Origin of the sequence: Corynebacterium hylobatis (genome assembly GCF_003955685.1) — a bacterium.
In the GTDB taxonomy this organism is placed as follows: domain Bacteria; phylum Actinomycetota; class Actinomycetes; order Mycobacteriales; family Mycobacteriaceae; genus Corynebacterium; species Corynebacterium hylobatis.
On the sequence record NZ_RXHJ01000005.1, the window covers coordinates 166,978 to 279,512 of the forward strand.

A 112,535-nucleotide genomic window follows, 5' to 3' on the forward strand; every position below is an offset into this window, starting at 1 on the left:
GCCCAGCCAGGTGGTCCAGCGCTTCGGCGCCAGACGGGTGTCCCGCTGCAGGGCCGGGACCATGCCCATGAAGACCAGTCCCATGAGGATGGTGATCACGCCACCGACCCGCATGAGGGTCTCCGCGTTGAGGGTGAGCATGCTGATCGCCCCGAAGACGGTGACGGTGGCCAGCACGAACACGACGGTGAAGCCGAGGATGAACATGAGGGCTGCACCGGCGACGGCCCACTGGCGTTTCTTCGTCACCACGGCGCCGTACTCGGGGTCGGGGCGGACCTCACCGCCGACCACGCCGGCCAGGTAAGACATGTAACCGGGCACGAGCGGGACCACACACGGGGAGGCGAAACTCACCAGGCCGGCCGCGGCAGCGGCCAGCAGACCGAGCAGCAGCGGACCGGAGGCCGCCATATCCGCGAAGAGGACTCCGATGTCGGTCACACGTCCGCCTCAGCGAGCGGCAGGGCGACATCGAGGATGTCATCCGCGGTGACCTCCCGCAGGAAGACCGCGGCCGGACGGTGTTCCTTGTCCAGCACGATCGTCGTGGGGATGACGGAGGTGGGCACGCCGCCGAGTGCGGCTGCGCTGCGGAACGGCGGGTCGTAGATCGACGGGTAGGTTACGCCGTTGTCGGTGATGAAGTCCTGCGCGATGGTCTGGTTGTAGTCACGGACGTTGATGCCCAGGACGGTGCCGCCGAGAGGTTCGAGGGTGTCCTGCACGTTCTGCAGGTCGTCGACCTCCGCACGGCAGGGGGCGCACCACTGGCCCCAGGCGTTGAGCACGACGACCTCGCCGGCGAAGTCCGAGAGGTTGATGGTCTCTCCTTCGGCCATGAGGGAGTCGCCGCCGAACTCCGGCAGCGGGGCGCGCTCGTCCTCCTCGTAGAGGATCTCTGTCTGCCCGCCGGGCGAGTGGAACTGGAAGGTGCCGCCGACGGCCACCGCGCTCTTCGCTGCGTCCGGATCGGTCGCACAGGCGGTGAGCAGCAGGGAGGCGGCGGTGAGCAGGGCTGCGATCGCGCGCAGACGCATGTCAGATGTCCTTAGCAGGTGTGGTGTAGAAGATGTCGGTGATGTCCCGGCCCTCGAAGACCAGGGAGGTCACGGAGGCGATGTCGCACTGACGGCTGGCGTGCGCCAGGGGCAGGCCCAGCGCGGAGCGCTGCACCATGACGATGGGCAGCTGGTGGCTGACCAGAATCGCCTCGTGGCCCTCCGCCTTCTGGCGGGCCTGCTCCACGGCGCCCATCATCCGCTCGGCGATGTCTACGTAGGCCTCGCCCCAGCTGGGTTCAAAGGGGTTGATCATCAGCGGCCAGCGGACCGGGTTCCACAGCTGGGAACGCCAGCCCTTGGTGCGCAGTCCCTCGAAGCGGTTGCCTGCCTCGACGATCTCGGGCACGGTCTCCACCTCGAGGCCGGTGACCTCGGCGAAGGGCTCGGAGGTCTCCTGGACGCGCTGTAGCGGGGAGGCACCCAGGTAGGTGACGTCATGGCCCTCGAAGGAACGGGCCACCCTGGCGGCCTGGGAACGGCCGCGGGAGGACAGGTGGTAGCCGGGGATGGTTCCGTAGAGGATCCGGTCCGGGTTGTGGACCTCGCCGTGACGGACGAGGTGGACAATCGTGTGCGACATGCCTGTTCCTTATGCGGTTGCTGCGGCGGCCGCCCGGGCGGCGGGGACGAGTGCTTCCTCGATCCGGGAGAAATCATCGTCCGTCAGCGCCGTCGACACAAACCAGGTCTCGAACACGCTCGGCGGGGCGTAGATCCCGTGGTCGAGCAGGGCATGGAAGAAGGGCGGGAACCGGAAGGTGTCCGCGGCCTTCATGTCCGCGAAGTTGTGGCCCTCGCCCTCGGCGAAACGCACGGAGAAGAAGGTCTCGGCGCGCTGGATGTGGTGGGCCACGCCCTCCCGGCTCAGCGCCTCGGAGATCAGGCCGGAAATGCGGTCCGCGTGACTGTTCAGCGTGGGGTAGATGTCCTCGGAGGCCAGGCGCAGGGAGGCCAGGCCGGCGGCCATCGCGACGGGGTTACCCGACAGGGTGCCCGCCTGGTAGACGGGACCGGAGGGGGCGAGGTGTTCCATGATGTCGGCGCGACCACCGAAGGCGGCGGCCGGCAGGCCACCGGAGACGACCTTGCCGAAGGTGGTCAGGTCGCCGGCCACACCGTCGACGCCGTACCAGCCGGAGTATGAGGTGCGGAAGCCGGTCATGACCTCATCCATGATCAGCAGTGCACCCTCGGCGTGGGCGAGCTGCTTGAGCGTGGCGTTGAAGCCCTCCCGCGGGGCGACGGTGCCCATGTTGCCGGCGGCCGCCTCGGTGATGACTGCGGCGATCTCGCCGGGGTGCTCGGCGAAGGCCCGCTGCACGGCCTCGAGGTCGTTGTAGGGCACGACGATGGTGTCGGCTGCCGACGCCCCCGTCACACCCGGGGAGTCCGGCAGGGCGAAGGTGGCCACGCCGGAACCGGCGGCGGCCAGCAGTGCGTCGACGTGCCCGTGGTAGCAGCCCTCGAATTTGATGATCTTCGACCGGCCGGTGAAACCGCGGGCCAGGCGTACGGCCGACATGGTGGCCTCGGTGCCGGAGTTGACCAGACGGACCTCCTCCACGGAGGTGCGGTCCACGATCATCTGGGCCAGCTCGATCTCCGCGAGGGTGGGCGCACCGAAGGACAGGCCCTTGAGGGTGGCCTCGCGCACGGCCTCGACGATCTCCGGGTGGGCGTTGCCGTTGAGCATCGGCCCCCAGGAGCAGACCAGGTCCACGTATTCGTTGCCGTCCACGTCCACGAGGGTGGAGCCGTGGGCCGATTCAATGAAGCGGGCCTGGCCGCCGACGGATCCGAAGGCCCGGACCGGGGAGTTCACCCCTCCGGGGATGAGGGTGCGTGCACGGTCGTGCAGCTGTGCGGACTGCTGGGTACGGGCGGACGTCAGACTCATGCCGACCATCATACGGCCGGGGTCAACCGGGGTTAAACTTTCCCCCCGACCGGTTGACGGATCCCCGTATGTTTCCGTATGCACCGTCACAGCTCTCAGCCGAGCTGGATCAGCCGGGCCGCGGCGGCACGGGCGTGATCGATGACCGCCGGGACACCGACACCCCCGGCCCACGCGCCGGTCAGCTCCAGGCCGTGCACATCGCTGATGCCGTCCCGGACCTTCGCGACGGTCGCGAGATGCTCCGCGCTGTATCGCGGCAGGCCACCGAACCAGCGCTGGACATAGATCTCCGCCAGGCCGGCCGCGCGGCCGTCGAAGCCGGTGATGCGGGCGAGGTCGTCGAGGGCGGCGTCGACAAGCAGGTCCTCCTCGGCGCGCACGATGGCGTCATCACCGAAGCGGCCGAAGCTGGCGCGCACGAGCGCACCACCCCGTTCCCCGAGGTGCGGCCACTTCCTCGAGGAGAAGGTGAAGGCCTTCGCCTGCACCTCCGGCTCGTCGATGGCCACGAGCACGCCCGAATTCTCGGGCAGCCCCTCATCCGAGTCGAATTTCATGCCCACCAGCACGCTGGAGGCCAGCTGCACGCTCTTCAACGCCGCGGAGGACTCGGGAGCGATCTGACGGATGAGCACCGCCGTGGTGGGGGCCGGGGTGGCGACGATGAGGCGCTCATAGGCGCCGTCGGTGCTCACGCCGGGCCCGGAGAGGTGGAAACCGCGCAGGTCCCGGGTGATGCCCGCGACGAAGGCGTCGAGGTGGATGTCCGCGCCCGATTTCTCCGCCAGGGCCTCGTAGAGGGTGGCGTAACCGTTCCGGAAGGCGGCGAAGACCGGGGTGGGGGTCGCGCCGGGATCGCGCGGGGTACGGCGGTCCTCGCACAGTTTCACCGCGGCGGAGAGGGTGACCTTCTCCCCCGCCTCCGCCAGCTCGTCGAGGGCCTGCGCCAGCTGCGGGACGGTGGCGCGCACGCCGAGGTCATCGGCGGAGGAGGAGTACACCCCGCCGAGCAGGGAGGAGACGATGCGGTCGACGACCTCCGCGCCGTAACGCTCGCGCACCAGCGCGCCGACAGCCACGTCCCCGCCGACCTGCCAGTCAATGGGAGCGGCGTCGCCCTCGGCGTCAATGCGCGCGGCCGTCTCCGGGGAGACCAGGTGCACCACCGGCGCGGAATGCGAGGGGATGCCCATGACTCCGCCCGCGGGCAGCGCCTTGAGCTCGCCGCCGGTGTAGACCAGTGAGCGGGCACCGGAGGGGCTGACCAGTTCATCTGCCAGGCCGAGCTCGGTGAAGAAATCCGTGGCCCCGGAACGCAGGGCCAGGTAGGCCTCCGCGCCCATGTCCGTCGGCCCGGAGGCGAAGGGCACCGTGAACAGCTTGCCGCCGATGCGGTCCTCCGCCTCGAAGACGTGGATGACGGCCTCCGGATCAGCCTTGCGGATCTCGTGGGCCGCGGTCAGGCCCGCCAGTCCCGCGCCGATGATGGCGTACCGGGTGGCGCCCACGCTCAGTCCTCCCCGTGGATGATCGCGACGGCCTCGGTGATGGCCTCGGCCCGGGTGTTCGGCAGGACGCCGTGACCCAGGTTGAAGATGTGGCCGGTGGCGTGGCCCGCCTCAATCGCGCGGGCAGCCTCCGCCTTGATGCGGGCGACCTCGGAGGTCACCGCGTCACGGCCGGCGAACAGGATCGCCGGGTCCAGGTTGCCCTGCAGCACCTTCGGTCCGGAAGCGGCGTGGATGCGCTCTGCGGCGACATCCAGCGGAACGCGCCAGTCCACACCCATGACCTCGGAACCGGCCTCGCTCATGGCACCGAGCAGCTCACCGGTGCCCACGCCGAAGTGGATGCGTGGGATCTCGCCCGCGATCTCCTCGAGGATGCGCACGGAGTAGGGCAGGACGTGCTCGCGGTAGTCGCGCTCGGTGAGGAAACCGGCCCAGGAGTCGAAGAGCTGCATGGCGTCGATACCGGCGTCGATCTGCAGGCGCAGGAAACGGGTGATCGTCGGGGTGAGGCGCTCCATGAGGGCGTGCCAGGTCTCCGGCTCACCGTGGATCAGGGCCTTGGTCTTCTCGTGGTTCTTACTCGGACCACCCTCGACGAGGTAGCTGGCCAGGGTGAAGGGGGCACCGACGAAACCGATGAGGGCCTGGTGGTCCTTGAGCTCATCGAGGATGATCTCGATGCCGCGGGTGATCTCCGGGACGTCCTCGTCGAGGATGGGCAGCTTGTCGATGTCGGCGCGGGTACTCAGCGCCTTGTCCATCACGGGGCCGCGACCGGGGACGATCTCCACGCCGACACCGGCGGCACGCAGCGGCACGACGATATCGGAGAAGAGGATCGCGGCGTCGACATCGTGGCGGCGCACCGGCTGCATGGTGATCTCCGCCAGCAGCTCCGGCATGAAACAGGAGTCGAGCATGGAGATGCCCTCACGGGCCTTGAGGTACTCGGGCAGGGAGCGGCCTGCCTGGCGCATGAACCACACCGGGGTGCGGGAGGGGGTGCGGCCGGCAGCAGCGGCCAGGAGCGGGGCATCAGGGATACTACGACGAGTCATGGACCCCATTGTGGTCCAAAAGTTGTAGGAAGACGAAACCACGCGCCGGGTGCGGCACCTTCACCGGCGGAAGATACGCGCGGAATTCGAACGGGCCTCGATCAGCAGGGAGGAACCGAGCATGAGCACCGTCGCCGCCATGGGATGCAGGACACCCGCAACAGAGGCGAGCAGCGCGACGGCATTATAGGCCCAGGCGAAGATGATGTTCTGGTCGATGATGCGGCACACCCGGCGCGACTGGGCGATCAACTGTGGGATGGCGGAGACATCACGGCGCAGGACGATGATGTCGACCCCCTCATGGCCGGAGAGCGCCAGCTGGCCCACGTCATCGCCGTCGCTCACGAGGATGCCGATATCGGCCACCCGCAGTGTCGGCAGCACGGAGGAATCACCGACCATCCCGACGGTGGCGCCCATGGTGTGCACCGCGCGGACGGTCTGGGGTTTCTTCCCCGGGGCGATACCTGCCAGCACCTGCGGGACACCCAGGCGGTCAGCGTAGCGGCGGGCGACGGGATAGGTGTCGCGGGTGAGCATGACCGTCTCGATGCCCAGGTTCCCCAGCTGCTCCACGGCTTCCTGGGCGTCGTCCCTGACGGAATCGTGCAGGGTGATCACCCCGCGGTCCCGGCCCTTCCACCGCACGATGAGCGGGGTGCCGCCGGAGACGACCGCGGCGGCGAGCCTGCCCCGGAGGTCGGACATGGTCAAGGGCCGCCACAGCAGGGCCTCCATCTGGGTGGTGGTCACTGTGCCGTCCGGGGTGGTCGTGGGCAGTTCGATGAGGCCGCGGAAATTTCCCTCGGCGTCCACCTCGGCGTGGGCGACCTCGATCCAGTGGGGGATCTCCTCCCCGCCGGCACCGGTGTCGCGGGCCTCGCGGGCCGCGCGCACGAGGGCCTGGGAGACCGGGTGGTCGGATTCCAGGGCGAGGGCGCCGGCGATGCGCAGGATCAGTTCCGGGTTCTCGCCGCGGGCGGCGGTGACGGTCTCCACGGTCATGTCCGGGTCAGCGAGGGTCCCCATCCGGTTGAATACCACCGTGTCGACCCTCTCGGTGCCGCGGATCGTCGCCCCGTCGCGGATCAGGATGCCGTTGCGGACCGCCGCCTCGATACCGTGGCGGATGGCCAGCGCCGGGGAGAGCGCCAGCGCGACCGGGGCCACGCTGGCCAGCACCGCCAGCGCCGTGGCGAAGGCGGCGTTGATGTTGCCCGCGATGAGTGCCCACAGCACGAAATCCAGCGCCGCCAGCCCCAGTGCCGCGGGGATGAGCATCGCCGCGGTCCGGGTGGACAGCAGAGTCGAGCGGTGCTGCTTGATATTCGCGTCACTGACCCAGCGGTGGACCGCCGCCAACCGGGTGCGGTGGCCGGTGTGCACGACGCGGACCTTGATACGCCCGTCCAGGTTGCGGGAACCCGCGTGGACGTAGGAACCGACCCTGACCTGCGCCCGTTCCTGCCCACCGGTGTTGACCAGACCACGGTTGATGGTGCAGGCACCTCCCACGACGGTGCCGTCCACCGGGATCACCTCCCCGGCGTTGATGATGATGTCGTCGCCGACGTTGACCTCCTGCAGCGGCAGCCACTCCGTCTCCCCGCCGGTCCGCTGCCGGGGCATCACCTCCACCCGGTGGTGCGGCTCCGGACGCAGCGCGTCCATCTCCTCGAGAAGGCTGACGCGGGTGCGCATCGTCAGCAGCCGACCCGCGAGCAGCAGCACCGTCATGCCGCAGGCCACGTCCAGGAAGAGCTCCCCGACGTCGATGCGCTGGTGCTGAAAGGCGAACCACTGGGGCCGGGACTGCCAGCCGATGTCACCGGCGGGGGTGAACAGCAGCATGGCCACCGACCAGACCGTTGCCGCGAGGACCGCCACCGAGCTGGCCGCATCGAGGGCGGTCAGCCCGCGCCGGACACCGCCGGCCATGGCCCGGTGGAAGGGCCAGGCGCCCCACGTCACCACCGGCAGGGCCAGCACCAGGGCCAGCCACTGCCACCCCCCGAACTGCAGCACCGGGAAATAGGACATGAGCAGCACCGGAACCGCCAGCACCACACACACCAGAAGACGGACAGGGGTGAGCAGATCACGGGCGGTGAACAGCAGATCCTTCGGCTGGGCATTCACCGCCTGCCGGAGCCGCGCCTCGGGATCCCCGAGGAATCCGGCGCGCCGGGCCCGTTCGAGGTTGCGTTCCTCGTCCTCGAAGTGGCGACGGTATTTCCACGGCAGGCGGCCCCGGCGGGTGGGGCGCTCCAGCGGGTCAGAACGCATGACGCGGCGTCGGAGAGAGGCGTCGGTGAGGACGGCCCGGACGCCGAAACGCGCGATGACCCCGGAGAGTTCGTCGGGGTGGACGGTGTCGGGGGCGGTGATCCAGGCTGTGGCCTCGGGGAAGACGATGCGGGCCCGGACACCGGGTACGGCCTCAAGCGCCGCCTCGATGTCGGCGACGTCCGGGGCGCTGTGCAGTCCATCCAGATCAAAGGCATAGGAGACCTTCGGCCGGGCCTCGTCGATCTGCGGTTCCCCGGAGTCCAGGTCGATGCCTATGGCGCGGGCCGCGGCGCGTGCGTCGTCGAGAGCCGACGCCACCTGATCGATTCGGTCCATAGACCGAAGACTAGTCCTCCAGGCTGCTCATCCGCCGGATGTAGCGGTTGGCGTCCGGGCGGAAGATCATGACCGCGGCGACAGCCAGCAGCAGGACGATGATGACCATCGCCAGCCCTCCGACCTGGATGGCGAAGGCGGCGATATTGCAGAACACCGCGAGGGCGAAGACCACGATGAGGACCCGGCGGGAGATCCTGCCGCCGGTCTTCAGTTGCGCGGCCAGGGCGGCGATGACCAGACCTGCGACGATGTTGAACACCCCGATGAACCGGAGGTTGCGCCGGAACGCATCGACCACGTCCGCGGCGGCTGTCGGGTCCCCGGACCAGTCCTGGGTGAGCACCACCAGACCGGTGAGCACCATGACGACCGCGGCCGCGACACTCAGGTAGTAGCCCCAGCGCAGGGAACCCGGCCAGGTGCCGTCGTCATCGTCGGCTGTTCTCCGCGGGGCCCGGTTGGGGTCGTCGGGCGAGGTGTACATGCCGGGGAACATGCTGGGCACGGCAGCTCACTTTCCTCGGGGGTCGATCCGGGTGCCGGATTCATCGATCTCGCGGGTCCACTTCAGCGTCTCCGGCCGGAAGGAGAAGAGCAGACCCAGGACAGCGGCCACACCGACGATGATCTGCACGCTGCCGTCAAGGAGATACATTGCCACGGGCACGTCGTTCCCGCCCGGGCTGGCCATGAACAGCAGCAGGATGCGGAAACCGAAGTAGAAGCCGAAGACCATCAGCATCCGGCGGGCCAGGCCCGCATGTTTCGAGCGGCGATGGATGAGGTTGAGCATGAAGGCCAGCAGACCCATGACCGCCAGGCCCAGGCCTCCCGCCAGCAGCACCGAGGCGAGGGTGGTCAGCCTCATCTGGCCGTCACTGATCTGCTCGGCCTCCTCCGCGCTGAGGCTCTCCCGGGCGGCGGCGATGAGGGCGGAAGGGTCCATCAGGCTGATGATGATGTTGAGGATCTGGTGGAGGATCTCCCCGCCGACCGCCACCGCGAACAACAGCAGCAGCAGGCGGACGGCGTCAGGCTTCTTCGTCTCATCCGTGGCCGGGGCTCCGGTGGACGTGTCCGGGACAGGTGGGGTGGGTGTGCTCATCAGTTGCTGGTCAGCACCCGGGCGGCGTCGGTGGCGAAGTAGGTGAGGATCTGGTTGGCACCGGCCCGCTTGATCGAGGTCAGCGATTCCATCATCACGCCCTCCAGGTCAAGCCAGCCGTTGCGGGCCGCGGCCTGGAGCATGGCGTACTCACCGGAGACCTGGTACGCGGCGACCGGCACCGGGGAGGCCGCGGCGACCGCAGCCAGGACGTCGAGGTAGGGCATTGCGGGTTTGACCATGATGAAGTCCGCGCCCTCGTCGACGTCGAGTTCCGCCTCCAGCAGGGATTCACGCAGGTTGGCGGGGTCCTGCTGGTAGGTGCGTCGGTCGCCCTCCAGGGAGGAGCCGACGGCCTCACGGAAGGGGCCGTAGAAGGCGGAGGCGTATTTCGCGGAGTAGGCCATGATGGACACATCCTGGTGGCCGGCTTCGTCGAGGGCCTCGCGGATGGCCAGGATCTGGCCGTCCATCATGCCGGAGGGGGAGATGATGTGCGCGCCGGCATCGGCCTGGGCCACGGCCATCTTCTGGTAGAGGAAGAGCGTCTCATCATTATCGACGACCGCCCGTCCCCAGCGATCCTCCCGCACGACGCCGCAGTGCCCGTGGTCGGTGAACTCATCGAGGCAGGTGTCGGCCATGAGCAGCAGGTCATCGCCGAACTCCTCCCGCATCGCGGACAGCGTCCGGTTGAGCACGCCCTCCGGGTCGCAGGAGGGGCTGCCCTCGTTGTCCTTGTCCTCGTCCCGGGGTACGCCGAACAGGTCGACGCAGCGCACACCGGCCTCCAGGGCCTCGTGCGCGGCGCGCTTGAGTGAGTCCAGGGTGTGCTGGTGCACGCCCGGCATGGAGGAGATCTCCCGCGCCTCGGTGATGCCGTCGGCGATGAACATCGGGAGGATGAGATCCGCGGGGCGCAGGCTCGTCTCGGCGACCAGTTCCCGCATCGCCGGGTTCGCACGCAGGCGGCGCGGGCGACGGATGGGAACGGGCACGTACGGGTTGGAGTGATCAGTCACAGCGGGTGCTGGTCCTTCCGGGGTGTGGGGGTGTCGGTTACTCTCCGCCATCATAGGCGCCCCGCCCCCGGCGACGGGTACGGGGCTCCCAGGTCCGGGAGTGCCGACCGCTCACCGCCGGGAGATTTTCAGGTGAGCTTTTCAGGCCCCTGAAAAGCTCACCTCATATCTTTAGCTGAGCTGGTAAAATGCTTCGCCGGCCGGCAATTCAGGTGAGTTTTCAGGCCGTCCCCAGCACAACCCGCCCCGTCACTCCGCCTTGCGGCGGGTGCGGCGTTTCTTGCGCGGCGGGGGCAGCTGGCCCGCGGCACGCAGACCGGCGACGTGGTCAGCGAGGGCGTCGACAAGATCGGGGACCTCGGCGATCTCAGGGACGACGTCGACACGCAGGCCCATCTCCTTGGCGGTGGCCTCGGTCATGGGGCCGATGCAGGCGATGATGGTGCGCGGGTGCGGCTTGCCGGCGATGCCGACGAGGTTCTTCACCGTCGAGGAGGAGGTGAAGCAGACGGCGTCGAAACCGCCGGACTTGATCATCTCGCGGATCTCCGCAGACGGCGGGGCGGCACGGACGGTGCGGTAGGCGACGACGTCGTCGACCTCCCAGCCCTTCTCCAGCAGGCCGTCGACCAGCACATCAGTGGCGATGTCGGCCCGTGGCAGCAGGACACGTGCCACCGGATCGAGGTCCTCGACGTACTCGGGGAAGACCTCCACCAGGCCGGCGGCGTTCTGCCGGGTCACGGCGGGCAGCAGTTCGGGGGTCATGCCCAGGTCCCGGATCGCCTGAGCGGTCTTGGTGCCCACGGCGGCCAGGCGGACACCGGCGAAGGAACGTGCGTCGAGGCCGAATTCGACGATCTTCTCCCACACGGCGGACACCGCGTTGACGGAGGTGAACACAACCCACTGGTAGCGGCCCTCGACGATGCCCTTGATGGCGCGTTCCATCTGGGCGGGGTTGCGCGGCGGCTCGACGGAGATCGTCGGCACGGACTGGGGGATGGCACCGTATCCGGACAGGCGCGCGCTCATCGCGGCGGCCTGCTCCTTGGTGCGCGGCACCAGCACACGCCAGCCGTAGAGCGGACGGTTCTCCCACCAGGAATACTTGGTGCGGTCGTCAACGCCCTTACCCAGGGTGACCACCAGCTGACCCGGCAGCTCAGCATCCAGCCGACCCAGGGTGCCCAGGGTGGCGTCGTGGGTGCGCTGCAGGCGGGTGGTGCCGTTGACGGTGACGGAGACCGGGGTCCCGGGGACCATGCCGCGGGCGGACAGCTCGATGGCGATGGTCGACAGATCATCGGCCGTGGCCTGCAGCACCAGGGGCTGCGGAGCGCTGACCAGCTGATCCCAGTCGACGTTGTTGTCCGTGACGTCGGTCTCCGTGTAGGTGGAACCGAGACCGATTCCGGCGAAGGACGGCACCGTCGAGGGCAGGGACATACCCGGCACGACCTGGAACTCCAGGCCGGCGGCGGCGACGGCGGCGATCTCCGCCATGGTGGAATCACGGGTCAGGGGGTTGCCGGTGACCAGGCGGATGACGTCGCCGTCATCCTCGGCGAGGGCGTCACGCAGCTGCGCGACGATCTCATCGGGCCGGGTGGACACCACCTCACGGATGTCAGCGGCGGTCGGTGCCGGCGGACGCGGGGGACGACGGCGGGCGCCGGCTTCCTTGGCCTCCGCGCAGATGCGTTCGTACTCGGCCTCGGCGGCGTCGAGACGCTCCTGCGGGACGGGCAGCACCGAAGCCACCACCTCGCGCACACCACTGAGCACGCCCGGGTCGGTCACGGCAATGGATGTTGCAGCGAGGACCTCGCGGGCACGAACGGTCAGCAGCTCGGGGTTTCCGGGGCCTGCGCCGACGAAGACGACCTTTCCCGGCTGGGAGGTCTGAGGGACCATGCTCATACAGATCTTTTCTAGTGTGGACTACTCACAACAGGGCATGACACGGATGCACGCCCCGTCGGAGGGCTTCAAAGGGGGGCCATATCATTCGGGGGCGTACACAGTGTGGTATTCACACCTTAAATTAGGAACGCCGGAATACGAAAAGCCCGGTTTCCCGGACTACTGTGCACCAGCCCCGCGACGGCGGTTTTTCGGGACTCAGCCCACGAGCATGGACAGCTCGCGTGCGTAGTCCTCCGCCCTGGGGGTGGAGATGATGATGCGGTTGACGGTGGCGGACTTCAACTCGAGGATGATGCCCGGCCCACTGCCGTGGCACACCGCGAAGGTGCTGGCCCCGGTGCCGTCAGCCGCGGTGAACGTACCGGTGTTCGTGAGACCCCGGATGCGGGTGCCGGGGGCATGTCGCCCAGCGGGCACGGCGTGCGCCAACCCACAGGCGTCATCGACGACGGAGACACCCGTGATCACACGGGTCGGGATGGTGAAGTGCGAACGTCGTGCCGCGAGCTTCTCCCACCAGTCGAGGGCGACCGTCACCTGCCGGTCGCTGATCTTCAGAACAGCCATGGTGCTGGTGAGTGTATACGCCCGGCGGCTAACGGTCGATCAGGTCCGCCGCGCCCCGGCCCAGAAGATCAGCCGCGGCAGCCTCACCGAGGGCCACCGGATCGGTGCCGGACCCCTCATAGACCAGCTGGGTGGAACCGTCGAGGGCGAAGACCCCTGCGGTGAGGTGGATGGTGCCGTCCGCGTCGATCGTCGAATGGGAGGCGACGGGGGCGGTACAGCCGGCCTCGAGACGGTTGAGCACGATGCGCTCGGTGTTCGCGCAGGTGTAGGCGGCGGCGTCGAGAAGCAGGTCGACGGCGGCGCGCGCCTCCTCATCGTCGGCGCGGCACTCGACGGCCAGGGCGCCCTGGGCCGGTGCAGGCAGGATCACGTCCGGGCCGAAGACCTCGGTGGCGCGCTCCCCCAGCCCGACGCGGGACAGGCCTGCGTAGGCCAGCACGACGGCATCAAGTTCACCGTCGGTGACATAGCCCATGCGGGTCTCGATGTTGCCGCGCAACGGGCGGATGTCCAGGTCCGGGCGCACGGCCTTGAGCTGGGATATGCGGCGCGGCGCGGAGGTACCCACCCGGGCCCCCTGCGGCAGCTGCGCCAGGGTGAGGCTGTCGCGGGCGATGAGGGCCTCGCGGGCGTCGGCACGCACGGGCACGACGAGGTGGAAGCGCTCATCCGGGGCAGTGGGCAGATCCTTGAAGGAGTGGACCGCGATGTCACATTCCCCGGCATGCAGGGCCTCGCGCAGCGCCTGGGTGAACACTCCGACGCCGATGCGTTCGACGGGTGCCATGTTGACATCGCCGGCGGTGGTCACCAGGTGCAGCTCGGCGTCGTAGCCGGCGGCGATGAGGGCGTCACGCATGTGCCCGGACTGGGTGGTGGCGAGGTTGGAGCGGCGGGTGCCGATCTTCAGGGTCTTCAAATTCCTCGGATCTCCTTCGGGTTCATCATTCATTTGGTGGTGAGCTTGCCCTCAGGCAGTTCAGAGACGGAGACGGCCACGGCCGGGGCCTCCGTCGAGAGTCCGAACAGCTCCTGCAGCGCGGACTCGTAGGAGACGACACCGGACTCGGCGGCGAGCTGCTTCACGCGCACCGTCGGCTCGTGGAGGAGCTTGTCCACCACCCGGCGTACCGTGCGGGTGACCTCCGCGAAATCCGGCCCGTCCACCTCCGGGACGCGGGCACGCAGACGGTCCAGTTCGTCCTCCACGAGTTCCGCCGCATGCCGACGCAACGCCGACACCGCCGGCACCACATCCCGGATGCGCTGCTCAGAGCTGTACTCACGCAGCTGCTCCGCGACGATCTCAAGCGCGGCCCGGTGGCCGGTGTCCTTGTCCCCGCGGCCGGAGATCGTCTGGTGGAGGCGTTCGATGTTGACCAGGTGCACGCCGTCGAGCTCGGCGACCGCATCCTCGATGTCACGCGGCATCGACAGGTCGATGAGCATGAGGTCCCGGGGACGTTCCGCCGGGATGTCGGCGGCGGTGATGGTGAACTCGTCCGCACCGGTGGCCGAAACCGCCAGATCGACATGGGAGAGGACGGAGGCACGGTCCTCGAAGTCCACGACCTCGGCGGCGACGCCAGCCTCGTGGGCATGCTCCGCCAGCCGCTCTGCACGCTCGCGGGTGCGGTTGGCGATGATGAGCTTGTCCACCCCCAACCGCCCCAGGTGGGTGGCCGCCAGCGAGGCCATGGCCCCGGCTCCGAGCACCAGGGCGGTCTTACCCCCGAGATCCTCGATGTGGAGGTTCTCCAGGGCCTCGTCCACGGCCACGGAGACCATCGACGCACCGGCGTCGTCGATATCGGTCTCCGAGTGGACGCGTTTGCCGGTCTGCAGAGCGGTCTGCGCCAGACGGTGCAGCGCCGGACCGACCGTGCCCTTCTCGGTGGCCTCCTGGTACGCGGTGCGTACCTGGCCGATGATCTGCTGTTCACCGACCACCATCGAGTCCAGACCGGAGGCGACGACCATCATGTGTTCGGCCGCCGCATCCGCGTAGCGGACGTAGAGGTAACCCCGCAGGGTCTCGATGTCGACGTCCGAGATCTCGTGCAGCACCTCAACCACGTCCTCCACGCCGGCGTGGAAGGAGTTGGCCACGGAGTAGATCTCCAACCGGTTACAGGTCGAGACGATCATCGCCTCGCTGAGCGAGGGCCGCTCAACGAGCTGGGAGGTTGTGTCGTGCCGGACCGATTCGTCCATACTCAGCCGTTCGAGCAGCGCCACCGGCGCCGACCGGTGCGACATTCCCACGACGAGCACACTCACGTTTTCCTTCACCGCTTTCAGCTTCACGGACATGTCAGGGACAGGTCCCCGAGAACGCTCCGTGCAGGCGCCGTCGGGGTGGATCATACAAAAGGATACCCCCGATCCACAGGAAACCCCCATCGGGTCCGTCAGCTCAGGCGAGGGCAGCAGCCAGTTCATCACTGTCCACCTCCCAGCACGCGAACTCCTCGTCGTCGATGACGACCACCGGAACCCGGTCCCCGAACTCCATCGCCAGCTCCGGATCGTGGTCGACATTGAGCACCGACAGCTCCAGCCCGGCCGCCTCCACGACGGGGGTGATCTGCTGCTCCACCCGGGCACACGACCCACAGGTCGTCCGCACCATCAACTCCACCGTCTGTGCCATCGTCCACCAGTCTCCTTCAGCCGGGCACAACACCCTTCTCACGCCTACCATGGACACGATACCGCCCGACCCCACCCGCCCCGTACACAGGAAGGCTCGGAACGCGCAGTGAGCCCCTCCCCCAACGACCCCCTCTTCCCGGGCACCCCCCAGGAATTCCTCGCCAGCTGGAGCACCACCCGCGGCAATCTCCGCCGATTCCTCGAGGACCGCGCCCTCCCGCCCATCGACGAGGAGTCCCAGCGCACCGCAGGTGAAGCCGCGGCTGCCGCCGCTGTCCAGGAGACGTTCGGCATCGAGCTGGATGCCTTCTCCTCCGGCGTCGACTCCGTCAGCGGCTCCATCGAGGCCGCCGGCGGCATCCACATCAGCACACCCGACCCCGACGTCCCCCAGGATATCGGCGCGGCCGCCTTCTTCGATGTGGACAACACCCTCATCCAGGGGTCCTCGCTCATCGTCTTCGCAATGGGGCTCTTCCGGAAGAAGTACTTCCGCATCTCCGAGATCCTGCCCATCGCCTGGAAGCAGCTGAAGTTCCGCATCACCGGCTCCGAGAACGCCGCCGACGTGGCGGAGGGACGTAACCAGGCGCTGGAGTTCATCAAGGGCAAGAGCGTCGCCGAACTGGTGGAGCTGTGCGAGGAGATCGTGGACTCCTCCATGATCGACAAGGCCTGGCCCGCCACCCGGGAGCTGGCCCACATGCACCTGGCCGCCGGCCACCAGGTGTGGCTCGTGTCCGCCACCCCCGTGCAGCTGGCCCAGATCCTGGCGGAGCGTTTCGGCTTCACCGGCGCACTGGGTACCGTCGCCGAGGTGGAGGACGGCCATTTCACCGGACGCCTCGTCGGCGACATCCTCCACGGCCCGGGCAAGAAACACTCCGTTGCGGCTCTCGCCGCCATCGAACAACTCGACCTGGCCCGCTGCACCGCATACTCCGATTCCATCAACGACATCCCCATGCTGTCCATGGTCGGCACCGCGGTGGCCATCAACCCGGACAAGAAGCTGCGCAAGGAGGCCCAGCAGCGGGGCTGGGCGATCCGGGACTACCGCAGCGTCCGCCGGGCTGTGCGCACCTGGGGACTGCCCGCTGTGGTCACCGCCGCCGCGAGCCTGGGCAGCTGGCGGGTGTTCCGCAGGGAGAAGCAGACGCAGTAGCCGGCGACGGTTGCACGGCCGGGAAAACCGTCCCCGGAACCGGCCCCTGGGGGTGCCGGAAAGCCCGGCTCCGGGGACGGTTGTCCAGACTCCGGGTCGGGTTCCCACCCAGAAAAGACCGGAGGCCGCCGTCCCTCCCCCGCGAAGGGGTGGGACGGCGGCCTCCGGCACACCGGGAAACTACTTGCCCAGTTTCCTACGCTGAACGCGGGTGCGACGCAGCATCTTGCGGTGCTTCTTCTTGGACATGCGCTTGCGGCGCTTCTTGATGACTGAACCCATGGGGTCTCCTCAGATAGTGAGTGAGTACGTACGTAACCTGCCGACATACCTCGAGGTGCACTCTCGACTGCGCTGGCTGCGCGTCCGGACCGTCGGCACGAATGGGATCCATCATACCGACGCGCGGGCCCTCGGCCAAAAAGACCTGCGGCGCCTGCCACCCACAAAGAAGTGACCGGCGCCGCAGGAGGAGGGAAGCCTTATCCGGCGTCGTAGTACGAAGAGTCGAGGTAGTCGTTGACCGCCTTCTCGTGGACCCTGAACGAACGTCCCACGCGGACGGCCGGCAGATCACCTGCGTGAACCAGCCGGTACACGGTCATCTTGGAGACCCGCATGATCTCTGCGACCTCCGCGACCGTCAGAAAAGTTCCTTTGTCTGCATTAACCATATTCATCAACCCTTCAGCAGGTGGCGCGCTGCAGGCTTCCCCTCCCGCAGATCGGACACGCACGTGCTTGGACAAGCTTAGCGTGAATTGTGTGACGGTTGCGACTTAAGTGCCGTATTTTCTCCAGCCACTATCCCGGCCACCCACACATCAGGGGTTGCCGAGCTCCGCGGAACGCTTCGCGCAGGCCTCCGTCGCCCGGAAGAAGGCACCCCGCAGGCCGGATTCCTCGAGTTCGCGCAACGCGGCAACGGTGGTGCCCGCCGGGGAGGACACGTTCGTGCGCAGGGTCGTGGGGTCCTGGCCGGACTCGGAGAGCATGATGCCCGCCCCCGCGGCGGAGGTGGTGACGAGTTTCTCGGCGACCTGACGGTTCAGGCCCAGGGAGACGCCGGCATCGATGAGCGCCTCGGCGACGAGGAAGAAATAGGCCGGCGAGGAACCCGCGAGAGCCGTGACAGCGTCCATGTCAGATTCCGCGACGGGCAGTACCTCCCCCACCGCGGAAAGCAGTCCGGTGACGTCGTCGAGCTGTTCCGGGGTGACGAAGCGACCCGCGGCAAGGGCGTTCATGCCGCGTCCGACGAGCATCGGCGTGTTCGGCATCACCCGCACGACGGGGGTGCCGGCGACGACGGCCTCCTCCATGGCACCCAGGGTCACACCGGCAGCCATGGAAACCAGCACGGTGGCGGTGTCGTTCTCCTCCACGGCCGCGTTGATCTCCGCGAGGACGTCGAGGATCAGGTAGGGCTTCACGCAGAGGAACACCACGTCAGCGTCCTCCGTGGCCTGCCTGTTGTCGGTGAGGTCACGCACCCCGTAGCGTTCCCGGAACTCCCGGCCGCGCTCGGGGCGGCGGTTGGTCACGGTGATTGACTGGGGGTCAGTGCCCGCGTTGACGAGACCGGAGATCAGCGCCTCGCCGATCTTCCCGCCTCCGATTACCACAATTTTTGTCATGCACCCCAGGGTGCCACAACACAGGCTCAGAGCATGACGATGGCCAGGGGGCCGAAGGTCATCAACAGACCGACGAAACCGGCGAGGACCATTGACAGGGCATCATTGGTGGTGCGCAGCGCCTTGACCACGCCCACCAGGCCGACGGTGACAAGGAGAGCCAGGATGGCCACGACCGGCCGGGAGAAGCTTTCCCACAGTACCTCGAAGCCCTTGAAGATCACGACGCCGAGCACCACACCGATAGCCGTCATGAGGATCACCCCGGTGAGCGAGGTCTTCTCCTCGACCCCGGATGTCTCCTCCCCGGCCAGCTGCTTATCGACGTCCTCCAGCCCCTCCGGCTCCTCCGGCTCCTCGGGGGCGTCGACAAGGTCGATCACACCGGTCTGCTCCGGAGCGGACTCGGGCTCCGGTTCCGGTTCCGGGAGCTCTGTCTCGACCTTGCCTAGCACGACCGTCTGGTCGGTGGCCGGCGTCGACTCCTCCGGCTCAGGTGCGGCCTCTTCCTCCCCGGTCTCCGGTTCCGGTCGCGATTCCGGCTCCGGACCGTCGATAGGGACCGAGGAGTGCTTCGACTCGACGGGCTTCTCCTTGACGGCCGGGATGGAGCCGGTCAATTCCGCGACAGAGATCCCGCCTTCCTCCAGGCTGCGGCGACGGCGACGGGGGGTCTCCTCCCCCTCCTTCTCCCTGCCGGCACGCGCGAGCAACTCCGCGACGGTCAACTGTTTGTCGCTCATGTCACTTCCTTTCCTGGGGGTTCTCGGTGAGCCCCTTGTCGATGCGCCGGAGGATGACACCCTCACGCAGTGCCCACGGACAGATCTCGATCATCTCCAGGCCGAGTGCACGCATGCTGGCCTCAGCCACGAGGGCACCGGCGACGATCTGGTGCGAACGGTCGGAGCTGATGCCCTCCAGCTCGGCGCGGTCGGCCGCGGTCATGCGGGAGATGAACGCGATGAGCTGGCGCAGACCCGGGGCGGTCAGGGTGCGCTTGGTGTAGGGGCCTTCGGCGCTCGGAGCTGCGCCGGTGAGGCGGGCGAGGGTGCGGAAGGTCTTCGAGGTGCCCACCGTGAGCCCGGCAGCACCGTAGGCGCGCATCTGGCGGGCGGGTTCAACCAGTTCAGCGTCGATGTAGTCGCGCAGGAGATTGACCTTCTTGCGCTCCGGCGGATCGGTGTCGAACCAGTGGTGGGTCAAGCGGCCCGCGCCGAGGTCGAGTGAGATCGCCACGTCGGGGGTCTCGTCGGAACCAGTCGACAGCTCCAGGGAACCCCCGCCGATGTCGAGGTTGGTGATGCGCCCGGCGGACCAGCCGTACCAGCGGCGGGCGGCGAGGAAGGTGAGTCGGGCCTCGTCCTCCCCGGAGAGGACCTCCAGTCGGACGCCGGTCTCACGCTCCACGGCGGCCAGGACCTCCGCCGAGTTCGTGGCCGAACGCACCGCGGAGGTCGCGATAGGCATGATCTCCCGGCACCCGAGAGTTCCCGCCAGGTCCGCTGCCTCGGCAACGGCCTTCGTCAGGCGTCGGATGCCTTTGTCATCGATCGCGCCGTCACCGTCGATGAGCTCGACGAGTCGCAGGCTCGTCTTCCAGTCGCTCATCGGGGTCGGGTGACCACCGTTGCGGGCATCGACCGCCACCATGTGGACAGTGTTGCTGCCCACGTCCAATACACCTAGTCGCACGCCCTCAAGGGTAGACGGTCTAGCGTGGGGAAGTGTGAATCGCCCACGTTCCTCCCAGGTTTTTCTGGGTTTCCCGCAGTCATCCCCCGCCGGCAAGCAGATTCTGTCCGGTGGGGAAGAAGCCCCCGATTTCCCCCGAGAGTGGTTCGAGTTCGTCAATCCAGAGGATCCGCTACACACCTTCAGCGTCGACCTGACATGGGTCGAATCGCACTGGACCTGCCATTTCGGCACCGATACCTGTCAGGGCATCGACTCCGAGCAGACCGACATCGGCTGCTGCGTCCACGGCGCCTATCTGGCTGATGAGACCGACCGGGACCAGCTCTACAACGCCGTCGCCGACATGCCCGCGAAATACTGGCAGCACCGCCCAAAGGGGGTGGACGAGCATCTCGCCAGCGGCGAAGCCATCGAGCTCGAACCCTGGCTGGAGTGGGGTGAACTCGACGACGAAGACGGTGACCCCGAGCCCTCCCTGAAGACGAAGACCGTCGGCGGGGCCTGTATCTTCGCCAACCGTGAAGGGTGGGCGACCGGAACCGGTTGCGCCATCCACCAGTGGGCGGTGGCGGAGGGCCGTGACCTGACCGTCGAGAAGCCCGAGGTCTGCTGGCAGGTCCCGCTGCGCCGCCACGAGGACTACGAGGAGCGCACCGACGGCCAGGAGATCCTGCGCACCACCATCGGCGAATACGACCGCCGCGCGTGGGGCAACGGCGGTGAGGACTTCGACTGGTGGTGCTCCAGTTCCAGCTCCTGCCACACCCACCCGGACCCGGTGTGGGTGTCGATGAAGCAGGAGCTCACCGCACTGATGGGCGCGCCCTCATACGAGGTCATCGCCGACCACTGCCGACGCCGCGCCGCCGCCGGTCTCAGCGCCCCGCACCCGGCGAGCCGGAACCGGGATCAGGCCTCGAACTTGTAGCCCAGACCCCGGACGGTGACCAGCTGTTTCGGGCGCGAGGGCTCCTCCTCGATCTTGGAGCGCAGACGCTTGACGTGCACGTCGAGGGTCTTGGTGTCACCGACGTAGTCGGCACCCCAGATCCGGTCGATGAGCTGGCCACGGGTGAGCACCCGGCCAGCATTGCGCAGCAGGTACTCAAGGAGGTCAAACTCCTTGAGCGGCATGGACACCGGCTCCCCGGCGACGGTGACGGTGTGGCGCTCCACGTCCATGCGGACCCGGCCCCCCTCGAGGACCTGCTCGTCGACTTCCTCGGCTGCCGCGTCGTTGTCTGCCCCACGGCGCAGGACCGCCCGGATGCGGGCGATGAGCTCACGGGAGGAGTAGGGCTTGGTCACGTAGTCGTCCGCACCCAGCTCCAGTCCGACAACCTTGTCGATCTCGGAGTCGCGGGCGGTGACCATGATGACGGGAACCGATGAGGTCGTCCGCAGCTGCTTGCACACGTCCGTGCCCGACATGCCCGGCAGCATGAGGTCGAGCAGGACGATATCAATGTCATTCTTCGCGAACTCCACGAGCGCGGTCGGGCCATCACCGGCGATGATCACATCGAAACCCTCTTTACGCAGCAGGAAGGCCAACGGATCCGCGAGGGACTCCTCGTCCTCCACGATGAGAATGGTCGTCATGATGCTTTGTCCTTTCGACGTGTCGCCACCCGGGACACGGCCTGACGCAGGGGCCCGGTGGACGTTGCCTCTTCATCCTGCCCCGCCGGCGGGATCGCCGTCGGCGCCGGATCAGGATGATAGATAGGAAGTTCGATGGTGAACGTGGCCCCGGTGCCGGGGCGGGACCACAACTTGATGTTACCCCCGTGGTTGGCCACCACATGTTTCACGATGGCCAACCCCAGCCCCGTACCGCCGGTGGACCTCGAACGCGCCTTGTCCACCCGGAAGAAACGTTCGAAGACCCGTTTCTGATCCTCCGGGGAAATGCCGATGCCCCGGTCCGTGACGCGGATGAGCACCACATCATCGCTGGTGACTTTCTGGGACACCGAGACCGGCACCGACTGCGGGGAATAGTTGATGGCGTTGGAGATGAGGTTCGACACCGCCGTGACCAGCAGGGATTTATCACCCATGACCAGGACACCGGATTCGGCACCCTTGGTCAGGGTGATCTCGGCGTTGTCCGCGGCGACCTGGTTACGGCTGAAGGCCTCGTCGATGACCGCGTCGACAGAGATGGGCTCCATCTCGGGGAGGGGCTCCGCCCCCTGCAGCTTCGACAGGGAGATCAGCTCGTTGATCATGTCGGCCATACGGTGGGCCTCCTTGTGGAGGCGCTTGCCGAAGTACTCGACATGCTCGGGGTCGTCCACCGACTCCATGAGCGCCTCCGCCAGCAGGGCCATGCCGCCGACGGGGGTCTTGAGCTCATGGGAGACGTTGGCCACGAAGTCACGGCGCGCAGACTCCATGCGGATGTTCTCACTCTCGTCGGTGCCGTAGACGATGACGAAACGGTCATCGACGAGGGTGAGGGGTTTGATCAGGGCACGTACCGACGAGACCCGGTTGCCGGTGCGCCGCTTCGGGATCGCCAGGTCGAGGGAGCGGGTCTCCTTGTCCGCGAACACCTCCGCCGCGACCCTGCGCACCTCATCGTTGACGGACCGGTCGTGGACCAGTGCCATCTCGTGGGCGCGGGCGTTGGACAGGATCACATCCCCGCCCTGGTCGAGGACAGTGATGCCGGTGGGCGAACCCTGGATGGCCAGGTGCAGGACCTGACCGACGGTGGTGACCTGGTTGTCCTCGAGAGTCGCTGAGGAACGGTGGCGGATGATCCGCTTACGCGCCCCGTTCAACGCCGGGAGGGCGACGCCGGTGACGACGACGCCCAACAGGAACGCAAGGACAGGGGACACGCGCTACAGACTACTTGCCGCCCTGGGCGGCGACAGCGGCTGCGCCGGCGGCAGCGGCCTCGGGGTCGAGGTAGGTGCCACCCGGGTTGACCACGGAGCCGTCGGCGGTGAGCTCATAGACCAGCGGAATGCCGGTCGGGATGTTCAGCGCGGCGATGTCCTCGTCGGAGATGTTGTCTAGGTACTTGACCAGCGCACGCAGGGAGTTGCCGTGTGCGGCGACGAGGACGGTCTCCCCGTTCTTCACGCGCGGCTCGATCTCCTCCTGGTAGTACGGGATGAAGCGCTTGACCACGTCGAGCAGGCACTCGGTGCGCGGAATGGAATCCAGGTCCGCGTAACGGACGTCATCGGACTGGGAGTACTCGGCGTCATCGGCCAGCTCCGGCGGCGGGGTGTCGTAGGAGCGGCGCCATGCCATGAACTGCTCGTCGCCGTACTTGTCCTTGGTCTCCGCCTTGTTCAGCCCCTGCAGCGCACCGTAGTGGCGCTCGTTGAGACGCCAGTCCCGGATGACGGGGATCCAGTGGCGGTCGGCGGCGTTCAACGCGATGTTGGCGGTGCGGATGGCGCGGCGCAGGAGGGAGGTGTAGACGACCTCCGGCAGGATGCCGGCCTCCTTGAGCATCTCGCCACCGCGGATCGCTTCAGCCACACCCTGCTCGGTGAGGTCGACGTCCACCCAGCCGGTGAACTGGTTCGATTTGTTCCACTGACTCTGGCCGTGGCGAAGAAGAATGAGCTTTCCGTTGGTCATACTCCTAATATGCCATGCCCGCACCGGTGCCGCCGGGAATCGCACGCCGGTGACAACCCCCGTCCACACCCTCAGCCGCCGACACGCTCCCGGCGGGGTAGGCAGTCGGTGACCTCGGTGCTCAACGCGTCGGCGTACACCGAGGCCAGCTGGGAGGCGGAGGCCGACCAGGAATAGTTCGCGGCATGCAGGACCGCCTCGCCCGCCATCCGCAGGCGGGTGTCGTCATCGTCGAGGAGCTGCTCGATGGCGTCCGCCCAGTCGGCGGTGTCGTGGCCGTCGACAAGCAGCCCCGTCTCCCCCTCGGAGACGGCGACAGGCAGACCACCCACCCGGGCTGCAATGACCGGCGTGCCGCAGGCCTGCGCCTCCATCGCCACCAGTCCGAAAGATTCGTTGTAGCTGGGCACCGCGACAATGTCAGCGGCCTGGTAGATCGTCACCAGCTCCTCCGGTGGACGCGGATCCAGGAAACGCACCCGGCGCGCCACCCCCAGCTCCTCCGCCAGATCCAGGTACTGCCGCTCGGTGGCCGCTGCTCCGGATGCCCCGCCGCAGATGATCACCCGCAACTTGCGCTCAGGATTGCGCCGGACAAGTTCAGCGGTGGCCTGGATGAGCACCTGTGGCCCCTTGAACTGCTGCAGCCGGCCGACGAAAGCCACCAGCTCCGCGTCCAACGGGATGCCGAGCAGGCGGCGGGAACGCTCCGTGTTGCGATCGGTGCCGGGGGTGAACAGCTCCGTGTCGGTGCCCGGGGAGACCACGACGATGCCCTCCGGGTCGGCGTCGTAGTGGTCGATGAGGTCATTGGTCTCCTCCTGGGTGTTGACCACCAGGACGTCGGCGTTGTCCACCAGCTGCTGCTCGCAGATGCGCCGGGCCTCCGATTCCGGGGAGTCGTCGGCGCTGCGGTGAGCGTTCTTCACCGCGGCCAGGGTGTGGGCGGTGTGCACGAGCGGCAACTCCCACAGGTCCCGCAGCAGCCAGCCGATCTGACCGGAGAGCCAGTAATGGGAGTGGATGAGGTCGTAGTCGACGTCATTGCAGCGGTGGAACTGGACGAGCCCGCCGGCGAAGGCCGCCAGCTGCGTGGGCAGGGCCTCCTTCTCCAGTCCGTCATAGGGCCCGGCGACGATGTTGACCACCCGTAGTCCGGGCTCCACCTGCACCACCTCACCCTGGCTGGGTCGGGTGGCCCGGGTGAAGATGTCCACCTCCACCCCCTGCCGGGCCAGATGGCGTGCGGTGTTGAGGACATAGACGTTCATGCCGCCCGCATCGCCGGAGCCCGGCTGTTGTAGCGGTGACGTGTGCATGGAGATCATCGCAACGCGCATGCCCCCAATGATAGGTGTGCGCGTCGTTATACTGGTCGTCACCACGGAACCTGACTGGAAGGCGCACTGATGTCGGCATTTGAGACCAAGGCATGGCTGCAGCACTATCCGGAGTGGACACCCCATTCCCTCGACTATGACGACACAACGTTGCTCGACGTCTACGACAACAACCTCGCCATCAATGCCGAGAAGTCCGCCACCTGGTTTTTCGGTCGTACCCAGACCTACGCCGAACTCGACCGCCAGGTCCGCCGCGCTGCCGCCGGGCTGCGTGCATTCGGGGTGCGACCCGGTGACAAGGTGGCCATCATCCTGCCGAACTGTCCCCAGCACATCGCCGCCTTCTACGCGGTACTCAAGCTGGGGGCGACCGTTGTGGAGCACAACCCGCTCTACACGGCCCACGAACTGGCGGGACCCTTCGCCGACCACGGCGCCCGCGTGGTCATCGCCTGGGACAAGGCCGCCCCCACCCTGGAGAAACTTCGCGGCTCCACTTCTCTGGAGACCATCATCTCGGTCAACATGATCGAGGCAATGCCCAAGGTCAAACAGATGGCCCTCAAACTGCCGGTGAAGAAGATCCGCGAACAGCGCGAGGCCCTGTCCTCCCCGGCCCCGAACACGGTCCCGTGGGAGGTGCTCATCGGTTCCGCCATCGGCGGCGAGGGCGAGGACATCGCCTCTGAGCCGTCAGTGACCCGGGACTCCATCGCCCTGATCCTCTACACCTCCGGCACGACCGGCGCGCCGAAGGGGGCACAGCTGACCCACGGCAACCTCTTCGCCAACCTGCTGCAGGGCAAGAGCTGGGTACCCGGCCTCGGCGAGCAGGACGAACGGATGCTGGCCGCCCTACCCATGTTCCACGCCTACGGACTGACGATGGTGGGCACCCTGTCGGTGTACATCGGCGGTGAGATGGTACTGCTGCCCGCACCCCGGATCCCGCTGATCATGGACGTGATCAAGAAGCACACCCCCACCTGGCTGCCGGGTGTGCCGACCCTCTACGAGAAGATCGTCGAAGCTGCCGAGCAGGACAACGTGGACATCTCCGGCATCCGCAACGCCTTCTGCGGTGCGGCCACCCTGCCGGTGTCAACCGTGGACAAGTGGGAGCGTGCCACCGGCGGCCGCCTCGTGGAAGGCTACGGCCTGACCGAGACCTCCCCGGTCATCGTGGGCAACCCGATGAACGGCAAGCGACGCCCCGGCTACGTCGGCATCCCCTTCCCGGACACGGAGGTGCGGATCGCCGACCCGGAGGACCTCGACGTGACCCTGCCCGACGGCACCGAAGGGGAGATCCTCGTCCGCGGGCCGCAGGTATTCCCCGGCTACCTCAACCAGCCCGAGGCCACGGAGTCCAGCTTCCACGGAGACTGGTACCGCACCGGCGATGTCGGCGTCATGGAGGAGGACGGTTTCATCCGTCTGGTGGCCCGCATCAAGGAGGTCATCATCACCGGCGGCTTCAACGTCTACCCGGCGGAGGTGGAGGAGGCGATGCGCGCCCACCCGGACATCGTCGACCTGGCGGTGGTGGGCCGTCCACGCGAGGACGGCTCCGAGGATGTCGTGGCCTGCGTGACCCTGCGCGAGGGCGCCGCCCTTGATCCGGAGGGACTGAAGGACTTCGCCCGCGAGCGTCTCACCCGCTACAAGGTCCCGCGCACCTTCTACCATTTCGAGGAGCTTGCCCGAGATCAGCTGGGCAAGATCCGCCGCCGCGAGGTGCAGGAGGACCTGCTGCGCCTGCTTGATCGCTGACCGGACTGCGGCGGGGGCGGGCCTGAAAATCTCACCGTCCGGCCCAACCCTACGCCGCTGTTCACGCCCTCCGGGTTGACGCCTCAAGGTGACCTGGTGTGCAATCCCCCGCTCCGCCGTTCCCCGACCCCCACAGAGACCCGAACTTGCTTTTTAATATACCCCTGGGGGTATTCTAGCGACATCAGCGTCCCAACCCCACCCCAGGAGAACAGCATGTGCCGTCCCACCCCCTGCCCCGCCTGCAGCAAGACCACCTGGTCCGGTTGCGGTGAACACGTCGACCAGGTCCGTGCCCAGATCGCTGCCGACCAGTGGTGCACCTGCGACCACTCCGCACGATAGGAAGGTGCCCACCATGACCACCACCGTCATCGTCGGCGGCGTCGCCGGCGGCATGTCCACCGCAGCCCGGCTGCGCCGCCGCGACGAAGAGATGGAGATCATCGTCCTCGAGGCCTCCGGCCACGTCTCCTTCGCCAACTGCGGCCTGCCCTACCATGTCTCCGGCGTCATCCCGGAGCGACAGTCCCTGCTCCTGCAGACACCCGAATCCCTGAGGGCCCGCTTCAACCTGGACGTCCGCGTGAACACGCGCGCCACCGCCATCGACCGGGCCGCGAAGACCGTCACCACCGACACCGGCGAGACGATCGCCTACGACCACCTGGTCCTCTCCCCCGGTGCAACCCCGGTCATCCCGCCGATCCCCGGTATCGAACGAGCCCTGCACCTGCGCACCGTCGAGGACGTCGACGTGATCAACGCCGCACTGACCCCGGAGGTGAAGTCCGTCGCGATCATCGGCGGCGGCTTCATCGGCCTGGAGATGGCCGAGAACCTGCGCCACCGCGACCTTGAGGTCACCATCATCGAGCGTGCCCCGCAGATCATGGCGCCGCTGGATGAGGAGATGGCCGCGATCGTCGAGAAGCATCTCGCCGGGCACGGTGTACAGGTCCTCACCGGCGCGGACACGGAGACCATCGCCGACGACACCCTCGAGCTCACCGACGGCCGCACCATCCCCGCTGACCTCGTCATCGCCTCCATCGGTGTGCGCCCCGCCAGCGAACTGGCCGCCGAGGCCGGCCTTGAGGTCGGCGAACACGGCGGCATCAAGGTGGATGAACAGCAGCGCACCTCGGACCCGGCGATCTTCGCCCTCGGCGACGCCGCGGAGAAGGCCGACGCCGTCTCCGGAGAGGACACCCTCGTCCCCCTGGCGCAGACCGCCAACCGTCACGGTCGGTTGGTCGCGGACGTCATCACCGGCCGCGACGTGCGCCGTACCACCACCCTGGGCACCGCCATCGTCGGTCTCTTCGGCCTGGCCGCCGCCTCGGTCGGCTGGAACGAGCGACGCGCACGGGCCGCCGGGAAGAACATCCGGGTCATCCACGTCCATCCGGCCGACCACGCCGGCTACTACCCCGGCGCCGAGACCCTGCACCTCAAGCTGGTGGTGGACGCCGACACTGACGCGATCCTGGGTGCGCAGGGGGTGGGCATGGCGGGTGTGGACAAGCGCATCGACGTCATCGCCACCGCCATGCGCGGCGGGCTGAACGCCACCGACCTGGCGGACCTCGAGCTGGCCTATGCGCCGCAGTTCGGTTCCGCGAAGGACCCGGTCAACTTCCTCGGCTACGTCAACGACAACATGGTCGCCGGCGAGCGCACCGTGCAGTGGCACGAGCTCGAGGAGACGGTCGCCGATGGCTGGACGCTCATCGACGTGCGCACCCCGGGCGAGTTCGCGAAGAGCACCATCCCCGGTGCCGTCAACATTCCGGTCGATGAGATGCGGGAACGGGTTGAGGAGCTCCGCGGCAACCGTGCGCTGGTCTTCTGCCGCGTCGGCCTGCGCGGCCATGTCGCCGTCACGCTGCTGGAGCACCATGGCGTTGAAGCAGCCAACCTCGACGGTGGTTTCATGACCTGGGAATATGCCCCGCACGATCAGGGTTAGAGTGGTTGCACCAGCTTTGACCCCTGAACTGATAACCGAGGAGAGGAACGGCATGAAGCTCACCCCTGAGGAAGCCAAGCCCGCCACCACCCGGCTCAAGCGCGCCGCAGGACAGCTCAACGCCGTCATCCGGATGCTCGAGGAGGGCCATGAGTGCGAGGAGGCGGTCACCCAGCTGGCCGCCGTGGCCAAGGCCATCGACCGGGCCGGGTACCTCGTCGTGGCCACCGGCATGAAGAAGTGCTTCACCGACGAACCGGACGCCTATGACGAGAAGAAGCTGGAGAAGATGTTCCTCTCCCTGGCCTGATCCGCTCGCCCCTCAGTCGATGGACACCCCGATCCACACCGGCTCCGGGACGAGGGTCACCCCGAAACGATCGCGGACCCCGTCCCGGACCTCCCGGGCCAGGGCCACCAGGTCTGCGGTGACTGCGCTACCGCGGTTGGTCAGGGCGAGGGTGTGTTTCGTCGACAGGCGCACCGGCGCCCCCTCCGCCGGATAGCCACGGTGGAAGCCGGTCCGGTCGATCAACCACGCGGCGGACAGCTTGACCTGCCCCTCCCCCGCCGGGAAGCGCGGCATCCGGTCGGCGTCCTCACCGCCGCGCTCCGCACGCACCGCCGCCTGTACGGCATCAGCCACCGCCACCTCCACCACCGGGTTGGTGAAGAAAGAGCCCGCGGACCAGGTGTCGTGGTCGCTCTCCTCGAGCACCATCCCCTTGCCCCGGCGCAGCGCCAGGACCGCCTCGCGGACCTGCGCCACCGGACGCCGCTCCCCGGCTGCGGTAGCCCCCAGGCTGCGGGAGAGCTCCCCGAAGCGCAGCGGCGCCGACTGTCCGTCCGGGTTCAGCTGCATCTCCAGTTCCAGGACCACACCCCGGCCGGTGAACTTCAGATTCGACCGGCGGTAGGCCAGCTCCAGGGAATCAGCGTCCACCCAGGAGACCTCGCCGGTGGCGCGCTCCAGCAGCAGCACACGGGTGAGCACCTCCGAGATCTCCGCCCCGTAGGCCCCGACATTCTGCACCGGGGTGGCACCGGCGGAACCGGGGATGCCGGACAGACACTCGATACCACCCAGACCGGCCGCAACCGTGGCGGCCACGACGTCATCCCATACCGCGCCCGCCCCGACGCGGACCAGACCGCTGCCGGTGTCCAGCTCGAGGGCGTCGTTCTCCAGGATCACGGCCACCAGCCCGAGGTCCCCGTCGGCGACAACGAGGTTGGAGCCGCCGCCGACGATGAGGAGGGGGATGGCGGCGGCGTCGAGAAGCTGCACGACCTCAGCCACGGCTTCGGTGGTGCCGCACCGCACCGCGAGGAGGGGGCGTCCCCCCAGGTGGAGGGTGGTCAGCCCGGCGAACGTGGTGTCCTCATCGAGGCTCACATCCGCGATTCGGGTGAGACACTTGCGGATGTCCGGGGTCAGAGATGAATCGGTCACGTGCTCAACGGTAGTCTGTTGGTCATGGCATCCCGCAGTGAGAACACCGTAACCATCAACCAGCCGGCCGAGAAGGTCCACGCCGCGCTGACCAACGCCGACTACTGGGCATTCATCGCACAGCACCTCTCCCCCGAGCCAGGCGAGGTCAACTCCTTCGAGGCGACCGAGGGTGGCGCCGTGGTCACCCTCTTCGAGGTCCTGCCGCTGGACATCCTCCCCGAGGCCGTCCGCGCGATGATCTCCCAGGCGCTGAAGGTCAAGCGCGTCGTCACCGTCGGCCCGCTCACCGACAACGCCTCCCACATCTCCTACACCGCCGATGTCAAGGGCACCCCCGTCGACTTCCAGGGCGAGATCAACCTCAGCGGCGACGACGCCACCACCACCCTGACCTACAACAACGAGGTCTCCGTGAACATCCCGTTCATGGGGCCGGCCATCGAGCCGAAGGTCGCCGACGCACTCGGCGACCTGTTCAACACCGAGGGTGAGCTCACCGAGCGCTGGATCTCCGAGAACGCCTAGGCGTCCCCCGATTCCCACTGCTTGATCTCATGGCCGACCACACTCCCAACCTCCGCGCACATAATGTCCGCGCGGAGGAGGGCCGTGGTCGGCCTTTCGGCGTCATCACCCGCGGCACCACCGGCTTCAACCGGTTGCGCCGTTCCGACCGCTGGACGGTGCACCATCCGCGCGTCCGCCGGCTGCTCACCGACGCCCCCGTGTCTCCCGGTGGCCCTCTCGCCGTCGACGTCGGCTACGGCGCCTCCCACACCACCACCGTGGAATGGGCCGCCCGGCTGCGCACCATCCGCCCCGACCTCGAGGTCGTCGGCCTGGAGATCGACCCCGGGCGGGTCCTGCCGCCGCAGGGCGGGGTGCGTTTCGAACTCGGCGGTTTCGAGCTCGCCGGACATCACCCCCATCTGGTGCGCGCCTTCAACGTGCTGCGCCAGTACGACGTCGACCAGGTGGAGAAGGCCTGGGAGTCGGTGTTGCGGCGGTTGGCTCCCGGTGGCCTGTTCATCGAGGGCACCTGCGATGAAATCGGTCGCCGCGCCGCCTGGCTGCTTCTCGACGCGGACGGCCCCGTCTCCCTCACCCTCGCCTGGGACCCCTTCGATGTGGCCACCCCCTCCGATCTGGCGGAACGGCTGCCGAAGATCCTCATCCACCGCAACACCCCCGGTGAACGCATCCATGAGCTGCTCAGTGCCGCCGACGACGCCTGGAACCGGGCCGCCGGCTGGGAGCCCTACGGTCCGCGGGTGCGCTGGCGTAACGCGCGCGCCGAGCTCATCGCCGAAGGCTGGCCCATTGAATCCGTTCGCCGGAACCTGCGTGACAACATCCTGACCATCCCCTGGGAAGCGGTTGCCCCGGGCACCTGATCTACGGGACACTGGCACACATGGCATCTGCGCGCTCGGCCTCCTCGGCCATCTGGAAATTCATCGTCGGTCTGCTCGTGGCCCTCCTCGTCCTGCTGCTCGTCGCCGAATTCGGCCTGCGGTGGTTCATGGGCAACGAACTGCGCACTGAATTCCGGGAGCAGGCCACCCGGGAGGGAGTGGAGCTGACGGAGGACCCCACCATCGCATTCGGTGCCACACCGCTGATCCTCTCCGCCCCCCGGGGCACCATCCCGGAGGTGGAGGTGACCACGCCCTCCACCCTGCAGGTCACCGGTCAGGAGATCATCGGCCAGCCCGGGACCCACGTCGTCCTGAACGACCTGCTCATCTCCGACCCCGACAACCCCGTGGCCGGCCGCATGGTCGCCACCACCGAGGTGCCCGACGAGTACCTGCTGGCCGTGATCCAGCAGTCCATGGCGGAGGAGAACGCCGGCGGGCTGCTCCAGCTCACCGGTGTCACCTCCGATGTCGCGGCCGGTACCCTCAACATCCAGTTCAACAACGGGATGGCCGAGCTCAACCTCTCCCCCACCCCCGTGGACGGCCAGCTCACCTTCGTGGCCGCCGGTGCCTCCCTCTTCGGCTTCGACCTGCCCGGCCAGGTCACCGACATGATCACCGCCGCCCTCCGGGAGGGGGTCGCGGAGCAGGCCGCAGGCTTCACCATCGAAGAATTCACCGTCATCGAGGGCGGGGCCCGCATGCGTGTGAGCGGCGAGAATGTCCCGCTCAGTGAGGTGGGGAATCCACAGCTGCAGTAGAGCTGACACCCACGCGGTCCGCCCCTGATTCCAGGGCGGTGATCACGTCCTCCAGTGTCTCCGCGCCGGTCACCGTCAGCGGCAGGCCCGTGCTCACCGACGCCCCGGTGCCCTTCCCCAGCCAGCCGCCGGCCGTGACCAGGCGGTCCACCCCGGCGAGCCGGGCGGCCCCCGCCACTGCGGCCACGGACTCCGGGGTGCGGGCGGAGGACTCCAGGATGACGGCGAGTGTCACCGGGTGCGGCACCGCCTCCCGCACGGCCACGAATTCCGCCAGCAGCCGGTTGCTGTCCGCCACGGCCAGGTCCGGGCTCAGCCACACCTCCGTGGCCCCCTGCTGCACCGCCAGGCGGGCCTCAGCGGCCTTGACCAGGCTGTGGTGGCGTCCGGTGGGGAAACCCACCACCACGGCCACCGTGAGGCCCTCCGTGTCACCGGCCAGCTCCACATGGGAGGGCGAGAGCACGATGCCGCCCAGGCCGGTCTCCAGCGCCCCGGACACCGCGGGGGCCACATCCTGCGGGCCGAAACCGGGGCCGACGCACATGAGAAAGGCGTGGCCCTTGAGCCACGCCAGATCCGATGTCACGGCCACCTACCAGCCGTGGCTGCCGCTGATCAGGGATTTCAGGTGGGGGCGGACGTCGAACCAGTACACGCCGATGGCGACCATGCCCGCCCAGGACAGGAAAGGCACTCGGGTGATGACCACGAAGGCGGAGCCGACGAGGATGGCCACCCAGATCCACTTCGTCTGACGGTCAGCCGCCTGGTAGGCGTCGTCGCGCGTGGTCACGGCGAAGAACGCACCGACCACACCAGTCAGGGCGATCAGGGCGAACAGCAGACGTTCGAAGATGATGTAGCCGGCAATCAGAGTCATGGGGAGTTCTAGCTGTCCTTGTCGGTGTCGGTGGGCACCTCGGTGGTGCTGATGACCTCACCGTCAATCATATGCGGCACCTCACCCTCACCGGTTGTCGAGGGGGCGGTCGGGGTGAAACGCTCCTTCTCCTCCCTGCCCGCCAGCGAACCCGCCCGGCTGATGAGGTGGTCGAGACGACCCCGGAGCTCGTCGATGAAGGACTGCTCGTGCTGTTCATCACCGGAGGCCGCGCGGCGGACGCGGGCCTGCTCGACGGTCTCATCGAAGGTCTCGCGCACCGCGGCGACGGCCCGGTCGAAGGCGTTGCGGGCGTCCTCCGCTGATTCGGAATCCTTCGTCTGGTCGGCGGCACGACGTGCCGAGCCGGCCAGATCCCGGATGATCTCCTCGGCGTGACCCGCAAAGACCGCGGAGACCCGCTTGTAGTCCTCGGTGTTCTTCGCCGCGGACAGTCCCTCCCGCGCCTCCTGGGCGGCGGCCTTGAAGCGGTCGGTGGTGGAGTCCTCCTCCGTCACCGGGCTGGGCTGTGCGTGCGCCCCGGAGCTGAACCCGGCCTTCTCCCGGTCCTCCCGGAACCGGCCGGCGAAGTCAGAGACCACGTCCCCCAGACGCGATCCTGCGGAGAGCCAGGCCTGGAACGGCTCCCGCAGATTGTCCAGCATGGAGCGGTTCTGCTCGTGGTCGGGGGTGGTGTTGTCGTTCGGGGTGGTCATGGTGGGGCTTCCCTCCTGAAGAGTCAGCGTCACGCTCCGAAGAGCAGGTGATTCACAGTGTAAATAAGAAGTCCCGCAAGTGCACCGACAATCGTGCCGTTGAGGCGGATGAACTGCAGGTCCTTACCCACCATCAGCTCGATCTTGTCGCTGGCCTCCGCGGCGTCCCAGCGCTCGACGGTCTCCGAGATGATGGCGGTGACCTCGCCGGCATAGTTGTCTGCCAGGAAGGCCGCGCCACCAGTGATCCGGCGTTCCAGGCTGGCACGCAGTTCCCCGTCCGTCTGGATGTTGCTGCCCCACGTCAGGCACAGCTCGGTGATCTTCGTGCGCAGCAGGGAGGTCTCGTCGGTGGCGGCGTCGACCAGGGAGGCGGAGGCGTTCGCCCAGATGGTCGCGGCCGCTCCACGGACGGGGGTCGAACCCATGAGATCCTGTTTGATCCCCTCCACCCGGGCGATCATCGTCGGATCGTGCTGCAGATCATCCGCGAGGTCGGCGAGGAAACGGCGGATCGTATTGCGGGCCTCATGCGAGGGGTCGTTGGCGACTGCGGCGGTGAAGCCCACCAGTTCCTTGTACACCTTCGCACCCACCAGCTGCTTCGCGAACTGCGGGGCCCAGGTGGGCATCCGCTCGTCGATGAGCTCCACGACGGTGTCCTCCATGCCCTGCACCTTGCGGTGCGCCCACGTGACCACCTCCTGGACCACCGGCTCGGTGCGACCGTCCTCGATGAGACCGGCCAGCACCCGGCCCGCCGGCGGACCCCAGTGCGGCTCCGCCAACTTGTCGATCAGCTGCGACTGGATCACCGCCTCCGCGTCCGCAGGGTCCAGGGCGCGGATGGCGTTCGCTGTGAGTCGGCCGGCCTCCCGGGAGACCTTCCCCGCGTTGTCCGGCTGCGACAGCCAGGCACCCAGGCGCTGCGGGATGTCCGCCGACCGGACCTTCTCCGTGATCAGCTCCGCGTTGAGGAAGTTCTCCCCCACGAAGCCGGAGAGCGCCTGCCCCAGCTGGTCCTTTTTCTTCGGGATGATCGCGGTGTGCGGGATCGGGATCCGCAGGGGGTGGCGGAACAGTGCGGTCACGGCGAACCAGTCCGCCAGACCACCGATCATGCCGGCCTCCGCGGCCGCCCGGACATAACCGACCCACACAGGGGCCCCGCCCGGCTGCGACTGCCACCAACTACATGCCAGGAAGATGACCGCTGCGACGACCAGCAGGCCGGTGACGAAGGCCTTGTGGCGGCGCAGCGCGCGTCGACGCTCCGCCTCGACCTCCGGGCCGGGGCCGGGCATCTGCCGGGCGTTGATAAGCGCTGTCTCGCTGTGTCTTCCCATGCCCTCCATTATGGACGCCCGCGGTCTCACAGCAGTTCCAGGGCGTACTGGAACAGGCTGAACGAGGTCAGCAGGGTGATCAGGGTGATCAGCACGATGATGATGTTTCGGCGCACGGGACCCAGGGTACGAAAAAGCTCCGCCCCCTGCCTGCACAGGTCAGGAGGGGGCGGAGCTGGTCGCCGAAAGACGTCAGCGGTGCGGACTAGTTCACGCGACCAGTGGTTTTGCGGTACTCACGGTAGTAGCGGCGACCCCAGAAGATGAGGCCGAAGCCGGCGACCGCGAACACCACGGCAACGGCCACTCCGATGCCGAAGAGCAGCGGGAGATTATAACCCGCCGGACCCACGCCCGGACCCCAGACCCAGGTGGCGGCGATCCAGATCATGATGCCGACGCCGGCCAGGGCCGGTCCGAGCAGCAGACCCATACCGATCCAGGTGGAGGAGCGCTCCAGGGAGGAGTGCGGCGCGCCCAGGGAGTTGGGCTCGTATCCCTCGATGTAGGAATGGTGCAGCTTGGGTGCATAGTCCGGGAAGGACTCGGATGCCTGATCGGCGACCGCGTAATTGGTGGAAGCCATAGCCTTTACTCGCTTTCGTCTCTCGATACTCGGTTCAACACCGAGTTTAGTCGTCCTTGCCGCGGAAGGCGGCACGCGCCCGCTCCTTGGTGACGGCGGCGACGGCAGTCAGCGGGATACCCGCCGGGCAGACGTCGGCGCACTCACCGTAGAGGGAGCAGTGACCGAAGTTGGTCTCCAGCTCGTCAACCATCTGGCGGGCACGCTTGCCACGCTCTTCCTTGCCCAGCGGCATGAGGGAGAGATGGACCAGCTTCGCGCCGGTGAACAGGTGCGCGGCACCGTTCGGACAGGCTGCCACACAGGCACCACAGCCGATGCAGGCCGCGTGGTCGAGAGCGAGCTCGGCGACCTCATGGTTCATGTGCAGGGTGTCAGCATCCGGGGCGGTACCGGCGTTGATGGAGACGTAGCCGCCCTTCTGCATGACGCGCTCCAGGGAGGAACGGTCGACGACCATGTCCTTGATGACCGGGAAAGCGGCGGAGCGCATCGGCTCCAGCTTGATGACGTCGCCCTCGTTGTAACCGACCAGACGCTGCTGGCAGGCCGGGGTGTTCTGACCCGGGCCATGCGGACGGCCGTTGACTGTCAGACCACAGGTGCCGCAGATGCCCTCACGGCAGTCCGAGGCGAACATGTAGGGTTCCTTGTTCTCCTCGATCAGGCGGTTGTTGACGTGATCGAGGAGCTCCAGGATCGACATCTGCGGGACAGCGTCCGGGACCTGGACGGTCTCGAACTTGCCCTCCTGGGTCGGTCCGGCCTGACGCCAGATCTCAAGTGTCAGCTTCATTACTTGTAGTTCCTTGTCTGCAGCGGGATCGATTCGAAGACGAGCGGGTCGGCGTGGCGGATGAACTTGCCCTCACCGGCCGGCTCCCATGCGGAGACGAAGCACCAGTTCTCATCGTCGCGCTCGGCCTCGCCGTCCTCGGAGAGGTGGTCGTCACGGAAGTGCGCACCACAGGACTCGTCGCGGTCGAGGGCATCGACACACATGAGCTCGCCCAGGTCGATGTAGTCAGCCACGCGTGCGGCGTACTCGAGGGCCTGGTTCATGTAGTTCTGCTCACCCGGGATCTGGACATTGGTCCAGAAGTCCTCGCGGATCTCGCGGATCTTGACGATGGCGTCCTGCAGATCCTTGACGTTACGGGACACACCGCAGGCGAAGTACAGCAGCTCGCCGAGCTGGCGGTGGTAGTGGTCGGCACCGCGCGGGTTCGGGCCCTTGATGTTGAGCAGGCGGTCGATGCGTGCCTGGGCACGCTCGACAGCCTCGGCGGCCTCCGGGGAGTCCGTCGCCAGCGCATCCTCGCCCAGGTAGTCCGCCAGGTAGTTCGGGATGGTGAACGGCAGGGTGAACCAGCCGTCGACCGATGCCGACAGCAGCGAGTTGGCGCCCAGACGGTTCGCACCGTGGTAGGTCCAGGAGGCCTCACCGGCGGCGAACAGGCCGTCGAGGGAGGTCATCTCGTTGAAGTCGGTCCACAGGCCACCCATGGTGAAGTGGCAGGTCGGGGCGATACGCATCGGGGAGGCATAGGGGTCCTCACCGATGGCGTCCTCGTACATCTCGAAGAGGTTGGAGTAACGCTCGCGGATGGTGTCCTGGCCGAGGCGCTCGATGGCGTCACGGAAGTCCAGGAATGCGGAGTTGTACAGCGGGCCCACGCCCAGACCGGCGTTGATCTGCTGGGAGATCGCACGGGAGGCGACGTCACGCGGGACCAGGTTGCCGAAGGCCGGGTAGCGGCGCTCCAGGAAGTAGTCGCGCTCCTCCTCCGGGATGGAGTTCGGGTCGCGGTCGTCCTTCGGGTTCTTCGGGGACCAGATACGGCCGTCGTTACGCAGCGACTCGGACATCAGGATGGTCTTCGACTGCCAGGTAGCGTTGACCGGCAGGCCGGTCGGGTGGAACTGGATGAAGGCCGGGGAGGCGAAGTACGCACCCTGCTCGTATGCGCGCATGAGGGCGCCTGCGTTGGAGTTCTTGGCCAGGGTGGACATGTGGTACACGTTGCCGTAACCACCGGTGGCCAGCAGGACAGCGTGGCCGGTGTGGGCGGACAGCTCACCGGTGATGAGGTTGCGGGTGACGATGCCCTCGCAACGCTTCTTGCCGTCCTTGTTGGTGACGATGAGGTCGACCAGGTCGGCGTGGGTGAAGATCTCCACGTTGCCCAGGCCGATCTGGCGGGTGAGCGCAGATGCGGTGGACAGCTGGAGCTGCTGGCCCGTCTGGCCACGGGTGTAGTAGGTACGGGAGACCTGCACACCACCGAAGGAACGGGTGGCCAGGGTGCCGCCGTACTCACGGGCGAAGGGAGCGCCGATGGCGTTCATGTGGTCGATGACGCGGGCGGACTCGATGGCAAGACGCCAGCAGTCGGACTCGCGGCCACGGTAGTCGCCGCCCTTGACGGTGTCCTTGACGTGGCGGTATGCGCCGTCGTTGTCGACCTTCTTGCCGCGGGCGGAGTTCACTCCACCCTGTGCGGCGATGGAGTGCGCACGACGCGGGGCGTCGTGGTAGGTGAAGACCTTGACGTCATAACCCAGCTCGCCGAGGGCGGCTGCGGCGGCGCCGCCGGACAGGCCGGTGCCGACGACGAGGATCTTGAACTTGCGGCGGTTCAGCGGAGACACAAGGTTCATGTGCTCCTTCTGGTACTCCCACATGTCCTTGGTCGGTACGCCCTGCGGCTCAGCGTTGTCGAGGACGGTGCCCGGAATGACACCCTCGACGATGGAGGCCGGGTGCTTGAACTCGGAGTGAGAGGCAGTCTCGGTGTTGCTCATATTTTTCAGAACTTCCCTTCAGGACCTAGCTGAGCCAGCCCAGTGCGATGGACAGCGGCATCACGATGTTGCCGATCACGACGATCGCCGGCACCAGGTAGGCGACGACGAGGAGAATCTTGCGCCAGCGCCTACCGGTGATGCCCAGGTCGGACACGGCGAGCCAGATGCCGTGGGACAGGTGCAGGAACAGGACAACCATGGCGAGGATGTAGAAGATCGCGACAGGCCAGCGGGAGAAGCTGGCGATCAGGTTCGCGTAGACCTCGCCGTGAGCGAAGGTCTCCGGGGCTGCCGGAGCGACGCCGATGGTCAGGTCGAGAAGGTGGAAGATGATGAACAGCAGCAGGATGATGCCGGTGATCAGCATCGAACGGGTGGAGAAGGAGTCCAGGCCACCCATCAGATTGGTGCGGTTGAACTTGCCGCGGGAGACGCGGGAGCGTGCGTTCAGGGCGAAGGCACCGTGAACATGCAGGACCACCGCCACCAGCAGCGTAATACGCAGGATCCACACGATGGACTCGCGGGGGAAGATCGGGGCGCCGACGGTACGGAGGAACTCGCCGTACTCGTTGATGGCGGCGATCCCGTTATGGTCGGGCATGTAGATCTTCAGGTTACCGACCATGTGAACCAGGACGTACAGTCCGAAGATCAGGCCGGTGATGGCCATCACCAGTTTGATGGCCCAGGTCGGGTAGGACGGCCGCTCGCGCAGCGGCTTCTCAGTGATAACGCCGTGAGCGATTGCGTCACGGTCTGCGTTTTTAACAGTCATGGCACCTCCAGTGTCGCTCATACTTTACGGTGGCCCCACCGGTCGGGACCACTTTCGAACAACCTGACCAGCCCTTCCGATGACCCCCGCACCCCAGCCCAATGACTACTGAGGCGAGCCTTGCCTCATGATTACGGCATGGACCGGGAACCAAACCACCCGCCTGCCACGCCTCTTTCCCCAGAGCCCTCGGATAATGCAACGACGGAGCCCCAACTCTCAGGGTACTGTGAGGTTGCTCACCCCGGACCCTCAGCTCAACCAATCCCACCCCGATAGGTGTCAAACTTTCGATTGTTTTCACCCCCGGGATTGATTTCCACCAGAACATTTCCCGGATCATTAACTTTCTTCACATCAAGTTTGCAAAGAATGTGTAGAAGTGAGCGCGATCACGCTACGATGTCGGACATGGGAAAGACCTACGTGGGTTCGCGCCTGCGCCAACTGCGCCGCGAACGTGACCTCAGCCAGGCCTCACTCGCGGCCACGCTCGGACTGTCCGCCAGCTACGTCAACCAGATCGAACATGACGTCCGGCCGCTGACAGTCCCCGTTCTCCTGCGCATCACCGAGGCCTTCGGCGTCGATGCCACCTTCTTCTCCCGCGACGACGACTCACGTCTCCTCGCTGAGATCCAGGACGTTGTCCTCGACAAGGAACTCTGCCCCAACCCGATGGAACTGCAGGAGCTGTCGGAGCTGGTCTACAACCACCCGTCCATCGCCCGCACGATGGTCGACATGCACCGGCGCTACCGCAACGTCCGCGACAAGCTGTCCATCGCCACCGACACACGCCGCCACGCCGGCCCACTCAACGCATCACTGGGTACCCAGGCCCTGTCCATGCCACACGACGAGGTCCGCGACTTCTTCTACGCCCGACAGAATTACCTGGATATCCTCGACACCGCCGCGGAGGCCCTCGCCACGGAGATCGGGGTGGAGAGGTTCTCCATCCGCCCCACCGAGGACGCCATCGCCGAGCGACTCCGCGACCACCACGGCATTGAGATCTCCACCTCCTCCGAACTCAACGGCACCCTCCACAGCCTTGACCGGAACACCGGTCACCTGCAGCTGGCCAGCCGTCTGAACACCGGACAACGGGCTTTCCGCATGGGCATGGAGCTGGCCTACCTGGAGGCGGGTGACGCTGTCGAGGCCCTGGTCGCCGAGGAGGCCTTCACCTCCGAGGCCTCGGCCAACCTCGCCCGCCGCGGTATCGCCAGCTATTTCGCCGCCGCCGTCCTGCTGCCCTACCAGAGCATCCACTCGGAGGCCGAACGCTCCGGCTACGACGTCGACTTCCTCTGCCAGGTCTTCGGCGTGGGCTACGAGACCGTCTCCAGCCGGTTGTCCACACTCCAACGCCCGAAGCTGCGGGGCATCCCCTTCTCCTTCGTCCGAGTCGACCGTGCCGGCAACATGTCGAAGCGGCAGTCCGCCACCGGTTTCCACCTGGCCAACTCAGGCGGCACCTGCCCGCTGTGGAACATCTACGAGTCCTTCACCAACCCGGGCACCATCCTGCGGCAGCTCGCCCAGATGCCTGACGGTCGTAACTACCTGTGGATCGCCCGCACCGTCCGCCACCACCGCGGCCGTTTCGGTGACACCGGCAAGCTCTTCGCCATCGGCCTGGGCTGCGAGGCCCGTCACGCCGACCGCACCGTCTACGCGGAGGGGCTGAATCTGGAGGACCTGTCCAGCGCCACCCCCATCGGCGCCGGCTGCCGGCTGTGCCCGCGTGAGAACTGCGCCCAACGTGCCTTCCCCCCGATCCACGAGGAGATCACCATCGATGCGCACCGCTCCTCGGTGGCGCCCTACAACTAGACGCCCCTCCTACTCCCGGTCGGTGTAGTTGCCGCTCTGCAGCCTGCGTTCATATTCGCGCAGGTTGTAGGTGGCGGAGCGGATCTCCACGTCCCGGTCGAAATTCGATCCGAGCGCACCAGCCATCGTCCCCAGGGAGGCGCTCAGAGTGGCGATGGACAGGTATGTCGGCAGACCGACGTCATGTCCGAGCTCCGCATCCAGGTATGCCTGCGGGATGACCACCACCGAAGAGACGAACAGCACCACCAGGACCAGGGTGTACAGGAGCAGGCCGGTCATCCCGATCGTGCCCACCGTGGCAAGGTTGTCGATGCGTTCCCGCCACCGCGTCTCCTGGGTGTGGGAACGCTGCCAGAGCCGGTTGTGGATGATCAGCCAGGTGGTGAAGGAGAGTACCGCGAAGACACTGACGCCCAGCAGCCGGGGCCAGCTCATCTCCTCGGCGAGTTTCCAGATTGAGCCGTAGAAGATGCCGAAACCACCGGTGGCCACCATCGCCGCCAGGGAACTCGACAACACCGGTAGCAACCTGCCCGGCTGGTTACCGCGGATCATGCCCAGGGTCATGCGCAGGGAGCGCCCCCGGTGGCCAAGCACCCGGGTCTCCACCTCGTCACGGTCCACTCCCCCACGGAGCACACCTGCCAGTGCCCGGTCGTCTTCGACGAGGCTGACCAGCTCCCGCCGCAGACGGCGGGTGACCCCGAAGGCCCCGAGGGCGGGCAGGGAGAGGAGAGCGGCGGCGGCGTCACGCGCCCGCTGGCTGACCACCGGCCGTTCCCATGCGGTGAGCGGCAGGTCAGTGACGTAGATGAAACGGTCCCAGTTCCGGGCCCGCAGGATCCGGGGGGCGTGTTCGGAGAGCTCCACGTCACCCCTGGGGTTCATGGGGATGGTCTCCACCCGCACCTCCACCCGCCCCACCCCGGGCCAGGTGCCGTTGAGGACACGGGTGCCGTCATCATCGGTGCCGTACCGGGGGTCATCGAGCTGCTGTTCCACGATGCGGGTGACATCGTCGGAGGGTTACCCGGCGTCCGCCAGGATTCCAATGGTCGTCATGTGGACCGCGGACCTCCTTGAGAATAGAAGAAGGGGCCTCCGGTGGGAGGCCCCTTGCCCATGGGAGCGGCTGCTCCGACCTAGAAGTTGATCATGTGGCCGTTGATACCGTGGGCCGCTTCCTTCACGGCCTCCGACAGGGTCGGGTGGATGTGGACGGAGCGGCTGATCTCCTCGGTGGTGAGGTCCCAGTTCTGCGCCAGGACGAGCTCATTGATGAGCTCGGAGGCGTTCGGCCCCACCAGGTGGCCACCCAGGAGCTCACCGAACTCAGCGTCGGCGACGATCTTGGCGAAGCCCTCGGTCTCAGCCAGGCCGACGGCCTTGCCGTTGGCGGAGAACGGGAAGGTGGAGACCTTGATCTCGCGGTCCGGCCACTTCTCCTTGGCCTGCTCCTCGGTGTAACCGAAGGAGGAGACCTGGGGGTTGCAGAAGGTGGCGCGCGGCATCATCATGTAGTCGCCCAGGGTCTGGGTCTCAGCACCGGCGATGGTCTCGGCGGCGACGATGCCCTGTGCCTCAGCAACGTGGGCCAGCTGCAGCTTCGCGGTGACATCGCCGATGGCGTAGATGCTGTCGACGTTGGTGCGCATGTGGTCGTCGATGTCGATGGCGCCGCGCTCGGTGAGTTTGACGCCGGTGTTCTCCAGGCCGAAGCCCTCCACGCGGGGACGGAAACCGACGGAGATGAGGACGCGGTCGACGGTGAGGGTCTCGGTCTTGTCGGAGCCCTTCTTCTGGTAGTCGACCTCGACGGAGTCACCGTTGTCGCGCACCGCAGTGGTGGCGTGGCCCGGCAGGAGGGTGACACCCATCTTCTTGTAGGCCTTGGCGATGACCTTGGAGACCTCAGGATCCTCGTTCGGCAGGACGCGGTCCATGAACTCGATGAGGGTGACGTCGACACCGTAATTGGCCAGGACGTAGGCGAACTCCATGCCGATGGCGCCGCCGCCGACGATGACCATTTTCTTCGGGGCCACCGGGTTGAGGATCTGTTCCTCGTAGGAGACGACATTCTCGGAGAACTCGACACCGCGCAGGGAGTTGACGACGGAGCCGGTGGCGATGATGCAGTCATCGAAGGTGATCGTCTTGCCGGCGTCCTTGCCGTCGGAGATCTCGATGGTCTTGGCATCCTTGAAGCTGCCGAGGCCGTTGACCTCGGTGATCTTGTTCTTCTTCATCAGGTAGTGGATGCCGCCGACGATCTTGTCGGAGACCTGGCGGGAGCGCTTGTGGGCGTCCCCGTAATCGAAGGAGACGTCGCCCTTGATGCCGAACGTCTTCTTCTCGTGGGTGAGGAGGTGGGCAACCTCGGCGTTCTTGATCAGCGCCTTCGAGGGGATGCAGCCCACGTTGAGGCAGACTCCACCCCAGTACTGCTTCTCGACGACGGCAACCTTCTTGCCGAGCTGGGCAGCTCTGATCGCGGCGACGTAGCCACCGGGGCCCGCACCGAGTACAACAACGTCATAATGTTCAGTCACGCAATCCAGAATAGGTGACCGTCACCCCCGTGTCACCGGCCAGTGCCCCCGTAAAAGGGAGGACGCCCCGGCCGGGTGGCCGGGGCGTCGCAGATACAGGGCCGCTAGAACAGGCCGAGCGCCAGGCCGATGTTGGAGGAGGCCGAGGACATTCCGTGGATGCCCGGGCCGATGAAGGTGTTGATGGCGACGATGGCGATCTCGAGGAAGTTCATGGGTTTCTTCTTTCTCTGGGTATTCCGGGCGGTTTCCTGCCCTGTCTGATTCAGTGTTCAATCTGCTCCAACGCTTCCAGAGGAGAGGATGTTACACAGAGAACTGAATGAGAGCTGACGGCATTATGATACTCACAGCCTGCCCCTCCTCCGCTCCGTCCGCAACTTCAGAAACATAGGGACGACTCCGCGGACAGTCGGTCCGAATTCCCCCCGGAACAGACACTTCCGGGGGTGAGCCGCTAACATCCGGGATAGCCACTACGATGAACCACTGTGAACGCACACCGATCTGAATTGTGTGCGCCCCAGGTACACGACTCTCAGGAAAGCGATTCTCCATGAAGCTCCTCCGCAAGATTGCCGCGCCGATCGCGGCCCTCGCCATCGGCGCATCTGCGCTGGCGACTCCGACCGCCATCGCCGGCGCAGCCGAAGTCACACCTGCCAAGATCCAGGGCGATTTCACCGCAGCGAAGATCACTAAGCTGGACAAGAACCGGGAGAGCGACCGCACATGGGTGGAGCAGACCAGGGACAACCACCGCGTTCTGCACTTCAACGCCTATTCCACGTCCATGGGCCGTGATATTCCGCTCGCCGTGATCACCCCGAACGGAGAGTTCGATGAGGCACGTCCGACCATCTACATGCTCAACGGCGCCGGCGGCGCAGAGCAGAACATGGACTGGATCGCCTCCTCCCCGATCGTGGATTTCTACAAGGACAAGAACGTCAACGTCGTCATCCCGATGGAGGGCGCCTTCTCCTACTACATCAACTGGCACAACGACAGCCCTCAGGCTGCCGCCCCCTACCTGAACGGCAAGCAGCGCTGGGAGGACTTTCTGCTGCGCGAGCTGCCCGGCGGCATCGAGCCGTACATGAAGGCCAACGGCAAGCGTGGAATCGGCGGTTACTCCATGTCCGCGACCTCCGCCCTACTGCTGGCCGAGAAGGCGCCGGGATTCTTCGATGTGGCCGGTTCCTTCTCCGGTTGCGCCGAGACCTCGACTTTCCTGGGATACCAGTCCGCACAACTCACCGTGGAGCGCGCCGGAACCAGTGCGTTCGAGATGCTCGGCCCGCAGAACGGTGACCACAACCGTGCCAACGATGCCCTGGTCCAGGCCCACAAGCTGCGGGGCACCAGTCTCTACATCTCCAACGCCACCGGCCTGGCCGGTGAAGCGGACATGCCCGGCACCTATACTGCCCAGGGTTATGACCCGCTCGTCGCCTCCGTCGGTGCCGCCCAGCTCCAGATTGAGGGTGGCGTCATCGAGGCAGCCACCAACGTCTGCACCCACAATCTGAAGGCAAAGCTGGACAGCCTGGATATCCCGGCCACCTGGAACCTCCGTCCGGTGGGCACCCACTCCTGGAACTACTGGATCCAGGACCTCAACGAGTCCTGGCAGACCTTCGAGGACGCGCTCTCCTAGCCCGCACTCCGGAGGATCGCTCCCGGCACCGTCCACCATCCCGGTGGGCGGTGCCTTCTGCTTTTCTCCGCCCCGTCCCGGAGGCCCGCACGTAGCCTGGTGGTCATGACTGACTCATCTGAGCTCCTCAAGGCCCTCGAGGTCATCGACTCCCCGCAGGCACTGGCCTGGGCGGAGGAATGGTCGACCGTCACGGAGAGGGCCTCGGACAACCCGGCGCTGCGCGGGCGGATCCTCGCTGCTCTGGAGACCGACGACCGCATCCCCTTCGTCGCCCGGCGCGGTGACCAGCTCTACAACTTCTGGCAGGACGCCGGGCATGTCCGGGGTCTGTGGCGCCGCACCACCCTGGATTCCTACCTCTCCGCCTCCCCGGAGTGGGAGGTGCTCATCGACCTCGATGCCCTCGCCGCGGCGGAGGACGAGAACTGGGTGTGGAAAGGTGCGCATGTCCGCTCACCCGGTTATGACCGTGCGCTGGTACGCCTGTCCCGCGGCGGGGCGGATGCCGTGGTGATCCGGGAATTCGATCTGGCCGCCGGTCGTTTCATCGAGGACCGCCCCTTCGTGCTCCCCGAGGCGAAGACCGATGCCAGCTGGATCGACCCGGACACCCTGCTCGTGGGCACCGACACGGGTGCGGGTTCGCTGACCGCCTCGGGTTATCCCGCCCAGGTGCGGGTGTGGCGCCGCGGCACCGCGCTTGCCGACGCCCCCGTCCACACCGTCGGCGAGCACGAGGACGTCGCCGTCAGCGCACGGGCGGACCTCACCCCCGGCCATGAGCGGATCATCGCGACCCGGGCCATCGACTTCTACCATTCCCGCCGCTGGGTCGCCCCGCTCGACCCGGAGGCTCCCCTGCGGCGGGTGGAGGTGCCGGAGGACTGCGAGACACTGATCCACAAGCAGTGGCTCTTCCTCGCCCCGCGCGAGGACTTCGCGGGCCTTCCCGCCGGCGCGCTGGGTGTCATCGAGCTGGACCGTTTCCTCGGCGGAGGGCGCGACATCCGACCTGTGTTCCTCCCGACCGCGCACACCGCGCTGCAGGGCATCGCCTTCACCGCAGGGTGGGTGGTGCTCACGCTGCTTGACGACGTCGCCACCCGCATCGTCGTCCACCCCCTCGACGAGCCCACCGCCGCGGCCCGCGACCTGGAATTGCCACCCCTGGCCACCGCCTCGGTCGTGGCCACCAGCCCGCTCGATAACGATGAGGTGTGGTTGACCACCTCCTCCTTCACCGAGCCCACCACCCTCCACCGCCTGGACCTGGCCGCGGGGCTGCGCCCGGAGGTGGTGCGCCGCTCCCCCGCCCTCTTCGACGCCACCGGCCTGCAGACCCGCCAGCACTGGGTCACCTCCGCCGACGGCACCCGCCTGCCCTATTTCATCACCGGTGACTTCTCCCTCGGGGCCCGTCCCACCCTGGTCGGCGGCTACGGTGGTTTCGAGGTCTCCCTGACCCCGGGTTATTCCGCGGTCCGGGGCATCGCCTGGCTCGAGGCCGGCCGCCACTTCGTCCAGCCCAACCTGCGCGGCGGTGGCGAATTCGGCCCCACGTGGCACAGCCAGGTGGTCAAGACCAACCGCCACAAGGTCTGGGAAGACCACCGCGCCGTCCTCACGGACCTCGTGGAACGTGGTTACGCCACCCCGGAGCAGATCGCGATCCGTGGCGGCTCCAACGGCGGGCTGCTCACCTCCGGGGCACTCACCCGGTACCCGGAGTGCTTCGGCGCGGCGGTGGTCCAGGTGCCGCTGACGGACATGCTGCGCTACCACACCTGGTCGGCCGGAGCGTCCTGGATGGCGGAGTACGGCGACCCGGAGGACCCGGTGGAACGCGAGGCGATAGAGGCGTGGTCGCCGCTGCACAACGTGGCGTCGACAAGCACCTACCCGCCCGCGCTGGTGACCACCTCCACCCGCGACGACCGCGTCCACCCCGCCCACGCCCGCCTGTTCGCCCACGCCCTGCGCGAGGCCGGGCAATCCGTGGACTACTTCGAGAACACCGAGGGCGGGCACGCCGGCGCGGCCGACAACAAGCAGGTCGCCCGGGTGGAGGCGCTCATCTTCGAGTGGCTGAATCAGCACGTCGGCTAGGTGCTCGGTAACATCTGGTCAATCATGACCATGCGAAGGCTGCGCTCCACCCCCGTCCCCGGAACCCGTGACGAATACACCGGCATCGACTTCAACCTCGGTTTCCACGTCCGCTCCTACCACCTGGATCTCACCTACCGGGTGGGGCCGAACCACCTCAGCGGCATCGCGACGCTGCAGCTGGACAACTGGCAGCCCCTGCAGACGATGACCCTCGACCTGTCGCCGCGCCTGCGCGCCACCCGCATCACCGCGCAGGGCACCGCCGGGCAGACGGTACGCGTCTCCCGCTTCCGCCAGGCCCGCGGCAAACTGCACCTCACCTTCGCGCAGGAGATCCCCGTCGACTCGGAGTTCTCCCTGGTCATCCGCTACACCGGCAATCCCACCCCGATCCGTTCCCCCTGGGGGGAGATCGGCTGGGAGGAGCTGGAGAACGGTGCCCTCGTCGCCTCCCAGCCCAACGGCGCCCCCAGCTGGTTCCCCTGCGATGACACACCCGACGAGAAGGCGCGTTACGAGATCATCGTCACCACCGACAACCCCTACGTCGTCGCCGTCAACGGCACCCTGCTGTCCAAGAAAACCGGCGGTTCCACCACCACCTGGCACTACCGGGTGGGCAACCCCATGGCCACCTACCTGGCCACCGTCCAGATCGGCGAATACCACCAGCTGCTGCTCTCCGAACCCGGCGCGAAGGTGCCCGTCCGGGCCTGGGTGCCGCCGCTGCTCAAGGATTCCGCCCGCGCGGAATTCGCCGACCAGGCGCGCATGCTGGAGCTCTACACCGAACTCTTCGGCCCCTACCCCTTCAATTCCTATTCGGTGGTGGTCACCGAGGACGAACTCGAGATCCCGCTCGAGGCCCAGGGCCTGTCCATCTTCGGCGCCAACCACATCCGCGGTGACCACACCTGGGAACGCCTCATCGCCCACGAGCTGTCCCACCAGTGGTTCGGCAACTCCCTGGGTCTGGCCCAGTGGAACGACATCTGGCTCAACGAGGGTTTCGCCTGCTACGCCGAGTGGCTGTGGTTCGAGCACTCCGCCGGCCGCCCGGCCGCCGTCTCCGCGCGCAGACACTACGAAGAGCTCGCCGCCAAGCCGCAGGATCTTCTGCTGTGCAACCCCGGCACCCGCGACATGTTCGACGACCGCGTGTACAAACGCGGGGCGCTGACCATCCACGCCCTGCGCGTCCTGCTTGGCGACGCCCCCTTCTTCCGCGCGCTCCGCCGCTACGTCGCCGCCGGCGCCCACTCCGTCGTCGAACCCGTCGACCTCAAACGTGAGGTCCTCGCCGAGGCTGCAGAGCTGGGGATCCCGGAACAGCAGGTCAAGGACCTGTGGCGCGCCTGGCTCAACGAACGCCCCCTGCCGGAGTTCCCGCAGTGAGAGCCCTGAGCCTGGCGACCGTCTTCGCGGCCCTGTCAGGCTTCGTCGTCATCTACGTCGCCTCCTGGGCGCTGGACATCGACCAGTTCGCTGCCTTCCAGGCCTACTGGGGGCTGTTCTTCGCCGCAACCGGTTTCCTCGACGGCATCATGCAGGAAACCACCCGCGGGGTCTCCAGCGCACGCGGCACCGGCCGGTCCGGCACCGGTCGGCCCTGGCGTCTGGCCGCCGTCATCGGTGGCACGGTGCTGGTCGTGGCGTTGGTCGTCGGTTTCTTCTGGATGCCCATCCTCCTCCGCGGCCATGCCCACACCGCCACGGCCACCGCCTTCCTGGCCTTCGGCCTGCTCACCTACGCTTTCCAAGCAGTGCTCTCCGGCGTGCTCTCCGGCATGGGCCTGTGGCGCCGCTACGCCGGACTCGTCGCCCTCGACTCCGGCGTCCGTCTCCTGTTCGCGCTGGTGGCCTGGCAGCTCGGCTGGGGCATGACCGCCTTTCTCATCATCACCGTCATCGGCGCGCTGAGCTGGCTGGTCATCCTCCTGGCCGGGGGTTCGGTCCGCTCGCTTGTCGACGTCCCCCACCCCGAGCTCACCCGCCGCATCATCTCAGCCATGTTCGCCACCGGTGCCTCCGCCGCCCTGATCACCGGTTTCCCGGTTTTCGTGCAGAGCACTTCGGCCCCTGATGCCGGTACGTATGTCACCGTCGCCGGCATTATCAACGCCGTCACCCTCACCCGCGCCCCCATCCTCGTGCCACTGCAGCGTTTCCAATCCGCACTCATTGTGCGCTTCGTGGAGAACCGCGACCGTCTCTACTCTGCGCTGGCCGCCCCGATTGGCGCGGTGCTCGGCCTGGGTGTGGTCGGCGCGGGCGCGGCCTGGCTCATCGGTCCCTGGATCCTGGAGGCCTTCTTCAAGGACGGCCTCCAGGTCCCGGGCCTGATCCTCGCCATCCTGACATTCGCCTCCGCCTGCACCGGCTCGCTCATGGTCACCGGCGCCGCCACCCTGGCATCTGAACTGCATCGGGCGTACGTCCTGGGTTGGGTGGCCGCCTCGGTGGTGGCCTTCGGTGTGCTGTGGCTGGCACCACTGTCCCTGGAGGCCGGGGTGTGCACCGCCCTGGTCGTCGGCCCGGTGGCTGGTGGGCTGGTGCACGTGCTGGCGCTGCGGCGGGCGGCTGGGGTTGAAACTTCTGCCTCGGAAAATGTCACATAGTACGTATGCGCGTATTTCTATAGGCCCAGGTGGGGCTTGACCAGGAAAAATACAGGTGCTCGCATTTCCCCGCGCCCGCATTATCCAACATGACATGTCACCTATTTGAGCTTCTCTGCGGCGCTCAGGACGGCCTCGCGCACCCGTCGTTTCGTCTCCGCGGTGCGCCGGAGCATCCCCGCTGAAGTCCGCAGCACCGTCCAGCCCAGAGACATCAGATCTGCCGTGATCTCGGCATCCTTGTCCCGCTGACTGCGCTGCAGGTGGTGCTCCCCGTCATGCATGAGGCCGATCTTCAGCCGCGGCTCCGCCCGGTCGAAGGCGGTGAGCAGGGTCCTGTCGCGTCGCCGCTCACCGGGCAAGCCAACGGTGCCGTCGGTGTAGACGGGCACCTGGGAGGCGAAGTTCGTCCAGGCGAGGTCGGAGACGGCTTCCTCGGCAAGCAGGCGGAGGATGGTCTCGGGCCGGGATTCGGCCCCCGGGCAACTCAGGGTCAGTAATTTCCTCAGCTCCCGGGAGCAGTAGAGACCGGCCAGACCTGTCCGGACCTCTTCGAGGCGGTATCCGAATCGATGGCAGAAACGATCGATGAGCTGCACCGACATGACGGTGGCCGGCTCCACCTCCAGATCCGCCAGGGTGTCCCAGGCATGCTCCCTGTTCCGCAACGACCGCAGGCATGCCGCGAGAGTCTGCATGTGGTCTGTGGCCGCAACTACGATCCCACCCACCTGCCTAATCTCAGTGCGGTGGTGTTTCTTCCGGCGCCGGAGGGTGGCATTCAGCGCATCCGTGGCCAGTTTCCGGTCGGAGGTGCACAGGATCGTGGTGTCGGCGCCGGAGGAGAATTCATCGAGGCCCAGCACCGCCAGGGCGGACCACTCAGCGATGAGGGATCCGGGGCGTTCCCGGTGGTGGGCGAGCGCCCGCGGTACCGGCTCCACCCGGTAGGCGATACCGCGTGGGTGGTACCGGGCGTCGTGGCGGGCCAGGGCCTCGGCACGCAGCTCCGATACAGGCACGACGTACTGCGGGGAGGCGAGGGCGTGTTTCTGCAGGATGGTGGGGAGGAGGCGGGGGTCGTCGAGAAGCACTTTGGGCTGGGCGGCGTACCGGGTGGTGAGTTCAGTCAGTGGAGTAATCATCACCACTGTTGGACCCGCGCGCAGGCGCAGAGGTTCCCGGGCTGCGGACGTATAGTGGGCTGTCATGAGAACACTGCTGGTCACCGGGGGAGCCGGGTTCATCGGTTCGAATTTTGTGCACATGACGCGCAGGCGTTATCCCGGCGACCACATCATCGTCCTGGACAAGCTGACCTATGCCGGGAACCGGGCGAATCTGGCGGGGACGGATGTGGAGTTCATTGAGGGGGACGTGTGCGACGCGGCTCTCGTCGATAAGCTCGTTGCCCGCGCCGATATCACCGTCCACTTCGCCGCGGAGAGCCACAACGACAATTCCCTGCGGGATCCCCGCCCTTTCGTGGACACGAACATCGTGGGCACCTTCACCATCCTGGAGGCCATCCGGAGGCACGGCAACCGCCTGCACCACATCTCCACGGATGAGGTCTACGGCGATCTCGGCCTGGACGACCCGGCACGCTTCACAGAGGAAACCCCCTATGAACCCAGTTCGCCCTATTCGGCCACCAAGGCCGGATCCGATCACCTGGTGCGCGCCTGGGTGCGCAGCTTCGGTATCAGGGCGACGATCTCCAACTGCTCGAACAACTACGGCCCGTACCAGCACATCGAGAAATTCATCCCCCGGCAGATCACCAACATCCTCGCCGGCCAGACACCGAAGCTCTACGGCACGGGCGAGCAGGTGCGCGACTGGATCCACGTGGACGACCATAATGCGGCCGTCCACCTCATCCTGGAGCGCGGACGCAACGGCGAGACCTACAACATCGGCGCCGATAACGACCACGTGAACAACAAGGCGGTCATCGAGCTGATCTGCGAGCTCATGGGCGCGCCGGGCTATGAGCACGTCGCCGACCGCCCGGGGCATGACCAGCGCTACGCCATGGATTCCACCAAGTTGCGCACCGAGCTCGGCTGGGCCCCCGAGTACACCGACAACCAGACGGGCATGCGTGCCGGCCTGGAGCAGACGATCGCCTGGTACCGGGACAACGGGCAGTGGTGGGCACCCGCGAAGCAGCGGGTGGAGCAGGCTTATGCGGAGAGAGGTCAGTAATGCACATCGAGAAGACCGACATCGAGGGCCTGCTGGTCCTGCACCTGGACGTCCACTCCGATCACCGGGGCTGGTTCAAGGAGTCCTGGCAGCGGGAGAAGATGGTCGCGGCCGGCCTGCCGGATTTCCGGCCGGTGCAGGCGAATGTGGCCCACAACAACGAGGCCGGGACGACGCGCGGCCTGCATGCCGAGCCGTGGGACAAGCTCATCACGGTGGGCACGGGGCGGATCCAGGGCGGCTGGTGCGATCTGCGGGAGGATTCGCCCACCTTCGGCGAGACCGTCACCGTGGAGGTCGGCCCCGACACGGCGGTGTTCGTGCCGCGCGGGCTGGCCAACGGCTACCAGACGCTCGAGAATGACACCTCCTACCTGTACCTGGTCAATGACCACTGGTCCCCGGACTCCGCCTATGTCAACGTCTCCTACAAGCTCATCGACTGGCCGCTGGAGCCGACGAACGTCTCCGCCAAGGACGAGGCGCTGCTTCTCGACGCCCCGCCCGTCCCCCCACGCCGCGTCCTGGTCACCGGGGCGGACGGCCAGGTGGGCAGGGCCCTGCGCAGGGTGCTGCCGGAGGCCGAGTTCGTGGGCCGGGCGGATTTCGACGTCACCGCTCCCCCGGCGCGCAACTGGCGGCAGTACTCCGCGATCATCAACTGCGCGGCCTACACCGCCGTCGACGCCGCGGAATCCGACCGTGCCACCGCCTGGTCCGTCAACGCCCGCGGTCCGGCGCAGCTGGCGCGCATCGCCGCGGCGAACAACCTCACGCTGGTGCAGCTGTCCACGGACTACGTCTTCGACGGGCAGTCCGACCGCCCCTACACCGAGGAAGACCCGGTCAGCCCCCTGAGCGTCTACGGTGCCTCGAAGGCCGCGGGTGAGACGGCGGCCGCGACCGCTCCGCGTCACTACATCGTGCGCACCAGCTGGGTCGTGGGCGAGGGGAAGAACTTCGTGGACACCATGCGGGAGCTGGCCGAGCGCGGTGTCCGGCCGCAGGTGGTGCACGACCAGAAGGGCCGGCCCACCTTCGCCGATGAGATCGCCCGCGGCATCGCGCACCTGCTCAAGGCGGAACCGGCATACGGGATCTACCACCTCACCGGTGCCGGCGACGAGGTCGGTTTCGATGAACTGGCCATGGCCGTCTACACCGGGCGGCAGCAGGATCCGGACATGGTGCAGCCGGTAAGCAGCGGGCACTACTTCGCGGGGAAGGAACATGCCCCGCGGCCGTCGAGAAGCACAATGAGTACGGCGAAGATCGAGGCGACCGGTTTCGTGCCGCAGAACTGGCGCGTCGGGCTGGCACTATACGTCCTATGAAAGGCATCATTCTCGCCGGTGGATCGGGGACCAGGCTGTATCCGATCACGAAGGGCATCAGCAAGCAGCTGATGCCGATCTACGACAAGCCGATGATCTACTACCCGCTGTCCACGCTGATCCAGGCGGGCATCCGGGAGATCCTGGTGATCACCACCCCGGAGGACGCCGATGCTTTCCGACGGCTGCTGGGCGACGGCTCCCAGTGGGGCCTGATGATCGACTACGCCGAGCAGGCCTCCCCCGACGGACTGGCCCAGGCATTCCTCATCGGTGAGGAGTTCATCGGCGACGATGATGTGGCGCTGGTGCTCGGCGACAACATCTTCGAGGGACACCAGTTCTCCACCTCCCTGGCCGAATGCCGTAACCCGCAGGGCGGCGTCGTCTTCGCCTACGAGGTCTCCGACCCGGAACGCTACGGCGTGGTCGATTTCGACGCCCACGGCCGGGCGGTGTCCATCGAGGAGAAACCCGCACACCCGAAGTCGAATTACGCGGTGGTGGGCCTGTACTTCTACGACAACCGGGTCGTCGACATCGCCCGTTCCATCCGACCGAGTGCCCGCGGTGAGCTGGAGATCACCAGCATCAACGAGGCCTACCTCAACCTCGGGCAGCTGCACGTCCAGCGCCTGCAACGCGGCGACGTCTGGCTGGACACCGGCACCTTCGACTCGATGAGTGAGGCCGCGGCCTATGTCGAGGTGATCCAGAAGCGCACCGGCACGATCATCGGTTCGCCGGAGGTCGCAGCCTACCACCAGGGCTTCATCGACGCCGCCACCCTCGAGGAGCTGGCGCGGCCGCTGCTGAAATCCGGCTACGGCGAGTACCTGCTCAATGTCGCCCGCGACCGGTAGGATCTGAGATCATGTCGAAATCCCAGCTCACGCCCGGTGCAGTTACGGTACTCATGGCCATCTACCGTGGCAGTGATGCCACTGAACTCGCAGCGACCCTCGACAGTCTGTGGTCACAGACCCGCCTGGCAGATGAGGTCCTGATCGTCGAGGATGGTCCTCTGACTGCAGAACTCCACGGGATCCTCGACACTCACCGTACCGCCCATCCGGAGCTGAACACCCTCGTTCTGGCACGTAACCAGGGACTCGGCCCTGCGCTGCAGGCTGGGTTGGCGTCGGTGTCGACGGAGTTCCTCGCCCGCCTGGACACCGACGACATCGCCGTGCCACAGCGGTTGGCACGTCAACTCGAGTGGCTCAAACGTCACCCGGAAACCGACGTGCTGGGGACATCGATGCAGGAATTCGACGATGCCCGGTGGCACGCCACCGGTGAGCTGCCCCAGGAGGGGATGAAGATACGGTCCCTCCCCGAAACCCACGACGAGATCGCCCGCTACGCGAAGATCAACTCACCGGTCAACCATCCTTCTGTGATGATGCGCACGGTCGCTGTGCAGCGGGCTGGAGGCTACCGGGCAGTCCATCACATGGAGGATTACGACCTGTGGGCCCGCATGCTCGCCAGTGGTGCCCGCTTCCACAACCTGCCGGAACCGCTGACGTATTTCCGCACCTCTCCCGCCCAGTTCGAGCGCCGCACCGGGAAGGGTATGTTCGCCGCCGAGCGGCAGATGCAGCGCAATCTGGTCTCCTACGGGCTGATCTCCCGCCCGCGTTCCTGGTTCAACTTTACCGCGCGCACCGCCTACCGGCTGCTGCCGACGGGGCTGCTCACCGCCGTCTACGGCAGGTTGTTCCACCGCTGACCCGCTCTCGCGATAGCATGTGGACCATCATGGACAACACCGATTTCCGGGACACCTGGCTGATCATCCCCTGCTACAACGAGGGAACGGTCATCCAGGACGTCATCGAGAACGCCAGGAAGACCTTCCCCAACATCGTCGCCGTCAATGACGGTTCGGCGGATGATTCCGCCGCACGCATCCACGCCGGCGGGGCCCACCTGGTCAACCACCCGGTCAACCTCGGCCAGGGCGCCGGGATCCAGACCGGGGTGGAGTACGCCCGCCGCCAGCCCGGTGCGAAGTACTTCGTCACCTTCGACGCCGACGGCCAGCACCAGGTCAAGGATGTCATCCGCATGGTCAACCGCCTGCGTAACGAGGCAGTGGACATCATCGTGGGCACCCGTTTCGGACGTCCCCGCGCCGCCGACGACCAGGTGCCCTGGATCAAGCGTGTCGTGCTGAAGACCGTGGTGCTCCTCTCCCCCACCACCAGGAGGCTGGGGCTCTCGGATGCACACAACGGTCTGCGGGTCTTCAACAAGAAGGTCGCCGACGAGATGAACATCCGGATGAACGGCATGTCGCACGCCTCCGAGATTGTCGGCATGATCGACGACAAGGGATGGCGTGTGGCGGAGGAACCGGTGGACATCCTCTACACCGAGTACTCGATGAGCAAGGGCCAGTCGCTCATCAACGGCGTGAACATCCTCGCCGACGGAATTCTGGCCAGGAGGCTCTGAAACCCGATATGATCGCAACCCTCGTGCAGCTGCTGCTGCTCGCCGCCACCCTCGTGCTGGCGTTCTATTTCCTGACCAACCGCCGCAAGGCGCGTGCCAAGGCCGGTGTGAAGCTCGGCTTCGTGCTCTTCATCATCGCCGCCGTCTGGGCCGTCCTGCGCCCGGATGATCTCACTGTCCTGGCCAACTGGCTGGGTGTGGACCGCGGCACTGACCTGCTGCTCTACGTCGTGGTGATCGCGTTCCTGTTCACCACGATGTCCACCTGGATCCGCTTCCGGGAGCAGGAACTACGCTATGCCCGCCTGGCGCGCGCCGTGGCGCTGCAGAGTCCGGTATTACCCGCCCATGAGGCGGCCGACGAGGAGACCGCCAGCAAATGAACGCCTGAGCTCACTTCGACCGGGTACGGAAGTACTCCACGGTCTGTGCGACACCTTCGCTGATCGGGGTCAACGGCTCCCAGCCGAGCACCTCCCGCGCCCGGTCAAAGGCCAGCGCCGAGCGTGGCACATCCCCCAGGCGGGCCGGGGCGTACTCCGGATCATCCGGCGCACCCGCGGCCTGGGCCACAAGCGTGTGCAGCTGCCGATCAGAGGTCTCCACCGAGGTACCGATGTTGAACCGCAACCCCGATCCCTTCTCTCCCGAGGCCAGGTAGAACGCACGCACCACATCGCGTACGAACACATAGTCACGGGTGTTGGAACCATCCCCGAACACCTTGGTCGACTCGCCTGCCAGCAGCCGCTGCGCGAAGATCGCCACCACCCCGGCCTCCCCGTGCGGATCCTGGCGCGGGCCGTAGACATTCGCCGGGGCGATGTGCGAGCAGTCCAGGCCGTAGAGGTGCCGGAAGGTGTTCAGGTACACCTCACCGGCGTATTTGCTGGCCGCATACGGCGAATGCGGATCCACGGCCACGTCCTCAGAGACCGGGAAGGACTCGGGCACCCCGTAGATCGCCCCGCCGGAGGAGGTGTGGATGATCTTGCGCACCCCGTGTTTACGCGCGGCCTCGGCCATGCGGATGGTGGCCAGGATGTTGGTCTGCGCGTCGTGGAGCGGATCGGTCACCGAGTTGCGCACGTCGATCTGGGCGGCGAGGTGGAAGATGACCTCCGGGCGGTGGGTGTCCACCAGGGCGTCGAAGTCGACGTCGAGCAGGTCGGCCTCGATGAAGGTCAGCCGGCCGGTGGCACGGGCGTCCGCGAGGTTCTCCAGGCGGCCGTGGGAGAGGTTGTCCACGACGACGACGTCGTGGCCCTCGGCCAGCAGCAGATCAACCAGATGGGAGCCGATGAAACCGGCGCCGCCGGTGACGAGTGTGTGCATAGATCCGCACTCTAGCAGCGGCGACCGGTCCCGTCGGGGAGATGCGCGCTAATGCCCGCGCCTGATCCACTCCTCCAGGTGCGGGGCCTCCGCACCAACGGTGGTGTGATCCCCATGCCCGGTCCGCACGATCGTCTCCGCCGGCAGCTCCAGCACCGAGGTCTGCAACGACTCAATGATCGTCTCAAACGAGGAGTACTTCCGCCCCGTCGCACCCGGACCACCCTGGAACAAGGTGTCACCGGAGAACAACTCACCAGCCTCCGGCAGATACAGACAACACGAACCCGGAGAATGCCCCGGCGTGTTCAACACCCGCATATCCGTACCAGCAATCTCAAAGACCTGATCATCAGCCAGATCCTCATGCCCAAGCCCCGGATGGGTCTCATCCCACAGCATCTGATCCCCCGGATGCACCCAGATCGGGGCATCAAGCTTCTCGGACAGCTCCGGAGCCACGGTGATGTGGTCATTATGGGCGTGCGTGCAGATGATGCCGCGCACCTTCCGCCCCGCCACCTTCTCGATGATCGGCGTGGCATCATGGGCCGCGTCGATGACAAACACCTCCGAATCGTCACCGACGATCCAGATGTTGTTGTCCACATCCCACTCACCACCATCGAGGATGAACTTCCCCGAGGTCTCCACATGGTCGATACGAAGCCCGCTCATGTTAGAGGACCACCACCGATCGCAGCACGTCCCCACGCTTCATGGTGGCAAACGCCTCCTCCACATCCCCCAGGCCGATGCGCTCAGAGACGAACTTATCCAGCGGGAACACACCATTGGCAAACAGCTGGGTATAGGCGGGGAAATCCCGCTCCGGCAGGCAGTCGCCGTACCACGCCGGCTTCAGCGAACCACCACGACCGTAGAAATCAATCGCCGGGATGTCGATATGCGAGGTCAGGTTCGGCACACCGACCATGACCATGCGCCCGGCATGATCACGGGAGTAGAAGGCCTGACGCCAGGTCGCCATGATGCCCACCGCATCGATGGCCACGTCCGTGCCGAAACCGTCGGTCAGCTCACGAACCGCGTCGATGACCTCCTGCTCGTCCATACCCTTCGAGACAATCGCATGCGTGGCGCCGAACTCCCTGGCCTGGGTGGTCTTGCGCTCATCGAGGTCCACGGCGATGATCTTCGCCGCACCGGCCAGCTTCGCGCCGGCGATAGCGGCAATACCGACCCCACCGAGGCCGAAGACGACCACGGACTCACCGATCTGGATCTCCCCGGTGTTCACCGCCGCACCGAGCCCGGCCATGATGCCGCAACCGAGCAGACCGACAGCCGCGGGGTCCGCGTCCGGGTTGACCTTGGTGCACTGGCCCTCATGGACCAGGGTCTTCTCCGCGAACGAACCGATACCCAGTGCCGGGGACAGCTCGGTGCCGTCCGTCAGGGTCATCTTCTTCGAGGCGTTGTGGGTGGCAAAGCAGTTCTTCACATCACCCTTCTTGCAGGCGCGGCACTCCCCGCACACCGCACGCCAGTTGAGGACGACGAAGTCGCCGACCTTCACGTGGGTGACTGCCTCACCGATGGTCTCGACGATGCCGGCGGACTCGTGTCCCAGCAGGAAGGGGTACTCATCGCTGATGTCGCCGTCACGGTAGGCCAGGTCGGTGTGGCACACACCGGTGGACTGGACCCTCACGATGACATCGTTGGGGCCGGGATCCGGGATCACGATGTCGGTGAGTTCAACATCCGCCCCCTTCGAACGGGCGATAACTCCCTGAACAGTGGTTGCCAATGAATTCTCCTTCGTCAGTAAAGGCCCGCAGGCCCGTGTTCGCAGCCGAGCATACCGATATTCGTCAGCGGCGGGCCCGGGACGGAAAATCCCCGCCGTGCCAGGTATTACCTGGCACGGCGGGGTTGCCGGAGGTGGACCTCAGGAACCGGCTATGGTGTTCGCGACGTGCTCATGGCCGCGGTCGGTCATGTGGATCGGCATATTGCCGGGGCCGGCGTGGAAGTCGATGATGCCTGCCCAGCTGCGCAGATGGTCCGGAGCGCACATGCTGTTGTCCCGGGTCGAGGGCTTCATGTCCACGAACTCGGTGCCGGTGGCGTGCGCGAGGTCGCGCTGCATGCCCTGGGCCAGACGCTCCCAGTAACCGACCTGCGGCAGGTAGGTCCGGTCCCGGATGCCTGACCCCAGGTGGAGCAGGCAGGCGTGGTCGTTGTCGGTGATGGTGGCGTAGCCGACGATCTGGATGCGCGCGTTGGGGGCGGCATTGCGGATGCGCTGGATCTGAGGGCGCATCGCGTCGACGAAGCGGGCGCGGATCTGGTGCTCGTTCTGGCCGTTGTTGTTGTATGTGTCGTTGAAGCCGGTGCTGATGACGACACGGGCCGTGGCCGGGTTCAGGGCGCCGTCAGCCAGGGCCCGGTCCACCTGGGTGAAGAACTGCGGGCCTGGTGAGATGGAGGTGGTACCGGCGCAGGAGTAGTCCCACGGGACCAGGCCCAGCCTATTCGCCGCGCGGACGCCGTAGTTGTTCTCGGAGGTCGGGCATTGCTGGGTACTACTGCCTGAGCTCCCCGACGAGCCGAGCGAGCCCAACGAGGATCCCGAGCTCGCCATACCGAGCCGGTTGACCAGGTATTCGGGGGTGGGCGTGTCAGCGATGATCGAGTCACCGAAGATAACCAGGTTGCGCTGCTGGGCCTCAGAGGCAGGGGCAACGGCGAGGATGCCAACGAGCAGGAGCAGCGAGGCGAGCGCCACCAGGAGACGGCGGGAAACGAGCGGGGGGTTGAGCATGGGAGTCCTTACGGTCCTTGGATACCGACTTCGTAGCCACCAGTGTCCAGCATCAACGGGAATTTGTCACTCCAGCCACACCAGCCACATCGGCAGATCACGGAATGGTCACGGAATACTTTAGCGTGCCACTATATGAAGGCCACATCCGAGTGGAACTAATTAGAACCAAGAAACTATGGTTGGGAAAACCCAACCCTGAAGGAGCCCTTACCGTGTCCCTCGCAGCCCGCTTCCGAGACACCGCAGTCACAGCCCGCGCCCTCGGCGAATTCCTCCCCGCGGTCCTACGCTCCGGCATCCTCGGTATCGGCGGTGGCCCCGGCCAGGTCTCCGCCCTCGGCCGCTACTGGTTCACCACGGCCCGGGAGGTCGAGCAGGGACACCTGGCCACTCCGCACCGCATCGCGCTCATCGACGACAACGGCGAACTGACCTACCGCCAGCTCCGTGAGAACTCCCGCTCGGTGGCCCGTCACCTGGTCGGTCTAGACCTCGACGAGATCCGGCTCGGCGTCATGGCACGCAACGGCCGCGGCATGATCTACCCATTGGCCGCCAAGGGCTATGCCGGCGCCGGCATCTATCTCCTCAACGTCGGCTCCTCCGCCGAGCAGCTCACCGGCTGCATCGAGGAGAACGGCATCAACGTCCTGGTCATCGACGACGAATTCCTCGACCGCCTGGACCCCGCGGTCGTCGAGAAGCAGGGCGTCCACATCATCATCGGCGACGTCAGCCGTGAGCACGAGGACCACATCACCCTCACCGACATCGTCGACCGCCCCTGGGTCACCGAGGGCATCGCGCTGCCGACCATGCCGAAGCACGGGCCGATTGTGCTCATGTCCTCCGGTACCACCGGTATCCCCAAGGGTGTGATGCGCCCCGAACCGAAGCTGCCGCTCGTGCTGGCCGGGATGCTGAAGAAGGTACCCTGGCGCGCCGACATCCGCGTCCAGCTGCACGCCTCCATATTCCACACCTGGGGCTGGGGCGCGGTCAACATCGCCCTGGCGGCCCGCGCGACGATCATCACCCACCGCCACTTCGACGCCGAGCAGGTGCTCCGCGACATCGACGACAACCAGCTCGAGGCGATGGTCACCTCCCCGATCTATCTCAAGCAGCTCCTCGAGGTCGCCGACAACGAGAAATATGACACCTCCCACCTTGAGTTCATCGTCTCCTCCGGCCACGCCCTGACCCCGCACCTGGTCGAGCAGGTCATCGAACGCTTCGGCCCGATCCTCTGCAACGTCTACGGCTCCACCGAGCTCACGTTGGCCTCCGTCGCCTCCGCCGAGGAACTCGCCGCGGATCCCAACACCTCCGGCAAGGTGGCCATCGGCACGCAGCTGAAGATTCTCGACGACAACGGCTGTGAGCTCCCCGCCGGCACCGTCGGCCAGATCCACCTCCGCAACTCCACCACCCTGACCGGGTACACCAACCCCGACATCCCCGTGGACAAGGTCGGCGACCTCGTCCGCATCGGCGACCTGGGATACCTCGACGAGAAGGGCCACCTCCGGGTCCTCGGGCGCATCGACGACATGATCATCGTCGGCGGTGAGAACGTCTTCCCCCGCTCCGTCGACGAGGTCCTCGACGCCCTGCCCGGTGTCAGCGACGCCTTCTCCACCGGTGTCGAGGACTCCGAGACCTTCCAGCGCATCGCCACCTGGGTCGTCCGCGACTCCGACGAGACCGGCCAGGCACTGACCGCCGACGACATCCGTGACTTCGTCCGCGACAACCTCGCTAACCACTCCATCCCGCGTGACGTCCACTTCGTCGACGAGCTCCCCCGCAACGCCACCGGCAAGGTCGTCCCCCGACTGCTGCTGGAGAAGTAGGGGACGGTCGGGCCGGCCGCTCAACTCCCCACGATAACCTCCGCCACGTACTCATGACCACGGGCATTCAGGTGGGACGGGAGGTGGTACGGACTGGCATTGAGGTCGATGAGGCCCGCCCAGCCCCGCAGATGATCCGGGGCACACATACCGTTGTCCACAGTCGAAGGCTTGAGGTCGAGGAACTCGACACCGGTGGCCGCCGCCAGGTCCTGCTGCATGGTCTGCGCGAGATCCTCCAAATGCCCGATCACGGGAGCATATGTCCGGTCGCGCACACTACCGCCGAGATTAAACAGGCACACATGGCCTTCGTCTGCAATAGTCGGATAGCCGACGAGCTGGATGCGCGCCTCCGGCGCCACCCGGCGGATCCGCTCGATCTGCGGGACCATGGCGGCCACAAAACGGGAACGTAGCTCATGCCCCGGCAGGGTGAGGTTGTTGTATGTGTCGTTGAAACCGACCGTGATCAGGACGCGGTCGGTGGCGGGGCTGAGGGTGGCGTCGGCAAGCGCACGGTCGACCTGGACCGCGAAGTCCTGCCCGCCGAAGATTGACCTGCCGCCCAGCGCTGTAGCGCCGGCGCAGGAATAATCCATCGGCTCCAGCCTCAGCTCCGCGGCAGCCTGAACACCGAAACTGCTTCTCGACGTCGGACAGAACCTGCCCCCGACGAACTCCGAGGAACCCTGTTCAACCTTCCGGGCGAGGTACTGCCCCAGCGGTGGATCCGCGATGACGGAATCACCGAAGATCACCAGGTTGCGCTGTTTCGCGGCTGCCTCCGGTGCGAGAAACCCTCCCATGAGCACTATCACCAGCAGAAGAGCCAGAGAGCGGCAGGTGGCGGAACGTGGAACTGATAACTGCATGCGGGACCTTCAACTGGAAATCAACGGCGGACTCCCAATGTCTTACCAGGGAGGAGCGTGGCTCTATTCCACCGGATAGGGGGCAGTGCGCAGTACCTGCGCCAGATGCACCACATTCCGGGCGGCGACGACCGCGATGATCGCCGTCTTGTCGTACATGATCGGCAGCCCTTTGGCGTCGGTCTCCGCTATGTCAGCGTTGAGACGCTCCACCATCCGCTGGGCGATGCTAGTGGGATACCCCATCCAGATGAGGGTGGCCAGAACGAGGATGTCAGCGTCCAGAACTCAGCGCCGCAGAGCAGACCACTCATCCCCCTCCCCCATGTCGATCTGGACACCGGGCTTCACGTCGTGGCCGACGACCCGCGCCAGGGAGGTCTTCCCTCCGTGTCTGGCGAGCTCCGCCAGGACATGGCGCGCGATCAGTTCACTGCTTGAGGCGGTCGGCGAGGGGGTCAGCATGCAGACGAGGGCGAGTGCGGACAGTTCAGTTATTGCGCGATCCTTCGGTTGGCGTCTGCCCTCCATAGTGCCCAGCGACTCATGTGCAGGGGTTGCTGACTCAATGATCTGTGCGGATACCTTCAACCCCCGACAAAAACGACTAGGCATCCTGCTGCTCCCGCCGGAGTGGAGGATTCAATGGAGTTATGTGTGGAACACCTGCGGTCCCAGACAGGAACAGGCCCATTCCCCGGCCTGAGAGAATGGACCTGACCTGTACTTATATGGAGCCGCCTAGGAGAATCGAACTCCTGACCTTCTCATTACGAGATGGAAGGTGCCACGCGTTCACTGTTTTACGCCGCTTCACGTGGGTACCGTTTCAGCTGCTCAAGGCCCACTTTCAACCGTTCAATACTTCACGAACGAACTCACCGTTTTAGGCACCCGTGTGGTCCCTGTGTGGTCCGGCCGTGGTCCACGCCCTACACGGCCCGGAGGTGACGCCGGCGGCCGCCACCGCCCCGCGGGCGACTGGCCAGCCATAGCCACATGGCCCCGGCCACCCATCCCGGCGTGGCCACCATCGACGCCCACCACCGCGACAGCTCCACCCGCCGGCTCTCGACAATGAGCATGTCCATGGCCACGCCCACGGCGTCAAGGTCATCCGGGAACAGGTCCGCGTAGGTATCCAGCGTCATCACCGCTGACGCGTGCCCCAGCATGGCCTGTACCGCCTTGACGTTCGCCCCCGCCGAGATCGCCAGCGACGCCGCGGTATGCCGGAGGTCATGAATCCGCACATCCTCAGGCACCAGCCCGTCCACGTCCTCGACGGCCGGTTGCCACACCCGCTGACGGAAGTTCGACGCCGACACCGGTGTCCCCCGCCCGGAGGCGAACACCAGCGCCCCCGACTCCCGCCCCCTCAACAGGCTGGCCACGTCCTCGACCAGCGCGCCGGGCAAGGGGACGGCGCGCTGCTCATGTGTTTTCGGTGTGCCGATGATCATTTTCCCGCCGACGACCTCGATGGCCTGGACCACTGCCAGCCGCCGACGGGCAAGGTCAACGTCCTCGACGCGCAGCCCCGTGGCCTCACCCCAGCGCAGGCCGGTGTAGGCCAGCAGGCGCACCAGGACGCGGGCCCACTCGCCGGCCACGTCCCCGGCCGCGCCGGACAGCTGCTCGACCTGGGAGACCGCAAGGTACACGCGCCGCGACGCTGCAGCCCGGGGGAGCCGTACACCGCTGGCAGGGTTCACGATCAGGACACCCGCGTCAACGCCATACCCGAGGACCAGGCGAAGGACCACCGCCGCCTGGTGGACCGTGGCCGGCGACGCGCCGGCCCTGGTCATGTCCGCCACCCACTCCGTCACGTGAGCCTTGCGGATACGTGAGGCCACCCGAGAGGACCACGCGGGTGCGACATGGACATGCCACGTACTTCGCCGGCTGTATGCCGTCCTGGGCTTCACCGTCGTGGCATGTACCGGCTCCCAGAGCCGCCAGAGCTCCCCCACGGTCATGCGCTCATGCGGGTCCACGTAGTCCCCGCGCGTGAGCTGGGCTGAGATCTCGTCAGCGAATTTCTTGGCGTCCACCTTCCGCGTGTAGGACTTCGACCGCTGGGCCCCCTCAAGGTCGACCCACCGGACCCGCCACCGTTTGCCTACCCCGTGCCGTGTCGACGGCTCCCCCGCGCGCGTGGTCCACCGGTCCTGAATCTCGACGTTGCCCGGATTACGCGCGGCCATCACGCCTCATCTTCGATCTCACGCAGTTCATCCATCAGAGCCTCGACATCGCTGGCGAGGTCCAGATCTCGAGTAGCACGCTTCCAGCGCGACTCATCAGGGTCTACGGCCCCCATCCGTGCAATCTCCACCCCGGCATGAAACACCTGCCGCCTCCATCGCTTATAAGCGGCCACCACTCCCTCACGTTGTCGATCCAACTCATCAAATGCCGCGTGAACTCGATGTGTAACCCCCTCTGTAGTGCCGATTAGCTGAACGAGAGGTACATCAAGCGCGGAAGCAAGAGCAAGCGCCTCCGACAACCGCGGCTCCTGTTCGCCGGTCTCGATCCGCCTCAGGGTCGTGGCGTGGAATGTCGCTCCGCTCTTTTCTAGCCGGCGCTGAAGCTCTAGGCGTGACCATCCATTCTTTTCGCGCTCAACGCGCACATTGTCGCCAAAACTCTGCATGTCGCCCATGTGTTCATTGTTGCTCACGAGTGCGGCACCTGCAATGTTTCGCATATTGACGCTCACGTGTTGATAGATTGACGTCAGTGTGTAATGCTGTTCATGTGTTCATTAACTGACACACCACACTCAGAGAGGAACCTTAGACATGGCACTGACTCCCGTTTCCCAGCCCGGACAGGGGATCGACCGACCGCTGTCGGTTTCCGAGGTCTCCGAGATGATCGGCGTCCCCACCGGCACTCTCCGCCAGTGGCGGAACAACGACACCGGCCCCCGCTCCTGGGCTCTCGGCGGCCGGGTCAAGTACGACCGCGCTGACGTCCTCGCATGGATGGACGCCCAGCGCGCGGCCACCGCCCGCGGCGGCGACCTCAAGCCCGCGGCCTGACCCCTCCCCTGGAAAAACAAAGGAAACCACCATGGCACACACTCCCCCCAGCCACCCGGAGCACACCCCCTACGACTCCCTGGCCTACCTGGCCCGCGTAGTCAACGGTCTCCTAGATCTTGCCGACGACGAGATCCACGGCGTCCACACAGGCACCATCACCAATACCGATGACCTGCCCGAGCACCTGGCCGACGCCGTTGAGTCCATCGAGATCGCCGCCCGAATCATCCGCTATGAGGCCACCGTCCACGGCGTCTACCAGCGCAGCGTGTACAGCACCGGAATACCGACCACCACCATCCGCCAGGAACCTTGCCGAGAGCCCCAGGACGACGGCACCACCCGCCCCGTCCTGCATGACATGACCTGTGACCTCTACCCCGATGGCCACCAAACTCACCCGCTGTTCCGGCCTGCCGAGCACCTGCCGAAGTAACGGCCCGTCCCCGCTGTAGCCGCAGCGCTCTGGCCTGTATCCCATCCCTGGAAAGGACTACCCCAAATGTACGACGACATGAACGAGATCCACCGCGCAGACCTCACCCGTGGCCTCCGCCGCCGCGCCGCTGACCTGGTGCCCAACCCGCAGGACTTCTACGTCCACGCCGTGGTAGACGGCCTGCTGGACCAGGGCGTCACCCACCTAGCAGACGTCCGCAACATGGACGCCCTCATTCTCTCGAACACCCTGGCCGCGCCGGAGGATGACGAGGACACCGACGAGGACGACCTTGACCTTGCCGCGGCCGCCGCACTGGCTGCTCTCCACCTGGCAAGTGCCGCATGAACGCCCCGGTTGCCACGGTTGACGACCTGGCCGGCTGGTCCTGGTTCGCCGGTGCTCCGACACCCGCCGGCACCTGGCACGTCTACGCCCCCGACCTCGACAAGGACGACAGCATGACCTCTACCTCTCCGCCGGTGACCACCGGACCCGGCCCCTGGCTGGTCACCTGCTCCCACGTGGCCGAGGACGGCCGTCACACGGTCAGTATCCGCTGTACCACCGCCGCTGACGTCGACAACGTGGTCCGCGCCCTGGTCAACGCCGGCCTGAGTCCACACGTGAGGTCTCTGTGACCACTTTCCTGACCACCAGCAACCGCCCCACCTTCCCCGGAGTGCCCATGACCACCGCCCCCGCCGACGACCTGCAGAACCTCGACCGGTTCACCCTCGACCCGCTCACCGGCTCCCAGCTTGCCGCCGTGACCGCCATGACCCTCCTCTCTGCTGACCGCGCTGCTCACGCGGCCGACCTGCTGGGAGAGGCCACGGAATGGACACCGGCCCCGGCCCCGACGAGTCACCCCGCCCGGTTCACCATCATCCGGGCCGGCTCCCCCTCCCCGACCCTGCTCGAGCAGTGGCCAGACCTGACAGAGGTGTTCGTGGTGTCGGCACACACCCCGACGATGAACGCCGGCCCCGGCGGCCCGGACACCTTCGGCGTGGCCACCACCCGAGACCATGCCCACCAGCTCGCCCGGGTATGGATGGCCACCCCACCGCCGTCCCGCCGGCACGGCTTCATGATCACACCCACCGGCGCACTGCTCCCCCTGGCCTGGTCGTCCCGCCACTTCCGCCGCCGATTCATCCGTTCCCTGACCGCCTGACCCCTCCCCCTCGAAAGGATCCCCACCCATGTCAGAAAAGAAGAACGTCCCCGCCCCGGTAGCCGCCGGAGACGAGGACAACAGCGCAACCCCTGGAAAGAGCAGCACGCAGCCCCGACTGTATCACCAGCCCACCACCGCTAACGCCCCGCTCGTCCTCCACCTTCAGCACGGCCGCACCCGGCCCAACCGGGCCGAGATCGTCACCGCCTGCGATACCCGCCTGTCCCGCCGCGACATGACCATGATCCCGGTCCCGAAAGCAGACATTCACCGCATGGCACCCGGCCCCGCCCCCACAGTTCTGTGTCCGGACTGCGTGACCGAGAACAACGCCCTGGCCGAGCAGATACGCCGAGACCGCGCCCATGCCCGGCGCGCGCAGATCGAACACAACGCACGCACCGAGCAGGCCACCGCCGCAGACCTCGCTGTCCGCCTGACGCTTCCCGACGAGGACACCGACGAGCTGCAGGCCTCAGCGCATGAACTCCTCTGCGAACTCCTCGACCATGCCGAGTACCTGGCCGAAGAGATCCCCCGCCCGGAGACCGCCGAGCACCGGCAGACCATCAGCGACCTTCTCGAACTCGACGGCTGGGAGTCCAGCCACATGCACACGACAGCGGTGCTCATTCACCACCGCCGTCAGCTTGAGCTTGAGGCACATGACACCGCACACCCCGAGGTCGACCATGGCTGAACTGTTCATCTTCTGCCTGTTCCTGATCCTGATCTGTGGACCGATCGCGGTCATCGAGCACTTCGACCTGTTCCCCGTCCCGGACGACGAGGACAACCACCAGCCGGCCACACCCCACCCGGCGCGCCGGGCTCCCCGAGCGCACGGCCGTGGCCACGCCCCGCGGCGCACTGCTTCCCCCGCTCATTCCCTCCATCCCTCCCGAAAGGAACTCCACCATGTCTGAATCCCGCCCCGACCTGAACGCCTACGCCTACGAGCTTCTCGCCAACGGTGAACCGGTCATCGAGATCACCCTCCCCGGGTACGAGGAACCGGTCTCCGCAACCATCCTCGAAACCGAAGCACTGTGGCTGGCTGCTCGCCTGACGCACCTGGTCTACGAGCGTCAGCGCCACGTTGAGCTGTCCGCGGAAGATTCCCAGCTGTAGCCCTTCCCGCCCCGGTGGCCACCACACCCCGGGGCGGATCAGTCCCCCGGCCGTGGCCGCTTACGTCACGGTGACCGAACACCCCGAGACCAGAGGATCAGACGATCATGAGCATTGAGGCTTACGTATGGGCACTAAAGCACGCGCCTGTCACGCCGACTGATCGTGACCGTGTGGTCCTCTTCGCCCTGGCCGACCACGCCGACGACCGCGGCCGTAACGCCTTCCCCTCACAGGCGACCATCGCCAACTACATCTACGGAGAGGCCAGCCCCGCCGGTTTACGCAAAGTACAGCGGGCACTGAAGTCTCTCATTGAAGGCGGGTGGATCACCCCGGACCCGGACAACGCCAAACTGCAGGCGGTCATGCCCCGCGTTCACCCTTCTCAGCGTCCAGTGGCGTACACCCTGAATCTGTCATTCGTCCGCACACCTCCCGACACCAGTGACGGCACCCTCCCGACACTGGTGACGGGGGGTAGGGCGGGGGCTCCCGTCACCAGTGACCCTGGGCCCCCGTCACCTGTGTCCAAACCCCCCGTCACCAGTGACGGACGAACCGTAAGTAACCATCAAGAGAACCGTCAGGGGGGAGGGGTGGGTACGTCACGTACAGGGATGGGACTCTCTGACCGAGCAGTCAAAGAGAACGGCGCTGACGCGCCGGGCATGGATGAGAAGAGATCAACAGGCCCGGCCCTGTGCCCCGTGCACGGAGACCAGGACCCCGGCACCAACTGCCACGGGTGCCGACAGGCCCGAGAAGCCCGAGAAGCAGACCAGCAGAACACCGGCCGGGCGCGCCGGGCTCAGATCGACCAGTGCGACCAGTGCGACGCCAACGGCTGGCTACTCCACGTCCTACCCGTCGTGCGCTGTACCCACTCCCCCGCCGCCGAACACCAGCCCGGCGCGCCTGCTCCAGCTGACCTTGAGCACGTGAGCCCTGAGGGTCCAGAGGCGGCCAGCAGCAGGGCACCAGCGGCCTGACAGGGCAGAATCAACCTCAGACATCACCCCGTGACGAAAGTGACGTAACGAAAGTGCCGAAACTCAACCCCGACACCACCGCCCACCCTGTCCCTCAGGTCAAGGTCCTTAGATCCCGCCGCCGGACACGGAACCAGTACATCGCGCTCAGGCCATCCTCGAACGTCACGATCACGCTCTCTCCCGCCGCGGCCTACCGCCTGGCCGACGAGTTGGTGGGCGCCGCCGAAACCATCGAGAGGTCAGGTAAGAAATGACCACCGCACCCGGCGCGCCCATCACAGGTGTGGCGCGGCCTGTGTTCACCCCGTCCGGTGATGTCATCCTCAGTGGGGAGACCGCCCGGTTGCTGGGGCGGGCTCTGCTCGCAGCGAATAACGAGCTGGCCCGTCGTGGTGGTCGTCTCGCTGCACCGGTGCGGTCGCTCGCGGTAGCGATTGGTTCCGTACCGGGTACAACGGAATACGCCGACGAGGGCCCGGATGACACTGTGGTCCATGAGCAGATCGACGTCTTCACCGCTGCCGAGATCCTCGGCTGTTCGCCCCGCAACGTCCGTGCCCTCGCGCAGCGCGGCCGGCTTCCCGCCACGAAACTCGCTGGCCGCTGGGTATTCCACCGAGATGATGTTCTCGAATGGTGTGGCCACCGGGTCTGAACTCTGCTCATTTACCGATGTCGAGCTGGCCAAGACCGGGGTGTGGGATGCCATGACCGGCACGGTGTCCATCACCCGCGCTGACCTTGCCGCGGCTGTCGCTTCCGCCGCTGCTCTTCCGGCCCCGCCGTTGAAGCTGGGGCACACAGATCCCCGGTTCGACGGTGACCCGGCGCTGGGCTGGGTGGCCAATCTCCGCCTGGCCGACAACGGTCACACCCTGCTGGGTGACCTGGTGGACATCCCAGCATGGTTTGCCGAGATCATGCCCACCGCGTTTTCCCACCGCAGCATTGAGGCCACGTTCAACCTCGACACACCCCACGGGGTCCACCGTTTCGCGGTGACCGCCCTTTCCCTTCTCGGCGCGACGTGGCCGGCCATCACTGACCTGGCTTCACTTCGCGACCACTACACGCAAGGAGAGACCCATGACCGTTGATCCCCGCTACCTTGTCCGGACGACCACCGTCATGTCCACCGACGACCTGCTGGACAACCTGCCCACCGACTACACGCTGACTCCCCCGGACCCGGGCGTCGACGTCCACACGCTCCAGCCCGGCGCGCAGTGGGGCGATGACGTTCCCGCTTACGCCGACCCCTCCCACCTGGCTGTCTGGGCCCACGGGTTCCTCGCAGCGCAGGACCACCACGACCGTAAGGAGAACTAACCGATGTTCTATCCCGGACAGGCCAACGTCGACAACGGACGTATCACCGTTGACCAGGCCCTCAAGTTCCCGGCCTCCATTGAGCAGCGTATCGCTGACAAGGCCACCCCGAACCTTGTCGTGGATAACCTGTTTTCCGCTGACTCTGGTCCCGTCACCGGTGGCGCGGTGATCTTCTCCAAGATCACCGAGAAGCACCTGTACACCGAGAACGATGTCGCAGACCGCCAGCCCGGCGACGAGTACCCGGTGCTGTACTCCACTCGCCCGGAGTCTCAGATCGCCCGCGTTCAGGACTTCGGTGGCAAGTTCGCCGTCACCGACGAGGCACGCACCCGCAACAACACCATCGACTTCGACAACGACGTCACGAAGTTGAGCAACACCATCACCCGCAAGATCAACCAGCGGGCGATTGAGACTGTGCAGGCCGCGCAGGAAGCTGACGAGGTGCTGACCCTGCCGGCCACCGCCGCGTGGGACACCACCATCCTCGACGGTGACCCGACCACGATCACCCCGCCGCGGGAACGGCCCACCGCCGACCTGGCCGCACTCTTCGCCGTCAACGAGGACCGCGACATGGGCGTGGTGTTCACCAAGCTGCTCGTCAACCCGTCCACCCGCGCGGACCTGACGATCGCCTACGGAGAGAAGCTGACCCCCATGCTCAAGGACTTCGGCCTTCAGCTCGTCTCCTCGATCTACGTCCCCAAGGACAACGCCTACGTCGTGGACCCGAAGAGCTTGGGTTTCGTCCGCTACGAGGAATCCCTGACGGTGCGTACCTTCCGCGACGAGCACCACCGCCAGAGCTGGGTTCAGGGCTGGGCCATGCCCGTCATGGGCGTCACCTTCCCCGCCGCCCTCGGCGTCATCAGCGGTATCACCACCCCGTAAACAGAGAGGCCCTGACCATGTACTCCAACCCCATGCACGACATCTACGCGCCCGGTACTGACCTCACGTGCCGCGCGGCCGCCGACGTCACCGGCAAGACCTTCGCGGCTATCGCTGGCGAGATGGACGGCGGGAACGTGTCGATCACTACCGCCGCTGCAGGATCTCGTATCGCCGGCGTCATCAAGTACGACGCCGCAGCTGACGAGCTCGTCGGCCTGGCCCGTGGTGCCAGCCGCGTTGTCACCGTCACCGCCGGCACCGCGATCACCGCCGGCACACAGGTGGAGGTCGGGCCCGCCGGCACCGCCATCACCCACACCACGGGCGAAGCTGTCGGCTACGTCGTGACCACCGCTGACGCTGGCGATGACGCCTATGTCAGCCTGTACTACTAACCCGGAAGGGATCACCATGAGCTTCCTCACCCGCGGCCGGAACCAGCGCGTCAGCCTGGCCGCCGGCCCCACCTTCATACCTGAGCAGTACGCCACTCTCCTCGACGTCCTCGGACTCGACCCGGCCGCGACCGCTGACGAGGTAGTCGCCGCGGTCACCGCCCTGGCCGAAAAGGCCGCCGAGACACCTGAATCCACCGGCTCTGACCCTGCTGCCGTGGCCGCCAGTGCTCCTACCTCCGTGGTGATCGACGCCGAGACCTGGGAGGACATCAAGGTTGCCGCCCGTCTCGGCGTCACCGCGCAGACGCAGGAGAAGCGACTCGCCGCGGAACAGGTCGTAGACCAGGCGATCAGCCTGGGCCGGCTCAGCGCCAGCGCCCGGGAGGACATGATCCGCAAGTACAACCTCGACCCGGACGGTGCCGTGGCTCAGCTGTCCCGCATGAAGGCCATCCCGCGCGTAGAGGCCGGCCACGCACTCGATGGGAACAACAACCAGCCCACCGGGTGGGTCCGGTAACCTCCGCCGCGCCCGGGAACAGGTCGATCTGACCCCGCCCCCGAAAATCTCAGCGGCTCTCCCGGGCTGACTCGTCCCCTCGGCGCATCAGTCAGCCCTTCTCTCTCTCCGGGAAAGATCCACCGCCGGCTCCCGGCGCGCCAACCACGAAAACGCAGCACGAGGGAGGCCTGGCCCCTCAATCTCCATAGTGACGAAGATCACCACGACCGCCCGGACCATCACGTCCCGGCGGTCGCTGCCGTTCACGCCCCGGAGACCATCCGACCAGCGCGCCGGGCACCTCGACCAGGGGGCGCGCGTAGCCCGTGTGGTCCCTGTGTGGTCCGAGATGACAGCAGGCCCCCTCTCCGCTTCCAGAGAGGGGGCCTGACCTGCCTTTATGTGGAGCCGCCTAGGAGAATCGAACTCCTGACCTTCTCATTACGAGTGAGACGCTCTACCGACTGAGCTAAGGCGGCGTGGTGCTGTATCTGAATCTGCGCAGTCACCTGCGCAAACAGTACCGAGGGGATATTCTAGCGCACTGCGGTGGAGCGAAGAAATCGCGGTGCACCAGAAAAGCACCCGGGACACAACCTCAGGACACCCCGCACGCGAGGCGGATGCGGCCGAGCATGCCGTCGATGGCGATGGTCGGGGTGACGTTGACGCTGATGTGTTCCCGGGCCTTAGTCACCGCGTCCAGGCACTCGACCAGTCCCGGTTCAGACACGCGCCCGGCTAGGTCGCCGGCCGACCTCTCGAAGTCGGGGTGGGTCAGTTGGACGTCGGCCCCCACGGCGCGCATGAGGGCATCGCGGTAGAGGCCGGCGAGGTCCACGAGGGCGAGGTCGAGGAAGTCGCGGTTGCGGCGGTTGCGGCGCATCTTCTGCTTCTTCTCCAGGTCCTTGACCATGCCGGCGGAACCGTCCATGACCCTCTGGGTGCCCTTGCCGCGTCCGCCCTTGCCCAGGGCACGTTCCAGCTCGGCGAGTTCCCCGGCGTCCTGTTCGTCGCTCAGGGACTTGACCTGCTTGTCCACGGTCTTGAGGAAGGCGGTGGAGGCCTTGAATGCCTCATCGTGGTGGAAGACCATCTCGGCGAGGTTGAGGATGCTGGCGCGACGCTGCTGCGCGTCCGCATCAGAGACCAGCCGGCGGGCGCGCCCGATGTGCCGGTTGGAGGCGACAGCCGCCAGGCGGGCGTCCTCGGAGGTGGCGCCGCATTCGTCGATGAGCAGGGAGACGATGTGGTCGATTGAGGGGTACGGGACGTAGAGGTGGCGGCAGCGGGAACGCAGTGTCGGGGAGAAGTCCTCCGGGTCGATCGAGGGGGCGCACATGATGATGACGGTGTGGGCCGGGGGTTCCTCCACTACCTTGAGGATGGCATCCGCGGCCTCGGGGGTGAACCGGTCCGCATCCTCGATGATGATGACCCGCCAGGGGGCGACGGTGGGCATCTTCACTGCCTCGGTACGCATCTCCCGCATCGGTTTGATGCCGATGGATAACTCCGCGGGCACGATGTGGAGGACGTCGGTGTGGGAGTCGGCGAAGACGTCATGGCAGTTGCGGCAGCGGCCGCAGCCGGGTTCGGTGGGGTCGGTGCACTGGAGGGCCGCGGCGAAGTTGAGGGCGGCCACGGAGCGTCCGGAGCCGGGCGGCCCGGTGAAGATCCAGGCGTGTGCCATGGCGCTGCCGAGTTCATGTGCTTCCCCCCGGATGAAGGCACGGGTCGCGGTGGCGGCGGCGAGCACGGTGTCCCGGACGGTGGGGGTGTCGGCGAGACGGTTGGCAACGGTGTTCACCCCACCCACCCTATTCGGCACGCTCAAGCGGTGCCTACGTGGGAGGGGTGGGGAGGTTAGAGTAAGGAACCATGAGTCGACTTTTGCGGGCGGTCAGGTGGCTGTGGGGCACGTCGTGGCCCCTGTATGCCGCTGTGGTGCTCGCGGCCAACGTCATCGGTGCGTTGGCGATCATGCTGTTCGTGCGTTTCCTCATCCCGATGCCGGAGGTGCGTGGCTTCACCGCCGATGTCCCGCACCTGGAGGTCATCGGGCTGACGTATCTGGCATTCGCGGTGATCGTCGCCGTTGTGGCCACACTGCTGCTGTTCCGGCCTGTGCTGGAGTGGCAGCGCAAGCCGGATGACCATGACCCGAACATGGTCCGCAACCTGGTGATGCGTCTGCCGGTGTATCAGGCGGTGGTCTGTGCCGTGGTGTGGGTGATCGGCATCGCGATCGCGGTGGTGGTGGCCTCGTCCTCGAGTTGGCGGCTGGCGCTGGTCATTGGTCTGACGACGGTGCTGACAGGCATGGTGGTCGTCCTGATCACCTACCTGCTGGCGGAACGCCTCGTGCGTCCGGTGGCCGCCTCCGCGCTGGCCCGGCGTTTCGAGGACTCCACCCTGGAGCCCCCGATCACGCAGCGGTTGCGGATGACCTGGCTGATGACCACGGCCCTGCCGCTGGTGGGAATCCTGCTGATCATCCTGGGCCAGAAACTCGGCTTCTTCACCGACAACGCCGCGGAGATCATCCCGGCTCTCGTGGCGTTGGCGGGGGCCGCCCTGTTGACCGGTTTCGTGGGCACGAGCTTCGCCATCATGAGCGTGGTGGACCCGATCCTGGAGCTGCAGGAGGCCATCAACCGGGTGCGCCGCGGCGACACCGACGCCGAGGTGGACATCTACGACGGCTCCGAGATCGGTGTCCTGCAGGCCGGTTTCAACGAGATGATGCGCGGGTTGAAGGAACGCCAGCGGGTGCGGGACATCTTCGGCCGCTACGTCGGCATCGAGGTGGCCAAACGCGCCCTGGAGGAGCGTCCCACCCTGGGCGGTGAGGACCGCAAGGTCGCCGTCCTGTTCGTCGATGTCATAGGTTCGACGACCTTCGCGGTGAACCATTCGCCGGAGGAGGTCGTCGAGGAGCTGAACAAATTCTTCGAGCACGTGGTCACGGTGGTGCACCGTAACAAGGGCATCATCAACAAATTCCAGGGTGACGCCGCGCTCGCCGTCTTCGGGGCCCCCATCGGGCTTCCCGACGCCACCTCCCATGCCCTCACCGCCGCCCGCGAGCTGCGGCAGGAGCTCAAGGGCATGGAGCTGCAGGCCGGCATCGGTGTGGCCGCGGGCCACGTCGTCGCCGGCCACATCGGTGGCTCGGACCGTTTCGAGTACACCGTCATCGGTGACGCCGTGAACTCCGCGGCGCGCCTTACCGACCTGGCCAAGGACACCCCCGGCCGGGTGCTCACCAACGCCGCCACGCTGCGTGGGGCGAACGAGGCCGAGCAGGCCCGCTGGACCGTCATGAAGTCGGTGGAGCTGCGCGGGCGCCGGGAGATGACCCAGCTGGCCCGCCCCATCCGCGCGACGATGGCGGACCGTTCCTGAGATGGAGAAACTGCAACCCCGCAGGCTTGCCCTGCTTGTCACAGGCATGTTGTTCATGGCCTTCGGCATAGCTCTGTCGGTGCGCAGTGATCTGGGCACCACCACGATCTCCTCGCTGCCCTATGTCCTCAGCCTGATCAGCCCGCTCACGCTGGGGATGACCACGATCATCTTCAACATCGGTCTGGTCCTGATCCAGGTCCTGCTGCTGCGGAGCCGTTTCCAGGCCTTCCAGCTGTTGCAGATCCCCCTGGCGGTCGTGTTCGGCCTGTTCAACGACCTCGCCCTGTGGCTGACCTCCTGGGTCACCTATTCCGCGTACTGGCAGCAGTGGCTGATCGTGCTCATCGGCCTGCTCCTGCTGAGCACGGGCATCTGCTTCCAGATCTCCGCGAACACTCTCATGCTCGCCGGGGAGGCAGTGGTCCTGGCGATCAGCACGGAGCTGTCCCGGGTGTTCGGCAGGCGGCGTCTGTTCGTCTTCGGCTACGTCAAAATCGGTTTCGACCTCATCACCGTGATCTCCGCCATCATCCTCGGGCTGCTGTTCGCCGGTGCGGTCGTCGGCGTGCGTGAGGGCACCATTGCCGCGGCCTTCCTCATCGGCACGATCGTCAAGCGGATCCAACCCGTGATCGGCCCGCCGCTGGTACGGTTCCGCGGCGGGGCCTAGTCTGCCGCTAGCCTGCCGACGCCCCGCTGTCCCGGGGCGTGCGCCGCGTCAGCCCGTCGACCATGAGGACGTTGCCGATGACGTTGGCGGCGGTCATGGTGGCGTCGAGAAGCCGGTGACCCAGTTTGTCGCCGGTGCACACGGTCTCGCGCAGCAGGGCAATGCCTTCGGCACCGAGCAGCAGGTTGCCGGCGTGCCCGAGCCCTCTGGCGGGGGTGGAACCATCCTGCAGGGCCGGGTCGTCCGCGAGGGCCGAAGTCGCGGAGACGAAGACACCGGCCAGGACAGCCGGGGCGATGAGCTGCTTCTTCCGCCACACGGCCAACCCCACACCGGTCGTCCAGGCCGCCGCCCGCAGGGCCACCCGGCCCGCGGAGGGGCGTGCCCCATGGGAGACCAGCGCCGCGGAATAGGCGGCGTGGTTGGCTGCGAGGCCGAACATGCCCAGCACCGGGGTTTTCTCCGGCCGCCGCAGCTTGACGACACTGCCCACCAGCCCCCCGGCCATCCCCGCCAGCAGGACCGGTTCCCGGTTCGTGCGCAGGATGGTGGCGGCCAGCAACGGGTGGAGGAAGGGGGTGACCACCGATCGCACCCGCTGCCAGCGGAAGATGTTCGACCAGGCGACGAGCTCACCGAGGCTGAGGTAGGCGAGGCGCTCCGGTTCCCGGAGGCCGGTGGTGACGGAGGCGAAGAGGGCCTCGGCGCCATCCTGGGTGTGGGTGACCATACGATTCATGGCCCCCACCCTAGCGACGGGTCACTGCTTCCGGTTACCCGCCTTGATCACACGCTTGGTGCCCGGGGAGGGCGCCTTGCGCGTGGTCTTCTTGGCGGTCGTCTTCTTGGTTGTCTTCTTGGTCGTCTTCTTCGCCGGGGCCTTACCGTCAGCCGCCTCCTTGGCGCGACGCTCGGAGAGCAGCTCGTTGGCGCGGGCGTCGGTGATCGTCTCCGGGCTGTCGCCCTTGCGCAGCGAGGCGTTGGTGGTGCCGTCGGTGACATAGGGGCCGAAACGGCCGTCCTTGACGGTCATCGGCTTGCCGGAGACGTCGTTGTCGCCGAGGACCTTCAGCGGCGGTGCGGCCGCGGTGCGGCCCCGGCGCTTCGGCTCGGCGTAGATGCGGCGCGCCTCGTCGAGGGTGATGGTGAAAATCTGGTCTTCATCCGCCAGCGAACGCGAATCCGAACCCTTCTTCAGGTAGGGGCCGTAGCGGCCGTTCTGGGCGGTGATGACCTCGTTGTCGACCGGGTCCACACCCACCTCGCGAGGCAGGCTGAGCAGCTGCAGCGCCTGCTCCAGGGTGACCGACGCCGGCTCCATCGACTTGAACAGGGAGGCGGTGCCCGGTTTGAGGTTCTCCTCCACCAGGGCGTTGATCCGCTTCTCCTTCTGGGCGGCAGCGGTCTTGGTGCCCCAGTTCTTCGCACGCATGCCGTCGGCGGCACGCTGGGCGTCCTCCTCGGCCCGCTCCTGCGCCACGACCTCCTCGGCCGCGGCCTCGGCGGTGGCGCGCTCGTCATCACGCACGACCTCGGTGACATAAGGGCCGTAACGGCCCTCCTTGGCCACGACCATGCGGCCGGTGGCCGGGTTGGTCCCCAGCTCGCGGCCGCCCTGCGGGGTGGCGAAGAGCTTCTCGGCCAGTTCCAGGTTGAGCTCGTCCGGGGTGGTGGACTCCGGCAGGTTGGCGCGCTGGTACTCCGGCTCCCCCTCGGCGGTCTCACCGACCTTCCGCTCGATGTAGGGGCCGTAGCGGCCGACGCGGACGTTGACCGGGCGGCCATCCTCATCGTCGAACAGGTGCAGGGAGTTCACCGAACGAGCGTCGATGTGCTCGAGGTTGGTGCCCACCAGGCTCTTCAGCCCACCGTGGCGGGCGATGGACTCCGCGGTGCTGTCATCGGCCTCGGCGTCACCGAAGTAGAAGCCGGTGAGCCACTCGGTGCGGTCCTCCTCGCCTGCGGCGATGTTGTCCAGCTCGTCCTCCATGGAGGAGGTGAAGTCGTAGTCGACGAGGGGGCCGAAATGGTTCTCCAGCAGGCCGACCACGGCGAAGGCGACCCAGCTGGGTACGAGCGCGTTGCCCCGCGGGACGACGTAGCCGCGGTCCTGGATGGTCTTGATGATCGACGCATAGGTCGAGGGGCGGCCGATGCCCAGCTCCTCCATCTTCTTGACCAGGCTGGCCTCGGTGTAGCGGGCCGGCGGGTTGGTGGCGTGGCCGTCGGCGCTGATCCCGGCGGCGCTGAGGGCGTCGCCCTCGGTGAGGTTGGGCAGGCGTTTCTCGGCGTTGTCGGCGACGTCGCGGCCGTCGTCAAGCTTCGTGGTCTCGACGTAGGCGCGCAGGAAACCAGGGAAGGTGATGGTGCGGCCGGTGGCGGAGAACTCGGTCTGCTCGCCGGTGCGTGCCTGGCCCGCGATGGTCACCTTCATGGAGGTGCCCTTCGCGTCCGACATCTGGGAGGCGACGGTGCGCTGCCAGATCAGCTCGTAGAGCTTGAATTCCTCGGCATCGAGCTGGCTGTGCAGCTCCCCGGGGGTGGCGAAGCGTTCGCCGGCGGGACGGATCGCCTCGTGCGCCTCCTGCGAGTTCTTCGACTTGCGCTCGTAGCGGCGCGGGGAATCGGCGACGAAGGCGTCACCGTAGAGTTCCTTCGCCTGCTGGCGGGAGGCCTGGATGCCCTGCTCCGACAGCGAGATCGAGTCCGTACGCATATAGGTGATGTGACCGTTCTCGTACAGCCGCTGCGCGATACGCATCGTGCGGTCCGAGGTGTAGTGCAGCTTCCGGCCCGCCTCCTGCTGGAGGGTGGAGGTCATGAACGGCGCGTAGGGGCGGCGGGTGTAGGGCTTCTCCTCCACACCGGAGACCTGCATGTCCACGCCCTGCAGGGCCTCGGCCAGTGCCTCGGCCTGCTGCTTGCCGACGACCACCGCCTCCCCCTTGAGGCGGCCCCGGTCATCGAAGTCACGCCCCTGGGCGACCCGCTGGCCGTTGATCGTGGCCAGCTTCGCCTGGAAGGTACGCGGGTTCTCCGGGTCCTGTGCCTCGTTGCCGGTGTCCAGCTCAGCGGACAGATCCCAGTACTCGGCGGAGACGAAGGCCATGCGCTCGCGTTCCCGCTCGACGATGACGCGGGTGGCCACCGACTGGACACGGCCGGCCGACAGGCGCGGCATGACCTTCTTCCACAGCACCGGCGACACCTCGTAACCGTAGAGACGATCGAGGATGCGGCGGGTCTCCTGGGCGTCGACGAGGTTGACGTCCAGCTCACGGGTGTTCTCCGCGGCCGCGAGGATGGCGGGCTTGGTGATCTCGTTGAACACCATCCGGCGCACCGGGACCGTCGGCTTGAGTACCTCGAGCAGGTGCCAGGCGATGGCCTCGCCCTCACGGTCAGGGTCTGTGGCCAGCAGCAGCTCATCGCAGAGCTTCAGCTTGGCCTTGAGGTCGGCGACCTTCTTCTTCTTGTCGGGGCTGACCACGTAGAGCGGGGCGAAGCCGTGCTCCGTGTCCACCCCCAGCCGCGCCCAGGGTTCCTTCTTGTACTTCACCGGCACATCGGCGGCACCGCGGGGAAGGTCACGGATGTGTCCGACCGAGGCCTCGACAATGTAGTCGTCACCCAGATAAGGCTGGATCTTCTTCGCCTTGGTCGACGACTCCACAATGACCAGGGTCTTCATCCCTGATCCCTTCGCTTCTGCCACTGGGGGATCTTCCCTCTCATCTAACTGGTGCCACGGTGTGTCCGCCGGCTGCATGTCTGGCCGGCGAACCCGTCCTTTCCGGGTGACTTTAGCCCAGACCCGGTACTGGGCAATACGTTACACAGTATTTAATGGCCCTCCTGTGGTCGGGCAACTCACCCGGAATTCACAGTGACCTCCCTGCCGCCGACTGTGCCCGCACACTACTCTGGCGCCAATGACCGAGCAGATCGTGACATGGGTGGAGACGCTGCTGACCCTGCCGGTCTTCTACCCTGTGCTGGCAGGGCTGGTGATCCTCGACTCGCTGCTGCCACTGATTCCCAGCGAGGCCGTGCTCACCCTCGCCGGATCCTGGTCCGGTTCGCGGGGCGTGCCGGACCTGCTCACCGTCATCCAGATCGCGGTCGTCGGTGCGGTCGTCGGCGACAACATCTGTTATCTCCTGGGTACCCGGCTGATCCGTTTCGTGGAGAGCGTCCCCGCGGACTCCGCCCGGGGGCGGGCCGTGGCCTGGGTGCGGGGGAACATCCGCCGCAACGCCGCCACCACCATCATTGTGGCCCGCTTCATCCCCTGGGCCCGGTGGTTCATGACGATCATGCTCGGTTCCGTGCGCTACCCCTGGCGCTGGTTCTTCCTCTACGACACGATCGGCGTGGTCATCTGGGCCCTGCAGGCCGTGCTCATCGGCTACCTCGGCGGCTGGATCTTCTCCGACTACCCGCTTGTGGGCATGATCGTGGGCATTACGCTGGGCACTCTCGTCGGCCTGCTGGTCCAGCGGGTGCAGGACCTGCTGTACCGACGGAGGCAGGCCGGTGAACCGGCCCGGGACCAACCCCGGAAACAACAATGACCGTCCTGCCCCGCGTACACGGGTGGACGGTCATGCGAGAAAACCTTAACCGGCCCCACGGTGAGGACCAGAAGCTTCCTTGAAGGTCAGTGAGGCTTAGAGCGGACGAACAGCCTGAGCCTGCGGGCCCTTGGCGCCCTCACCGATCTCGAACTCAACCTGCTGGTTCTCTTCGAGGGTGCGGAAGCCGGAGCCCTGGATCTCAGAGTAGTGAACGAAGACGTCGGCCGAACCGTCGGCCGGGGCGATGAAACCAAAGCCCTTTTCAGCGTTGAACCACTTCACAGTTCCCTGTGCCATGTTTTCTTACCTATTTCTTGACGTGGAGGTGGTACGGTGCCGACACCTGCCGACAACCGGGTCGTATCGAACCCCCGAGTAACCACCACCCCCGGTATGGAGCGATGATTCGGGTGCTCGCGCAAATATCCTTGCGAGCACGTAAACGTAACGCATAGAACTGCGACCAGGACCCAGTGTGTCACGAATTGAAGGGGCGCGATAGTCTTACGGCGTTTCCGGGCAGATTTTTTGAGACCTCTCCCACGGAAAGGGGTGATCCTCCTGACTAGTCCAAATCCACTGGGTGCGGAGCTCGCTGCGGAGATCACCCGCCGCTTCCCCGCCTCCTCCTGCACCTACTCCACCGTCATCCCGGCCCGACCCGCCCGGACCGCACCCTGGCCCGAATGGGTCCACCCGTACCTGCGGACACACCTCACGGACTCGGGAATCACCGCGCTCTACAGCCACCAGGCCGAGACCGCCACCCTCGCGCACGCGGGCACGGACGTGGTGGTGGCCACCGGTACCAGCTCCGGCAAATCCCTGGGCTACCTGCTGCCCATCCTCAGCCACCTGGCCACCGACCCCACTGCCTGCGCCCTCTACCTGACCCCGACCAAGGCGCTGGGCTCGGACCAGTTGGCCGCCGTCACCGCCCTCACCCGCGCGGTCGAGGGACTGGACACCATCCACCCCGCCCCCTACGACGGGGACACCCCCACTGAGGCACGCACCGGCATCCGCGACACGACGAGGTTCGTGTTCACCAATCCCGATATGCTGCACGTCTCCGTCCTCGCCCACCACGCCCGCTGGGCCCGCCTGCTGCGGCACCTGCGTTTCATCGTCATCGACGAGTGCCACACCTACCGCGGGGTCTTCGGCGCGAACGTCGCCCTGGTGCTGCGCCGGCTGCTGCGGCTGACCACCCACTACGGGGCGGACCCGACGGTGATCCTGGCTTCGGCCACCGCGCACGATCCGGCTGCCCACGCCGCCAACCTCATCGGCCGCCCCGTGCAGGCCATCACCGGAGACGGTGCCCCCACCGGTGCCCGGACCGTCCTGCTCTGGGAGCCGGGTTTCCTCGAGGGCGTGGAGGGCGAACAGGGCGCACCCGTCCGCCGCGCCGCCACCACCGAAGCCGCCGGCATCATGGCCACCCTCGTCGCCGAGGGCGCACGCACCCTTACTTTCGTGCGCTCCCGCCGTTCCGCCGAGGTGGTGGCCCTGCGCACCCAGGAGGCGCTGTCGACGATGGGGCGTACCGACTTCGCCCGTCGCATCGCGGCCTACCGCGCCGGTTACCTGGCCGAGGACCGCCGCCGGCTGGAACGCGAACTCGACGACGGCACCCTGCTGGGCGTGGCCACCACCAACGCCCTTGAGCTGGGCATCGACGTCGGTGGCCTCGACGCCGTGGTCACCGCCGGTTTCCCGGGGACAGTGGCCAGCTTCTGGCAGCAGGCCGGTCGCGCCGGCAGACGCGGCCAGGGTTCGATCGTGGTGCTGGTGGCCCGGGACGAACCGATGGACACCTACCTCATCCACCACCCCCAGGCGCTGCTCGGCCGGCCGGTGGAGCGCTCCGTGTTCAACCCGCGCAACCCCTATGTGCTGCGCGGACACGTCTACTGCGCGGCCGTCGAGAAGCCGTTGAGCGAGGCGGACGTGGCTGCCCTCGGCGCCGGGGAGGTCGTCGGGGAACTCACCGCCGCGGGGCTGCTCCGGAAGCGTCCACGCGGCTGGTTCCCCACCCCGCTCATCGACGCCCCCCTCACCCCCGAGAACGCCCACGCTGCAGTGAATCTGCGGGGCGGCTCCGGGGAGGAGGTCATGATCGTCGACGTCTCCGACGGCCGCCTGCTGGGCACCGTCGATGCGGCGCGCGCCGCAGCCCAGGTCCATCCCGGCGCGGTGTACCTGCACCAGAGCGAGAGCTTCGTCATCGAGGAGCTGGACTTCGATGACCATGTCGCCCTTGCCCGCCCCGAGCTGCCGGACTACACCACGGTTGCCCGCTCGGAGACCGACATCCGGATTCTGGGGAGCCCGGGTGAGGGTGAGCTGATCAACTGTTCCCCTGGCCTGTGGGTGGCCAACGTGGAGGTGGAGGTCACCGACCGGGTGACCGGATACCTGATCAAACTCGCTGACGGCACCACCGCGGATGTCGTTCCGCTGGCGATGCCGGAGCAGCGTCTGCGCACCCGGGCAGTCGCCTACACTGTTGATCCGCTCGCCCTGGCAGCGATGGGGATCACGGCGGCCGACATCCCGGGTACGCTGCACGCCGCTGAGCATGCGGCAATCGGGTTGCTGCCGTTGATCGCCACGTGCGACCGCTGGGACATCGGCGGGGTATCCACCGCGCTGCACCCGGACACGCAGCTACCGACGGTCTTCGTCTATGACGGCAACCCCGGCGGAGCGGGTTTCGCTGACGAGGGTTTCGCCCGTTTCCCCGAGTGGATCGAAGCGACCTTCGAGGCGGTGCGTTCCTGCGGCTGCGAGTCCGGTTGCCCGTCATGCATCCAGTCCCCGAAGTGCGGCAACGGCAACCACCCGCTGGACAAGGCCGGCGCTCTGAAACTGTTGGGTGCACTGGTGACGATGACGGGGGCTACACCGGGCCCGCCGTCGAACTGACCTCCCTCCTGCCGATCCGCGCGGTGATGGTGACATCGGCACCCGTGACCACGCATCCGCTCAGTGCGGCCCCGTTGTGGCCCGCGACCTGCCCGGCCACGGCGCAGGTGTTCTCACCCCGGGCGTGGGCGTGGGCGGCGGCCACCGCGGCCAGGTCAGCCGCCACGCGCGCCTGCTGGTGCGCGCTGACCTGTGCCGCGGCCCCGATGACAACCAGGCCGAGACTGATGAGGGCGGCGGCGAAACCGGCGGTGGCGACGGTGGGCACGGTGTCAGGGCACCTCCACCGGGAAGACCGCACTGTGGTTGCGCTCCCCCAGCGGGGCGGGCACCCGCGCGGTGGCGGTGGCCAGGCCACCGGATTCGGTGACGGTCACCTCACCTCGGGTGGGCTGGTAATCCACCCCGATGGCGTGTGCCCGGGCGGCGGCCCCGGCAGCCTCGACCGCGTTGAGGTGTGCCGCCATCGTGGCGATCGCCCCGACGATGAACCCGCAGACGGCGATGAGACTGCCCAGGCCGACCGCGGCCTCGATGGTGGACATCAGATCGGGGTGTTGGACAGGGCGTCGGTGATGATCGATTCGATCGCGTCGACGACAGCTCCGGTGTTGATGACGGCGTAGAGCACCGCGGCGAGGGCTGCGGCGGCAAGCGAACCCATGGCGTATTCGATGGTGCTCATGCCCTCGTCATTGGTGAGGAGGTTCTTTGTACGGATGTGGAGGTTCATGTTTTTCTCCTTGTGGGGTTGGTTCTGTTCTGGATCATTGCTTCAGGTGAGCAGTTGGGAGCCCAGGCCGATGACCACGGGGGCCAGGCCGAGCACGAGGAAGGCGGGCAGGAAACAGACCGTCAGCGGCAGGGCGATGAGCACCCCGGCGCGTTCGGCGCGGGCGGTGGCCTGGTCGGCGGCGTCAGCACGCAGGCCTTCGCTGATGCGTCCGCAGGCCTCCGACATGGCGGAACCGGAACGGCCCGACATACGGGCCAGCCCGGCGAGTTCCCCCAGGCCGGGCAGGTCGGCGACCTCCGCCCAGGCGCGCCCGGCGGGCACTCCGATCGCGAGCAGGGCGGACACGGACCGCCAGGCCCCGCGGGTGGCGGGGTCGTGGCCGGCATCTGCCAGTGCCGTGGTCGCCGCGGCGGGGGTGAGCCCGGCGCGCAGGCAGGCGGCGTAGAGGTCGATGTCGGCGGCGAGCGACAGGCGGTCGGGCCCGGACCGGGTGCGTGGTCCGTCACGCGGGGTTTTCGGGCTGCGGTGGTCCAACCGTCCGGCGGCGCGGGGAACCGGCAGGAGCAGCACGAGGGCGAGGAGGATGAGGGTCACGGGGCCGCCCTCTGGATGATGTACCGGGACCAGGCGAAACCGGTCGCGGCCAGCCCGGTGCCGACCATCAGGAGAAGTCCACCCAGCCCGCCGCCGAGGAGCAATCCGAGGGGGTCGGCACCCATGGCGGTGCCCATGGCGATGCCCGCCAGCGGCAGGAGGCTGAGGATGACGGAGGTGGCCTGCGGGCCCTGGAGGGTGGCTGCGGTGGCGGTGCGGTGACGCAGGCGGGTGTCGATACGCAGCTGCGCCTGCTCCACCAGCGGGGCGAGCGGCAGGCCGTGCCGTTCAGCCAGGGACCACAGGGTTCCCAGCCCCGCCAGCTCCGGGGTGGTGGCATTGTCGGTGAGTACGTGCGCTCCGGGGACTCCACGGCGGAGGTGGGCGCACACCTGCTGGAGAGTGCCGCGCAGCTCGGGCGGGGTGTCCTCCGGGAGGTTCGCGGTGGAGTGCTCCACCGCCGTGGATACGGCACCACCGGCACGCAGTTCCCCGGCGAGGTGGCCGAGGAATCCGGCAGTGACGGTTTCCCGGTGGTGGGCGCGGCGGCGGGTGCGCATGTCGTGGACTGTCCACCCGGAGGTGCCGGCGATGAGCACGACGGCGACCGCGATGCTGATGCTGCCGGGCAGGAGAAGGATTGTGACGCAGGCCCCCAGGGCTAGGGGCAGCAGGGTGCGCAGACGGGTGCGGGTGTGCGGGCGGGCGGACAACCGGACGGCCGGGGCCGGGGCGGGCAGGAGCAGGTGTCCGGCGAGCAGGAGGAGGGCGGTCATGACAGGGCCTGCCGGAACTCGTCGAAACCCGGGAGCGGGCCGTGCCCGCTGTCCCACACGGGGTGGGCTGTCGCGGGGTTGCCGCTGAGCAGGCCGAGCTGGTGGACGATGCGGCGGCCATCACCGGCCCGGCGCATGACGATGACCACGTCGACCGCAGCCGCCAGCTGCGCGTGCAGTGCCTGCCGTTCCATCCCCCCGAGCGCGGCGAGTGCCTCCATACGGGCGGGGACCTCCCCGAGCGAGTTGGCGTGGATGGTGCCGGCGCCGCCTTCGTGTCCGGTGTTGAGCGCAGCGAGAAGGTCGACGACCTCCGCGCCCCGGATCTCGCCGACGACGATGCGGTCGGGGCGCATCCGGAGTGCCTGCCGGAGCAGGTCGGACATGGTGATCTCGCCGCTGCCCTCGATATTGCGGGAGCGGGAGACCAGGTTGACCACGTGCGGGTGGCGGGGCTGGAGCTCGGAGGTGTCCTCGATGCACAGGATCCGCTCCCGGTGGTCGACCTCCGCCAGCAGCGCGGCGAGCAGGGTGGTCTTGCCCGTGCCGGTGCCACCCACGACGAGGAAGGCACGGCGGTGGCGGACCACGCCCCGCAGCAGTTCGGCAATCTCTGCGCTGACCGTGCCCCAGGTGACCAGCTGTTCCAGGGTGGTGGTGGCCTGGCGCAGGACCCGCAGGCTCAGACAGGTGTGCCCGGCCGAGGGCGGGGCGAGCAGGGCGTGGATCCGGATGATGGAACCGTCGTCGCGGTTCAGCCGCCCGTCGGCGAAGGGCTGAGCGTCGTCGAGCCGGCTGCCGCAGGCGGTGGCCAGCCGGGTGGCGAGTTGACGGACCTCCGCGTCGTCGGTGAAGGTGGCCTCCGCGCGTTCCAGGCCACCACCCCGGTCGAACCACACCTGGTCCGGGCCGTTGACCACGATGTCGGTGACGCCCTCCAGCGCCAGTACGGTCTCGAGCAGGCCGACGCCGGTGGAGTCGTGGCGCAGGCGGCGCAGCAGGTCGAGGACGTCGACATCGGAGATGACCCCGGCTTCCTCACGGATGAGACGGGCGAGTTCGGCGGCGTTCCCGGTGGCGCCGGGGGTGTCGACGAGGCGGCGCTGCACGCGTTCGATGAGGGCGGGGCCAGTGGGGAGATTCACAGTGCCACCCCCGCATCCTCCGCGATCAACCGGGCGGTGGCCCCCAGTGGCCCGGGCAGGCGGTCGGGCAGGCCGCCGAGTTCCACCGTCCGGGGCAGGCGGGAGAGCTGCCCGAGTTCCCCGATGATCTGACAACGGGTGATCCGTGACAGGTCGTCGATGGTCAGACCGGACCAGCCCCGGTGCCGGGCGATTCCGATGGTGGCTGTGCGGCCGCGGACAAGGTCGGCGACCAGACCTGCCGCTGCCGCGGCTGCACGGACCTCGGCGGGGATGAGCAGGGCGAGCCGGTCGCAGGTGCCGGTGACGGTCTCCGTCACGGGACCGTGGGCGGGTAGGTCGACGACGGTGATGCCCGGCGAGCCACCCAGAGCCTCCAGCACGGGGCGCATGTGCTCCGGACCGAGGCGGAACGGGTCCGCGAGGGTGCTCCGTGCCGCGGAGAGTACCGCGATTCCGTCGGAGGTGGTGGGCAGGGCCGCCCGGAGATCGGTGCCTGCGACGGTGCCCTCCCCCAGCCGCAGGTCCGGCCACCGGGCTCCGGGGGTGTCCTCCAGGCCGAGCAGTAGATCAAGGCCGCCAGAGTGGCTGTCGGCGTCGATGAGTGTGACCGGGTGGTGGCGGGCCACCGTGCGGGCGAGTGCCGCGGCCAGCGTGGAGGTGCCCGCCCCGCCGACCGCGCCGCAGACGGCGATGAGCGTCCCGCCGGCCTGCCCTGCCGCAGGGGCTGCATGTCCGGACCTGGCCAGGGCCGTAGAGCCTGCGGTGGGGCGGGTCTCCTGCCCGGGCTGCGGGGCCCGGGCATGTCCCAGGGCGGTGAGCAGCTCGGCGGCCTGGGCCGGTAGCACGTAGGCGTTCTCCGCGTGGCAGGTCAAGGCGGCACGCCAGTCGACAGGCCCGGGATCGGCCGCGAGAAAATAAATGCCGGGCCGCCGGTCGAGGGTGGCCACGTGGCCTGCTGTGTCGGCGTCGGCAAGCACGGCATGGGCGCGGGGCAGGAGGCGGGTGATCTCACGGGGGTCGATGGTGTCGATGACCCCGTGGCCGGTGGCGGCGGCGATATGTGTGGCCTCAGGGTGGATGACAGGGTCCCCGACGGCGACGAGAATGTATGTGCTTCTCATATCCCCACAGTCGCCCCTGCAGGTCCCGGCCACAAGGCCCGGTGGGCTCCGGTTGTGGACAACCACCCAGATTGTTGACGGCTCAACACATGCCTGTGGAGAAGACGGCTGTAGCGGTGGCGTCCACGACGGGACCCGGTGACAATACGGGTACCGCCGGAAGGGGTGGAAGATAAGGGACGGCCCGCGCCTCGGGGGGGGTGTGCGCGGGCCGTCGTAACCCGGCATCGGGGGGGATTGCCGGGGCAGGCCACACTGTATGTCGGGGCCTTGCAAGAGAAATTATGGCACACCTTGCGCAGCAAGACAATACCGGTGGAGGAGCTTTCTCGAATAATCATTCGAGAAAGAATCTCATGTCCAGAAGCATCCACACTGCAGCCCCGCCAGTCCCTCAGGAAACTTCAGCCACATCCGGCCCTTACGTTTCACAGGTTGGAGGTCTAGACTCTGTCCTCATGACATCCGGGCCCACCCCCAATCAGCAGGCCATCACGCCAACACCCCCGCGCGTGGCGGCCTTCTTCGACCTGGACAAGACGATCATCGCCACCTCATCCGCCTTCGCCTTCGGCCGCGAGTTCATGCACAACGGCCTGATCACCACCTCCGAGGCACTGCAGATGTCCCTGGCCAAGGCCACCTACATGATCGCCGGCCAGTCCAGCGAACAGATGGACACCACCCGCGACCAGCTCGCCTCAATGGTCGCCGGCTGGTCCGTGGAACAGGTCCGCGAGATCGCCTCAGAAACCATGCACAACGTGGTCACCCCCGCCATCTATGCGGAGGCCCGCGAGCTCATCGCCTTCCACCGCAACGCGGGCCACGACGTCATCATCATCTCGGCCTCCGCCTCCCACCTGGTGGGCCTCATCGCCGAGGAGCTGGGAATCAACCAGGTGGTGGCCACGGAACTCGAGGTCGCCGACGGCTATTTCACCGGCGAGATCCTCTTCTACTGCAAGGGCGCGGCGAAGGCAGAGGCCATCACAGACCTCGCGACGGAACACGACTACGACCTCGCGCTCAGCTACGCCTACTCGGATTCCGCCACCGACATCCCCATGCTGGAGATGGTGGGCAACCCCGTCACAGTCAACCCCGACCGCGCCATGAAGAAGACCGCCCTGGAGAGGGGCTGGGAGATCCGTTCCTTCCGTCACCCGGTTCCGCTGTTCCAGATGCCCTCCCCGCGCGAGGTGAGCATCGGCGCGAGTGTCGTTGCCGTCGTCACCGCGGCTGCCGCCGGCAGTATCTGGTGGGCACGCGGCCGCCGCGGCTCAGCCTAGGACCACGGTCCTGAAAAGGAGCGCTTCGGAAAATGCCACATAGTACTTAGGCGCGCATTTTTATAAACCCAGGTGGAGGCTTGACCAGGAAAAATACAGGTGCTCGCATTTCCCCGCACCCGCACCATCCGAAGCCCTACGAAACACCGCCTCACAGCTCTCGCGCGATGGCCTCCGCCTCCTCCGCCCCGGCGATCCAGGAACGCAGCGACAGTTCGAGGAACTCCACCGCGCTGCCCTGCCGCCACGCTGCCGCGGCGGCGAGATAGTCATCCCGGTGGCGCAGGAGATAGGGCTCCGGCACCGCCAGCCCACGCGGGTCCAGCCCGGAGGTCACCGCCGACAGCCGGGCTGCCGCACGGGCGATGAGTCCGGAGCGTTCCCCGAAGGGTTCATGGGCGAGCAGCTCCGCGTGCACGACCTGGGGCAGCAGCACATCATGGGCGCCCTGGCTGATCAACAGGGCCAGCTGCTGCAGCCGCTCGGGCGCACCCTCCGGACGTCCGCCCCCTCCGGCGAGCACAGACATGCGGGAGAGCACCTGCAGCGGCGCCCGGGAGAACACCCGCGCCGAGGCCTGCAGGGAATCGGGTGCGAGCATGCTGGAGACGCTTATCGACGCCCCCAGCACCCCCCACCGGCTCAGCAAGGTCACGGGCCGAGGGGTCCTCGATCAACGCGGAGGTACGCGCACCGCGCAGCACGGATTCCGATCCTGTGACGTCAGCCCTGCGCAGGGAGACGGGGCGCCGGTGCACCGCCGCGATCGCGGACACGGCCTCCGTCGCGAGTGTCGCTGCATCGCCGAGCTGGAGGAGGGGTTGGAGAGGGTCAACCGCAGACATATCCACTACGATAGCCCTGCAAGGGACCCGCATTCATTGTGAATCCGTGGCACCATGGACAACTAAGGCATGACACCGCTGCAGGAAGGCACATCGTGAGCACAAACGGACTTTTCACCGACGGACCAAAGGACTTCACTCCGCGCGTCAGCTCTATCCCGCTCAGCGACGTCGACACCACCCGTCCGGGTGAAGGCTCCATCGGCGACCTGGTCTCCAACGCCACCTCCCAGATGTCCAGCCTGTTCCGCGCCGAGCTTGAGCTGGCCAAGACGGAGCTCGCCGGGGAAGCCAAGAAGGGCGCCATCGGGGGCGGCCTCTTCGGCGTTGCAGGCGTCATCGCCCTCTACTCCTCCTTCTTCTTCTTTTTCTTCGTCGCCGCCCTGCTGAGCGTCTGGTTGGAGCCGTGGGCCGCCTTCCTCATCGTCTTCCTGGTGATGGTCCTCCTCGCGGCGGTGCTCGCCCTGTTCGGCTGGCGCAAGGTGAAGAAGATCGGGGCTCCGAAGCAGACGATCGAGTCGGTCACCGAACTGAAGAAACTCGTCCCGGGCCAGGCGACGAAGAAGCTGGAGGGCCGCGACCGCGGCCTGTACAGCTGACCCCGCATCCTCCCCCGCCCCTCCGCTCCTGTCTCCGGCAGCGGACGGGCGGCTTTTTCTTCGCCCCGCCGAAAGGACCTGCCCCGACGTGTTGAAGCGCCACCGCCCCAAGCGCCGCCGGTTCGCTCTGTCGCCCTCCGTGGTGGAGTTGGACGGCCCCTTCACCCATGAGCTCGTCCACACCCGTGGTGTACGGCTCCATGCGACCGCGGCGGGTGATCCGGGAGATCCCCTGGTGGTGCTGCTGCACGGTGCCTTCTCCGGCTGGTTCGATTTCCGGGAGGTGATCGCACCACTGGCTGCCCGGGGTTTCCACGTGGTCGCCGTCGACGCCCGCGGCTACGGCCTGAGCGACAAACCCCCGGCCACCGCCGGTGGTGACCTGCGCACCGCCGCCGGGGACATCGCCGGAGTCATCCGTTCCCTGGGGTATGACTCCGCCGTGGTCGTCGGCTCCGACACGGGCGGCACCGTCGCCTGGGCGCTGGCGACGAAATACCCCGAGCTGGTCGCCAGCCTGGTCTCCGTCAGTTCCGCCCACCCGGTGGACCTGCGCCGGGCGATCGCGGCCCGACCCTGGAACTACCCCTGGTTGGGTACCCGGGCGCTCCTCTCCCGGCTGCCCCTGCCCCTGTTCCACCTGGTACCGGGCCTGGTGGCAGCCGCCTACCGCCGCCAGCTCCAGCTGAACACCACCGCGGATTTCTCCCGCTCCCCCGCCTTCGCGCCGACGCTCCAGCTGCGCCTGCGGTCAGCCCAGATCAGCAATGCCCAGCAGGCGATCCTGCGCACCAACCGGATGCTCACCGCCACGGTCTCCGCCCGCTGGCTGCACGCGAAGGTCACGGCCCCCACGCTGCTCGTGCAGCCACCGCAGCGGGACTGGCGGCAACTGACACAGCGTTCCCGCGACCGGGTCGACGCCGTGGTGGAGATCTCCCACGTATCCGGTACGCGCAACCTCCCCCACCTGGAGAACCCGGCGGGTTTCGTCGACGTCATCGCCGATTTCGTGGAGCGCCACCCCGCCCCCGCCAGCGCCGGGCGGCCCCGCTGATCAGCTGGCCACGCAACCCTGGGTGTCCACGAGGTCGACCAGGTCAGTGACGTCACCGATCTGGCGCTGCGCCTCGGCGGCGGTGACCGCGTAGCCGGTGTCGGTCTGGTCAACGCTGGCACCGAAGACCACTCCGAGCACCCGGCCCTCGGCATCGACGAGCGGGCCACCGGAATTACCCTGCCGGATGGTGCCGCGGACGGTATAGGCCTCCCGTTCCACCCGCCCAGAGGCGTAGATGTCCGGGCCGGCGATGAGCAGTTTGTCCCGGATGCGAGCCGGGGCCGCCTCGAAGGGACCGGACTCGGGGAAGCCCATGACTATGGCGTCGTCGCCTGTGTCGGCGGGGGCCTCCGCCCACTGGAGGGTGGGAAGGCCCAGGTCAGGGGCATGGAGGACCGCCAGGTCCACCCCGGGGTTGTAGTAGACGACAGTGGCCTCATGGACCCCCAGGACGGTGTCCAGGCGGACGGTCTGGGTACCCGCGACGACATGCGCGTTGGTGACCACGTAGTCGGGTGCGGTGACGAAGCCCGAGCCCATGAGGCGGCGTCGACATTCGTCGGAATCGCCCTGGATGTGGACGACTGCGGGCCGCAGCTGCTCCACCAGCGCCTGGTCCTCGACCTGGATGTTGGGGGCGGCGACCTCCCGGGCGGGTGGCTCGTTGAACGGGGAGAACAGGGGTGGGAAGCCGGAGTCGTCGAGAAGCACGGTGATGCGGGTGGGCAGCTGCTCCAGGCCCGGAGGGGTGTTGCGGTCTACGAAACCGAGGACCTCCGAGTTGCGCAATCCCTGGCTGACGGGGCCCGTCAGGCCGGTGGCCAGCGGAATGGAGATCAACCAGACGACGATGAGGGTCGCCGCGGCGGTGAACACCGCACCGATGGCCGAATCGATGGTCTGGGAGGCCCGCATCCGCATCCGGTCCCGGACCGAGGCCCCCAGGATCCCGCCGATGAGGTTGCCCAGGCCGACGAGCATGATGATCGTGCCCAGGCCCAGCAGGAAACGTAGCGCGACGGAATCCGTCAGCTGCATGACCGGCGGGGCGAGCGCGGCACCGATGATCAGGCCAGCGACCACCCCCACGGTGGAGAGCACGGAGGTGAACGCGCCCTGGCGCCAGCCGACGGTGATCGCGAGGAAAACCGCCAGGACGATGAGGCCGTCGACGATGAGCGCGGGGGTCACGAAGTTCAGGTTCCTGTCGGGTGGACGTGCCGGAGAGGAGTGCTCCGGTGTTTACCGGAGAAATCTTACCCGGTTGCCCGGATCGGAATAGCGCGGTTCGTTGTTGCGGGATTTCGCCAGCGTCTCCTGCAGGTCAAGAGTGGTCTCCCGGTCCCAGGGGCGCGACCAGCCGCCCTGGTACAGCAGCGCGGAGAGCAGGCCGGCAGTGAAACCCCACACGAGGTAGTCGTTGATGGTGAAGGCGGGCCCCTTCCATCCCGACCAGCCCACCATGAGGCGGTTGCGGGGGTCGACCAGGTCGGAGAGGTAGGCGGGAAAGACATCCGCCACTTCCGCGGGGCTGGCGATGCCGACCTCGCCGGGGGTGTGCCAGTGGCCGAGTACCGGGTGCACCGGGTAGCCGGAGGCCCGGATGTGGACCGGATCCATCTCCGCCACCGGGGTGACGGTGGTGCGGTCCAGCCCGGTCTCCTCCCAGGCCTCCCGCAGGGCGGCGTCGACCGGGTTGAGGTCGGTGGGATCAACCCGGCCGCCGGGGAAGGCGATCTGCCCGGAGTGGGAGCGCATCGCGGGCGAGCGGTGGGTCAGCAGGACCGCGGCGTCCTCAGGCGGATAGGCCTGGAGATGGTCGGCACCGGAGAAGAGCATGAGGACGGCCGCCGAGCGGTCAGGGCCCTCCCGGTTGGTCATGCAGGCGTCGACGCGCCGGACATCGGGGTGTTCGCGGGCGTCCGACACCTCGGAAACCAGTTGGCGCAGCCAGCGCGGGGCCTGCTCCGGATTCAGTTCGGTGTTGCTGCCGGGGTGGTCGATCCCGAAATCATTCCTCACGTGTCCTCCACTGCATCAGCGACGGCCTCGCTCAGTTCCTGGACCGACTGGAACGTCCTCGGGTACAGGGCCAGCTGCTCGGTGCCGTCGAATACCAGCGTCAGGGGGATGACGCCGGGTAATCCCAGGGTACCGGCGAAAAGATTGTCGTCATCCTGGTAGCTGGGCAGGCTGATGCCCAGCTCCTCGAGCATCGCCGCACCGTTGCCGGGGTTTGCGTCAGCGTGGACGCCGACGACAGTGTATTCGGGGTGGGTGGCGGCGAACTCGTCGAAGTAGGGCAGTTCATCGCGGCAGGGTCCGCACCACCAGGCCCACACATTGACCACGGTGATGCCCTCCCCCGCCCCCTCACCGGTCTCGCCGCCGAGGCAGTCCAGCGTCACCCCACCCGCGCCGATGGCCGGGCAGTCCGGGCGTGGCGGAACATCGCTTTGCGACGCCCCGTCGTTCCCCGCGCTCTCCGTCGTGACGGCCGCCTGCGGCTCTCCGGCAGGTTCGTTGACGGTGCGCAGCATCGTGGCGGCCGCGGCGAAGACTCCGACGGTGAGGAGGAGCCCGATGATGATGGTCCAGGTGTGCTGCCGGTTCATGTTCACGCTCCGGAGGTGGGGTCGTAGGAGGGGCAGTCCCGGGCGATGCCGCAGGACACGCAGTCGGGGCGACGGGCGTGGCACACCCGGCGGCCGTGGAAGATGAGCCGGTGGGAGAACATCGTCCACTCCTTCTTCTCGATCTGTGCACACAACGCCTGTTCGATGCGCAGGGGATCCGTCGCCTCGGTGAGCATCAGCCGACCCGCCAGGCGGGTGACGTGGGTGTCCACCGCCAGGCCCGGCAGCCCGAAGGCGTTTCCGCGGACGACGAGCGCGGTCTTACGCCCCACACCGGGCAGGCTCACCAGGTCCTCGAGGGCGGTGGGCACCTGGCCGTCGAAACGCGCAACCAGTGCCTCGCCCAGCCCGATGAGGCTCTTCGTCTTGGCACGGAAGAAACCCAGGGGTCGGAGGATCTCCTCCAGCTCCGCGGGTTCGGCAGCGGCATAGGCAGCGGCCGTAGGATAACGGCGGAACAGTTCCGGGGTGACCTGGTTGACCCGGACATCCGTCGTCTGGGCGGACAAGACCGTGGCGACCGCCAGCTCCAGTGGGTTGCGGTGGTCGAGTTCGCAGTGTGCATCCGGATGGATCTGGGCCAGAACACGGTTGATACGGCGGGCCCGCCGCGTGCGGCCCAGGTCAGTCTCGGTGCCGCTGGCGGCGGGATGGGAATGTGAGGACGTGACCGACATACGGGACAGCTTAGCCATTACGATGGACACCCATGATCGCCGTTCTCGTCGTCGCCGCCCCGTTGGTCCTGGCGCTGTTCGCTCTGCTGATGGAGAAACTGGAGTCCGTCGTGTTGCAGACCGGTGATAAATCAACGAATTAGATACCGCGTATTATAATCAGTGTGATGTGACAAATTTCCCTCCGATACCTACCAGTGACCAATTCCACGGTAGGGTGGTGGCGAACACATTGCGCCGGATATCACAGATGTGCCCGATCCGCGGGCTGCAGCCTATACCACCGAGGTTTTCCCCCGGCGCCCTGTCAACTAACGTCGATTATGACCTAGGAGCGATAAGTGGAAGGTGTACAGGAGATCCTGTCCCGCGCCGGAATCTTCCAGGGGGTGGACCCCGTGGCCGTGGCCAACCTGACCCAGGACATGGAGACGGCCCGTTACCCCCGTGGAACAACAATCTTTGAGGAGGGCGAACCCGGCGACCGTCTGTACATCATCACCGCCGGCAAGGTGAAACTGGCCCGCCACGCCTCCGACGGCCGGGAGAACCTCCTGACCGTCATGGGCCCCTCCGATATGTTCGGTGAGCTGTCCATCTTCGATCCGGGTCCGCGCACGTCCTCCGCCGTATGCGTCACCGAGGTCCAGGCCGCGACCATGACCTCGGACATGCTCAAGCAGTGGGTCTCGGACCACCCCGAGATCGCCCAGCAGCTCCTGCGCGTGCTCGCCCGCCGCCTGCGCCGCACCAATGCCTCCCTGGCCGACCTCATCTTCACCGATGTCCCCGGCCGCGTGGCCAAGACCCTCCTCCAGCTGGCCAACCGTTTCGGTTCCCAGGAGGGTGGCGCCCTGCGCGTCAACCACGACCTCACCCAGGAGGAGATCGCCCAGCTCGTCGGCGCCTCCCGCGAGACCGTGAACAAGGCCCTGGCCACCTTCGCCCACCGTGGCTGGATCCGCCTGGAGGGCAAGTCCGTGCTCATCGTGGACACCGAATCCCTGGCCAAGCGCGCCCGCTGACCCCGGAGCCGAAAAAGAAACCCGCAGCCCTTGAGGGCTGCGGGTTTCTTTTTCTTCACTCCCTGGCTCTCCGCCGGGTCAGGCATGTCAGATGGTCTTCACACCGTCAAGGTAGCGCAGGGCAACGCGGGTGGACTGCTCCGCGGCGTGACGCAGCACCGGATCCACGTCGTCGTACATCTCGTCGATCAACGTCTTCAGCTCCACGCCCTCCCCCTGCCGGGCACGGATGTCCCGGATCTGCTCGAGGCGGAGATGACGGCGGTCCAGGTACTTTCGGGCAAAGGCCGAGACGTCCCTGCCGTCCGGACCGTGACCCGGCAGCAGCGGAATGTCCCGCCCCCGGCGCTCCAGCAGCTCCAGGGTGCTGAGGTACTGCCCGAGGTCACCGTCGGTCTCGGAGATCATGGTGGTGTGCCGGCCCGCGATGGTGTCACCGGTGATGATGCCCTCCAGGGTGGATTCCCCGGGGACACCGGACCAGATGAAGAAGCACACTGAGTCAGCCGTATGACCCGGGGTATGCACGACCTCGATCTGCGGGGTGACACCGTCGACGGTGATCACCTCGCCGTCGGCGAGGGGTCCGACATCATCGGAGGAGGCGGTCCGGGCGAAGGCGCGGACCGGCGCGCCGGTGAGCTGGCGCAGACGCGGTGCGCCGTCGGCATGGTCAGGGTGGCGGTGGGTCAGCAGCACCAGTGCGATCTCCCCCGCATTCGCCCGGATGACGTTGAGGTGGCCCTCGTCCTCCGGCCCCGGATCAATCACGATGCTGCGGGTGTCACCCTCAGCACGGACAAGCCAGGAGTTGGTGCCCTCCAGGGCGGCATAGCCCGGGTTGGCGCACAGGATCACCGACACGGAAGGCGTCACCGGGCGACGCTGGCTGTAAGCAGGATGCTCCATGGGCATCAGCTTAGCCCGGTTTTCCCGGCCTGCCGAACCGGGGAAGCAGGTTAGTCGGAGACCTCGACGATGAGCTCAATCTCCACCGGGGCGGCCAGCGGAAGCTCCGCGACACCCACGGCGGAACGGGCATGGGCGCCCGCCTCACCGAAGATCTCACCCATGAGGTTGGAAGCCCCGTTGACCACCGTCGGCTGGCCGGTGAAGCCTTCGGCGGAGGCGACGAAGCCCACGATCTTGAGGACACGGGTGATCTTGTCTACACCCACGAGCGCATCTACCGCAGCCAGGGCGTTGAGGGCGGCGGTGCGAGCCAGGTCGGCAGCCTCCTCGGCGGTAACCTCGGCGCCGACCCTGCCGGTGGTGCCCAGGGCACCGTCGATGAAGGGCAACTGTCCGGAGGTCCAGACCTGGTTACCGGTCCGGACGGCGGGTACATAGGCCGCGACGGGGGCGGCGACGGCGGGCAGGGTGATCCCCAGCTCGTCGAGCCGCTCAGAAACGGTCGACATCTAGTTCTTCTCCCGCTTCATGTAGGCGACGACGTTCTCCGGGTTCGGTCCCGGCATGACGGTGACGAGTTCCCAGCCGTCCTCCCCCCAGGAGTCGAGGATCTGCTTGGTGGCATGTGTGAGCAGCGGAACGGTGGCATATTCCCAAGTGGTCATGACGTCCAGCGTACCGGGGGTACTCACATGCCGTTCAGTTCCCCACCGGAGGACAGGTAGGCGGCCCAGTTGGTGATCTGCGGGTTGTTGCGCAACAGGGCACGGCGCTGACGCTCCGTCAGGCCACCCCACACGCCGAACTCGACCCTGTTGTCCAGGGCATCGGCCCGGCATTCGGTGAGCACAGGGCAGTGCCGGCAGATGACGGCAGCCTTGCGCTGTTCAGCTCCACGGACGAAGAGGGCATCAGGGTCTCCCGTACGGCACGTCGCCTGGGTGATCCACTCTCCTCGCTCATAATTGACAGGATGCTGGTCAGAGGGGGAACGGAAGGTCTCGCCAGCGAGTGGGGTTGCCATCATTCGCTCCTTTCAAACGGTCCAGGTGGCCCAGACTCACATTCAGGGCCACTCGGCCTTTATGCGTGTAAGTCTATTCACAGTATTAACATGAAGTCGAGTACGTCACACTTTTAGGGGGAACTATTCGGTTCCCCCCTCCCCCCATACGTGCGTAGGGTAATGAACGTGTCTGTTTGGAAATCCCTGGCCAATATGGTTGCCGCCACCGTCGTCGCAGGTGTGGCGGGCGCGCTCGCCCTCGCCCCCGTCGCGGGTATATCCGGGGCTGGTATTGCCCGGACGAATGAAACGATGGCCTCCAACCTCTCAGAGCTCACCTACGGCGATACGCCGGGCGTGACAACCATCACCGACGCCACCGGTGAGCCGATGGCGTGGGTGTTCCACCAGCGGCGTTACGAGGTGCCCGGCGACCAGATCTCACAACACATGAAGGACGCGATCGTCGCCATCGAGGACCACCGGTTCTACGAACATGACGGCGTCGATATCCAGGGCACGGCCCGCGCGATGCTGACCAACGTCATGGCCGGCGGGGTCGAGCAGGGCGCCTCCACGCTCAACCAGCAGTACGTGAAGAACTACCTCCTGCACATCGAGGCCGAGACTCCGGAGGAGCAGTCCGCCGCGGTCGAACAGTCCGTCCCCCGCAAGCTGCGGGAGATGCGCATGGCCTCGGATCTGGACCGCAACCTCAGCAAGGACGAGATCCTCACCGGGTACCTGAACTTGGTGCCCTTCGGCAACCATGCCTACGGCGTCGAGGCCGCCGCCCGGACCTACTTCAGCACCAGCGCCGCGGAACTGTCCGTGCCGCAGGCGGCGATGCTGGCCGGCATGGTGCAGTCCTCGGAGTTCCTCAACCCGTACACGAACGAGGAGGGGGTGACCAGCCGCCGCGGCGCCGTCCTGCAGGCGATGGCCACCCACGGCTACCTCAGCGCCGAGGAGGCCGCCGCCTACGCCGCGGAACCACTGGGGGTCCTCGACTCACCGGCCACCCTGCCCAACGGCTGCATTGCCGCTGGTGACCGCGGCTTCTTCTGCGACTACGCACTGACCTACCTCGACTCGAAGGGACTCGGCCGCGACCAGCTGCGCGAAGGCGGCTACACCGTCACCACCACCCTCAACCCGCAGGTCCAGGACGCGGCCCGCGCCGCCGTCGCCCGTAATGTCGACCCCATGGCCACGGGTGTGGCCGAGGTCCTCAACGTCGTCGAGCCGGGCACCGACTCCCGCGACATCCTCGCCATGACCTCCTCCCGCAACTACGGTCTCGACCTCGACCAGGGGCAGACCATGCTGCCGCAGCCGAGCTCACTGGTGGGCAACGGCGCCGGCTCCGTGTTCAAGATCTTCACCGCCGCCGCCGCCATCGACCAGGGCATGGGCCTGGAGACCCAGCTGGACGTGCCCACCCGTTACGAGGCCCGTGGCCTGGGCACCGGTGGCGCCGCCAACTGCCCGCCCAACACCTACTGCGTGGAGAATGCCGGCGCCTACCAGTCGCGCATGACCCTGCGCGAGACCCTCGCCTACTCCCCCAACACCACCTTCATCCAGCTCATCGAGCAGGTCGGCGTGCCGGCGGTCGTCGACATGTCCGTGAAGCTGGGGCTGCGCAGCTATGCCGAGCCCGGCACCCACGACGGGGAGCGTTCCATTGCGGACTACATGAAGGAGGCCAACCTGGGCTCCTACACCCTGGGCCCCACCCCGGTGAACCCGCTGGAGCTGGCCAACGTCGGCGCCACCATCGCCTCCGGCGGCCGGTGGTGCGAACCCAACCCCATCGCCAAGGTCACTGACCGGAGCGGTCAGGAGGTTTTCCTCGAGCGACCCGACTGTGAGAACGCCGTCGACCAGGGTGTGGCCAACGCGCTGGCCATCGGGATGTCCGATGACCTGACCATCGGCACCGGAGCGAATGCCGCCCGGGCCAACGGCTGGTCCGGCCAGGCCTCCGCCAAGACGGGCACCACCGAGTCCCACCAGTCCTCGGCCTTCCTCGGCTTCAACAGCAATTTCTCCGCCGCACCGTACATCTACAACGACGGCACGACCACCACCCCGCTGTGCACCTCCCCGGTGCGCCAGTGCGCCAGCGGCAATCTCTTCGGCGGCTCAGAGGCCGCCCAGTCCTGGTTCCAGACCGCCAACCTCGTCCCCGCCGCACTGAGCGGCACTCTGCCTGCCATGGACGAGCGTTATGAGCTGGGCACCACCCATGCCGTGCTCACCGAGGTCGTCGGCCTGACCGAGGCGGATGCCCGCCGCCGGCTCGAGGGAGAGGGCTACCAGGTCAACGTCCGCAACACCCCAGGAAGCCAGCCGCGCGGACGCGTCGAACGCGCCGTCCCGCAGGGCATGCTGCGCCCCGGTGGCACCGTGACCCTCGAGATCTCCACCGGCCCCGCGCCACGGACCACGGCTCCGACCACCTCCCCACGGGAGAGCCGCCCGGCGCTGCCGGAGATCACCCAGGACGACATCGACTCGCTGACCACACAGCTCCGCGACACCTTCGGGTTCTAGGGCAGGGTCAGGCCAGCTTCGCCCGGACCGCCGCCGACAGGCGCTTACCGTCAGCCTGACCGGCGGCTGCTGCGGTGGCGGCCTTCATGACCTGCCCCATCTGCTTCATGCCGACCTCCGTCACCTCGACGCCCTGCTCGGCGGCGACCGACGCGACAGCATCGTCGACGAGGGTGGCCACGGCGGCGTCATCAAGCTGGGCGGGCTGGTAGTCCTCGAGCACCGCCACCTCCGCCAGCTCCGTCTCCGCCAGCTCAGGACGGTCGTTCTCGGTGTAGATCTCCGCGGACTCGCGACGCTTCTTGATCTCCCGGGCGATCACCTTGAGTATGTCCTCATCGGTGGCCTCATGCTTCGCGCCGGTGGTCTCCTCCGCCTGGATCGCAGCGAGCAGCATGCGGATTGTGCCCGTCCGCTGCTTCTCCCTCGCCTTCATGGCGGTCTTCAGATCGTCCCTGATTCTGCTCTTGAGCTCACTCATGGGCCCCAGGGTACGCGCCGGGTAGGGTGGTCCGGGTGAACGAGACAGCCAAGGTGACCAAGCGCATCCTCCCCCTCGCGGGCCTGACCGGCATCGGCGCCCTGGCCGCCACCGCAGGTCTCGCGGCCTGGGGGAACTCCGAGCTCCGCAAATTCGAGCTCAAGGACATCACCGTGCCCCTGCTCCCGCCGGGCGCACTACGGGGTAAGCCGGAGTTCCGCCTCCTCCACATCTCGGATCTGCACATGATCCCCGGGCAGGACACGAAGACCGCCTGGGTGAGCGCCCTGGACTCCCTCAGCCCGGATCTTGTGGTCAACACCGGTGACAACCTCTCCGATGAGCGCGCCGTCCCCGACGTCCTCCGTGCCCTCGGCCCGCTGCTCAACCGCCCCGGCATCTTCGTTTTCGGCACTAACGACTACTGGGGTCCACAGCTGGTCAACCCCTTCTCCTACCTGCTCAAACTGCGCCGCACCCCCTCCTACATCGACCTGCCGTGGCGCGACATGCGCGCCGCCTTCATCGAGCGGGGCTGGCACGACGCCACCCATAAGCGCGTCGAGTTCCAGGTGGGCGGGGTGCGCATCGCAGCCGCGGGTGTCGACGACCCGCACCACAACCTCGACGACTACTCCCTCATTGAGGGCCCACCGAACCCGGACTCCAACCTCTCCCTCGCGCTCCTGCACTCGCCTGAGCCGCGGGTGTTGTCCCGCTTCGCCGAGGACGGTTACCAGCTCTCCCTCTCCGGCCACACCCACGGTGGCCAGCTGTGCCTGCCGGGTTCGCGGGCGATCGTGACCAACTGTGGCATCGACCGGGCGCGGGTCCAGGGACTCCATGACTTCGGCCCGATGAAGATGCACGTCTCCAACGGACTGGGCACCTCCAGATATGTACCGTTCCGCTTCTTCTGCCGTCCCTCCGCCACCCTGCTGCGCATCACCGAGACCACCGCCTGAGCTGCGGTTTTGTTGCCGGTCAGGATGTGGGCTATGGTATTCCAGGTACCACGGAGTACACCGGGATATGGCGCAGCTTGGTAGCGCGCTTCGTTCGGGACGAAGAGGTCGCAGGTTCAAATCCTGTTATCCCGACCGCTCACAGAACACCCCCTGACTGGAGAAATCCAGTCAGGGGGTGTTCTCGTCGTGCGCTCGAGGTCGATATCACCTCGTCGATTTCACCCTGATTCCGACCCGGCGGACGCTCCCCTCGACGAGGCGTTCTCGACGAGCCGCGGCCGCCGGTCCAGACGCTCCGCTCAGTGCCGGCCCCGGCTCCCCAGCGCCACGCCCGCAACCCCGGTCACCGCCATCGCCCCGAGCACGCCGAGGGCGAGCCAGAGTACCTGCGGGGTGGCGGCGTTACCGACCGTAGTCAGACCTGCGGTGGCCCAGCTCAGCGGGGAGAGGTTCGCCAGGATCTGCCAGCCGGCGGCCACGTCGGTGTAGGACAGGGACTTCCACACCCAGCCGACCAGACCGATCTGCGCCACACCGAGGACAGCGGCGGTGATCCAGCCGGCGACCGGACCAAGGAGGCTGAGCAGCACGCGGGTGGCCATGGCGGCGGCCAGGACGCCCAGCGCCAGGACCAGGGCAGACCAGGCGGCGACACCGGCGGTCAGGCCGGCGGCGGTTAGCCAGAGCAGCACCGCTCCCAGGCCGGTGAGTCCCAGGACCGCACCGAGGAGGATCCACCAGTTGCGGGTGGCACCGGCGAAGGCCCCGCCGAGCATCACCAGGGCAGCGATGAGCAGGGCATACATGGGGGCAAGCGCCACGACAGGCGATTCCGCCACCTCAGCGGTGGTCTGGGTGACGGGCAGGGCGCGCTGAACGGCGCCGATGCGGTCCTGGGTGCGGGTGGCCATGTCGTCTATACGCTGGGCGCCCTCACCGAGGGTGTCCACCCCGGCGACGGCTTCGTCGACACCGCCCTGGGCCTGGCTGAGGCCGTAGGCCAGGTCCTGGGCGCCACGGGTGGCGGAGTAGATGCCGTCATGGAAGGGCTGGCCGGGCACACTCAGCTGGTCGGCGATCTGCCGGGAGCCGTCCTTGAGTGCGCCCAGCTGGTCGGCCATCTCCCCGCCGAGCTGCAGGGACTGGACCTGCCCGCGGAGATCAGTCAACTGCCGCCGGGCCTCGACGAGCTGGGGATCCCTCGTTCCCTCGAGTTCACGGACGGTGCGGTCGATGGCCGCCACGAGCTGGCCCTGCACCGCCTCAAGGCCGATGACGGTGTCCACGGCCTGCCCCACCCCGTCGGCAACCTCGGTGGCCCCGCCGCCGAGCTGGCCCACCCCGGCCTGGATCTCCACGAGCCCCTGGTGCAGCTGCTGTGCGCCGGCGACCGCCTCACCGAACTGCCCGGGCAGTGTGGTGGCCTGTTCGCGCATCTCCTCCACCCCGTCCCTGAGCTCACCGGTGCCCGCAGAGAGGAAACCTGCCTGGGCGCCGGCCTCGCCGGCGGCACGGCGGGCGTCGACAAGCTCGGTCGGGTGGAGGCCGGCGGCGGGCGCGGCGGCGGGTTCCTCGGCGCTGCTCCAGGCGCGGGAGGCATCGAGATGGGTGGTGGCGGCGATGACGGTGCCGATGATCAACGGGACCAGGAGGAGGATCGCCGTGACCCAGTGGCGGGTGCGTGTGGTGGGCAGGCTCATGCCTTCTAAAAGTACTGGTCGGCAGGGGTGGGTATGTGGTAGGCGCACCGGGATGTGAGACTGGTAACGTCATTGCGGATTTCTCCCCTGTCCCTCACATGTCCCCGAGCCGATTGAGCGTGGTAGTCCCGTGACGCTGATTATTGTCATTTCGCTCGTGGCGTTGGCGGTGGTGCTGTCCCCGCCCGCGGTGCGCGCCCTCGACAGAAACGCCGGCTGGCCGCTGGCGGTGATCTTCCTGGCCGCTGCGGTTCTCCTCGGACGGGAGCTGCCCGCGGTACTGGACGGCCGTCCGCTGGAGTTCTCCCGCGTGTGGGTCACTGACGTCATCGCACCGGGGGTCGACGTGGGGCTGTCGCTGCGCGGCGACGCCCTCGGCATGTTCTTCGCCCTGCTGGCCCTGGTGATCGGGGCGGTGGTGTTCATCTACTCCGCCGCCTACCTGCCCAGACGGCAGGGGAACACGAGTTTCTACACCATCATGACGGCCTTCACGCTGTCGATCCTGCTGCTGGTGCTCGCCGATGACGTGGTCGTGCTCTTCCTGGCCTGGGAGCTGGTCTCGCTGGCCTCCTTCCTGCTCATCGCCCGGTCGGGTTCCGCCGGTGAGGCCGGTTCCGCCCGTACCCTCATCCTCACCTTCGTCGGCGGGCTGACGCTGCTGGTGGCGGTGGCGCTCGCCGCGACCGCGGCGGGGACCACCAACCTGCAGGGCATCCTGGCCAGCGGTTTCTGGGCGGAACGTCCCGGACTGACGGTCGCGGTGGCGGTGCTGGTGGCGGTCTCCGCCTTCACCAAGTCCGCGCAGCTGCCCTTCCACTTCTGGCTGCCGGAGGCCATGGCCGCGGCGACCCCGGTCTCGGCATTCCTGCACGCCGCGGCGGTGGTCAAGGCGGGTATCTACCTGCTGCTGCGTTTCTCCACCGTCTTCCATGACGTGGCGGTGTGGAACGGGCTGCTCATCATCGTCGGCATGGCCACGGCCGTGGTCTCCGCACTGTTCGCGGTGCAGAAGACCGACCTCAAACAGCTCACGGCGTACTCCACCGTCTCGCACCTGGGCTGGATCGTGGCCACCATCGGCGTGGGCACGCCCTTCGCCCTGGCGGCAGCGGTGGTGCACACCTTCGCCCACGCCCTGTTCAAGTCCTCGCTGTTCATGCTCATCGGTGTGATCGACCACCAGGCCGGCTCCCGCGACATCCGCCGGCTGGGCCGGCTGTGGGACCGCATGCCGTGGACCTTCGGTTCCGTGGTCATCGGTGCGGCATCGATGGCCGCGGTCCCGCCGCTGCTCGGCTTCATCTCCAAGGAGGGCATGCTCACCGCCTTCCAGGACGCGCCTGCCTCCGGTCTCCTGCTGGCGGTGGCGGCACTCGGCGCGGTACTGACCTTCACCTATTCGGCGAAGATCGTCTTCGGTGCCTTCATCGACGGCCCACGCGACATGTCCGGCGTGCGCGAGGCCCCGGTCTCACTGTGGCTGCCCGCGGCCCTTCCCGGTGTGCTCTCCCTGCCGCTGGCCTTCGCGCTGCCGCTTCTCGACACCCCCGTCACCGCCGTCGTAGCCTCCCTCGGCGCCAGCCACGAATCGCACCTGGGCCTGTGGCACGGGATCAACGCCCCACTGCTCATCTCGGTGGCGGTGCTCGTCGTCGGCGTGCTCGGCGTGGTGGGGCGGAAGCGGATCTGGCCCGCGCTTGAGGGCCGCCGCCTGGCACCGGCCTCCGGCAACGAACTGCTCTCCGCCGGTGTCCGGGGCGCCACCGCCCTGGGCCGCGGTCTGGGGGCGATGGCCGATTCCCTCAACCCCACCCGTCATCTGCTGCCGCTGGTGCTCAGCGTCATCGTCCTCGGCGTGGCCACCTGGTTCAGTCCCGGTGTCGACGGCATCACCCCCGCACCCCGTACCCCGGGCCTGGACAACCCCTGGGACCTCATCCCGCTGGTGATCATCGCGGTTTCCGTGGTGGGTCTGGCGACGACCGGTTCCAGGCTGAGCGCCGCGGTGCTCATCGGCACCGTCGGCGTGGGTATGAGCCTGCAGATGATGCTGCTGGGTGCCCCGGATGTGGCGCTGACACAGCTGACGGTGGAGGCATTGACCGTCATCGTCATCATGATGGTGCTGCGTTACCAGCCGGCACTGTTCCCGAAGCCGGAATTCGGACGGAGACAGCTCGGCGCGCTGGTGATCGCCCTGCTGGCCGGAGCTGTGGCCTTCACCGGCGTGTACGCCCTGCTGGGCCGCCGCGAGCGTTCCGAGCTGGCCATGTGGTACCTCACCGAGGCTCCCGGGATCACCAGCGGACAGAACGTCGTGGCCACGATCCTGGTGGAGTTCCGCGCCCTGGACACCCTCGGCGAACTGTCCGTGCTGGGCATGGCCGCCATCGTCATCGCCGCGGTGGCCAAGTCGATGCCGCGCCACCCCTTCCGCGGTGGCACCCGGCCGGCGCCCTTCGGTCAGTCGCAGCTCAACTCCATCCCCATGCGCAAGGTCATCGTGCTGGTCATCCCGGTGCTGGTGCTCCTCAGCGTGCTGGTCTTCCTGCGCGGCCACCAGGACCCCGGCGGCGGCTTCGTCGCGGCACTGATCATGGGTGCGGCCATCGGCCTGGCCTACCTGTCGAAGGGACGCGACGAGATCGTCTTCCGAGAATCCACCCCGACCTGGTTGACGGGCATCGGCATCATGACCGCCGTGGGCGCCGGTTTCCTCGGACTGCTGGAGGGTTCCTTCCTCTACGCCATCCACGGCGACATCCTCGGCGAACACATGACCACCTCGCTCATCTTCGACCTGGGCATCTACCTGGCGGTGCTGGGCATGCTCACCATGGCGATCAACGCCCTGGGCGGTTACCTGCGCCCCGGTGTGGACACCTCCGAACTCGACTGGGCCCGCACCGGGGACGGGCCACTGCCGCCCACCCCGGAGGTCCCCGCCGGGGAGGACACCGCCGACCCCTGGCCGGAGCCCATCAACCCGGCCGCCGCGCCCCGTTCCGTGCTCACCGAGCCGGCCACCCACCAGGACACCGAGAAGGAGGAGAACCGATGATCCTCGCCCTGACCATCGCCATTCTGGTCGCCGGTTCCACGTACCTCATCCAGCAGCGCGGCATGGTCCGCATCGTCTTCGGCATGTCCCTGCTCGGTCACGCCGCGAACCTGACGCTGCTGGCCGGCGGGGTGGGTGCCTGGCGAGGGGAGCCCTTCCCCGACCGTACGGCGCTTGCCGACGCCGCCGATCCCCTCCCCCAGGCCTTCGTGCTCACCGCCATCGTCATCGCCATGGCCACCACCACGATTCTGCTGACGTTGGCGGCTCTCGGCCACGACGATGACACGGTGGTCCCGGAGCCCGCGGACGACACCATCGCCACCGATCCGGTACAGACCCTGGGCAGGGCGGCATAGATGGACTGGACACTGCCCCTCTTCGCCGCCGTCCCGCTGTTCAGCGCGGCCGTCGCCGTGCTGCTGCCCTGGCGCCGGGCCCGCGACATCCTGCACATAGGCATCCCCGTCCTGGGTGTGGTGGCCGGTGTGTGGCTGTTCGCCCACACCGCCGAGCACGGCACCATCGCCCACAACGTCGGCCTCTACGTCGGTGGCGTGGCCATCCCGTTTGCAGCGGACACCTTCTCCGCGATCATGATCATCACCACGATGATCGTCGCCACGGCCACCAACTGGTTCGCCACCCTCACCGGCGAGACGGTCTCCCGCTACTACGCCTCCCTGACGCTCATCCTCATCACAGGTGTCAACGGCGCACTGCTCACAGCCGACCTGTTCAACTTCTTCGTGTTCATCGAGGTCATGCTCCTGCCCTCCTACGGGTTGATCACCATGTCCGGTACCTGGGCGCGCCTGGCCGGCGGGCGGACCTTCGTGCTGGTCAACCTCGCCGCCTCCACGCTGCTGCTGGTGGGTGTGGGCATCATGTACGGCGTCACGGGTTCTGTGAACATCGCCGCGCTGCAGGGCACCGCCGCCGGCAACGGCCCCGCAGTCGTTGCCATGGGGCTGGTCATCATCGCGATCCTGGCCAAGGCCGGTGCCTTCCCCGTCCACACCTGGCTGCCACGCACCTACCCGACCACCTCGGCCGCGGTGATGGGTCTGTTCTCCGGTCTGCACACCAAGGTCGCGGTGTACATGCTCTACCGCATCTGGGTGCACATCTTCGACCTCGAGGACCGCTGGAACTGGCTGATCATCACCCTGATGATCATCTCCATGCTCATCGGCGCCTTCGCGGGCCTGGCGGAAAAATCCATCCGCCAGGTCCTCGCCTACCAGATGATCAACGGTATGCCTTTCATCCTGGTCATGCTGGCCTTCACCTCCGGGGACCCGGAACGCGCCCTGGCCGCGGGGCTGCTGTACACACTGCACCACATGATCACCGTCGCGGCGCTCATCCTCACCTCCGGCGCCATCGAGGAGACTTACGCCACCGGGCTGATCTCCCGCCTGTCGGGTCTGGCCCGGCGCGAACCTGTGGTGGCCGCGCTCTTCGGGGCCGGTGCCTTCTCCATCGTCGGCTTCCCGCCTTTCTCCGGTATGTGGGGCAAGCTTCTCCTCGTCTTCGAGATCGCCCGGGGCGGCGGTTGGTGGGCCTGGCTGGTCATCGCGGTCGTGGTGGTGGCCTCGGTGGGTGCGTTGCTCTCCCTGCTGCGGGTGTGGCGGGAGGTCTTCTGGGGCCAGCCCATGCAGCGCTACCCCACGTCCCTGCGGGTCTCTCCCCGGCTGCTGGCACCACCGGTTCTGCTGGTGGCCGGTTCCGTGGCGATGTTCGCCCTCGCGGGCCCGCTTCTCGACGCCACCCTCACCGCTACCGCCGGACTGCTCGACACCGGGGGTTATGCCGCCGCTGTCCTCGGCGAGGACCCGGTGGGTGTCCCCGACATGACCGGACTTCAGGGAGCCCGCTGACATGCACATACTGATCTACATTCCATGGCTGATCAAGGAGATCTTCGCCTCCGGCCTCCAGGTGGCCTGGGCGGCACTGCGCCCCAACGCGGGTTATGACCCGGTGGTGGTGCGCTATCCCCTGCGCGTGACCACCGACTGGCAGATCTTCTGGCTGACCACCTCCATCACCGCCACCCCCTCCACCCTCTCCCTGGGACTGCGCGAGCCGGAGACTCCCGGGCAGCCGCGCATCCTGCTGGTACAGGCCGCCTTCGGCTCCGACCCGGCGGATGTGGTCGCCGGGCTGGCGGATATGGAGTCCCGCATGGCCCCGCAGATCCGCGACATCGACCACGGTGTGCCGGGGCAGGGTTCCGCCACTGAACTCCACCCCCGCTACTACGAGTACCCGCTCGGTCGGAAGGAGCAGCAGCAGTGACCCCCTTCGAATGGATCCTCGCGGCCTGCATCGCGGTCATGGCCGTCTCCCTGCTCTCCGGGCTGGTGCTGGTACTGCGCACCGATGACGTGCTCACCCGTGCCGTGCTCAGTGACCTGGTTTTCTACGCCATGATCTGTATCTTCCTGACCTGGACGCTGACCAACCCCACCTCCATCGGCTACGAGGTCGCCCTGCTCGCCGCCATCGCCGGCGGTGTGTTGCCCACCCTGTCGATGGCCCGCATCATCTCGAAGGGACGTCGATAGCCGTGACCGTCACCGAAATCATCGTCTCCGCCCTGGTCATCCTCGCCACCGTCATGGTCGTCACCACAGCGATCGCCATGTGGCGGGCGCCGGACGCCCTCACCCGGGTCAACCTGCTCGGCCCCACCGTCGGCGTGGCCTTCCCCCTGCTTGTCATGGGCAAACTCATCATCGACTGGTCCACCCGGGGTTTCGACCCGAACAACTTCGTCCGGGCCGTCCTGGCCATCGCCGGGGTGTGGATCGTCGCCTCCGTCGGCTCCTATTACATGGGCCGTTCCATCTACGGTGTCACCGTGGAAGATGTCCGGCACGCGGAGGAACGCGCCTACCAACCGGGCGCATGAATCAGAGGTTGTTCATCGCGTACTGCGCCTGCTCAGGTGTGTACTGCTCGTAGAGCAGCTGATCGTAGAGGGCTGCCGGAGACATCGGGGAAAAGGACTGGTAATCCCGCGCTGTGCGGAGCGCATTGGTGTTCCAGTCCGCCTGCACGTTATCCACTCCGTACTGCGCCTGCTCGGGGGTGTATTCCTCGTAGATCAACTGGTCGTACAGACCTGCCTTCGACATACCCGAGTAGCGGTCGTAGTTGCCGGCTGATTTCAGGGCGTTGGTCTTCCAGTCCGCCTGCACGTTGTCCACCGCATACTGCGCCGCATCCGGGGAGAACTGCTCATAGAGCAGCTGGTCGTACAGACCCGCCTTCGACATCGCGGTAAAGCTGTTGTAGGACCGCGCCGAATCGAGGGCCGCTGAAAACTCACGGCTGACTCCACCAGTGGCCGCGGTGGCCTGCCGCACAGAGCTCTCCTGAACGGTGGTCTCCCGTGCACGGGTTTCACGTGGAACAGGTTCCGGCGAGGCCGTCGAGGTCACGGTGACAGGCGTGGCTGACGGGGTGGTGGACGTCGATGCTGCGACGGTGACCGTCTCAGTGACCACGACCGTCTCTGCCTCCTCAGCCGTTGAGCACGCCGTGAGGGAAAGGGCGAGGGCACCGAGGAACAGGGGCAGGCGTACTGATGCGGACACGAGGTCTCCTTGTGGGTGTGGGAAGTCAGCCAATCTTAACGGTTCCCCACGGCTGAAGCCGGGGGATTTCCAGCTCAGACTGCACGTACAACATCCCCGGAAGGAGGCTGCACATGTCTTATGCCCTCAACACTGGTGTGGCCCCGTTCTGCCACAGCCAGAATCACCCTGGCAGCGTTCCGATCCCGACCCGCAGTGTGTCCGCAGGTCTGGCACCGGAAGGTTCGTTCACCGAGTCAGGGTGCTTGCTTGGCTCTCGCGAAACACCCCGAACACGTCATGGTCGTGTAGGCGGGCGTGACCAGCACCACCTTCCGGCCAGCCCGCTCGGCGATGGTGATAAGTTCGCGTTTCGCCGCACCGATGGCGGCGTCAGCTGCCTTCCTCGCCATCGTGGACTTGGTGAGAAACATCGGGTGGAAGTCTTCCACCGCGATCAGGTCGTGGGTGTCGGTGACTTTCTTGGCCCAGACGCGGGAGTCGTGCTGGGTCTGGCGGGCGGCCTTCTTGTGCAGCTTCGCGGCTCGGCGGCGAGCACGCTGATATCCCTTCGACTGTTTGCCGCCCTTGCGGTGACGACACGCCATTGTGCGCTGGGCTTTCGCAAGCTCAGCAGCACAGCGTCTCCGGTGCCCGAGATAGGGCAGGTCGTAGTGTTCGTTGGTGGTCGTGGCGGTGGCGGACACGCCCCAGTCGATACCGATTCCACCGGTGGCCTCGGGTGCTGGCTCTACTTCGCGGCGGACCACGAACGAGGCATACCAGTGGCCGAGGCTGTCCTGGTAGACGCGCACACTCGTTGGTTCGGAGGGAAGTTCCCGGGACCACACCACCGGAATCGACACCCCCTTGGGCAGTCTCAGGCGGCCCTCCTGGATGGAGAACCCGCGGGTGTTGTACTCCAGGGACGCCCACGTGCGTTTCTTCGCCTTGTAGGTCGGACGGCCCCGGCCCTTGACCGTGAACGAATGCTGGAGTGCCTGCGCATAAGAGCGGACCATGGACTGTTGGGCGACCTGGGAGCCCTCCCGCATCCACGCGTTCTTCCCCCGCAGCTCAGTGAGCAGCTTCCCCAGCTTCGCCAGAGTCGGCTTATTACCGACCTTGTGCTGGTGGACGGCCTCATTCCACAGGAACCTACACCGACCCCA

The 112,535-nt window shown here is 67.1% G+C and carries 122 protein-coding genes, 2 tRNA genes and 1 pseudogene (2 of these 125 only partly in view); 54 read left to right on the forward strand and 71 right to left on the reverse strand.

Going from position 1 to position 112,535, the window contains the following annotated elements:
- From EAH68_RS04960 to EAH68_RS05030, 15 genes are all read right to left on the reverse strand, one after another.
- Positions 1-414: the 5' portion of a cytochrome c biogenesis CcdA family protein gene (locus EAH68_RS04960; RefSeq protein WP_126120363.1), read on the reverse strand. The gene continues 351 nt to the left of window position 1, outside the view; 414 of the gene's 765 nt are visible here — the first part of the coding sequence; it begins with the start codon at positions 412-414; its stop codon lies off the left edge, out of view.
- A gap of 26 nt (positions 415-440) precedes the next feature.
- Positions 441-1,040 (reverse strand): TlpA family protein disulfide reductase, encoded by a 600-nt coding sequence (locus EAH68_RS04965; RefSeq protein ID WP_126120218.1) that lies wholly within the window; start codon positions 1,038-1,040, stop codon positions 441-443.
- Between the two features lies 1 nt (position 1,041).
- Positions 1,042-1,644: a histidine phosphatase family protein gene (locus EAH68_RS04970; RefSeq protein ID WP_126120219.1), complete on the reverse strand. Its 603-nt coding sequence runs from the start codon at positions 1,642-1,644 to the stop codon at positions 1,042-1,044.
- Between the two features lie 9 nt (positions 1,645-1,653).
- The gene (gene hemL, locus EAH68_RS04975) at positions 1,654-2,961 is read right to left on the reverse strand and encodes a glutamate-1-semialdehyde 2,1-aminomutase (protein ID WP_241228295.1); all 1,308 of its coding nucleotides are present in this window, start codon (positions 2,959-2,961) and stop codon (positions 1,654-1,656) included.
- 95 nt (positions 2,962-3,056) lie between these two features.
- Positions 3,057-4,472, reverse strand: a complete 1,416-nt coding sequence (locus EAH68_RS04980; RefSeq protein ID WP_126120220.1) for a protoporphyrinogen oxidase — start codon at positions 4,470-4,472, stop codon at positions 3,057-3,059.
- Between the two features lie 2 nt (positions 4,473-4,474).
- On the reverse strand, positions 4,475-5,533 hold the full coding sequence (gene hemE, locus EAH68_RS04985; protein ID WP_439647608.1) for a uroporphyrinogen decarboxylase: 1,059 nt from the start codon (positions 5,531-5,533) through the stop codon (positions 4,475-4,477).
- Between the two features lie 60 nt (positions 5,534-5,593).
- Complete coding sequence (locus EAH68_RS04990) at positions 5,594-8,161, reverse strand: heavy metal translocating P-type ATPase (protein WP_126120222.1); 2,568 nt, start codon at positions 8,159-8,161, stop codon at positions 5,594-5,596.
- A 10-nt stretch (positions 8,162-8,171) separates the two neighbouring features.
- Entirely contained in the window at positions 8,172-8,669 is a 498-nt protein-coding gene (locus EAH68_RS04995) for a hypothetical protein (RefSeq protein WP_126120223.1), read from the reverse strand.
- Positions 8,670-8,675: 6 nt separating this feature from the next.
- A complete protein-coding gene (locus EAH68_RS05000; RefSeq protein ID WP_126120224.1) occupies positions 8,676-9,269 on the reverse strand; it encodes a hypothetical protein in 594 nt (197 codons plus the stop codon).
- Entirely contained in the window at positions 9,269-10,291 is a 1,023-nt protein-coding gene (gene hemB, locus EAH68_RS05005) for a porphobilinogen synthase (RefSeq protein WP_439647609.1), read from the reverse strand. Before hemB ends, EAH68_RS05000 begins: the two co-directional genes overlap by 1 nt.
- Positions 10,292-10,540: 249 nt before the next feature.
- Entirely contained in the window at positions 10,541-12,214 is a 1,674-nt protein-coding gene (locus tag EAH68_RS05010; protein WP_126120226.1) for a uroporphyrinogen-III synthase, read from the reverse strand.
- Between the two features lie 201 nt (positions 12,215-12,415).
- A complete protein-coding gene (locus tag EAH68_RS05015) occupies positions 12,416-12,787 on the reverse strand; it encodes a hypothetical protein (RefSeq protein ID WP_126120227.1) in 372 nt (123 codons plus the stop codon).
- A 28-nt stretch (positions 12,788-12,815) separates the two neighbouring features.
- On the reverse strand, positions 12,816-13,709 hold the full coding sequence (hemC, locus tag EAH68_RS05020) for a hydroxymethylbilane synthase (protein ID WP_277600455.1): 894 nt from the start codon (positions 13,707-13,709) through the stop codon (positions 12,816-12,818).
- Positions 13,710-13,738: 29 nt separating this feature from the next.
- Positions 13,739-15,070: a glutamyl-tRNA reductase gene (locus EAH68_RS05025; protein WP_126120229.1), complete on the reverse strand. Its 1,332-nt coding sequence runs from the start codon at positions 15,068-15,070 to the stop codon at positions 13,739-13,741.
- A gap of 136 nt (positions 15,071-15,206) precedes the next feature.
- Positions 15,207-15,443 carry a glutaredoxin family protein gene (locus EAH68_RS05030; RefSeq protein ID WP_126120230.1) on the reverse strand — a complete coding sequence of 79 codons (237 nt, stop codon included), beginning with the start codon at positions 15,441-15,443 and terminating at the stop codon, positions 15,207-15,209.
- Positions 15,444-15,551: 108 nt separating this feature from the next.
- Here EAH68_RS05030 and EAH68_RS05035 point away from each other — a divergent pair, with 108 nt between their 5' ends.
- Positions 15,552-16,610: an HAD-IB family hydrolase gene (locus EAH68_RS05035; RefSeq protein ID WP_126120231.1), complete on the forward strand. Its 1,059-nt coding sequence runs from the start codon at positions 15,552-15,554 to the stop codon at positions 16,608-16,610.
- Between the two features lie 180 nt (positions 16,611-16,790).
- Here the strand turns inward: EAH68_RS05035 and EAH68_RS05040 are convergent, their stop codons facing one another.
- From EAH68_RS05040 to EAH68_RS05060, 5 genes are all read right to left on the reverse strand, one after another.
- Complete coding sequence (locus EAH68_RS05040) at positions 16,791-16,892, reverse strand: 30S ribosomal protein bS22 (RefSeq protein WP_003855542.1); 102 nt, start codon at positions 16,890-16,892, stop codon at positions 16,791-16,793.
- Positions 16,893-17,092: 200 nt separating this feature from the next.
- On the reverse strand, positions 17,093-17,284 hold the full coding sequence (locus EAH68_RS05045; protein WP_126120232.1) for a helix-turn-helix domain-containing protein: 192 nt from the start codon (positions 17,282-17,284) through the stop codon (positions 17,093-17,095).
- Positions 17,285-17,434: 150 nt separating this feature from the next.
- Positions 17,435-18,247: a pyrroline-5-carboxylate reductase gene (proC, locus tag EAH68_RS05050; protein WP_126120233.1), complete on the reverse strand. Its 813-nt coding sequence runs from the start codon at positions 18,245-18,247 to the stop codon at positions 17,435-17,437.
- Positions 18,248-18,273: 26 nt separating this feature from the next.
- Complete coding sequence (locus EAH68_RS05055; RefSeq protein WP_126120234.1) at positions 18,274-18,990, reverse strand: Rv0497 family membrane protein; 717 nt, start codon at positions 18,988-18,990, stop codon at positions 18,274-18,276.
- A 1-nt stretch (position 18,991) separates the two neighbouring features.
- Positions 18,992-19,942: a Ppx/GppA family phosphatase gene (locus tag EAH68_RS05060; RefSeq protein ID WP_126120235.1), complete on the reverse strand. Its 951-nt coding sequence runs from the start codon at positions 19,940-19,942 to the stop codon at positions 18,992-18,994.
- A gap of 34 nt (positions 19,943-19,976) precedes the next feature.
- Between EAH68_RS05060 and EAH68_RS05065 the strand changes: the two genes are divergently transcribed.
- The gene (locus EAH68_RS05065; RefSeq protein WP_126120236.1) at positions 19,977-20,873 is read left to right on the forward strand and encodes a DUF3109 family protein; all 897 of its coding nucleotides are present in this window, start codon (positions 19,977-19,979) and stop codon (positions 20,871-20,873) included.
- On the opposite strand, the gene EAH68_RS05070 is transcribed toward EAH68_RS05065, so the two are convergent.
- The 4 genes from EAH68_RS05070 to mshA form a co-directional block, all read right to left on the reverse strand.
- The gene (locus tag EAH68_RS05070) at positions 20,855-21,547 is read right to left on the reverse strand and encodes a response regulator transcription factor (RefSeq protein WP_126120237.1); all 693 of its coding nucleotides are present in this window, start codon (positions 21,545-21,547) and stop codon (positions 20,855-20,857) included. The two genes, EAH68_RS05065 and EAH68_RS05070, sit on opposite strands and share 19 nt — an antisense overlap.
- Entirely contained in the window at positions 21,544-22,797 is a 1,254-nt protein-coding gene (locus EAH68_RS05075) for a sensor histidine kinase (RefSeq protein ID WP_126120238.1), read from the reverse strand. The genes EAH68_RS05070 and EAH68_RS05075 overlap by 4 nt, the downstream gene beginning before the upstream one ends.
- A gap of 10 nt (positions 22,798-22,807) precedes the next feature.
- Positions 22,808-23,554 carry a phosphoglyceromutase gene (locus tag EAH68_RS05080; RefSeq protein WP_126120239.1) on the reverse strand — a complete coding sequence of 249 codons (747 nt, stop codon included), beginning with the start codon at positions 23,552-23,554 and terminating at the stop codon, positions 22,808-22,810.
- A gap of 71 nt (positions 23,555-23,625) precedes the next feature.
- Positions 23,626-24,894: a D-inositol-3-phosphate glycosyltransferase gene (gene mshA / locus EAH68_RS05085; protein WP_126120240.1), complete on the reverse strand. Its 1,269-nt coding sequence runs from the start codon at positions 24,892-24,894 to the stop codon at positions 23,626-23,628.
- Between the two features lie 69 nt (positions 24,895-24,963).
- Between mshA and EAH68_RS05090 the strand changes: the two genes are divergently transcribed.
- From EAH68_RS05090 to EAH68_RS05100, 4 genes are all read left to right on the forward strand, one after another.
- Positions 24,964-26,670, forward strand: coding sequence for a long-chain-fatty-acid--CoA ligase (locus tag EAH68_RS05090; protein WP_126120241.1), 1,707 nt, complete (start codon positions 24,964-24,966; stop codon positions 26,668-26,670).
- A gap of 216 nt (positions 26,671-26,886) precedes the next feature.
- Complete coding sequence (locus EAH68_RS15055) at positions 26,887-27,015, forward strand: DUF8730 family Cys-rich protein (RefSeq protein ID WP_277600456.1); 129 nt, start codon at positions 26,887-26,889, stop codon at positions 27,013-27,015.
- Positions 27,016-27,028: 13 nt separating this feature from the next.
- On the forward strand, positions 27,029-28,642 hold the full coding sequence (locus EAH68_RS05095; RefSeq protein WP_126120242.1) for an FAD-dependent oxidoreductase: 1,614 nt from the start codon (positions 27,029-27,031) through the stop codon (positions 28,640-28,642).
- A 52-nt stretch (positions 28,643-28,694) separates the two neighbouring features.
- Positions 28,695-28,952, forward strand: coding sequence for a metal-sensitive transcriptional regulator (locus EAH68_RS05100; RefSeq protein WP_126120243.1), 258 nt, complete (start codon positions 28,695-28,697; stop codon positions 28,950-28,952).
- A gap of 12 nt (positions 28,953-28,964) precedes the next feature.
- Here EAH68_RS05100 and EAH68_RS05105 read toward each other — a convergent pair whose 3' ends face one another.
- Entirely contained in the window at positions 28,965-30,095 is a 1,131-nt protein-coding gene (locus EAH68_RS05105; RefSeq protein WP_126120244.1) for a UDP-N-acetylmuramate dehydrogenase, read from the reverse strand.
- Between the two features lie 24 nt (positions 30,096-30,119).
- On the opposite strand from EAH68_RS05105, the gene EAH68_RS05110 reads away from it, so the two are divergent.
- From EAH68_RS05110 to EAH68_RS05120, 3 genes are read left to right on the forward strand one after another with little or no spacing between them, the layout of a single operon-like run.
- On the forward strand, positions 30,120-30,623 hold the full coding sequence (locus EAH68_RS05110; protein ID WP_126120245.1) for a DUF2505 domain-containing protein: 504 nt from the start codon (positions 30,120-30,122) through the stop codon (positions 30,621-30,623).
- 29 nt (positions 30,624-30,652) lie between these two features.
- A complete protein-coding gene (locus tag EAH68_RS05115; protein WP_126120246.1) occupies positions 30,653-31,492 on the forward strand; it encodes a class I SAM-dependent methyltransferase in 840 nt (279 codons plus the stop codon).
- A 20-nt stretch (positions 31,493-31,512) separates the two neighbouring features.
- Entirely contained in the window at positions 31,513-32,280 is a 768-nt protein-coding gene (locus EAH68_RS05120; protein ID WP_241228296.1) for an LmeA family phospholipid-binding protein, read from the forward strand.
- Here EAH68_RS05120 and EAH68_RS05125 read toward each other — a convergent pair.
- From EAH68_RS05125 to EAH68_RS05160, 8 genes are all read right to left on the reverse strand, one after another.
- Entirely contained in the window at positions 32,249-32,869 is a 621-nt protein-coding gene (locus EAH68_RS05125; protein WP_126120247.1) for a 2-deoxyribose-5-phosphate aldolase, read from the reverse strand. The two genes, EAH68_RS05120 and EAH68_RS05125, sit on opposite strands and share 32 nt — an antisense overlap.
- A gap of 6 nt (positions 32,870-32,875) precedes the next feature.
- A complete protein-coding gene (locus EAH68_RS05130; protein WP_439647610.1) occupies positions 32,876-33,163 on the reverse strand; it encodes a DUF2516 family protein in 288 nt (95 codons plus the stop codon).
- Positions 33,164-33,171: 8 nt separating this feature from the next.
- Positions 33,172-33,879: a CGLAU_01105 family protein gene (locus EAH68_RS05135; RefSeq protein WP_126120248.1), complete on the reverse strand. Its 708-nt coding sequence runs from the start codon at positions 33,877-33,879 to the stop codon at positions 33,172-33,174.
- Between the two features lie 29 nt (positions 33,880-33,908).
- Positions 33,909-35,225 carry a DUF445 domain-containing protein gene (locus tag EAH68_RS05140; protein ID WP_126120249.1) on the reverse strand — a complete coding sequence of 439 codons (1,317 nt, stop codon included), beginning with the start codon at positions 35,223-35,225 and terminating at the stop codon, positions 33,909-33,911.
- A 205-nt stretch (positions 35,226-35,430) separates the two neighbouring features.
- Positions 35,431-35,811 carry a hypothetical protein gene (locus EAH68_RS05145; RefSeq protein ID WP_126120250.1) on the reverse strand — a complete coding sequence of 127 codons (381 nt, stop codon included), beginning with the start codon at positions 35,809-35,811 and terminating at the stop codon, positions 35,431-35,433.
- Positions 35,812-35,857: 46 nt separating this feature from the next.
- Entirely contained in the window at positions 35,858-36,607 is a 750-nt protein-coding gene (locus EAH68_RS05150; RefSeq protein ID WP_126120251.1) for a succinate dehydrogenase/fumarate reductase iron-sulfur subunit, read from the reverse strand.
- A complete protein-coding gene (locus EAH68_RS05155) occupies positions 36,607-38,616 on the reverse strand; it encodes a fumarate reductase/succinate dehydrogenase flavoprotein subunit (RefSeq protein ID WP_126120252.1) in 2,010 nt (669 codons plus the stop codon). The genes EAH68_RS05150 and EAH68_RS05155 overlap by 1 nt, the downstream gene beginning before the upstream one ends.
- Positions 38,617-38,641: 25 nt before the next feature.
- Positions 38,642-39,397, reverse strand: coding sequence for a succinate dehydrogenase cytochrome b subunit (locus tag EAH68_RS05160; protein ID WP_126120253.1), 756 nt, complete (start codon positions 39,395-39,397; stop codon positions 38,642-38,644).
- Positions 39,398-39,808: 411 nt separating this feature from the next.
- On the opposite strand from EAH68_RS05160, the gene ramB reads away from it, so the two are divergent.
- Positions 39,809-41,239, forward strand: a complete 1,431-nt coding sequence (gene ramB, locus EAH68_RS05165) for an acetate metabolism transcriptional regulator RamB (protein WP_126120254.1) — start codon at positions 39,809-39,811, stop codon at positions 41,237-41,239.
- Positions 41,240-41,248: 9 nt separating this feature from the next.
- Here ramB and EAH68_RS05170 read toward each other — a convergent pair whose 3' ends face one another.
- Together EAH68_RS05170 and lpdA are read right to left on the reverse strand one after the other, a co-directional pair.
- Positions 41,249-42,244: a hypothetical protein gene (locus EAH68_RS05170; RefSeq protein ID WP_126120255.1), complete on the reverse strand. Its 996-nt coding sequence runs from the start codon at positions 42,242-42,244 to the stop codon at positions 41,249-41,251.
- A gap of 140 nt (positions 42,245-42,384) precedes the next feature.
- Positions 42,385-43,794, reverse strand: coding sequence for a dihydrolipoyl dehydrogenase (lpdA, locus tag EAH68_RS05175; protein ID WP_126120256.1), 1,410 nt, complete (start codon positions 43,792-43,794; stop codon positions 42,385-42,387).
- A 556-nt stretch (positions 43,795-44,350) separates the two neighbouring features.
- Between lpdA and EAH68_RS05180 the strand changes: the two genes are divergently transcribed.
- The 4 genes from EAH68_RS05180 to EAH68_RS05195 all read left to right on the forward strand — a co-directional run bounded on the left by EAH68_RS05180 (position 44,351) and on the right by EAH68_RS05195 (position 50,184).
- Positions 44,351-45,454 (forward strand): alpha/beta hydrolase, encoded by a 1,104-nt coding sequence (locus EAH68_RS05180; RefSeq protein WP_126120257.1) that lies wholly within the window; start codon positions 44,351-44,353, stop codon positions 45,452-45,454.
- A gap of 105 nt (positions 45,455-45,559) precedes the next feature.
- Positions 45,560-47,563, forward strand: a complete 2,004-nt coding sequence (locus EAH68_RS05185) for a prolyl oligopeptidase family serine peptidase (RefSeq protein WP_126120258.1) — start codon at positions 45,560-45,562, stop codon at positions 47,561-47,563.
- A gap of 30 nt (positions 47,564-47,593) precedes the next feature.
- A complete protein-coding gene (locus EAH68_RS05190; RefSeq protein ID WP_206436361.1) occupies positions 47,594-48,961 on the forward strand; it encodes a M1 family metallopeptidase in 1,368 nt (455 codons plus the stop codon).
- The gene (locus tag EAH68_RS05195; RefSeq protein WP_126120260.1) at positions 48,958-50,184 is read left to right on the forward strand and encodes a lipopolysaccharide biosynthesis protein; all 1,227 of its coding nucleotides are present in this window, start codon (positions 48,958-48,960) and stop codon (positions 50,182-50,184) included. The genes EAH68_RS05190 and EAH68_RS05195 overlap by 4 nt, the downstream gene beginning before the upstream one ends.
- A gap of 101 nt (positions 50,185-50,285) precedes the next feature.
- Here the strand turns inward: EAH68_RS05195 and EAH68_RS05200 are convergent, their stop codons facing one another.
- On the reverse strand, positions 50,286-51,395 hold the full coding sequence (locus EAH68_RS05200; RefSeq protein ID WP_126120261.1) for a putative endonuclease domain-containing protein: 1,110 nt from the start codon (positions 51,393-51,395) through the stop codon (positions 50,286-50,288).
- Between EAH68_RS05200 and rfbB the strand changes: the two genes are divergently transcribed.
- Genes rfbB through EAH68_RS05230 form a run of 6 tightly spaced genes read left to right on the forward strand, consistent with a single transcriptional unit; the run spans position 51,394 to position 56,575 of the window.
- The gene (gene rfbB, locus EAH68_RS05205; RefSeq protein WP_126120262.1) at positions 51,394-52,395 is read left to right on the forward strand and encodes a dTDP-glucose 4,6-dehydratase; all 1,002 of its coding nucleotides are present in this window, start codon (positions 51,394-51,396) and stop codon (positions 52,393-52,395) included. The genes EAH68_RS05200 and rfbB overlap by 2 nt on opposite strands.
- A complete protein-coding gene (gene rfbD, locus EAH68_RS05210; protein WP_126120263.1) occupies positions 52,395-53,729 on the forward strand; it encodes a dTDP-4-dehydrorhamnose reductase in 1,335 nt (444 codons plus the stop codon). Before rfbB ends, rfbD begins: the two co-directional genes overlap by 1 nt.
- Positions 53,726-54,592 (forward strand): glucose-1-phosphate thymidylyltransferase RfbA, encoded by an 867-nt coding sequence (gene rfbA, locus EAH68_RS05215; protein WP_126120264.1) that lies wholly within the window; start codon positions 53,726-53,728, stop codon positions 54,590-54,592. The genes rfbD and rfbA overlap by 4 nt, the downstream gene beginning before the upstream one ends.
- Positions 54,593-54,603: 11 nt before the next feature.
- A complete protein-coding gene (locus EAH68_RS05220; RefSeq protein ID WP_126120265.1) occupies positions 54,604-55,464 on the forward strand; it encodes a glycosyltransferase in 861 nt (286 codons plus the stop codon).
- 29 nt (positions 55,465-55,493) lie between these two features.
- Positions 55,494-56,192, forward strand: a complete 699-nt coding sequence (gene ppgS / locus EAH68_RS05225; RefSeq protein ID WP_126120266.1) for a polyprenyl-phospho-N-acetylgalactosaminyl synthase PpgS — start codon at positions 55,494-55,496, stop codon at positions 56,190-56,192.
- Positions 56,193-56,200: 8 nt separating this feature from the next.
- Positions 56,201-56,575: a DUF2304 domain-containing protein gene (locus EAH68_RS05230; RefSeq protein WP_126120267.1), complete on the forward strand. Its 375-nt coding sequence runs from the start codon at positions 56,201-56,203 to the stop codon at positions 56,573-56,575.
- A gap of 10 nt (positions 56,576-56,585) precedes the next feature.
- Here EAH68_RS05230 and EAH68_RS05235 read toward each other — a convergent pair whose 3' ends face one another.
- The 4 genes from EAH68_RS05235 to EAH68_RS05250 all read right to left on the reverse strand — a co-directional run bounded on the left by EAH68_RS05235 (position 56,586) and on the right by EAH68_RS05250 (position 60,318).
- Positions 56,586-57,527, reverse strand: coding sequence for an NAD-dependent epimerase/dehydratase family protein (locus EAH68_RS05235; protein ID WP_126120268.1), 942 nt, complete (start codon positions 57,525-57,527; stop codon positions 56,586-56,588).
- A gap of 48 nt (positions 57,528-57,575) precedes the next feature.
- A complete protein-coding gene (locus EAH68_RS05240; RefSeq protein ID WP_126120269.1) occupies positions 57,576-58,205 on the reverse strand; it encodes an MBL fold metallo-hydrolase in 630 nt (209 codons plus the stop codon).
- Position 58,206: 1 nt separating this feature from the next.
- Positions 58,207-59,301 carry an S-(hydroxymethyl)mycothiol dehydrogenase gene (locus tag EAH68_RS05245; RefSeq protein WP_126120270.1) on the reverse strand — a complete coding sequence of 365 codons (1,095 nt, stop codon included), beginning with the start codon at positions 59,299-59,301 and terminating at the stop codon, positions 58,207-58,209.
- Positions 59,302-59,442: 141 nt separating this feature from the next.
- Positions 59,443-60,318, reverse strand: a complete 876-nt coding sequence (locus EAH68_RS05250) for a GDSL-type esterase/lipase family protein (protein ID WP_126120271.1) — start codon at positions 60,316-60,318, stop codon at positions 59,443-59,445.
- A 215-nt stretch (positions 60,319-60,533) separates the two neighbouring features.
- On the opposite strand from EAH68_RS05250, the gene EAH68_RS05255 reads away from it, so the two are divergent.
- Positions 60,534-62,177 (forward strand): AMP-binding protein, encoded by a 1,644-nt coding sequence (locus EAH68_RS05255; RefSeq protein WP_241228297.1) that lies wholly within the window; start codon positions 60,534-60,536, stop codon positions 62,175-62,177.
- Between the two features lie 20 nt (positions 62,178-62,197).
- On the opposite strand, the gene EAH68_RS05260 is transcribed toward EAH68_RS05255, so the two are convergent.
- The 5 genes from EAH68_RS05260 to EAH68_RS05275 all read right to left on the reverse strand — a co-directional run bounded on the left by EAH68_RS05260 (position 62,198) and on the right by EAH68_RS05275 (position 65,741).
- Positions 62,198-62,986: a GDSL-type esterase/lipase family protein gene (locus EAH68_RS05260; protein ID WP_241228298.1), complete on the reverse strand. Its 789-nt coding sequence runs from the start codon at positions 62,984-62,986 to the stop codon at positions 62,198-62,200.
- Positions 62,987-63,115: 129 nt separating this feature from the next.
- Positions 63,116-63,298: a hypothetical protein gene (locus tag EAH68_RS14900; RefSeq protein WP_241228299.1), complete on the reverse strand. Its 183-nt coding sequence runs from the start codon at positions 63,296-63,298 to the stop codon at positions 63,116-63,118.
- Between the two features lie 42 nt (positions 63,299-63,340).
- A complete protein-coding gene (locus tag EAH68_RS14905; RefSeq protein ID WP_241228300.1) occupies positions 63,341-63,517 on the reverse strand; it encodes a hypothetical protein in 177 nt (58 codons plus the stop codon).
- A gap of 467 nt (positions 63,518-63,984) precedes the next feature.
- A complete protein-coding gene (locus EAH68_RS05270; RefSeq protein ID WP_126120274.1) occupies positions 63,985-65,262 on the reverse strand; it encodes a tyrosine-type recombinase/integrase in 1,278 nt (425 codons plus the stop codon).
- Positions 65,262-65,741 (reverse strand): helix-turn-helix domain-containing protein, encoded by a 480-nt coding sequence (locus EAH68_RS05275; protein WP_164546404.1) that lies wholly within the window; start codon positions 65,739-65,741, stop codon positions 65,262-65,264. Before EAH68_RS05275 ends, EAH68_RS05270 begins: the two co-directional genes overlap by 1 nt.
- A gap of 121 nt (positions 65,742-65,862) precedes the next feature.
- Between EAH68_RS05275 and EAH68_RS05280 the strand changes: the two genes are divergently transcribed.
- The 16 genes from EAH68_RS05280 (at position 65,863) to EAH68_RS05355 (ending at position 73,006) form a co-directional block, all read left to right on the forward strand.
- Positions 65,863-66,105: a helix-turn-helix transcriptional regulator gene (locus tag EAH68_RS05280; protein WP_126120276.1), complete on the forward strand. Its 243-nt coding sequence runs from the start codon at positions 65,863-65,865 to the stop codon at positions 66,103-66,105.
- Positions 66,106-66,136: 31 nt separating this feature from the next.
- A complete protein-coding gene (locus tag EAH68_RS05285) occupies positions 66,137-66,544 on the forward strand; it encodes a hypothetical protein (protein ID WP_126120277.1) in 408 nt (135 codons plus the stop codon).
- Between the two features lie 66 nt (positions 66,545-66,610).
- A complete protein-coding gene (locus tag EAH68_RS05290; protein ID WP_126120278.1) occupies positions 66,611-66,895 on the forward strand; it encodes a hypothetical protein in 285 nt (94 codons plus the stop codon).
- Positions 66,892-67,188, forward strand: a complete 297-nt coding sequence (locus EAH68_RS05295; RefSeq protein WP_126120279.1) for a hypothetical protein — start codon at positions 66,892-66,894, stop codon at positions 67,186-67,188. Before EAH68_RS05290 ends, EAH68_RS05295 begins: the two co-directional genes overlap by 4 nt.
- Entirely contained in the window at positions 67,185-67,727 is a 543-nt protein-coding gene (locus EAH68_RS05300; RefSeq protein ID WP_126120280.1) for a hypothetical protein, read from the forward strand. Before EAH68_RS05295 ends, EAH68_RS05300 begins: the two co-directional genes overlap by 4 nt.
- Positions 67,728-67,755: 28 nt before the next feature.
- Entirely contained in the window at positions 67,756-68,430 is a 675-nt protein-coding gene (locus tag EAH68_RS05305) for a hypothetical protein (protein WP_126120281.1), read from the forward strand.
- Entirely contained in the window at positions 68,423-68,656 is a 234-nt protein-coding gene (locus EAH68_RS05310) for a hypothetical protein (protein WP_126120282.1), read from the forward strand. Before EAH68_RS05305 ends, EAH68_RS05310 begins: the two co-directional genes overlap by 8 nt.
- A complete protein-coding gene (locus EAH68_RS05315) occupies positions 68,649-68,861 on the forward strand; it encodes a hypothetical protein (protein ID WP_126120283.1) in 213 nt (70 codons plus the stop codon). Before EAH68_RS05310 ends, EAH68_RS05315 begins: the two co-directional genes overlap by 8 nt.
- 107 nt (positions 68,862-68,968) lie before the next feature.
- Complete coding sequence (locus tag EAH68_RS15120) at positions 68,969-69,853, forward strand: helix-turn-helix domain-containing protein (protein WP_126120284.1); 885 nt, start codon at positions 68,969-68,971, stop codon at positions 69,851-69,853.
- 53 nt (positions 69,854-69,906) lie between these two features.
- Complete coding sequence (locus EAH68_RS05325; RefSeq protein WP_126120285.1) at positions 69,907-70,110, forward strand: hypothetical protein; 204 nt, start codon at positions 69,907-69,909, stop codon at positions 70,108-70,110.
- On the forward strand, positions 70,107-70,511 hold the full coding sequence (locus EAH68_RS05330) for a helix-turn-helix domain-containing protein (protein ID WP_126120286.1): 405 nt from the start codon (positions 70,107-70,109) through the stop codon (positions 70,509-70,511). The genes EAH68_RS05325 and EAH68_RS05330 overlap by 4 nt, the downstream gene beginning before the upstream one ends.
- On the forward strand, positions 70,477-70,953 hold the full coding sequence (locus EAH68_RS05335; protein WP_126120287.1) for a hypothetical protein: 477 nt from the start codon (positions 70,477-70,479) through the stop codon (positions 70,951-70,953). The genes EAH68_RS05330 and EAH68_RS05335 overlap by 35 nt, the downstream gene beginning before the upstream one ends.
- The gene (locus EAH68_RS05340) at positions 70,943-71,185 is read left to right on the forward strand and encodes a hypothetical protein (RefSeq protein ID WP_126120288.1); all 243 of its coding nucleotides are present in this window, start codon (positions 70,943-70,945) and stop codon (positions 71,183-71,185) included. Before EAH68_RS05335 ends, EAH68_RS05340 begins: the two co-directional genes overlap by 11 nt.
- A 3-nt stretch (positions 71,186-71,188) precedes the next feature.
- Entirely contained in the window at positions 71,189-72,085 is an 897-nt protein-coding gene (locus tag EAH68_RS05345) for a major capsid protein (RefSeq protein WP_126120289.1), read from the forward strand.
- A 17-nt stretch (positions 72,086-72,102) separates the two neighbouring features.
- Positions 72,103-72,483 (forward strand): capsid cement protein, encoded by a 381-nt coding sequence (locus tag EAH68_RS05350; protein ID WP_126120290.1) that lies wholly within the window; start codon positions 72,103-72,105, stop codon positions 72,481-72,483.
- 16 nt (positions 72,484-72,499) lie between these two features.
- Complete coding sequence (locus EAH68_RS05355; protein ID WP_164546405.1) at positions 72,500-73,006, forward strand: phage protease; 507 nt, start codon at positions 72,500-72,502, stop codon at positions 73,004-73,006.
- Between the two features lie 385 nt (positions 73,007-73,391).
- Here the strand turns inward: EAH68_RS05355 and EAH68_RS05360 are convergent.
- Positions 73,392-73,467: transfer RNA gene (locus tag EAH68_RS05360), tRNA-Thr, on the reverse strand.
- A gap of 119 nt (positions 73,468-73,586) precedes the next feature.
- The gene (locus tag EAH68_RS05365) at positions 73,587-74,798 is read right to left on the reverse strand and encodes a DNA polymerase III subunit delta' (RefSeq protein ID WP_277600457.1); all 1,212 of its coding nucleotides are present in this window, start codon (positions 74,796-74,798) and stop codon (positions 73,587-73,589) included.
- 71 nt (positions 74,799-74,869) lie between these two features.
- On the opposite strand from EAH68_RS05365, the gene EAH68_RS05370 reads away from it, so the two are divergent.
- Together EAH68_RS05370 and EAH68_RS05375 are read left to right on the forward strand one after the other, a co-directional pair.
- Positions 74,870-76,396, forward strand: coding sequence for an adenylate/guanylate cyclase domain-containing protein (locus tag EAH68_RS05370; RefSeq protein WP_126120292.1), 1,527 nt, complete (start codon positions 74,870-74,872; stop codon positions 76,394-76,396).
- Between the two features lies 1 nt (position 76,397).
- Complete coding sequence (locus EAH68_RS05375; protein WP_126120293.1) at positions 76,398-77,069, forward strand: YczE/YyaS/YitT family protein; 672 nt, start codon at positions 76,398-76,400, stop codon at positions 77,067-77,069.
- A gap of 7 nt (positions 77,070-77,076) precedes the next feature.
- On the opposite strand, the gene EAH68_RS05380 is transcribed toward EAH68_RS05375, so the two are convergent.
- Both EAH68_RS05380 and topA read right to left on the reverse strand, forming a co-directional pair.
- Complete coding sequence (locus tag EAH68_RS05380) at positions 77,077-77,808, reverse strand: lysoplasmalogenase family protein (protein WP_126120294.1); 732 nt, start codon at positions 77,806-77,808, stop codon at positions 77,077-77,079.
- Positions 77,809-77,829: 21 nt separating this feature from the next.
- A complete protein-coding gene (gene topA, locus EAH68_RS05385) occupies positions 77,830-80,760 on the reverse strand; it encodes a type I DNA topoisomerase (RefSeq protein WP_126120295.1) in 2,931 nt (976 codons plus the stop codon).
- A 241-nt stretch (positions 80,761-81,001) separates the two neighbouring features.
- Between topA and EAH68_RS05390 the strand changes: the two genes are divergently transcribed.
- Positions 81,002-81,643, forward strand: coding sequence for a DedA family protein (locus EAH68_RS05390; RefSeq protein WP_126120296.1), 642 nt, complete (start codon positions 81,002-81,004; stop codon positions 81,641-81,643).
- A gap of 96 nt (positions 81,644-81,739) precedes the next feature.
- Here the strand turns inward: EAH68_RS05390 and EAH68_RS05395 are convergent, their stop codons facing one another.
- Positions 81,740-81,943, reverse strand: a complete 204-nt coding sequence (locus EAH68_RS05395) for a cold-shock protein (RefSeq protein ID WP_040084711.1) — start codon at positions 81,941-81,943, stop codon at positions 81,740-81,742.
- A 264-nt stretch (positions 81,944-82,207) separates the two neighbouring features.
- Between EAH68_RS05395 and EAH68_RS05400 the strand changes: the two genes are divergently transcribed.
- Complete coding sequence (locus tag EAH68_RS05400; RefSeq protein ID WP_126120368.1) at positions 82,208-84,577, forward strand: DEAD/DEAH box helicase; 2,370 nt, start codon at positions 82,208-82,210, stop codon at positions 84,575-84,577.
- On the opposite strand, the gene EAH68_RS05405 is transcribed toward EAH68_RS05400, so the two are convergent.
- From EAH68_RS05405 to ssd, 7 genes are read right to left on the reverse strand one after another with little or no spacing between them, the layout of a single operon-like run.
- Positions 84,552-84,845 (reverse strand): Rv3654c family TadE-like protein, encoded by a 294-nt coding sequence (locus EAH68_RS05405; protein WP_126120297.1) that lies wholly within the window; start codon positions 84,843-84,845, stop codon positions 84,552-84,554. The two genes, EAH68_RS05400 and EAH68_RS05405, sit on opposite strands and share 26 nt — an antisense overlap.
- 4 nt (positions 84,846-84,849) lie before the next feature.
- Positions 84,850-85,122, reverse strand: a complete 273-nt coding sequence (locus EAH68_RS05410; RefSeq protein WP_126120298.1) for a hypothetical protein — start codon at positions 85,120-85,122, stop codon at positions 84,850-84,852.
- Positions 85,122-85,310, reverse strand: coding sequence for a DUF4244 domain-containing protein (locus EAH68_RS05415; protein ID WP_126120299.1), 189 nt, complete (start codon positions 85,308-85,310; stop codon positions 85,122-85,124). Before EAH68_RS05415 ends, EAH68_RS05410 begins: the two co-directional genes overlap by 1 nt.
- A 42-nt stretch (positions 85,311-85,352) precedes the next feature.
- Entirely contained in the window at positions 85,353-85,907 is a 555-nt protein-coding gene (locus tag EAH68_RS05420) for a type II secretion system F family protein (RefSeq protein ID WP_126120300.1), read from the reverse strand.
- Complete coding sequence (locus tag EAH68_RS05425; RefSeq protein ID WP_126120301.1) at positions 85,904-86,683, reverse strand: type II secretion system F family protein; 780 nt, start codon at positions 86,681-86,683, stop codon at positions 85,904-85,906. Before EAH68_RS05425 ends, EAH68_RS05420 begins: the two co-directional genes overlap by 4 nt.
- On the reverse strand, positions 86,680-87,828 hold the full coding sequence (locus EAH68_RS05430) for a TadA family conjugal transfer-associated ATPase (protein WP_126120302.1): 1,149 nt from the start codon (positions 87,826-87,828) through the stop codon (positions 86,680-86,682). The genes EAH68_RS05425 and EAH68_RS05430 overlap by 4 nt, the downstream gene beginning before the upstream one ends.
- Positions 87,825-88,952: a septum site-determining protein Ssd gene (gene ssd / locus EAH68_RS05435; protein ID WP_126120303.1), complete on the reverse strand. Its 1,128-nt coding sequence runs from the start codon at positions 88,950-88,952 to the stop codon at positions 87,825-87,827. Before ssd ends, EAH68_RS05430 begins: the two co-directional genes overlap by 4 nt.
- A 458-nt stretch (positions 88,953-89,410) precedes the next feature.
- Between ssd and EAH68_RS05440 the strand changes: the two genes are divergently transcribed.
- Positions 89,411-90,244 carry an HAD family hydrolase gene (locus EAH68_RS05440; protein ID WP_126120304.1) on the forward strand — a complete coding sequence of 278 codons (834 nt, stop codon included), beginning with the start codon at positions 89,411-89,413 and terminating at the stop codon, positions 90,242-90,244.
- 151 nt (positions 90,245-90,395) lie between these two features.
- Here EAH68_RS05440 and EAH68_RS05445 read toward each other — a convergent pair whose 3' ends face one another.
- Positions 90,396-90,899: a hypothetical protein gene (locus EAH68_RS05445; protein WP_241228301.1), complete on the reverse strand. Its 504-nt coding sequence runs from the start codon at positions 90,897-90,899 to the stop codon at positions 90,396-90,398.
- Between the two features lie 282 nt (positions 90,900-91,181).
- Here EAH68_RS05445 and EAH68_RS05450 point away from each other — a divergent pair, with 282 nt between their 5' ends.
- Together EAH68_RS05450 and EAH68_RS05455 are read left to right on the forward strand one after the other, a co-directional pair.
- On the forward strand, positions 91,182-91,688 hold the full coding sequence (locus EAH68_RS05450; RefSeq protein ID WP_126120369.1) for a phage holin family protein: 507 nt from the start codon (positions 91,182-91,184) through the stop codon (positions 91,686-91,688).
- Positions 91,689-91,776: 88 nt separating this feature from the next.
- A complete protein-coding gene (locus EAH68_RS05455; protein WP_241228302.1) occupies positions 91,777-92,745 on the forward strand; it encodes an alpha/beta fold hydrolase in 969 nt (322 codons plus the stop codon).
- Here EAH68_RS05455 and EAH68_RS05460 read toward each other — a convergent pair whose 3' ends face one another.
- The 4 genes from EAH68_RS05460 to nth are packed head-to-tail and all read right to left on the reverse strand — an operon-like array spanning position 92,746 to position 96,061.
- The gene (locus tag EAH68_RS05460; protein ID WP_126120305.1) at positions 92,746-93,939 is read right to left on the reverse strand and encodes a MarP family serine protease; all 1,194 of its coding nucleotides are present in this window, start codon (positions 93,937-93,939) and stop codon (positions 92,746-92,748) included.
- Between the two features lie 51 nt (positions 93,940-93,990).
- Positions 93,991-94,770: an NUDIX hydrolase gene (locus tag EAH68_RS05465; protein WP_126120306.1), complete on the reverse strand. Its 780-nt coding sequence runs from the start codon at positions 94,768-94,770 to the stop codon at positions 93,991-93,993.
- Entirely contained in the window at positions 94,767-95,363 is a 597-nt protein-coding gene (locus EAH68_RS05470) for a TlpA family protein disulfide reductase (protein ID WP_126120307.1), read from the reverse strand. Before EAH68_RS05470 ends, EAH68_RS05465 begins: the two co-directional genes overlap by 4 nt.
- A gap of 2 nt (positions 95,364-95,365) precedes the next feature.
- Positions 95,366-96,061: an endonuclease III gene (gene nth / locus EAH68_RS05475; protein ID WP_241228303.1), complete on the reverse strand. Its 696-nt coding sequence runs from the start codon at positions 96,059-96,061 to the stop codon at positions 95,366-95,368.
- A gap of 341 nt (positions 96,062-96,402) precedes the next feature.
- Here nth and glxR point away from each other — a divergent pair, with 341 nt between their 5' ends.
- On the forward strand, positions 96,403-97,086 hold the full coding sequence (gene glxR / locus EAH68_RS05480; protein ID WP_126120309.1) for a CRP-like cAMP-activated global transcriptional regulator GlxR: 684 nt from the start codon (positions 96,403-96,405) through the stop codon (positions 97,084-97,086).
- A gap of 87 nt (positions 97,087-97,173) precedes the next feature.
- On the opposite strand, the gene EAH68_RS05485 is transcribed toward glxR, so the two are convergent.
- From EAH68_RS05485 to EAH68_RS05500, 4 genes are read right to left on the reverse strand one after another with little or no spacing between them, the layout of a single operon-like run.
- The gene (locus tag EAH68_RS05485) at positions 97,174-97,995 is read right to left on the reverse strand and encodes an MBL fold metallo-hydrolase (protein ID WP_126120310.1); all 822 of its coding nucleotides are present in this window, start codon (positions 97,993-97,995) and stop codon (positions 97,174-97,176) included.
- A gap of 50 nt (positions 97,996-98,045) precedes the next feature.
- A complete protein-coding gene (locus EAH68_RS05490) occupies positions 98,046-98,507 on the reverse strand; it encodes a RidA family protein (protein WP_126120311.1) in 462 nt (153 codons plus the stop codon).
- Positions 98,508-98,663 (reverse strand): Sp36 family protein, encoded by a 156-nt coding sequence (gene sp36 / locus EAH68_RS05495; protein ID WP_126120312.1) that lies wholly within the window; start codon positions 98,661-98,663, stop codon positions 98,508-98,510.
- A 23-nt stretch (positions 98,664-98,686) separates the two neighbouring features.
- Complete coding sequence (locus EAH68_RS05500; protein ID WP_126120313.1) at positions 98,687-99,022, reverse strand: WhiB family transcriptional regulator; 336 nt, start codon at positions 99,020-99,022, stop codon at positions 98,687-98,689.
- 168 nt (positions 99,023-99,190) lie between these two features.
- Between EAH68_RS05500 and EAH68_RS05505 the strand changes: the two genes are divergently transcribed.
- Entirely contained in the window at positions 99,191-101,563 is a 2,373-nt protein-coding gene (locus tag EAH68_RS05505) for a penicillin-binding protein (RefSeq protein WP_206436360.1), read from the forward strand.
- 7 nt (positions 101,564-101,570) lie between these two features.
- Here the strand turns inward: EAH68_RS05505 and EAH68_RS05510 are convergent, their stop codons facing one another.
- Positions 101,571-102,044, reverse strand: coding sequence for a GatB/YqeY domain-containing protein (locus tag EAH68_RS05510; RefSeq protein WP_126120315.1), 474 nt, complete (start codon positions 102,042-102,044; stop codon positions 101,571-101,573).
- 35 nt (positions 102,045-102,079) lie between these two features.
- Between EAH68_RS05510 and EAH68_RS05515 the strand changes: the two genes are divergently transcribed.
- Positions 102,080-103,009, forward strand: coding sequence for a metallophosphoesterase (locus EAH68_RS05515; RefSeq protein WP_126120316.1), 930 nt, complete (start codon positions 102,080-102,082; stop codon positions 103,007-103,009).
- Between the two features lie 61 nt (positions 103,010-103,070).
- A tRNA-Pro gene (locus tag EAH68_RS05520) sits at positions 103,071-103,144 on the forward strand.
- A 167-nt stretch (positions 103,145-103,311) separates the two neighbouring features.
- Here the strand turns inward: EAH68_RS05520 and EAH68_RS05525 are convergent.
- Complete coding sequence (locus tag EAH68_RS05525) at positions 103,312-104,712, reverse strand: YhgE/Pip domain-containing protein (RefSeq protein WP_126120317.1); 1,401 nt, start codon at positions 104,710-104,712, stop codon at positions 103,312-103,314.
- A 130-nt stretch (positions 104,713-104,842) separates the two neighbouring features.
- On the opposite strand from EAH68_RS05525, the gene EAH68_RS05530 reads away from it, so the two are divergent.
- From EAH68_RS05530 to EAH68_RS05555, 6 genes are read left to right on the forward strand one after another with little or no spacing between them, the layout of a single operon-like run.
- Positions 104,843-107,776, forward strand: coding sequence for a DUF4040 family protein (locus EAH68_RS05530; protein WP_126120318.1), 2,934 nt, complete (start codon positions 104,843-104,845; stop codon positions 107,774-107,776).
- Positions 107,773-108,135, forward strand: a complete 363-nt coding sequence (locus EAH68_RS05535) for a cation:proton antiporter subunit C (RefSeq protein WP_126120319.1) — start codon at positions 107,773-107,775, stop codon at positions 108,133-108,135. The genes EAH68_RS05530 and EAH68_RS05535 overlap by 4 nt, the downstream gene beginning before the upstream one ends.
- Positions 108,136-109,659, forward strand: coding sequence for a monovalent cation/H+ antiporter subunit D family protein (locus tag EAH68_RS05540; RefSeq protein ID WP_126120320.1), 1,524 nt, complete (start codon positions 108,136-108,138; stop codon positions 109,657-109,659).
- A 1-nt stretch (position 109,660) separates the two neighbouring features.
- Positions 109,661-110,080, forward strand: coding sequence for a monovalent cation/H+ antiporter subunit E (locus tag EAH68_RS05545; RefSeq protein WP_126120321.1), 420 nt, complete (start codon positions 109,661-109,663; stop codon positions 110,078-110,080).
- Complete coding sequence (locus EAH68_RS05550) at positions 110,077-110,349, forward strand: cation:proton antiporter (protein WP_126120322.1); 273 nt, start codon at positions 110,077-110,079, stop codon at positions 110,347-110,349. The genes EAH68_RS05545 and EAH68_RS05550 overlap by 4 nt, the downstream gene beginning before the upstream one ends.
- Positions 110,350-110,351: 2 nt before the next feature.
- On the forward strand, positions 110,352-110,696 hold the full coding sequence (locus EAH68_RS05555; RefSeq protein ID WP_126120323.1) for a Na+/H+ antiporter subunit G: 345 nt from the start codon (positions 110,352-110,354) through the stop codon (positions 110,694-110,696).
- A gap of 1 nt (position 110,697) precedes the next feature.
- Here the strand turns inward: EAH68_RS05555 and EAH68_RS05560 are convergent, their stop codons facing one another.
- From EAH68_RS05560 to EAH68_RS05565, 3 genes and pseudogenes are all read right to left on the reverse strand, one after another.
- Positions 110,698-111,384 (reverse strand): Ltp family lipoprotein, encoded by a 687-nt coding sequence (locus tag EAH68_RS05560; RefSeq protein ID WP_126120324.1) that lies wholly within the window; start codon positions 111,382-111,384, stop codon positions 110,698-110,700.
- 74 nt (positions 111,385-111,458) lie between these two features.
- Positions 111,459-111,608, reverse strand: a pseudogene (locus tag EAH68_RS15165) (RNA-guided endonuclease TnpB family protein); the annotation flags it as partial.
- Positions 111,609-111,620: 12 nt separating this feature from the next.
- Positions 111,621-112,535 carry the 3' portion of an RNA-guided endonuclease InsQ/TnpB family protein gene (locus EAH68_RS05565; RefSeq protein WP_241228304.1) on the reverse strand. 72 nt of this gene lie beyond the right edge of the window, so 915 of the gene's 987 nt are visible here — the last part of the coding sequence; its start codon lies beyond the right edge, outside the window; it ends in the stop codon at positions 111,621-111,623.

Bases quoted from the DNA above. Each gene is read 5' to 3' on its own strand.
- EAH68_RS05485 (WP_126120310.1), bottom strand. From the start codon at position 97,995: ATGGAGCATCCTGCTTACAGCCAGCGTCGCCCGGTGACGCCTTCCGTG.
- EAH68_RS05330 (WP_126120286.1), top strand. From the start codon at position 70,107: ATGACCACCGCACCCGGCGCGCCCATCACAGGTGTGGCGCGGCCTGTG.
- sp36 (WP_126120312.1), bottom strand. From the start codon at position 98,663: ATGACCACTTGGGAATATGCCACCGTTCCGCTGCTCACACATGCCACC.
- rfbD (WP_126120263.1), top strand. From the start codon at position 52,395: ATGCACATCGAGAAGACCGACATCGAGGGCCTGCTGGTCCTGCACCTG.
- EAH68_RS05135 (WP_126120248.1), bottom strand. From the start codon at position 33,879: ATGACCACCCCGAACGACAACACCACCCCCGACCACGAGCAGAACCGC.
- EAH68_RS05280 (WP_126120276.1), top strand. From the start codon at position 65,863: ATGGCACTGACTCCCGTTTCCCAGCCCGGACAGGGGATCGACCGACCG.
- EAH68_RS14905 (WP_241228300.1), bottom strand. From the start codon at position 63,517: ATGCTGACCCCCTCGCCGACCGCCTCAAGCAGTGAACTGATCGCGCGC.
- EAH68_RS04970 (WP_126120219.1), bottom strand. From the start codon at position 1,644: ATGTCGCACACGATTGTCCACCTCGTCCGTCACGGCGAGGTCCACAAC.
- EAH68_RS05190 (WP_206436361.1), top strand. From the start codon at position 47,594: ATGCGAAGGCTGCGCTCCACCCCCGTCCCCGGAACCCGTGACGAATAC.
- EAH68_RS05345 (WP_126120289.1), top strand. From the start codon at position 71,189: ATGTTCTATCCCGGACAGGCCAACGTCGACAACGGACGTATCACCGTT.
- EAH68_RS05010 (WP_126120226.1), bottom strand. From the start codon at position 12,214: ATGAGCATGGTCCCTCAGACCTCCCAGCCGGGAAAGGTCGTCTTCGTC.
- EAH68_RS05015 (WP_126120227.1), bottom strand. From the start codon at position 12,787: ATGGCTGTTCTGAAGATCAGCGACCGGCAGGTGACGGTCGCCCTCGAC.
- EAH68_RS05250 (WP_126120271.1), bottom strand. From the start codon at position 60,318: ATGCTCAACCCCCCGCTCGTTTCCCGCCGTCTCCTGGTGGCGCTCGCC.
- EAH68_RS05055 (WP_126120234.1), bottom strand. From the start codon at position 18,990: ATGAGCGACAAACAGTTGACCGTCGCGGAGTTGCTCGCGCGTGCCGGC.
- EAH68_RS05440 (WP_126120304.1), top strand. From the start codon at position 89,411: ATGACATCCGGGCCCACCCCCAATCAGCAGGCCATCACGCCAACACCC.
- EAH68_RS05500 (WP_126120313.1), bottom strand. From the start codon at position 99,022: ATGGCAACCCCACTCGCTGGCGAGACCTTCCGTTCCCCCTCTGACCAG.
- EAH68_RS05290 (WP_126120278.1), top strand. From the start codon at position 66,611: ATGTACGACGACATGAACGAGATCCACCGCGCAGACCTCACCCGTGGC.
- ssd (WP_126120303.1), bottom strand. From the start codon at position 88,952: ATGAGAAGCACATACATTCTCGTCGCCGTCGGGGACCCTGTCATCCAC.
- EAH68_RS15120 (WP_126120284.1), top strand. From the start codon at position 68,969: ATGAGCATTGAGGCTTACGTATGGGCACTAAAGCACGCGCCTGTCACG.
- EAH68_RS05310 (WP_126120282.1), top strand. From the start codon at position 68,423: ATGGCTGAACTGTTCATCTTCTGCCTGTTCCTGATCCTGATCTGTGGA.
- EAH68_RS05155 (WP_126120252.1), bottom strand. From the start codon at position 38,616: ATGAGCAACACCGAGACTGCCTCTCACTCCGAGTTCAAGCACCCGGCC.
- EAH68_RS05415 (WP_126120299.1), bottom strand. From the start codon at position 85,310: ATGAACCTCCACATCCGTACAAAGAACCTCCTCACCAATGACGAGGGC.
- EAH68_RS05040 (WP_003855542.1), bottom strand. From the start codon at position 16,892: ATGGGTTCAGTCATCAAGAAGCGCCGCAAGCGCATGTCCAAGAAGAAG.
- EAH68_RS05395 (WP_040084711.1), bottom strand. From the start codon at position 81,943: ATGGCACAGGGAACTGTGAAGTGGTTCAACGCTGAAAAGGGCTTTGGT.
- EAH68_RS05335 (WP_126120287.1), top strand. From the start codon at position 70,477: ATGATGTTCTCGAATGGTGTGGCCACCGGGTCTGAACTCTGCTCATTT.
- EAH68_RS05425 (WP_126120301.1), bottom strand. From the start codon at position 86,683: ATGACCGCCCTCCTCCTGCTCGCCGGACACCTGCTCCTGCCCGCCCCG.
- EAH68_RS15055 (WP_277600456.1), top strand. From the start codon at position 26,887: ATGTGCCGTCCCACCCCCTGCCCCGCCTGCAGCAAGACCACCTGGTCC.
- EAH68_RS05045 (WP_126120232.1), bottom strand. From the start codon at position 17,284: ATGGTTAATGCAGACAAAGGAACTTTTCTGACGGTCGCGGAGGTCGCA.
- EAH68_RS05235 (WP_126120268.1), bottom strand. From the start codon at position 57,527: ATGCACACACTCGTCACCGGCGGCGCCGGTTTCATCGGCTCCCATCTG.
- EAH68_RS05180 (WP_126120257.1), top strand. From the start codon at position 44,351: ATGAAGCTCCTCCGCAAGATTGCCGCGCCGATCGCGGCCCTCGCCATC.
- EAH68_RS05315 (WP_126120283.1), top strand. From the start codon at position 68,649: ATGTCTGAATCCCGCCCCGACCTGAACGCCTACGCCTACGAGCTTCTC.
- EAH68_RS04990 (WP_126120222.1), bottom strand. From the start codon at position 8,161: ATGGACCGAATCGATCAGGTGGCGTCGGCTCTCGACGACGCACGCGCC.
- EAH68_RS05030 (WP_126120230.1), bottom strand. From the start codon at position 15,443: ATGGCACAGACGGTGGAGTTGATGGTGCGGACGACCTGTGGGTCGTGT.
- hemE (WP_439647608.1), bottom strand. From the start codon at position 5,533: ATGACTCGTCGTAGTATCCCTGATGCCCCGCTCCTGGCCGCTGCTGCC.
- EAH68_RS05410 (WP_126120298.1), bottom strand. From the start codon at position 85,122: ATGTCCACCATCGAGGCCGCGGTCGGCCTGGGCAGTCTCATCGCCGTC.
- EAH68_RS05380 (WP_126120294.1), bottom strand. From the start codon at position 77,808: ATGAATCGTATGGTCACCCACACCCAGGATGGCGCCGAGGCCCTCTTC.
- rfbB (WP_126120262.1), top strand. From the start codon at position 51,394: ATGAGAACACTGCTGGTCACCGGGGGAGCCGGGTTCATCGGTTCGAAT.
- EAH68_RS05270 (WP_126120274.1), bottom strand. From the start codon at position 65,262: ATGGCCGCGCGTAATCCGGGCAACGTCGAGATTCAGGACCGGTGGACC.
- topA (WP_126120295.1), bottom strand. From the start codon at position 80,760: ATGAAGACCCTGGTCATTGTGGAGTCGTCGACCAAGGCGAAGAAGATC.
- EAH68_RS05140 (WP_126120249.1), bottom strand. From the start codon at position 35,225: ATGGGAAGACACAGCGAGACAGCGCTTATCAACGCCCGGCAGATGCCC.
- EAH68_RS05080 (WP_126120239.1), bottom strand. From the start codon at position 23,554: ATGACCAACGGAAAGCTCATTCTTCTTCGCCACGGCCAGAGTCAGTGG.
- ppgS (WP_126120266.1), top strand. From the start codon at position 55,494: ATGGACAACACCGATTTCCGGGACACCTGGCTGATCATCCCCTGCTAC.
- ramB (WP_126120254.1), top strand. From the start codon at position 39,809: ATGGGAAAGACCTACGTGGGTTCGCGCCTGCGCCAACTGCGCCGCGAA.
- EAH68_RS05160 (WP_126120253.1), bottom strand. From the start codon at position 39,397: ATGACTGTTAAAAACGCAGACCGTGACGCAATCGCTCACGGCGTTATC.
- hemL (WP_241228295.1), bottom strand. From the start codon at position 2,961: ATGAGTCTGACGTCCGCCCGTACCCAGCAGTCCGCACAGCTGCACGAC.
- EAH68_RS05095 (WP_126120242.1), top strand. From the start codon at position 27,029: ATGACCACCACCGTCATCGTCGGCGGCGTCGCCGGCGGCATGTCCACC.
- EAH68_RS05545 (WP_126120321.1), top strand. From the start codon at position 109,661: ATGCACATACTGATCTACATTCCATGGCTGATCAAGGAGATCTTCGCC.
- EAH68_RS05260 (WP_241228298.1), bottom strand. From the start codon at position 62,986: ATGGGAGGGTTTCTCGCACCGGAGGCAGCCGCGAAACAGCGCAACCTG.
- EAH68_RS05285 (WP_126120277.1), top strand. From the start codon at position 66,137: ATGGCACACACTCCCCCCAGCCACCCGGAGCACACCCCCTACGACTCC.
- EAH68_RS05000 (WP_126120224.1), bottom strand. From the start codon at position 9,269: ATGAGCACACCCACCCCACCTGTCCCGGACACGTCCACCGGAGCCCCG.
- EAH68_RS05370 (WP_126120292.1), top strand. From the start codon at position 74,870: ATGAGTCGACTTTTGCGGGCGGTCAGGTGGCTGTGGGGCACGTCGTGG.
- EAH68_RS05130 (WP_439647610.1), bottom strand. From the start codon at position 33,163: ATGACTCTGATTGCCGGCTACATCATCTTCGAACGTCTGCTGTTCGCC.
- EAH68_RS05185 (WP_126120258.1), top strand. From the start codon at position 45,560: ATGACTGACTCATCTGAGCTCCTCAAGGCCCTCGAGGTCATCGACTCC.
- EAH68_RS05145 (WP_126120250.1), bottom strand. From the start codon at position 35,811: ATGGCTTCCACCAATTACGCGGTCGCCGATCAGGCATCCGAGTCCTTC.
- EAH68_RS05200 (WP_126120261.1), bottom strand. From the start codon at position 51,395: ATGACAGCCCACTATACGTCCGCAGCCCGGGAACCTCTGCGCCTGCGC.
- EAH68_RS05220 (WP_126120265.1), top strand. From the start codon at position 54,604: ATGTCGAAATCCCAGCTCACGCCCGGTGCAGTTACGGTACTCATGGCC.
- EAH68_RS05110 (WP_126120245.1), top strand. From the start codon at position 30,120: ATGGCATCCCGCAGTGAGAACACCGTAACCATCAACCAGCCGGCCGAG.
- EAH68_RS05390 (WP_126120296.1), top strand. From the start codon at position 81,002: ATGACCGAGCAGATCGTGACATGGGTGGAGACGCTGCTGACCCTGCCG.
- EAH68_RS05305 (WP_126120281.1), top strand. From the start codon at position 67,756: ATGTCAGAAAAGAAGAACGTCCCCGCCCCGGTAGCCGCCGGAGACGAG.
- EAH68_RS05510 (WP_126120315.1), bottom strand. From the start codon at position 102,044: ATGAGTGAGCTCAAGAGCAGAATCAGGGACGATCTGAAGACCGCCATG.
- EAH68_RS05540 (WP_126120320.1), top strand. From the start codon at position 108,136: ATGGACTGGACACTGCCCCTCTTCGCCGCCGTCCCGCTGTTCAGCGCG.
- EAH68_RS14900 (WP_241228299.1), bottom strand. From the start codon at position 63,298: ATGGGGTATCCCACTAGCATCGCCCAGCGGATGGTGGAGCGTCTCAAC.
- EAH68_RS05490 (WP_126120311.1), bottom strand. From the start codon at position 98,507: ATGTCGACCGTTTCTGAGCGGCTCGACGAGCTGGGGATCACCCTGCCC.
- EAH68_RS05150 (WP_126120251.1), bottom strand. From the start codon at position 36,607: ATGAAGCTGACACTTGAGATCTGGCGTCAGGCCGGACCGACCCAGGAG.
- mshA (WP_126120240.1), bottom strand. From the start codon at position 24,894: ATGCGCGTTGCGATGATCTCCATGCACACGTCACCGCTACAACAGCCG.
- EAH68_RS05470 (WP_126120307.1), bottom strand. From the start codon at position 95,363: ATGAACCGGCAGCACACCTGGACCATCATCATCGGGCTCCTCCTCACC.
- EAH68_RS05120 (WP_241228296.1), top strand. From the start codon at position 31,513: ATGGCATCTGCGCGCTCGGCCTCCTCGGCCATCTGGAAATTCATCGTC.
- EAH68_RS05355 (WP_164546405.1), top strand. From the start codon at position 72,500: ATGAGCTTCCTCACCCGCGGCCGGAACCAGCGCGTCAGCCTGGCCGCC.
- EAH68_RS05240 (WP_126120269.1), bottom strand. From the start codon at position 58,205: ATGAGCGGGCTTCGTATCGACCATGTGGAGACCTCGGGGAAGTTCATC.
- EAH68_RS05350 (WP_126120290.1), top strand. From the start codon at position 72,103: ATGTACTCCAACCCCATGCACGACATCTACGCGCCCGGTACTGACCTC.
- EAH68_RS05375 (WP_126120293.1), top strand. From the start codon at position 76,398: ATGGAGAAACTGCAACCCCGCAGGCTTGCCCTGCTTGTCACAGGCATG.
- proC (WP_126120233.1), bottom strand. From the start codon at position 18,247: ATGACAAAAATTGTGGTAATCGGAGGCGGGAAGATCGGCGAGGCGCTG.
- EAH68_RS05115 (WP_126120246.1), top strand. From the start codon at position 30,653: ATGGCCGACCACACTCCCAACCTCCGCGCACATAATGTCCGCGCGGAG.
- EAH68_RS05070 (WP_126120237.1), bottom strand. From the start codon at position 21,547: ATGACGACCATTCTCATCGTGGAGGACGAGGAGTCCCTCGCGGATCCG.
- EAH68_RS05525 (WP_126120317.1), bottom strand. From the start codon at position 104,712: ATGAGCCTGCCCACCACACGCACCCGCCACTGGGTCACGGCGATCCTC.
- EAH68_RS05295 (WP_126120279.1), top strand. From the start codon at position 66,892: ATGAACGCCCCGGTTGCCACGGTTGACGACCTGGCCGGCTGGTCCTGG.
- EAH68_RS05090 (WP_126120241.1), top strand. From the start codon at position 24,964: ATGTCGGCATTTGAGACCAAGGCATGGCTGCAGCACTATCCGGAGTGG.
- rfbA (WP_126120264.1), top strand. From the start codon at position 53,726: ATGAAAGGCATCATTCTCGCCGGTGGATCGGGGACCAGGCTGTATCCG.
- nth (WP_241228303.1), bottom strand. From the start codon at position 96,061: ATGTCGGTCACGTCCTCACATTCCCATCCCGCCGCCAGCGGCACCGAG.
- EAH68_RS05340 (WP_126120288.1), top strand. From the start codon at position 70,943: ATGACCGTTGATCCCCGCTACCTTGTCCGGACGACCACCGTCATGTCC.
- EAH68_RS04965 (WP_126120218.1), bottom strand. From the start codon at position 1,040: ATGCGTCTGCGCGCGATCGCAGCCCTGCTCACCGCCGCCTCCCTGCTG.
- EAH68_RS05230 (WP_126120267.1), top strand. From the start codon at position 56,201: ATGATCGCAACCCTCGTGCAGCTGCTGCTGCTCGCCGCCACCCTCGTG.
- EAH68_RS05535 (WP_126120319.1), top strand. From the start codon at position 107,773: ATGATCCTCGCCCTGACCATCGCCATTCTGGTCGCCGGTTCCACGTAC.
- EAH68_RS05100 (WP_126120243.1), top strand. From the start codon at position 28,695: ATGAAGCTCACCCCTGAGGAAGCCAAGCCCGCCACCACCCGGCTCAAG.